Annotated in this window: 105 protein-coding genes, 7 tRNA genes, 3 rRNA genes, 1 other RNA gene and 6 pseudogenes (1 of these 122 running past the window's edge); 76 read left to right on the top strand and 46 right to left on the bottom strand. The window is 54.5% G+C overall.

Annotated features, from left to right (window positions below; genetic code table 11):
• The 12 genes from EZJ17_RS02975 to EZJ17_RS02920 form a co-directional block, all read right to left on the bottom strand.
• Nucleotides 1-876, bottom strand: the 5' portion of a protein-coding gene (locus EZJ17_RS02975) for a PFL family protein (RefSeq protein WP_067444533.1). It extends 480 nt beyond the left edge of the window; 876 of the gene's 1,356 nt are visible here — the first part of the coding sequence; it begins with the start codon at nt 874-876; the stop codon falls past the left edge of the window.
• 192 nt (nt 877-1,068) lie between these two features.
• Nucleotides 1,069-1,353 carry an ACT domain-containing protein gene (locus tag EZJ17_RS02970; RefSeq protein WP_067442614.1) on the bottom strand — a complete coding sequence of 95 codons (285 nt, stop codon included), beginning with the start codon at nt 1,351-1,353 and terminating at the stop codon, nt 1,069-1,071.
• Between the two features lie 108 nt (nt 1,354-1,461).
• Nucleotides 1,462-2,229 (bottom strand): PhnD/SsuA/transferrin family substrate-binding protein, encoded by a 768-nt coding sequence (locus tag EZJ17_RS02965; RefSeq protein ID WP_067442507.1) that lies wholly within the window; start codon nt 2,227-2,229, stop codon nt 1,462-1,464.
• A gap of 399 nt (nt 2,230-2,628) precedes the next feature.
• Nucleotides 2,629-2,704, bottom strand: a tRNA-Ala gene (locus EZJ17_RS02960).
• Between the two features lie 5 nt (nt 2,705-2,709).
• Nucleotides 2,710-2,786: transfer RNA gene (locus EZJ17_RS02955), tRNA-Met, on the bottom strand.
• Between the two features lie 160 nt (nt 2,787-2,946).
• Nucleotides 2,947-3,363 (bottom strand): RNA polymerase-binding protein DksA, encoded by a 417-nt coding sequence (dksA, locus tag EZJ17_RS02950; protein ID WP_067442509.1) that lies wholly within the window; start codon nt 3,361-3,363, stop codon nt 2,947-2,949.
• 91 nt (nt 3,364-3,454) lie between these two features.
• Nucleotides 3,455-4,015 carry a YggT family protein gene (locus EZJ17_RS02945; protein ID WP_067444530.1) on the bottom strand — a complete coding sequence of 187 codons (561 nt, stop codon included), beginning with the start codon at nt 4,013-4,015 and terminating at the stop codon, nt 3,455-3,457.
• 6 nt (nt 4,016-4,021) lie between these two features.
• On the bottom strand, nt 4,022-4,816 hold the full coding sequence (gene proC, locus EZJ17_RS02940) for a pyrroline-5-carboxylate reductase (RefSeq protein ID WP_067442513.1): 795 nt from the start codon (nt 4,814-4,816) through the stop codon (nt 4,022-4,024).
• A gap of 101 nt (nt 4,817-4,917) precedes the next feature.
• A complete protein-coding gene (locus EZJ17_RS02935; RefSeq protein WP_067442515.1) occupies nt 4,918-5,436 on the bottom strand; it encodes an SMI1/KNR4 family protein in 519 nt (172 codons plus the stop codon).
• Nucleotides 5,437-5,486: 50 nt separating this feature from the next.
• Nucleotides 5,487-6,185, bottom strand: a complete 699-nt coding sequence (locus EZJ17_RS02930; RefSeq protein ID WP_067442616.1) for a YggS family pyridoxal phosphate-dependent enzyme — start codon at nt 6,183-6,185, stop codon at nt 5,487-5,489.
• A 2-nt stretch (nt 6,186-6,187) separates the two neighbouring features.
• Nucleotides 6,188-6,988 carry an NAD(+) synthase gene (nadE, locus tag EZJ17_RS02925; RefSeq protein WP_151086547.1) on the bottom strand — a complete coding sequence of 267 codons (801 nt, stop codon included), beginning with the start codon at nt 6,986-6,988 and terminating at the stop codon, nt 6,188-6,190.
• 9 nt (nt 6,989-6,997) lie between these two features.
• Nucleotides 6,998-7,354 (bottom strand): hypothetical protein, encoded by a 357-nt coding sequence (locus EZJ17_RS02920; protein WP_067444527.1) that lies wholly within the window; start codon nt 7,352-7,354, stop codon nt 6,998-7,000.
• A gap of 186 nt (nt 7,355-7,540) precedes the next feature.
• On the opposite strand from EZJ17_RS02920, the pseudogene EZJ17_RS02915 reads away from it, so the two are divergent.
• From EZJ17_RS02915 to ubiE, 4 genes and pseudogenes are all read left to right on the top strand, one after another.
• A pseudogene (locus EZJ17_RS02915) lies at nt 7,541-8,062 on the top strand (GNAT family N-acetyltransferase).
• 27 nt (nt 8,063-8,089) lie between these two features.
• A complete protein-coding gene (locus tag EZJ17_RS02910) occupies nt 8,090-8,491 on the top strand; it encodes a gamma-butyrobetaine hydroxylase family protein (RefSeq protein WP_067444525.1) in 402 nt (133 codons plus the stop codon).
• Nucleotides 8,479-8,847, top strand: a complete 369-nt coding sequence (locus EZJ17_RS02905; RefSeq protein WP_067444522.1) for a hypothetical protein — start codon at nt 8,479-8,481, stop codon at nt 8,845-8,847. The genes EZJ17_RS02910 and EZJ17_RS02905 overlap by 13 nt, the downstream gene beginning before the upstream one ends.
• 30 nt (nt 8,848-8,877) lie before the next feature.
• Nucleotides 8,878-9,615, top strand: a complete 738-nt coding sequence (ubiE, locus tag EZJ17_RS02900) for a bifunctional demethylmenaquinone methyltransferase/2-methoxy-6-polyprenyl-1,4-benzoquinol methylase UbiE (RefSeq protein ID WP_067444519.1) — start codon at nt 8,878-8,880, stop codon at nt 9,613-9,615.
• A 146-nt stretch (nt 9,616-9,761) separates the two neighbouring features.
• Here the strand turns inward: ubiE and EZJ17_RS02895 are convergent.
• Nucleotides 9,762-9,848, bottom strand: a tRNA-Leu gene (locus EZJ17_RS02895).
• 92 nt (nt 9,849-9,940) lie between these two features.
• On the opposite strand from EZJ17_RS02895, the gene rnr reads away from it, so the two are divergent.
• Nucleotides 9,941-12,319 carry a ribonuclease R gene (gene rnr / locus EZJ17_RS02890; RefSeq protein WP_067444516.1) on the top strand — a complete coding sequence of 793 codons (2,379 nt, stop codon included), beginning with the start codon at nt 9,941-9,943 and terminating at the stop codon, nt 12,317-12,319.
• A 385-nt stretch (nt 12,320-12,704) separates the two neighbouring features.
• Here the strand turns inward: rnr and EZJ17_RS02885 are convergent.
• Both EZJ17_RS02885 and EZJ17_RS02880 read right to left on the bottom strand, forming a co-directional pair.
• Nucleotides 12,705-12,899, bottom strand: a pseudogene (locus EZJ17_RS02885) (deferrochelatase/peroxidase EfeB); the annotation flags it as partial.
• Nucleotides 12,890-13,318 carry a hypothetical protein gene (locus EZJ17_RS02880; RefSeq protein WP_151086082.1) on the bottom strand — a complete coding sequence of 143 codons (429 nt, stop codon included), beginning with the start codon at nt 13,316-13,318 and terminating at the stop codon, nt 12,890-12,892. The gene EZJ17_RS02880 and the pseudogene EZJ17_RS02885, both read right to left, overlap by 10 nt.
• A gap of 109 nt (nt 13,319-13,427) precedes the next feature.
• Between EZJ17_RS02880 and prmB the strand changes: the two genes are divergently transcribed.
• The gene (gene prmB, locus EZJ17_RS02875; protein ID WP_067444510.1) at nt 13,428-14,327 is read left to right on the top strand and encodes a 50S ribosomal protein L3 N(5)-glutamine methyltransferase; all 900 of its coding nucleotides are present in this window, start codon (nt 13,428-13,430) and stop codon (nt 14,325-14,327) included.
• A gap of 206 nt (nt 14,328-14,533) precedes the next feature.
• Here the strand turns inward: prmB and recD are convergent, their stop codons facing one another.
• Nucleotides 14,534-16,234 carry an exodeoxyribonuclease V subunit alpha gene (gene recD / locus EZJ17_RS02870; RefSeq protein ID WP_067445026.1) on the bottom strand — a complete coding sequence of 567 codons (1,701 nt, stop codon included), beginning with the start codon at nt 16,232-16,234 and terminating at the stop codon, nt 14,534-14,536.
• 408 nt (nt 16,235-16,642) lie between these two features.
• Between recD and EZJ17_RS02865 the strand changes: the two are divergent.
• The 11 genes and pseudogenes from EZJ17_RS02865 (at nt 16,643) to mutL (ending at nt 24,275) form a co-directional block, all read left to right on the top strand.
• Nucleotides 16,643-17,559, top strand: a pseudogene (locus EZJ17_RS02865) (aconitase family protein).
• A 166-nt stretch (nt 17,560-17,725) separates the two neighbouring features.
• A complete protein-coding gene (locus tag EZJ17_RS02860; protein ID WP_067444507.1) occupies nt 17,726-18,133 on the top strand; it encodes a hypothetical protein in 408 nt (135 codons plus the stop codon).
• Between the two features lie 212 nt (nt 18,134-18,345).
• On the top strand, nt 18,346-18,534 hold the full coding sequence (locus EZJ17_RS02855) for a hypothetical protein (protein ID WP_067442537.1): 189 nt from the start codon (nt 18,346-18,348) through the stop codon (nt 18,532-18,534).
• Nucleotides 18,535-18,706: 172 nt separating this feature from the next.
• Nucleotides 18,707-18,937, top strand: a complete 231-nt coding sequence (locus EZJ17_RS02850) for a hypothetical protein (protein ID WP_369799468.1) — start codon at nt 18,707-18,709, stop codon at nt 18,935-18,937.
• Between the two features lie 96 nt (nt 18,938-19,033).
• Nucleotides 19,034-19,363, top strand: a complete 330-nt coding sequence (locus EZJ17_RS02845) for a hypothetical protein (RefSeq protein ID WP_067444503.1) — start codon at nt 19,034-19,036, stop codon at nt 19,361-19,363.
• A gap of 164 nt (nt 19,364-19,527) precedes the next feature.
• Nucleotides 19,528-19,719: a hypothetical protein gene (locus tag EZJ17_RS10505; protein WP_231868068.1), complete on the top strand. Its 192-nt coding sequence runs from the start codon at nt 19,528-19,530 to the stop codon at nt 19,717-19,719.
• A gap of 162 nt (nt 19,720-19,881) precedes the next feature.
• Nucleotides 19,882-20,475, top strand: coding sequence for a DUF2625 family protein (locus EZJ17_RS02835; protein WP_255361160.1), 594 nt, complete (start codon nt 19,882-19,884; stop codon nt 20,473-20,475).
• A complete protein-coding gene (locus tag EZJ17_RS10765; protein ID WP_255361159.1) occupies nt 20,411-20,560 on the top strand; it encodes a DUF2625 family protein in 150 nt (49 codons plus the stop codon). Before EZJ17_RS02835 ends, EZJ17_RS10765 begins: the two co-directional genes overlap by 65 nt.
• A gap of 185 nt (nt 20,561-20,745) precedes the next feature.
• The gene (locus EZJ17_RS02830) at nt 20,746-21,087 is read left to right on the top strand and encodes a zinc ribbon domain-containing protein YjdM (RefSeq protein WP_064083853.1); all 342 of its coding nucleotides are present in this window, start codon (nt 20,746-20,748) and stop codon (nt 21,085-21,087) included.
• A gap of 96 nt (nt 21,088-21,183) precedes the next feature.
• Nucleotides 21,184-22,287 (top strand): chorismate synthase, encoded by a 1,104-nt coding sequence (aroC, locus tag EZJ17_RS02825; protein WP_067444500.1) that lies wholly within the window; start codon nt 21,184-21,186, stop codon nt 22,285-22,287.
• Nucleotides 22,288-22,343: 56 nt separating this feature from the next.
• Nucleotides 22,344-24,275 carry a DNA mismatch repair endonuclease MutL gene (gene mutL, locus EZJ17_RS02820; protein WP_067444497.1) on the top strand — a complete coding sequence of 644 codons (1,932 nt, stop codon included), beginning with the start codon at nt 22,344-22,346 and terminating at the stop codon, nt 24,273-24,275.
• 352 nt (nt 24,276-24,627) lie between these two features.
• Here the strand turns inward: mutL and sucD are convergent, their stop codons facing one another.
• On the bottom strand, nt 24,628-25,518 hold the full coding sequence (gene sucD, locus EZJ17_RS02815; protein ID WP_003823180.1) for a succinate--CoA ligase subunit alpha: 891 nt from the start codon (nt 25,516-25,518) through the stop codon (nt 24,628-24,630).
• Between the two features lie 10 nt (nt 25,519-25,528).
• On the bottom strand, nt 25,529-26,695 hold the full coding sequence (sucC, locus tag EZJ17_RS02810) for an ADP-forming succinate--CoA ligase subunit beta (protein ID WP_067442546.1): 1,167 nt from the start codon (nt 26,693-26,695) through the stop codon (nt 25,529-25,531).
• 366 nt (nt 26,696-27,061) lie between these two features.
• Between sucC and EZJ17_RS02805 the strand changes: the two genes are divergently transcribed.
• The 5 genes from EZJ17_RS02805 to EZJ17_RS02785 all read left to right on the top strand — a co-directional run bounded on the left by EZJ17_RS02805 (nt 27,062) and on the right by EZJ17_RS02785 (nt 32,140).
• On the top strand, nt 27,062-27,787 hold the full coding sequence (locus EZJ17_RS02805; RefSeq protein WP_067442548.1) for an SPOR domain-containing protein: 726 nt from the start codon (nt 27,062-27,064) through the stop codon (nt 27,785-27,787).
• 38 nt (nt 27,788-27,825) lie between these two features.
• Nucleotides 27,826-28,494, top strand: a complete 669-nt coding sequence (locus EZJ17_RS02800) for a thioredoxin domain-containing protein (RefSeq protein WP_067444494.1) — start codon at nt 27,826-27,828, stop codon at nt 28,492-28,494.
• An 85-nt stretch (nt 28,495-28,579) separates the two neighbouring features.
• Complete coding sequence (locus EZJ17_RS02795; protein WP_067442552.1) at nt 28,580-29,401, top strand: undecaprenyl-diphosphate phosphatase; 822 nt, start codon at nt 28,580-28,582, stop codon at nt 29,399-29,401.
• 173 nt (nt 29,402-29,574) lie between these two features.
• On the top strand, nt 29,575-30,405 hold the full coding sequence (locus EZJ17_RS02790) for an alpha/beta hydrolase (protein WP_067442554.1): 831 nt from the start codon (nt 29,575-29,577) through the stop codon (nt 30,403-30,405).
• A 541-nt stretch (nt 30,406-30,946) separates the two neighbouring features.
• Nucleotides 30,947-32,140: an amino acid aminotransferase gene (locus EZJ17_RS02785; RefSeq protein ID WP_067442556.1), complete on the top strand. Its 1,194-nt coding sequence runs from the start codon at nt 30,947-30,949 to the stop codon at nt 32,138-32,140.
• A 195-nt stretch (nt 32,141-32,335) separates the two neighbouring features.
• Here the strand turns inward: EZJ17_RS02785 and EZJ17_RS10760 are convergent, their stop codons facing one another.
• On the bottom strand, nt 32,336-32,464 hold the full coding sequence (locus tag EZJ17_RS10760) for a hypothetical protein (protein ID WP_255361777.1): 129 nt from the start codon (nt 32,462-32,464) through the stop codon (nt 32,336-32,338).
• A 360-nt stretch (nt 32,465-32,824) separates the two neighbouring features.
• Here EZJ17_RS10760 and EZJ17_RS02780 point away from each other — a divergent pair, with 360 nt between their 5' ends.
• From EZJ17_RS02780 to dapC, 6 genes are all read left to right on the top strand, one after another.
• Entirely contained in the window at nt 32,825-33,211 is a 387-nt protein-coding gene (locus EZJ17_RS02780) for a DUF488 domain-containing protein (RefSeq protein ID WP_067442624.1), read from the top strand.
• Nucleotides 33,212-33,410: 199 nt separating this feature from the next.
• A complete protein-coding gene (gene rfbC, locus EZJ17_RS02775) occupies nt 33,411-33,953 on the top strand; it encodes a dTDP-4-dehydrorhamnose 3,5-epimerase (protein ID WP_067442558.1) in 543 nt (180 codons plus the stop codon).
• 15 nt (nt 33,954-33,968) lie between these two features.
• Nucleotides 33,969-34,526 (top strand): D-glycero-beta-D-manno-heptose 1,7-bisphosphate 7-phosphatase, encoded by a 558-nt coding sequence (gene gmhB, locus EZJ17_RS02770; protein ID WP_067442560.1) that lies wholly within the window; start codon nt 33,969-33,971, stop codon nt 34,524-34,526.
• Nucleotides 34,526-35,293: a lysophospholipid acyltransferase family protein gene (locus EZJ17_RS02765; RefSeq protein ID WP_067442562.1), complete on the top strand. Its 768-nt coding sequence runs from the start codon at nt 34,526-34,528 to the stop codon at nt 35,291-35,293. Before gmhB ends, EZJ17_RS02765 begins: the two co-directional genes overlap by 1 nt.
• Entirely contained in the window at nt 35,290-35,484 is a 195-nt protein-coding gene (locus EZJ17_RS02760) for a hypothetical protein (RefSeq protein WP_067442564.1), read from the top strand. Before EZJ17_RS02765 ends, EZJ17_RS02760 begins: the two co-directional genes overlap by 4 nt.
• Nucleotides 35,485-35,840: 356 nt before the next feature.
• Nucleotides 35,841-37,052 carry a succinyldiaminopimelate transaminase gene (dapC, locus tag EZJ17_RS02755; RefSeq protein WP_067442566.1) on the top strand — a complete coding sequence of 404 codons (1,212 nt, stop codon included), beginning with the start codon at nt 35,841-35,843 and terminating at the stop codon, nt 37,050-37,052.
• Nucleotides 37,053-37,505: 453 nt separating this feature from the next.
• Here dapC and EZJ17_RS02750 read toward each other — a convergent pair whose 3' ends face one another.
• Nucleotides 37,506-37,763 carry a hypothetical protein gene (locus tag EZJ17_RS02750; protein ID WP_067444491.1) on the bottom strand — a complete coding sequence of 86 codons (258 nt, stop codon included), beginning with the start codon at nt 37,761-37,763 and terminating at the stop codon, nt 37,506-37,508.
• Nucleotides 37,764-38,413: 650 nt separating this feature from the next.
• On the opposite strand from EZJ17_RS02750, the gene tsaD reads away from it, so the two are divergent.
• The 3 genes from tsaD to EZJ17_RS02735 all read left to right on the top strand — a co-directional run bounded on the left by tsaD (nt 38,414) and on the right by EZJ17_RS02735 (nt 41,158).
• Nucleotides 38,414-39,460: a tRNA (adenosine(37)-N6)-threonylcarbamoyltransferase complex transferase subunit TsaD gene (gene tsaD / locus EZJ17_RS02745; protein ID WP_067442570.1), complete on the top strand. Its 1,047-nt coding sequence runs from the start codon at nt 38,414-38,416 to the stop codon at nt 39,458-39,460.
• Nucleotides 39,461-39,587: 127 nt separating this feature from the next.
• A complete protein-coding gene (gene rsmA, locus EZJ17_RS02740; RefSeq protein WP_067442572.1) occupies nt 39,588-40,367 on the top strand; it encodes a 16S rRNA (adenine(1518)-N(6)/adenine(1519)-N(6))-dimethyltransferase RsmA in 780 nt (259 codons plus the stop codon).
• Nucleotides 40,368-40,429: 62 nt separating this feature from the next.
• Nucleotides 40,430-41,158, top strand: coding sequence for an amino acid ABC transporter ATP-binding protein (locus tag EZJ17_RS02735; protein ID WP_067442574.1), 729 nt, complete (start codon nt 40,430-40,432; stop codon nt 41,156-41,158).
• A gap of 87 nt (nt 41,159-41,245) precedes the next feature.
• Here the strand turns inward: EZJ17_RS02735 and EZJ17_RS02730 are convergent, their stop codons facing one another.
• Together EZJ17_RS02730 and EZJ17_RS02725 are read right to left on the bottom strand one after the other, a co-directional pair.
• Nucleotides 41,246-41,521: a hypothetical protein gene (locus EZJ17_RS02730; protein ID WP_067442576.1), complete on the bottom strand. Its 276-nt coding sequence runs from the start codon at nt 41,519-41,521 to the stop codon at nt 41,246-41,248.
• 94 nt (nt 41,522-41,615) lie between these two features.
• Nucleotides 41,616-43,001, bottom strand: coding sequence for an FAD-binding oxidoreductase (locus EZJ17_RS02725; RefSeq protein ID WP_067442578.1), 1,386 nt, complete (start codon nt 42,999-43,001; stop codon nt 41,616-41,618).
• Nucleotides 43,002-43,210: 209 nt separating this feature from the next.
• Here EZJ17_RS02725 and EZJ17_RS02720 point away from each other — a divergent pair, with 209 nt between their 5' ends.
• The 5 genes from EZJ17_RS02720 (at nt 43,211) to EZJ17_RS02700 (ending at nt 49,436) form a co-directional block, all read left to right on the top strand.
• Complete coding sequence (locus tag EZJ17_RS02720; protein ID WP_067442580.1) at nt 43,211-43,597, top strand: VOC family protein; 387 nt, start codon at nt 43,211-43,213, stop codon at nt 43,595-43,597.
• Nucleotides 43,598-43,612: 15 nt separating this feature from the next.
• On the top strand, nt 43,613-44,971 hold the full coding sequence (ribBA, locus tag EZJ17_RS02715) for a bifunctional 3,4-dihydroxy-2-butanone-4-phosphate synthase/GTP cyclohydrolase II (protein WP_067442582.1): 1,359 nt from the start codon (nt 43,613-43,615) through the stop codon (nt 44,969-44,971).
• Nucleotides 44,972-45,144: 173 nt separating this feature from the next.
• On the top strand, nt 45,145-45,912 hold the full coding sequence (locus tag EZJ17_RS02710; protein ID WP_067442584.1) for a class I SAM-dependent methyltransferase: 768 nt from the start codon (nt 45,145-45,147) through the stop codon (nt 45,910-45,912).
• 440 nt (nt 45,913-46,352) lie between these two features.
• Complete coding sequence (locus tag EZJ17_RS02705; RefSeq protein ID WP_067442586.1) at nt 46,353-48,635, top strand: NADP-dependent malic enzyme; 2,283 nt, start codon at nt 46,353-46,355, stop codon at nt 48,633-48,635.
• A gap of 141 nt (nt 48,636-48,776) precedes the next feature.
• Nucleotides 48,777-49,436, top strand: coding sequence for a protein-L-isoaspartate O-methyltransferase family protein (locus tag EZJ17_RS02700; protein ID WP_067444488.1), 660 nt, complete (start codon nt 48,777-48,779; stop codon nt 49,434-49,436).
• 147 nt (nt 49,437-49,583) lie between these two features.
• Here EZJ17_RS02700 and EZJ17_RS02695 read toward each other — a convergent pair.
• Nucleotides 49,584-49,660: transfer RNA gene (locus EZJ17_RS02695), tRNA-Arg, on the bottom strand.
• 160 nt (nt 49,661-49,820) lie between these two features.
• Here EZJ17_RS02695 and EZJ17_RS02690 point away from each other — a divergent pair.
• On the top strand, nt 49,821-50,075 hold the full coding sequence (locus tag EZJ17_RS02690) for a hypothetical protein (RefSeq protein WP_067442590.1): 255 nt from the start codon (nt 49,821-49,823) through the stop codon (nt 50,073-50,075).
• 1 nt (nt 50,076) lies between these two features.
• Here EZJ17_RS02690 and EZJ17_RS02685 read toward each other — a convergent pair whose 3' ends face one another.
• Together EZJ17_RS02685 and prmA are read right to left on the bottom strand one after the other, a co-directional pair.
• Nucleotides 50,077-50,892: an MJ0042-type zinc finger domain-containing protein gene (locus tag EZJ17_RS02685; RefSeq protein ID WP_067442592.1), complete on the bottom strand. Its 816-nt coding sequence runs from the start codon at nt 50,890-50,892 to the stop codon at nt 50,077-50,079.
• A gap of 251 nt (nt 50,893-51,143) precedes the next feature.
• Nucleotides 51,144-52,037: a 50S ribosomal protein L11 methyltransferase gene (prmA, locus tag EZJ17_RS02680; RefSeq protein WP_067442594.1), complete on the bottom strand. Its 894-nt coding sequence runs from the start codon at nt 52,035-52,037 to the stop codon at nt 51,144-51,146.
• Between the two features lie 203 nt (nt 52,038-52,240).
• Here prmA and hscB point away from each other — a divergent pair, with 203 nt between their 5' ends.
• The 5 genes from hscB (at nt 52,241) to EZJ17_RS02655 (ending at nt 58,008) form a co-directional block, all read left to right on the top strand.
• On the top strand, nt 52,241-52,741 hold the full coding sequence (gene hscB / locus EZJ17_RS02675) for a Fe-S protein assembly co-chaperone HscB (protein WP_067442596.1): 501 nt from the start codon (nt 52,241-52,243) through the stop codon (nt 52,739-52,741).
• A 201-nt stretch (nt 52,742-52,942) separates the two neighbouring features.
• Nucleotides 52,943-53,641, top strand: a complete 699-nt coding sequence (locus EZJ17_RS02670) for a phosphoglycolate phosphatase (RefSeq protein ID WP_067442598.1) — start codon at nt 52,943-52,945, stop codon at nt 53,639-53,641.
• Nucleotides 53,628-54,089: a recombination regulator RecX gene (recX, locus tag EZJ17_RS02665; protein ID WP_067442600.1), complete on the top strand. Its 462-nt coding sequence runs from the start codon at nt 53,628-53,630 to the stop codon at nt 54,087-54,089. The genes EZJ17_RS02670 and recX overlap by 14 nt, the downstream gene beginning before the upstream one ends.
• A gap of 492 nt (nt 54,090-54,581) precedes the next feature.
• Nucleotides 54,582-57,434, top strand: coding sequence for an aminomethyl-transferring glycine dehydrogenase (gcvP, locus tag EZJ17_RS02660; protein ID WP_067442602.1), 2,853 nt, complete (start codon nt 54,582-54,584; stop codon nt 57,432-57,434).
• Nucleotides 57,435-57,720: 286 nt separating this feature from the next.
• On the top strand, nt 57,721-58,008 hold the full coding sequence (locus tag EZJ17_RS02655; protein WP_067442604.1) for a putative quinol monooxygenase: 288 nt from the start codon (nt 57,721-57,723) through the stop codon (nt 58,006-58,008).
• 224 nt (nt 58,009-58,232) lie between these two features.
• Here EZJ17_RS02655 and rrf read toward each other — a convergent pair.
• The 6 genes from rrf to ruvC form a co-directional block, all read right to left on the bottom strand.
• Nucleotides 58,233-58,345, bottom strand: a 5S ribosomal RNA gene (gene rrf, locus EZJ17_RS02650).
• Nucleotides 58,346-58,521: 176 nt separating this feature from the next.
• Nucleotides 58,522-61,492: ribosomal RNA gene (locus EZJ17_RS02645) — 23S ribosomal RNA — on the bottom strand.
• Nucleotides 61,493-61,822: 330 nt separating this feature from the next.
• Nucleotides 61,823-61,898 (bottom strand) — tRNA-Ala (locus EZJ17_RS02640).
• Between the two features lie 35 nt (nt 61,899-61,933).
• Nucleotides 61,934-62,010 (bottom strand) — tRNA-Ile (locus tag EZJ17_RS02635).
• A 68-nt stretch (nt 62,011-62,078) separates the two neighbouring features.
• Nucleotides 62,079-63,619, bottom strand: a 16S ribosomal RNA gene (locus EZJ17_RS02630).
• Together the 16S, 23S and 5S rRNA genes with 2 tRNA genes alongside form the textbook arrangement of a ribosomal RNA operon.
• A gap of 314 nt (nt 63,620-63,933) precedes the next feature.
• Nucleotides 63,934-64,470, bottom strand: a complete 537-nt coding sequence (ruvC, locus tag EZJ17_RS02625; protein ID WP_067441723.1) for a crossover junction endodeoxyribonuclease RuvC — start codon at nt 64,468-64,470, stop codon at nt 63,934-63,936.
• 208 nt (nt 64,471-64,678) lie between these two features.
• On the opposite strand from ruvC, the gene minC reads away from it, so the two are divergent.
• The 17 genes and pseudogenes from minC to rfbD all read left to right on the top strand — a co-directional run bounded on the left by minC (nt 64,679) and on the right by rfbD (nt 80,931).
• The gene (gene minC, locus EZJ17_RS02620; RefSeq protein ID WP_067441720.1) at nt 64,679-65,398 is read left to right on the top strand and encodes a septum site-determining protein MinC; all 720 of its coding nucleotides are present in this window, start codon (nt 64,679-64,681) and stop codon (nt 65,396-65,398) included.
• A gap of 129 nt (nt 65,399-65,527) precedes the next feature.
• Nucleotides 65,528-66,340 (top strand): septum site-determining protein MinD, encoded by an 813-nt coding sequence (gene minD / locus EZJ17_RS02615; protein WP_067441717.1) that lies wholly within the window; start codon nt 65,528-65,530, stop codon nt 66,338-66,340.
• A 3-nt stretch (nt 66,341-66,343) separates the two neighbouring features.
• The gene (gene minE / locus EZJ17_RS02610; protein WP_067441713.1) at nt 66,344-66,616 is read left to right on the top strand and encodes a cell division topological specificity factor MinE; all 273 of its coding nucleotides are present in this window, start codon (nt 66,344-66,346) and stop codon (nt 66,614-66,616) included.
• Between the two features lie 3 nt (nt 66,617-66,619).
• Nucleotides 66,620-67,540: a hydrogen peroxide-inducible genes activator gene (locus EZJ17_RS02605; protein WP_067441710.1), complete on the top strand. Its 921-nt coding sequence runs from the start codon at nt 66,620-66,622 to the stop codon at nt 67,538-67,540.
• 237 nt (nt 67,541-67,777) lie between these two features.
• Nucleotides 67,778-68,689 (top strand): glycine--tRNA ligase subunit alpha, encoded by a 912-nt coding sequence (gene glyQ, locus EZJ17_RS02600; RefSeq protein ID WP_067441707.1) that lies wholly within the window; start codon nt 67,778-67,780, stop codon nt 68,687-68,689.
• Nucleotides 68,690-68,801: 112 nt separating this feature from the next.
• The gene (gene glyS, locus EZJ17_RS02595; protein ID WP_067441705.1) at nt 68,802-70,865 is read left to right on the top strand and encodes a glycine--tRNA ligase subunit beta; all 2,064 of its coding nucleotides are present in this window, start codon (nt 68,802-68,804) and stop codon (nt 70,863-70,865) included.
• Nucleotides 70,866-70,994: 129 nt separating this feature from the next.
• The gene (locus tag EZJ17_RS02590; RefSeq protein WP_197474140.1) at nt 70,995-71,906 is read left to right on the top strand and encodes an FkbM family methyltransferase; all 912 of its coding nucleotides are present in this window, start codon (nt 70,995-70,997) and stop codon (nt 71,904-71,906) included.
• A gap of 32 nt (nt 71,907-71,938) precedes the next feature.
• Nucleotides 71,939-73,012, top strand: a complete 1,074-nt coding sequence (locus EZJ17_RS02585; protein ID WP_082886537.1) for a glycosyltransferase family 9 protein — start codon at nt 71,939-71,941, stop codon at nt 73,010-73,012.
• A gap of 29 nt (nt 73,013-73,041) precedes the next feature.
• A complete protein-coding gene (locus EZJ17_RS02580) occupies nt 73,042-74,253 on the top strand; it encodes a glycosyltransferase family 9 protein (RefSeq protein ID WP_167508165.1) in 1,212 nt (403 codons plus the stop codon).
• Nucleotides 74,254-74,274: 21 nt separating this feature from the next.
• A complete protein-coding gene (locus EZJ17_RS02575) occupies nt 74,275-75,381 on the top strand; it encodes a glycosyltransferase family 9 protein (RefSeq protein WP_067441695.1) in 1,107 nt (368 codons plus the stop codon).
• Nucleotides 75,374-76,435 carry a glycosyltransferase family 4 protein gene (locus tag EZJ17_RS02570; protein ID WP_067441692.1) on the top strand — a complete coding sequence of 354 codons (1,062 nt, stop codon included), beginning with the start codon at nt 75,374-75,376 and terminating at the stop codon, nt 76,433-76,435. The genes EZJ17_RS02575 and EZJ17_RS02570 overlap by 8 nt, the downstream gene beginning before the upstream one ends.
• Nucleotides 76,436-76,456: 21 nt before the next feature.
• Nucleotides 76,457-77,527, top strand: coding sequence for a dTDP-glucose 4,6-dehydratase (gene rfbB / locus EZJ17_RS02565; protein WP_067441689.1), 1,071 nt, complete (start codon nt 76,457-76,459; stop codon nt 77,525-77,527).
• Between the two features lie 13 nt (nt 77,528-77,540).
• Complete coding sequence (locus EZJ17_RS02560; protein ID WP_082888167.1) at nt 77,541-77,915, top strand: hypothetical protein; 375 nt, start codon at nt 77,541-77,543, stop codon at nt 77,913-77,915.
• A gap of 37 nt (nt 77,916-77,952) precedes the next feature.
• A complete protein-coding gene (rfbA, locus tag EZJ17_RS02555; RefSeq protein ID WP_067441682.1) occupies nt 77,953-78,819 on the top strand; it encodes a glucose-1-phosphate thymidylyltransferase RfbA in 867 nt (288 codons plus the stop codon).
• Nucleotides 78,820-78,839: 20 nt separating this feature from the next.
• Nucleotides 78,840-79,277 (top strand): hypothetical protein, encoded by a 438-nt coding sequence (locus EZJ17_RS02550; protein WP_067441680.1) that lies wholly within the window; start codon nt 78,840-78,842, stop codon nt 79,275-79,277.
• A 213-nt stretch (nt 79,278-79,490) separates the two neighbouring features.
• Nucleotides 79,491-80,035 (top strand): annotated as a pseudogene (rfbC, locus tag EZJ17_RS02545) (dTDP-4-dehydrorhamnose 3,5-epimerase).
• Nucleotides 80,036-80,058: 23 nt separating this feature from the next.
• Entirely contained in the window at nt 80,059-80,931 is an 873-nt protein-coding gene (gene rfbD, locus EZJ17_RS02540; RefSeq protein WP_067441677.1) for a dTDP-4-dehydrorhamnose reductase, read from the top strand.
• 78 nt (nt 80,932-81,009) lie between these two features.
• On the opposite strand, the pseudogene metE reads toward rfbD, so the two are convergent.
• From metE to EZJ17_RS02525, 3 genes and pseudogenes are all read right to left on the bottom strand, one after another.
• Nucleotides 81,010-83,304: pseudogene (gene metE, locus EZJ17_RS02535) on the bottom strand (5-methyltetrahydropteroyltriglutamate--homocysteine S-methyltransferase).
• Nucleotides 83,305-83,705: 401 nt separating this feature from the next.
• Complete coding sequence (locus EZJ17_RS02530) at nt 83,706-84,173, bottom strand: type IV secretion protein Rhs (RefSeq protein WP_151086079.1); 468 nt, start codon at nt 84,171-84,173, stop codon at nt 83,706-83,708.
• A 267-nt stretch (nt 84,174-84,440) separates the two neighbouring features.
• Nucleotides 84,441-84,890, bottom strand: a complete 450-nt coding sequence (locus EZJ17_RS02525) for a hypothetical protein (RefSeq protein WP_067443967.1) — start codon at nt 84,888-84,890, stop codon at nt 84,441-84,443.
• 132 nt (nt 84,891-85,022) lie between these two features.
• On the opposite strand from EZJ17_RS02525, the pseudogene ligA reads away from it, so the two are divergent.
• From ligA to EZJ17_RS02490, 8 genes and pseudogenes are all read left to right on the top strand, one after another.
• Nucleotides 85,023-87,350, top strand: a pseudogene (gene ligA, locus EZJ17_RS02520) (NAD-dependent DNA ligase LigA); the annotation flags it as partial.
• A complete protein-coding gene (locus tag EZJ17_RS10500) occupies nt 87,342-87,965 on the top strand; it encodes a ClbS/DfsB family four-helix bundle protein (protein ID WP_346265219.1) in 624 nt (207 codons plus the stop codon). The pseudogene ligA and the gene EZJ17_RS10500, both read left to right, overlap by 9 nt.
• Before the next feature lie 249 nt (nt 87,966-88,214).
• Nucleotides 88,215-88,868 carry a (d)CMP kinase gene (gene cmk / locus EZJ17_RS02515; protein ID WP_231868132.1) on the top strand — a complete coding sequence of 218 codons (654 nt, stop codon included), beginning with the start codon at nt 88,215-88,217 and terminating at the stop codon, nt 88,866-88,868.
• A 170-nt stretch (nt 88,869-89,038) separates the two neighbouring features.
• A complete protein-coding gene (gene rpsA / locus EZJ17_RS02510) occupies nt 89,039-90,715 on the top strand; it encodes a 30S ribosomal protein S1 (protein WP_067441657.1) in 1,677 nt (558 codons plus the stop codon).
• Nucleotides 90,716-90,727: 12 nt separating this feature from the next.
• Nucleotides 90,728-91,030 carry an integration host factor subunit beta gene (locus tag EZJ17_RS02505; RefSeq protein WP_067441654.1) on the top strand — a complete coding sequence of 101 codons (303 nt, stop codon included), beginning with the start codon at nt 90,728-90,730 and terminating at the stop codon, nt 91,028-91,030.
• Nucleotides 91,031-91,469: 439 nt separating this feature from the next.
• Nucleotides 91,470-92,153, top strand: coding sequence for a helix-turn-helix transcriptional regulator (locus EZJ17_RS02500; RefSeq protein WP_067441652.1), 684 nt, complete (start codon nt 91,470-91,472; stop codon nt 92,151-92,153).
• 71 nt (nt 92,154-92,224) lie between these two features.
• Nucleotides 92,225-93,496: an SLC5/6 family protein gene (locus tag EZJ17_RS02495; protein WP_067441650.1), complete on the top strand. Its 1,272-nt coding sequence runs from the start codon at nt 92,225-92,227 to the stop codon at nt 93,494-93,496.
• 9 nt (nt 93,497-93,505) lie between these two features.
• A complete protein-coding gene (locus tag EZJ17_RS02490; protein ID WP_067441647.1) occupies nt 93,506-94,807 on the top strand; it encodes an L-cysteine desulfidase family protein in 1,302 nt (433 codons plus the stop codon).
• Nucleotides 94,808-95,037: 230 nt separating this feature from the next.
• Here the strand turns inward: EZJ17_RS02490 and EZJ17_RS02485 are convergent, their stop codons facing one another.
• Nucleotides 95,038-95,589 carry a nitroreductase family protein gene (locus tag EZJ17_RS02485; RefSeq protein WP_067441645.1) on the bottom strand — a complete coding sequence of 184 codons (552 nt, stop codon included), beginning with the start codon at nt 95,587-95,589 and terminating at the stop codon, nt 95,038-95,040.
• A 162-nt stretch (nt 95,590-95,751) separates the two neighbouring features.
• Between EZJ17_RS02485 and EZJ17_RS02480 the strand changes: the two genes are divergently transcribed.
• The 7 genes from EZJ17_RS02480 (at nt 95,752) to guaA (ending at nt 100,671) form a co-directional block, all read left to right on the top strand.
• Nucleotides 95,752-96,198 carry a peroxiredoxin gene (locus EZJ17_RS02480; RefSeq protein ID WP_067441642.1) on the top strand — a complete coding sequence of 149 codons (447 nt, stop codon included), beginning with the start codon at nt 95,752-95,754 and terminating at the stop codon, nt 96,196-96,198.
• Nucleotides 96,199-96,210: 12 nt separating this feature from the next.
• On the top strand, nt 96,211-96,672 hold the full coding sequence (locus tag EZJ17_RS02475; RefSeq protein WP_067441639.1) for a methylated-DNA--[protein]-cysteine S-methyltransferase: 462 nt from the start codon (nt 96,211-96,213) through the stop codon (nt 96,670-96,672).
• Nucleotides 96,666-97,571 (top strand): site-specific tyrosine recombinase XerD, encoded by a 906-nt coding sequence (xerD, locus tag EZJ17_RS02470; RefSeq protein ID WP_067441732.1) that lies wholly within the window; start codon nt 96,666-96,668, stop codon nt 97,569-97,571. The genes EZJ17_RS02475 and xerD overlap by 7 nt, the downstream gene beginning before the upstream one ends.
• Nucleotides 97,572-97,702: 131 nt before the next feature.
• Entirely contained in the window at nt 97,703-98,239 is a 537-nt protein-coding gene (locus EZJ17_RS02465) for an RNA pyrophosphohydrolase (RefSeq protein WP_067441637.1), read from the top strand.
• Nucleotides 98,236-98,541 (top strand): beta/alpha barrel domain-containing protein, encoded by a 306-nt coding sequence (locus EZJ17_RS02460; RefSeq protein WP_067441634.1) that lies wholly within the window; start codon nt 98,236-98,238, stop codon nt 98,539-98,541. Before EZJ17_RS02465 ends, EZJ17_RS02460 begins: the two co-directional genes overlap by 4 nt.
• A gap of 90 nt (nt 98,542-98,631) precedes the next feature.
• Nucleotides 98,632-98,985, top strand: coding sequence for a hypothetical protein (locus tag EZJ17_RS02455; RefSeq protein WP_067441631.1), 354 nt, complete (start codon nt 98,632-98,634; stop codon nt 98,983-98,985).
• A gap of 117 nt (nt 98,986-99,102) precedes the next feature.
• Nucleotides 99,103-100,671 (top strand): glutamine-hydrolyzing GMP synthase, encoded by a 1,569-nt coding sequence (gene guaA / locus EZJ17_RS02450; protein WP_067441628.1) that lies wholly within the window; start codon nt 99,103-99,105, stop codon nt 100,669-100,671.
• 68 nt (nt 100,672-100,739) lie between these two features.
• Here guaA and EZJ17_RS02445 read toward each other — a convergent pair whose 3' ends face one another.
• The 3 genes from EZJ17_RS02445 to tgt form a co-directional block, all read right to left on the bottom strand.
• Nucleotides 100,740-101,300, bottom strand: coding sequence for an SMI1/KNR4 family protein (locus tag EZJ17_RS02445; RefSeq protein ID WP_067443973.1), 561 nt, complete (start codon nt 101,298-101,300; stop codon nt 100,740-100,742).
• Nucleotides 101,301-101,441: 141 nt separating this feature from the next.
• Nucleotides 101,442-103,070 (bottom strand): DUF4874 domain-containing protein, encoded by a 1,629-nt coding sequence (locus EZJ17_RS02440; protein WP_082886533.1) that lies wholly within the window; start codon nt 103,068-103,070, stop codon nt 101,442-101,444.
• 224 nt (nt 103,071-103,294) lie between these two features.
• Complete coding sequence (tgt, locus tag EZJ17_RS02435; protein ID WP_151086074.1) at nt 103,295-104,410, bottom strand: tRNA guanosine(34) transglycosylase Tgt; 1,116 nt, start codon at nt 104,408-104,410, stop codon at nt 103,295-103,297.
• A gap of 213 nt (nt 104,411-104,623) precedes the next feature.
• Between tgt and EZJ17_RS02430 the strand changes: the two genes are divergently transcribed.
• Nucleotides 104,624-104,700, top strand: a tRNA-Val gene (locus EZJ17_RS02430).
• A gap of 403 nt (nt 104,701-105,103) precedes the next feature.
• The gene (thrS, locus tag EZJ17_RS02425) at nt 105,104-107,011 is read left to right on the top strand and encodes a threonine--tRNA ligase (protein ID WP_067441616.1); all 1,908 of its coding nucleotides are present in this window, start codon (nt 105,104-105,106) and stop codon (nt 107,009-107,011) included.
• 154 nt (nt 107,012-107,165) lie between these two features.
• On the opposite strand, the gene metK is transcribed toward thrS, so the two are convergent.
• The 8 genes from metK to fabF form a co-directional block, all read right to left on the bottom strand.
• Entirely contained in the window at nt 107,166-108,335 is a 1,170-nt protein-coding gene (metK, locus tag EZJ17_RS02420) for a methionine adenosyltransferase (RefSeq protein ID WP_067443975.1), read from the bottom strand.
• Nucleotides 108,336-108,371: 36 nt separating this feature from the next.
• Complete coding sequence (locus EZJ17_RS10250) at nt 108,372-108,509, bottom strand: hypothetical protein (RefSeq protein WP_156496444.1); 138 nt, start codon at nt 108,507-108,509, stop codon at nt 108,372-108,374.
• A 106-nt stretch (nt 108,510-108,615) separates the two neighbouring features.
• A complete protein-coding gene (gene hscA, locus EZJ17_RS02415; RefSeq protein ID WP_067441612.1) occupies nt 108,616-110,475 on the bottom strand; it encodes a Fe-S protein assembly chaperone HscA in 1,860 nt (619 codons plus the stop codon).
• 168 nt (nt 110,476-110,643) lie between these two features.
• Nucleotides 110,644-110,822: non-coding RNA, 6S RNA (gene ssrS, locus EZJ17_RS02410), on the bottom strand.
• Nucleotides 110,823-110,839: 17 nt separating this feature from the next.
• Nucleotides 110,840-111,136: a cell division protein ZapA gene (locus EZJ17_RS02405; protein ID WP_067441609.1), complete on the bottom strand. Its 297-nt coding sequence runs from the start codon at nt 111,134-111,136 to the stop codon at nt 110,840-110,842.
• Nucleotides 111,133-111,468, bottom strand: a complete 336-nt coding sequence (locus EZJ17_RS02400) for a hypothetical protein (RefSeq protein WP_067441606.1) — start codon at nt 111,466-111,468, stop codon at nt 111,133-111,135. The genes EZJ17_RS02405 and EZJ17_RS02400 overlap by 4 nt, the downstream gene beginning before the upstream one ends.
• A 161-nt stretch (nt 111,469-111,629) precedes the next feature.
• Nucleotides 111,630-112,610, bottom strand: a complete 981-nt coding sequence (locus tag EZJ17_RS02395) for an NAD(P)H-dependent glycerol-3-phosphate dehydrogenase (protein WP_067441602.1) — start codon at nt 112,608-112,610, stop codon at nt 111,630-111,632.
• 233 nt (nt 112,611-112,843) lie between these two features.
• The gene (gene fabF, locus EZJ17_RS02390) at nt 112,844-114,091 is read right to left on the bottom strand and encodes a beta-ketoacyl-ACP synthase II (protein ID WP_067443977.1); all 1,248 of its coding nucleotides are present in this window, start codon (nt 114,089-114,091) and stop codon (nt 112,844-112,846) included.
• Nucleotides 114,092-114,170: the final 79 nt, after the last annotated feature.

Genomic DNA, 114,170 nt, shown 5'->3' with positions numbered 1-114,170 from the left:
CATCGCTTCGAGAATGCGGGCGACGCTGTCGCCGACGGCAGGGGTGGGCGCGAGCGAGAGGTCAAGAATGCCGAAGGGGATGCCGAGGAGCCGCGCCGCTTCCTGACCGATGAGTTCGCCGACGCGGGTGATTTTGAAGGCGGTTTTTTTGACGATTTCGGCGATTTCGGTGAGGTTCTTGCCGTCGCAGTGTTGCAGCGCCGCCTGTACCACGCCCGGCCCGGAGACGCCGACGTTGATGACGGCGTCCGCTTCGCCTGCGCCGTGGAAGGCGCCTGCCATGAAGGGGTTGTCTTCGACGGCGTTGCAGAAGACGACGATTTTGGCGCAGCCGAAGCCTTCCGGGGTGATGGCGGCGGTGTGCTTGATGGTGTCCGCCGCGAGCTTGACCGCGTCCATGTTGATGCCGGCGCGGGTACTGCCGATGTTGATGGAGGCGCAGACGATGCCGGTCATGCGCATCGCTTCCGGGATGCTGGCGATCAGGACGCGGTCGGCGGGCGAGAGGCCTTTGTGCACCAGGGCGGAGAAGCCGCCGATAAAGGAAACGCCGATGGCTTTGGCCGCCTTGTCCAGCGTCTCTGCCACGCTCACATAGCTGTCCGCCCCGGTCGCGGCGGCAATTTGCGCAATCGGCGTGACGGCAATACGCTGGTTGACGATAGGCACGCCGTATTTGGCGGAGAGTGTTGTGGCAGTCGTGACCAGGTCTTTGCCGATACGGGTGATTTTGTCGTAGATGTTGCGGTTGAGCTGTTCCAGGTCAGGACTGATGCAGTCGTGCAGGTCAATGCCGATGGTGATGGTGCGCACGTCAAAGTTTTGCTCGGACACCATGCGGATGGTTTCGAGGATTTCGGTAAAGCGAAGGGACATTTTCAGGTAGCCTTTTTATATTGTTGGATTAAATTTTGAATTTGACATACATATTTCTATGGGTTCCCTCAACACTTTTACGCATCTGGTATGCGAATATCTCTGGGTATTTCCTCACTTCAGGCTACCTGAAACATATTCCCTGCCTAAAATACTGTAATCGCGGCGAAGAGCTTTCAGGTAGCCTGCAAATTAAATCCGGTGCATAGCGTTGAACAACGCTTCGTTTTGCATGCGAATATCCAAGCCCAGCTTCTCACCGGCTTGGGCAAACACGCTCAGCATTTCTTCGCGGCTTTGCGGGCAGCGGCTGGTATCCATCAGGATAATCATGGTGAAATATTCGCCCATGAGCTGCTGACTGATATTGAGGATGTTGATTTGATGTTCGGCCAAGAGTTTGGATACGTCGTAAACGATGCCGATGCGGTCTTTGCCGATAATGGTGAGTATGGAATGGGGGTTAGGCTGGGGCATAGTCATTCAATTTCTGTTTGAAAATTTGAGGCCTTTGCGAAGTGCCACTCTGCGGTGTGTTCGCAAAGGCCTCCTAGGATATGGGCATGCATAGAACGGTAGCCGTGCTCAATCATCCTGTTGGCCGTTTTCGGCATTGGCCACCATCTGTTCGGCAGCTTCTTGGGTGAGGGCGGCGAAACCGGCAGGCAAATCCAATGCTTCCAACGTGGTTTTGCTGGTGGGTTTGTCGGCCATCTCGGCAAATGCCTGACGCAGGGCTTCTTGCTGTTCGGCAAAATCGGGATGCAACACCACCATATGCGTTACGGCGGCAAAACTGCTTTCCTGCAACACGCGCAGTTGCTCAAGCGTACGCTTGCTCATGTGGGCATAGGTACTGGCCAGGAAGAAGCCGGCCTGTGCTTGGCCTCTAATCAGGGCAGAGGCTGCCTGGGGAAAGGTAGCGGCTTCTTCAATTTTAAGCTGTTCCACATCCAACCCGGCCTGTTTCAACAAACGCAGGCCAAGGCAGCGGATATCGGGATTGGGGCCGGTTTTAATCAACGCATCAGCCGGCAAATCTTCTATTTTTTGATACTCTGATTCGGCGGATACGGCCACTACGGCTTCATCGAATTTATCTTTCAAACACACCAGTGGCAAATAGCCTTTGTCTTTAATCAGTGCCACGGCATCAAAAGCATTGGCATAGAGCATATCCATTTTGCCGCCCTCGGCTAACTCCTGTATTTCTGCAGCATTAGCAGGCAGATGCAAATGGATGGAGAGTTCGGTTTCGCGCTGCAAATGACTGCTGAGTAGATACCAATGGCTAAAGTGGTCGGGCAGGTAGTCCGGCGCCACCACAAAGTTGATTCCAGCTTGTTGCACCATAAAACTTTTTCCTTGTTTTTGCTGGGTAATTCCTGTATTCACAACAAATGAGAATGTGTATTTGTGTTTCAAGATTGGATTGAGGCTACCTGAAAACTTAGAAATTCAAACATCAACTGCATTCCAAGCGCCCTACCCTTATCGCTCCAAAACAGCGGGGGCGAAAAGAGTCATTATCGTTCTAATGTAATTATCTTACCACCTTTACCTACGATAAAAAACCACCTATATAGGTGATTTTTTGCTTGGCATGGATTTGAGAGAAGCAGCATCAGGCAAGGGTTTGCTGCCAATATTGATTCTCCACCACCACATCAAGTGTGTATACCCAACACCATACGGCAAAGGCTACCTGAAAATGCAAAAAGAGCCGGCTATTTTAGCCGACTCTTTGAAATTTGGTGGAGGTAAGCGGGATCGAACCGCTGACCTCTTGCATGCCATGCAAGCGCTCTACCAACTGAGCTATACCCCCCAATTTGGTGGCGAATCAGGGACTCGAACCCCGGACACAAGGATTATGATTCCTCTGCTCTAACCAGCTGAGCTAATTCGCCACTTCTTCCAGAAGGCGCGTATTATACGGCTTTCTCAAATTCTGTCAAACCCCAAAACACACTTTTTTGCTATAGTTTGATTTATATGGATAACTATTTTTCACACTGCTTTTCAAAACTCAAACAAGCCAGTATTTCACTCGCCAGCCCATTTGATGTATCAACCCGCAAACTGTTTCTTCATGCGCTCACGCCGCTCCTGCGCTTCCACCGACAAAGTGGCAGTAGGGCGGGCGAGCAAGCGCTTGAGGCCGATGGGCTCGCCGGTATCGACGCAATAGCCATATTCACCTTCATCAATCTGACGCAGCGAGGCCTGAATTTTGTTCAACAATTTACGCTCACGGTCGCGGGTGCGCAACTCCAGCGCATATTCTTCTTCCTGCGTGGCACGATCAGCCGGGTCGGGGGCAGCTTCATGGTTTTGCAGATGGCCAGTAGTGTCGGCCGCCTTTTGAATCAGCTCGTCTTGCAGCTTAACCAACAACTCACGGAAAAAAGCCAGCTGATCAGCATTCATATACTCCTCTTCCGGGCCTTTCCAGTTGATGATGTCTTGCTCGGTTAGTTTTGCCATGAGTTATCCTTTTTGTGAAATTCTACCAACCGCCCTTCCCGCAAGCGGCTGCTTCTTTTATAAAAGGATGAAATATAAAACAGCCGACCGCTTATGGCAAGAGCAAAAAATTCAAATGCATGATAATCGCCGGCAACCCCCAGCCAATCCAGCCCCACAGTAAAAGCGCCAACAGGCTACCTGAAAAATCCCAGCGACCGATACGCAAAAAGGCAAATGGGCGGCACAGCGGCTCATACACGCGGCTGAGCACCGCCACCAGCGGCGAATACGTCTGCGATAAAGACAGCACCATGCGCCACAACAAACCGCCCAGCAACACATAAGCTGCCGAACGCGTAAGGACAAGCGCAGCGAGCAACACATCTGCCGCTACTATCGGCCAGCCAAACATCCCCGCCGGCAGATTGAGTAGTGACAACAACAAATACAACGCTACATACAGCAGCCAAGCCGCCAAGATGCAGGCGCTGTCCAAACCGCCCAAGGGAGGAAGTAGACGGCGTAGCGGCTTCACCAGCCAGTCGCTGCTGCGGCAGCAAAACTGCGCCAGCGGGTGCATATAATTCAAACGACCATATTGCAGCAGACAGCGTGCCAACAGAAGCATGGCCAGCGCATCAGCAAGCAGGGAGACGAATTGATTAAACATACCGCCCTATTCTGCCAGCTGCTTGGCCAATTCCTGCGAACGCGCCACACAGGCAGCCACGCCCGTGCCAATCGCTTCGGCCACACCGTGCGCCTCAAAGGTTTGCAGCGCAGCATAAGTGGTGCCGCCTTTGGAAGTAACTTTTTGCCGCAAATCGGAAAACTCTTCCCCGCTCTGCTCGGCCAGCCGCACCGCACCTTGAAACGTGGCCAAACTGAGCTGCCGCGCTTCTTCCGCATTGAAACCCTGCTGCCTTGCGGCGTTTTGCAGCGCTTCAAGCAAGTAAAACACATAGGCCGGGCCGCTGCCGCTGATACCGGTAATGCGGTGCAGACCATCTTCACTATCCAGCCACAGAGTTTGCCCGCTGGCACGCATAATACGATCGGCTAATTCGCGGTCGGTCGCAGATGCGCCACTGTCGGCAAACAAACCGGCCACGCCCTGCCCCACCTGCGCTGGAGTGTTCGGCATGATGCGCACGATGCGGCGCTTGCCGCCCAGCCAGCGGCTCAAGGCCGCGCACGGCAGCCCGGCGGCAATCGACAACACCAGCGCGCCGCCCGTTTGCACGTTTTGCAGCGCCGCCTGCATATCTTGCGGCTTCACCGCCAACACCAATACGTCGCCCTCATTCAGCGGCGGCAGCTCTGCAGCAGTGGCAATGCCGTATTGCTGCGCAAGCGCGGCCAGCTTGTCGGCACTATAGTCGATGGCACAGATATCGAAACCGCCGGCACGGCTCATGCCTGCGATAATGGCAGAGGCCATATTGCCTGCGCCGAGAAAATAGATGGTCATGATGTTTCCTTATGTGGTGGTTGGAAAGTTTCAGGTAGCCTCACCTAGCTGCCGACAGGCTACCTGAAAACCTATCTGCATCTTTTCAGGTAGCCTGTTGCCTACCAATATGCAAACGGATATTGCTCATACAGCCCCGGCGCGATGGCATCCATCCGGGTTTTGAAAGCATCCCGTATCGGCCGGCCGGGTTCCGGTTGCGTGTCGAGCAGCCTTTCAAGCTCTTGCAGGAGGAAGGCTGTTTGCAGGAAGGGAACGAATCCGATGCCCATATCGGCAAACCGCGCCTCGGCTTCATCGTATTCGCCTTGGTCGTGATCGTAGAACAGGATGCTTCCGCTCTCTTTGCCGATGAACCAGGTATCGCCCTGCCCCGCATCGCCGATCAGCCAATACTGCGCGGCCACATCGGGATAGTCGCTGCTCAAGCGGCGGTTTTCGCCAAGCGCGGTCGGGTAATCCCAAAGCCGGATACCGGGCGTGATTTCCACGCTTTCGCATTGCTGCACAAAAGACAGATACGCCGCAGGCAAAGGCAGCAGTTTGTCCAAACGCTTCACCGCAACTGCACGCTTGGGCAGCCTGGCCATGATTTGTTCTGCAGAAAGTGGGGTAAACATGTTTCCAATTCCCAAGCCGGCTTTGGAAGCCTAGAGGCTACCTGAAAGCTTTATTCACTATAATCCCGCTGCCCGAAAATGGCGCTGCCGATACGTACATGGGTGGCACCGCAGGCGACGGCGGTTTCCAAGTCCTCCGACATGCCCATCGAGAGCACGTCCACATCCAGCCCCTGCGCCTGCAGGAAGTTCAGCAATTCATTCATGCGGCCAAACTGCTGGCGCAATTCTTCTTCGCTGCTGCCCAGCCGTGCCACGCACATCAGGCCGCGCAGCTTCAGCCGGGGCAAAGAGGCTACCTGAAAAGCCAGCTCGCGCAGCGTTTCCTCTTGCGGTGGCACGCCGTGTTTGACGTCTTCGCCGCCGATGTTTACTTCAATCAGCACTTGCAGCGGCGGCATAGTTTCCGGCCGCTGATCGCTCAGGCGGCGGGCGATTTTTTCGCGGTCGATGGTGTGCACCCAATGGGCGCGTTCGGCGGCGATGCGGCTTTTATTGGATTGGATATGGCCGATGATGTGCCAACAGATGTCGGGAATATCGGCCAGCTCGCTGCTTTTCTCTTCAAATTCCTGCAGATAATTTTCGCCGAAATCGCGCTGTGCACTTTTTTCGCACAACAGGCGCACATCGGCGGCGGGGAAGGTTTTGCTCACCGCAATCAGCTCGGGCTCGGGGCGGCCTGCCGCTTCGGCGGCAGCCCAAATGCGGGCGCGCACGGCGTGCAGGTTCATGGTCAGCACTCTCATCATCATTTTTCCTTTTCATCAAATAATTCGCCGGGAATTTTGCACACGGGGATAGGCTGGATTTTGTGCAGCGTGGCACGGTGCAGGCGTTGGTAAATCTCGAACACTTCGCGTTCGCGGCCGGCAAATTCTTCGGCGTGGCGGCCGGCTTCGCTTTGCGCCATCGCCCATTCCAGCTCGGGATAGCTCGCGCCCATCTGCCGCTCGTCGGTGCGCTCTTCGTCCCACAGCCCGTCGGTGGGCGCGGCTTGGCGGATGGCGGGCAGCACCGCCAAGGCTTCGGCCAGGGTGTATACCTGGGTTTTGAGCAAATCGCCGATGGGGCTTAAATCCACGCCGCCATCGCCGTATTTGGTGAAAAAGCCTACGCCGAAATCTTCCACCTTATTGCCCGTGCCCGCCACCAACAGGCCGTTGATTTGGCCGTAGTAATACAGCACGGCCATGCGCAGGCGGGAACGGGTGTTGGCCATGGCCAGATTTTTATTGGCGGCAACAGTGTCGGCCACGCTGTGCTCGAACTGCTCGAAAGTGGGCGTTAAATCCAGCGTTTGGCTGCGCACATTGATAAAACGGCGCTGCAAATCGGCGATGTGTTCGTTGGCCCGCTGCAACTGATCAGCCTGTTGGCGGATAGGCAGCACCACGCACAACACGTCCAGCCCGCTGTGCGCACACAGGGCAGACACCACGGCGGAATCAACTCCGCCGGAAATGCCCACCACAAAACCTTTTGCGCCCGCGCGCACGGCATAATCGGCCAGCCAGCGGCTGATGTGTCGGATAACAGCTTGGGTTTGCATCATGTTTTCCTATTTTGATGAGCCGCCAACGCATAATTCATTAGCAGCCTGTTGGATATACGTTTTCAACGAAGCCAGGCAGGCTTCATCGGCAATCTTTTCATTCTCTTCCAAATAATAATATCGCCTCAGCGAATCGCTCACATCCACCCTACCTTGCAAAGTTGCCCGGTTTAGCTCCATTTCGAGCACCACTTCATCGTTATCGTCATTTTTCAGGTAGCCTTTCCGCAACAGCAGGCTGAGTAGAATCCTTATCGCACGCGGGCGCACAAAAATATCCGCATCACTTTTCAGCACCCGAACATCGGCCGAAAGCTCATCGCGCCATTTGATGATGTGTGCCAACAATTCTATCTCGCCCATTTGCCATCCTTCGCTCGGTTGCACGGCAGCGGATAATATATCGCCAATCCGCCCAAAAGCCAAATAGCAAGCCCGGCCCGGCAATCTGCTAAAATTCCACAGAGGCTACCTGAAAACTAAAGCCTCACCATAATAACTAATGAGCACCACAAATTTCTGCATAGAAATTCAAACCGGAAGCAAACAATGGAAACCCTCCGCACCGCCCGCCTTATCCTCCGCCCATGGACACTCGCCAACGCTGCCGCGCTCTACGCGCAAGCCCAAAACCCTAAGATAGGCGCCATGTGCGGCTGGCTTCCGCACAAAAGCGTGGCAGAAAGCCGGGAAATTATCGAAAATATCCTGCTTAAGCCCCATTCCTTCGCCATCTGTCTAGCCGACCATCAACTCATCGGCAGCATCGGCCTCCTCTTCCCACACGACAGCAATTTGCCACTGGCCGCAGGCGAAGCCGAAATAGGCTATTGGCTGGGCGAAAGCTTCTAGGGCCAAGGCTATGCCACCGAAGCCCTGCAAGCCATGATTGCCTATTCTTTTGAAAAACTAAGGCTAACCCGCCTATTGGCCGGCGCTTATCAAGAAAACATCCCCTCAAAATGCGGCTTCCGCCACCAGCAAACCATAAAGCACTTCTTTTCCAAGCTCACCGGCGAAACCCACACCGCCCTGCTATACGCGTTAGCCGCCGCCCCTATTTTCAGGTAGCCTCTATACACACAGCAAAGGAACCCCATGCGCAATCAGCCTCCGCAACAAATCCGCCTGCAAGCCGGCCGCCAAGGCCTCGTATTAGTTTACCCTGATGCCGAATATACCCTGCCCGCCGAATACCTGCGCGTGTATTCCCCCAGCGCCGAAGTGCGCGGCCACGGACGCAGGCAGGCCAAACTGCAAACCGGTAAAGCCGGCATCAGCATCACCGACCTGCAGCCCGTCGGCAACTATGCCCTCAAAATCACCTTCTCCGACGGCCACGACAGTGGCCTCTACAGCTGGGGCTACCTGTATGAATTGGCAAGCGGATACGCTACAATGTGGCCCGATTACCTGCGCCGCCTTGAAGAAGCCGGCGCCTCCCGCGAACCTACCGAACCAACCCTTGCTATCCCGAAAGGAAAGAAATGTCCGCATTAAGCCGCACCCTCCCCGCCCTCATCGCCGCCTCCGTTTTGCTGCTGGCCGGCTGCGACTTTATTGCCAATAAAGCCGCCAGCAACGTAACCGAGCAAGAAGCCAAAGACGGCTTTATCGAAGGTTGTGTCAAAGGCGCACTCGATCCGCAAGCCTTCAAACGCCAATTGAGCCAAGCAGAAGCCTCCAAGCTCTGCCATTGCGCCTACGACACCGCTTCCGCCCAATACACCGACCGCGAAAAGTGGAAACACGACCTGATTCGTGCCGGCCTATCCCCCAACGACCAAAACCAGGAAATCTTCCAAAAACTGGTGGCCGGCCTGCAAAGCTGCGCCACCAGCCAAAACCTGATGTAACCAGCCTAAAGGCTACCTGAAAGCACCATAATGCCCGATAAGCAAACCCATTTCGGCTACCGCACCGTAAACGAAAGCGAAAAAGCCGCCAAAGTGGCCGGAGTATTCCATTCTGTCGCCAAAAAATACGACGTCATGAACGACGTGATGTCCGGCGGCCTGCACCGCGTGTGGAAACACTTCACCCTCACCACTGCCCGCGTGCCCAAAGGCGGTAAAGTGCTCGACATTGCCGGCGGCACGGGCGACCTCTCGCGCGGTTGGGCCAAACGCGTGGGCAAAGACGGCGAAGTCTGGCTCACCGACATCAACTCCTCCATGCTCGGCGTGGGCCGCGACCGCCTGCTCAACGAAGGCCTGCTCCTGCCCGTGGCCGTGTGCGATGCCGAAAAACTGCCCTTCCCGGATAACTATTTCAACCTCGTTTCCGTATCCTTCGGTCTGCGCAACATGACGCACAAAGACGCTGCCCTCAAAGAAATGCACCGCGTGCTCAAACCCGGCGGTACGTTGCTCGTACTGGAGTTTTCCAAAGTGGCCAAGATGCTCGCTCCGGCCTACAGCCTCTACTCCTTCAAGCTCCTGCCGCTCATAGGCAAACTCATCGCCAAAGATGCCGACAGCTATCAATATCTGGCCGAATCCATCCGCATGCATCCCGATCAGGAAACCCTCAAACAAATGATGCTCGATGCTGGTTTCGACAGCGTGGACTACCACAATATGAGCGCCGGTATCGTGGCTCTGCATAAGGGTGTGAAATTCTGATTGCCGCTCGCAGGTTGTAAAATAAAAGGCTACCTGAAAACGAAAAATATTTCAGGTAGCCTCTTGATACAAAATTCACTCAACAAACAATAAAAAATCCTGCATGGCTCATTCATACCATGCAGGATTAACTATTCATTATTCTTTGGTGCCCAGAAGAAGACTCGAACTTCCACACCCGTGAGGATACCAGCACCTGAAGCTGGCGCGTCTACCAATTCCGCCACCTGGGCTTTGCTTTAATCGAACTTTGCGGTAAAGAGCATTGCTCTTTATGCAAGAAGAGCGCATTATAGCGCCAATTTCCCACTTGTCAACATAATATATGAAGAAGAAAACCTCGCTCCGCCTGCAAGACCCTTATCTGCAACGGGAAACGCAACGCTACGAACACCCCCTGCCCAGCCGTGAATGGATTACCGAAATGCTGGAAGACAGGGGTGTGCCACTGAAAACCGAATCTTTAGCCATCCTGCTCGATATTGCCGAGTACGAAATGCCCTTTTTCGAACGCCGCCTGACTGCAATGGCGCGCGACGGGCAAATCCTGATTAACCGGCGTGGCATGGTATGTGCCGCCGAAAAACTCGCACTCGTGAAATGCCGCGTTGAAGCGCATAAAGACGGCTTCGGCTTTGCCGTGCCGCTCACGCCCGACGGCCAGGGCGACTTCGTGCTGCCCGCCCGCCAGATGCGCGGCCTGATGCACGGCGACACGGTAACCGTGCGCCCCGCTGGCACCGACCGGCGTGGCCGCCGCGAAGGCCAGGTGCTCGATGTGATCGAACGAGCACAGAAAACCGTTGTCGGCCGGCTCATGATAGAGCGCGGCATCGCCATGCTCTCGCCCGAAGACAGCCGCCTGCCCGACAGCATCCTGCTCGAACCCGATTCGGTGGGCAAGGCCAAGCCAGGCCAAGTGGTGGAGGCTCAAATCGATGCCTACCCCGACGCGCACCGCCCCGCCGTGGCCAGCGTGGTAGAAATTTTGGGCAACTATGCCGACAGCGGCATGGAAATCGAAATTGCCGTGCGCCAGCATCACCTGCCGCACCAATTCTCCGCCGCCTGCGAAAAAGCCGCCGCAAAAATCCCTTCCACCGTGCGCAAAACCGACCTGAAAGGCCGTGAAGACTTGCGCGATTTGCCACTGGTAACGATAGACGGCGAAAGCTCGCGCGATTTCGACGATGCCGTGTATGCCGAGAAACAAGGCCGCAATTTCCGCCTGGTGGTGGCCATTGCCGACGTGAGCCACTATGTGAAGCCTCAAGATGCAATTGATGCCGATGCGCTGGATCGCGCCACCAGCGTGTATTTCCCGCGCCGCGTGATTCCCATGTTGCCCGAAAGCCTCTCCAACGGCATCTGCTCGCTCAACCCCGATGTAGACCGCTTGTGCATGGTGTGCGACATGGTGTTCACCTACGCCGGCAATCTTAAATCCTACCGTTTCTACCCCGCCGTGATGCGCTCCCACGCCCGCCTCACCTACACCCAAGTGTGGGATTGGATTGAAAACGGCAGCGACAACCCGCTCAAGCCGCACATCGATACCCTCTACAAACTCTATCAAATTCTGCTCAAAAAACGCCACCAGCGCGGCGCGATGGAGTTTGAAACCACCGAAACCGAGATGATTTTCGACAAGCAGGGCAAAATCAAACGTATCGTGCCCGTGGTGCGCAACGAAGCCCACCGCCTGATCGAAGAATGCATGCTCGCTGCCAACGTGTGCGCTGCCGAATTCCTGCTGAAACACCAGCATCCCGCCCTATTCCGCAACCACTCTGGCCCCACCCCGGAAAAGCTCGCTACCCTGCGCGAGCAGCTCGGCCTGCTCGGCCTTACCCTCGGCGGCGGCGAACAGCCCACCCCGCTGGATTACGCCGCACTCTTCGCCCAAACTGCCGAGCGCCCCGACCGCGAGCTGATTCAAGTGATGCTCCTGCGCTCCATGCAGCAGGCCATGTACGAGCCGGATAACAGCGGCCACTTCGGCCTTGCCTACCCCGCCTACACCCACTTCACCTCCCCCATCCGCCGCTATCCCGACCTCCTAGTACACCGTGCCATCAAAGCCGTGCTTTCAGGTAGCAGCTACAACCCCGCCGAAAACTGGAGCGCACTGGGCATCCACAGCTCTCAATGCGAGCGCCGTGCCGACGAAGCCAGCCGCGACGTGGAAAACTGGCTCAAAACCTACTATATGCAAGACAAAGTGGGCGAAGTATTCAGCGGCACAGTCAGCGGCATGGCCGGCTTCGGCCTGTTCGTTACCCTCGACGACATCCACATTGAAGGCCTCGTCCACATCAGCGAACTGGGCGAAGACTACTTCAACTATCGCGCCGAAACCATGAGCATCGAAGGCGAACGCAGCGGCTTGCGCTTCAGCATGGGCGACAAAGTTGTGGTTCAGGTAGCCCGTGCCGACTTGGATACCCGCAAAATCGACCTTATGCTCATCAGCAGCGGCAGCCTGCCTGGCAAAGGCAAAAAACCTACCACCAAAGGGAAAACCGCCACAGCAAAAGGAAGAGCCCGCCGCCCAGCCTCAGCCGGCAAACCTGCCACCAAAAACAAGGCCAAAGCCCCCGCTGCTCCGGCTAAGAAAACCCGCAGCCGTAAAAACAGCCAGCCAGCTCAGGCTGCCCAGCCCCAAGCCAAACGCAAGCCCCGCACCCGCAAAAAAAGCGGCTGAACTTTGAAAGAGGCTACCTGAAAACAAAAAGGCTACCTGAAAATGTATTTCCACTTTCAGGTAGCCTTTTCGGCCTGATATAGCAAGCCAAATTAACCTTATAATACAAACAGTGAGCCGTAGATAGTACAGAAGTATAGCAAGGAGAACCAACGCTATAGCGAAAGTTAAGTTGGTTTGCTCTAGATGAAACATTACTTCAGCGCAGCTGAGGCTACCTGAACAAGACAAAACCCGTTTGCACAAGCAGACGGGTTTCATTTTTCAGGTAGCCTCAAATATTAGTGGCCATATCAAAGTATGGACGGCTAATCCGCTTTCTTGCATCGCTGCAAGCTAGGCTCAAGCCAACATCGTTTTGCGGACAAGCTATCCATACCTTCAATCACGCCAGCACATTGGCCAGCAAGCTCTGCCCGAGGTAGCCGCCCTGCTCCGCGCCGGGCAGGGTAAAGAAGTAGCCGCCGCCAAAGAGGCTGATGTATTCTTCCAAAGGCTCGAAGTCGAGCAGTTTCTGCACAAAGATGAAGCTGTTGACGAGGTTGGCCTGGTAGCAAATAAAAAACTGCCCTACCACCAATACGGATAATACGGCCGATACATCATCCACTCCAACTCACGCCGCCGCTCGCGCCGCTCCAACATTTCCAGCTGCTGCCGATACACCAAATTCTCCCAAGCCATCCGATAACAAGCCTGAAAAGACGGTTCCGCAATCCGCTGCCGGTATTCTCGCTGCAACTTAGGCTTCTCAGCATCCGCCACCCCCAAGTAATCCTCCTGCTGCAAAGCCAACAGCTCAGCCGTGCGCCGGTCGCACTGCGCCGCCAGCGCCACCGCCGTCTGCTTCATCTCCCGCTCCCTTGCCGCCTCATAGGCTGCACGCTGTTGCGGCGTCATCGCACAGCCCGCCAGCAGCAGGCCGGCAAAGGCTACCTGAAAAAGTTTTGCCAACATCATCTCCTCCTTAAACCAATGTTTAAGCAACAAATTAATCATACACCATTCCATAGCCGCCACAAACCGCCCCGCCAAATTTTCAGGTAGCCTCACCCGCCAATCCGTTATAATCCCACCCCTCACTATTTCATAAACACCCCCAAACACCATGTTTGCCCAAGCCCGCCAACACCTCCGCACCCCGCGCGACCTCCTGCGCTTCTGCACCAGCCGCTTCAACCAAGCCCGCCTCAGCTTCGGCCACGGCAGCGATAACGCCCACGATGAAGCCGTCTACCTCATCCTCCACACCCTGCACCTCCCGCTCGACACCCTCGAGCCCTATCTCGATGCCGCACTCCTGCCCGAAGAAATCGACGCCATACTCAGCCTGGCCGAACGCCGCGTCAACGAACGCCTTCCCATGGCCTACCTCACCCGCCAAGCCTGGCAAGGCGACTTCGAATTTTATGTAGACGAACGCGTGCTCATTCCCCGCTCCTTCATCTACGAACAACTCGGCGAGCCCATCGCCCCGTGGACAGGCGACAGCAACCAGATCCGCCGCGTGCTCGACCTCTGCACTGGCAGCGGCTGCCTCGCCATCCAAGCCGCCTGCCACTATCCCGAAGCCCAAGTCGATGCCGCTGACCTCAGCCACGAAGCCCTCGCCGTGGCCGCCATCAACGTGGCAAACTACGGTCTTGAAGATCGCGTCCGCCTGATTCAAAGCGACCTCTTCACCAACCTTTCCGGCAATTACGACCTCATTATCTCCAACCCCCCTTATGTAAACGCTGAAAGCGTCGCCGCCCTGCCCGCCGAATACCTGCACGAGCCGGAAATGGCACTCGGCAGTGGCGAAGACGGCCTCGACGCCACCCGCCAAATCCTCCAACACGCCCCCCGCTTCCTCAATCCACGCGGCGTATTGCTGGTGGAAATCGGCTACAACCGCGAAGCCCTCGAAGCCGCCTTCCCCCAGCTCCCCTTCTTCTGGCCCAAACAAAGCGACGGCGGCAGCAGCGTTTTCCTGCTCACCCGCGAGCAATTATTGGGCGAAGAGTAGGCAAAGCTGCCTGATCCCATCCGTTGCGAAAGGCTACCTGAAAGCTTCAATCCATTTTCAGGTAGCCTTTAATCATGCCCTATCATCCAACTTCTCCGCCACACCCCCGCATATAGCTAAAATACCCCACTTCATACATATAGCTGGCTATAAATATAAGGCTACCTGAAAATTTCAGGTAGCCTTTCCCCTCCCAACACGCATCGTTAAGCTGCCAAACGCAACGCCTCGCCCAAACCGGTACGGCGGTGGTTTTTGCGTTGCACAGCGGCGGCTAGGGCGCTCATCTGGCCGGCGTAGCCGAAGCGGCGGCGGGCGCGGGTGATGGCGGTGTAGAGCAGGGTGCGGTCGAATAGGGCAGAATCGGCTTCATCGCCCAAGAGCCACACTTCTTGGTATTCCGAGCCTTGGCTTTTGTGTACGGTCATGGCGAAGGCGGTATCGTGCGCGGGCAGACGGCTGAGCGATACGGCACGGAAACCGCCGGCATCGGGGAAAAACGCAGCCAGCCCATCGCCGTGCGGCAGCACGATGCCGATGTCGCCATTGAACACTTTCACCGCATAATCGTTTTCCGCCACCATCAGCACCTGCCCGGCAAACCAGCCCTGTTCCGCCGCTCTGCCCTGCGCAGCCAGGAGCTTGCGGTATTCGTGGTTGAACTCCGCCGCCTGGCTGCGCCGTGCGGCCAGCACCACCAACTGCTGCTGGGCGGTGAAGCAGGCCACCGGGTCGCCGCTGCTTACCGCCTGCCAATAGGCTTCGTGCTGTTTGGCAAATCGGCGTGCCAAGGCGGCAGGGGTTTCAGGTAGCCTGAATAAATCGTCGGTGAAGCGGGCAAACGCAGCTTCGGCAGCAGCAACCTCGCCGCTCACCACGGCCTGCGCCAGTGCGCCCACGCCACGCTGCGGGTCGAAACGGTGGCTGTATTCCAGCCGCGCCACATTGCCGGCCAGTGGCGGCGGGTTCTCCCGCACCTCAAACGGCACGCCTTCGGGCAGCCATTCTGCCAACTTAGCGGCTTCTTCGGCAGTGAGCACGGTGGGCTGTGCCAGTACGGACAATACAGCACCGATGCCCACCGGCGGCAGCTGGTTTTCATCGCCCAACAAAATCAGGCGGCCATGCTCGGGAATGGCACACAATAATTGGTGCAGCAGCGGCAGATCCAGCATGGAAGCCTCATCGGCCACCACAATATCAAATGGCAGCGGCTGCTCGCGGTCAAATTTGCGGCGGCCAGTGGTGTTCAGTTTCAACAAACGGTGGACAGTTTGTCCTTCCAATGCCGTTAAATGCTGCAACACCTGCTCGCTACCCACCTTAAAGCCACTCAACGCGCGGTGCAGCGAACGGGTCATGTGAGCGGCAGCCTTACCGGTGGGAGCGATGAGCGCAACGCGCGGCATCTCGGCCGCATTGGCACACAGCAGCGCCAACAGCTTGGCCACGGTGGTGGTTTTGCCCGTACCCGGCCCGCCGGTGACCAGCATCAGCGGTTGTAACACCGCCAGCGCGGCAGCCAGCCGCTGCTCGTTATGCCCGGCATCGGGAAACCAATCGCACAAACGCTGCCGCAGCCCGGCATTTTCAGGTAGCCTCACCCGACCGCGGGCAATCCGCCGCAATTCGGCAGCCACACTGCGCTCCAGCGCAAACAGTCTGCCGCTAAACAGCCGCCGCCCGCGCAATACCAAAGGCGTGAAGTCGCTGCCATCGCCCACCACCGGCGCGGCCTGACGCAGCGCATCCGCCTCTTGCGGCGTAAGCGTGATGTAGCTGTGGCCGCCCTCTTGCGCGGCAAACAGTTCGTCCAGCAGCGGCAGCACCGGCGCGGCAGCCTGCGGTGCCAAACGCTGCAACATTTCGGCAGCGGCTTGGGCGGCGAAGTAGCGATATTCGATCATAGCGGATTCTTTCAGGTAGCCTACAGGTGGCACAGGCGGCAAATAGGTGGTAAAACCAAGCATGAATTATAGGCGTTGAACACATGCGTTCCAACCTTGAAATTGCTTGTATCGGGGTACGGATGTCCCCATGCACCAAAGAACAGATAATACACTTCAGACTACCTGAAAATCGTTTTGCCCTGCAGGAATACGGACTGGTACACCCACGCCCCATTAGCTTGCTATTCTCATTCAAGATAATTTGGCTAAAGCCACGTTTCAGGTAACCTCCCATCCACTTATCAGACAAAATGTACACAAAATTAAAACTGTCGCATTCTTAAGGTAATCTTTATCTTTAATTTTCTTGCAATTTTTAGACATTCTGTGCATTATCATCTTAAAATCACACCAAGGAATTGACCAATTAACGCACAACCCCTCTACGACAAACTTTGGAACAGCCATATTGTCCACAAATCGGAAGCCTGTACCGTCCTCCTCTTATCGACAGCCACCTCGTTCACGAAGCAACCAGCCCGCAGGCTTTTAAAGGCCTGAAAATAGCCGGACGCAAGCTGTGGCGCATCGACAGTGTGGTCTCCACCGCCAACCACAACACGCCCACCGACTATTGGGACGAAGGCATTAAAGACCCAATTCCCAAACTGCAAGTGAACACTTTGGACAAAAACATCAAAGAAGGCTTGGTGGCCGTGGGCCAAATCACAATCGATTATTTGCAAGGCCGAAAATTCTCCCCCAAAGGCGCGGATTAGGACAAAGCTGTTGCCTACTGGCGCAAGCCGCAGGTAACGTGGGGCACGTCGCCCGAAATGACACTGGGCGTGGACGGCAAAGTGCCGAATCCTGCCAACAAAGCCGAGGCGGTGAAACGCGCAGGCATGGAGCACGCCTTAGAATACATGGGCTTGGCCGCCGGCACGCCACTGAACGAAATCCCCGTGGATGTGGTGTTTATCGGCTCGTGTACCAACAGCCGCACCGAAGATTTGCGCGAAGCCGCCGCCGTGGCCAAAGGCCGCAAAAAGGCAGATAACGTGAACCGCGTACTGGTCATGCCCGGCTACGGCTTGGTGAAAGAGCAGGCCGAAGTCGAAGGCTTGGACAAAATCCTCACCGACACGGGCTTCGAATGGCGCGAACCAGGCTGCTCGATGTGCCTTGTCATGAATACCGACCGCCTCGCCCCGCAAGAACGCTGCACCCCCACCTCCAACCGCAATTTTAAAGGACGGCAGGGCAACAGCGGCAGAACGCACCTTGTCAGCCCAGCAATGGCGGCGGCCGGGCATTTTGTAGATGTACGCCAACTGGCTTGATGATTTTAAACTCCTAATTGAAGCTGCATTTTCAGGTAGCCTCCGGCCTCGTTAAAAAGCTACCTGAAAACGATGTCTTGGCAGAGCCAAGGCTGAGTTTCTGCAAAGCTAAAACGAAGTTAAAATATCCCACTCCCAGCCACACCGAATAATTGATTGGAAACCCATGAAACCTCTCTTCAAAACCACTCTCCTCCTCGCCACCCTTTGCCCTACCCTAGCCACCGCCGAGCCTATCGCCTCGCCCACACCAGAGCAGTGCCGCACCGTGCTGAGCGAATTTGCCATGTTTGAAGCCTTCATCGCCGCCTGCCCGCGCATTGCCCGTGCCGAAATCGACACGCGCACTCGCCTAAACAACGTTTACGAAGGCTTTGCCCGCTACGGCGAATGCGGCAAACAGATTGAAAACGAACCCATTGCCTCCATGCTGAGCGAACACCCAGCCATCCGCCTGCTTGGCCAAGACGGAAAACGCCGTCCCAGCAGAGCCGAAACAGATGCCTTCTGCCGCCGCCACCGCTCCGATCTCACCCGCATCGTGCTCAAATACAACCCCGGCCGCAACCGTTAAGTCGGCTCCAAATCTACAAAGACTACCTGAAAACGCCATCTTTGCGGAACCAAAACCGGGCCTGCAAAACTAAAAAGCCGGTTTTAACGAAGCATAAAGTAAAATCCGATAAATTCCGGCTAAATCAGCCGTCATACCCGCCATTTTAGCCGATAATGAAGCCGTACAAACCAATCGTGCATCTTCAATTCTTCACATAAGGAGCTGAAAACATGAAACACTTTCTCATCATCGCCATCACCGCTATCGGCCTTTCCGCTTGTTCCAGCACTTGGCACGGCATAAAAGAAGACACCGCCAACAACATCGACCACACTCGCGAAGCCGTGCGCAAAGGCAGTAACGCTGTTGGCCGCGGCATTTCCCACGTGGGTGAGAAAATCGAAAACGCTACCGAATAAGCCCGCCACCCGGCAGATCCGAGCGCCTGCCGGCATTTAGAAATAAACAATACAAACAGAAGGCTAAATTCTCAGATAACCTCCAAACAAACCACTGAAAATACCGCCATGAAAGCCTTCACCCAGCTCACCGACCTCGTTGCCCCGCTCGACCGCAATAATGTGGACGCCGGTGCCATCATCCCCAAACAATTCTCAAATCCATCAAACACAGCAGCTTCAGCTAAACTGTTTTGATGAATGGCATTATTTAGACTATGGCAAGCTCAACATAAACAACAACCGCAAACACTACCTGCTCAACAGCCTCGACGAAATCAGGCTCACCCTGCAACACGCCGACCAAATCCGCACCTTTGAAGCGCAGCGCCACCAAAGCCAACTCTGGCTGATTAACGGCTAAACCAAAGGCTACCTGAAACGAGCCATGTGAGCTTCTACGAACCTAAAACCTTTTTTCAAGTAGCCCCCATCCTTCCCAACCTAAATAGAGAACGTTATGAAACCAACACTCCTTCTCACCACCCTGTTGCCCCTCCTTGTCCTAAGCGCTCAAGCCGAGCCCATCAGCAACAAAGACCAAGCCGTAGCCCGCGTGTCTGCCTCCGTTGCCCGCCACCGACTAACCAGTCTGAAGCCCGAATGTCTGTTGTTCATCACCACTGAAACTGCTAACAGCTACACTGTGGACGTGCACGAAAACCACAACGCCAGCTGCGGCGGCGACCCACACTCCGCCCCACGCCTGTTCGGCTATGAAGTAGACAAAGCCAGCGGCCGTATGCAAATTGACGACCCCGCGAGCGGCGAAACCCGCCCAATCGACTAAACCTTTGCAGGCTACCTGAAATCCGCTTTCCTTTTTCAGGTAGCCTTTATCCATGCACCCGTGGCACCAAGCTCTTATCCCCCGATTCCCCCGCACCCAGCTGCTCGGCCAACACTGCGAATGCGCCGCTCCGCGCGGCAGCGGCTGGGGCAGGCCGCATACCAGTGAACTACGTCTTCGCTCACAGCCCCTATCTGTTCTACGCCTATTACATCCTCATCAAGGACGAAATGCAGCGGCACGGTTACCGCACCGGCCTGGCGCGGTACAGCAAGAATTATCGCAGCAACACCCGCCCGTCATATTACAACTTAGCCGAAAACCGTGGGCAGCCCGATTCACCCCGAGCACGATGATGATTACCTTGCCAAATGCGTGGAGAACTTGTGCGGCAAGGGTATAGTCATCCAAACAGCTGCTTAACGCTTAATCCACCCATTTTTAGCTTCGCAAAAACTCTGCTCTTGCTCATTTTAGCTTCGCAGAAACTCGCTTCGCTCATTTTCAGGTAGCCTCACATGAAAACATTAGCCGACCTCATCAATACCGCCGATCCCGCCTGGCCGCTGATTCAAGAGTGGCTTGACGAAGCCGCCAATCCGGTGGAAATCCTGCCGCACGACCCGGCCGCCGCAGAAGCCGAACTCGTGAAAACCCAAGTAACCACCCGTTCCGTGATGGGCGCGGTGGTATATGAAACCGGCGGCATCCTCATCAACCACGGCTGGCTGCGCATCCTAGGCTCGGGCAGCCCCTGCCTGCCGCGCGGCCTCGGCAGTTGGAATCTTGGCCGCACCCAAGCCGAACTCGCCGCACCCGCGCCCTATTATCTGATTGCAGACGATACCGCCGGCGGCTACTTCGCCCTCAATGGCGGTGGATTGGACGGCACGCCCGGCAATGTGTTCTACCTCCCGCCCGACACCCTCGAATGGGAAGACTGCGAACTGGGCTACACCGACTTCCTCAACTGGGCATTTAGCGGCGATTTTGGCCCTGTTCTACGAAAACGTGCGCTGAGCAGGCTGGCAGGAAGAAGTCACCGCATTGGGCGGCGACAGCGTTTACCACTTCTTCCCGCCGCTGTGGACGGAAGAAGGTGCAGATATTGAACAAACCAGCCGCCGCGTTATCCCCATTGCCGAACACTACGCCGCCACGCTGGAAAACCAACGGCAGCTTACCAAGCATAGCTAAAGCACTTATTTCTCCAGTACCACGTTGGCTCACCTTGCCATACATGTATACTGTCTTCGGTTCACCGCTTTGTATGAAAAAATAATTGCTTTATCCATATAATCCACACCTTCTACAAAACTGTCTGGAAACAGTTTCAGGCTTTCAGGTAGCCTCCCAACTATTTCAAACCACAAGTAAAACGAATGACCACCCTCCCGCCCTGCCCGCAATGCCAATCCGAATACACCTATGAAGACGGCGCCAACCTCGTTTGCCCGGAATGCGCCCACGAATGGTCGGACCAAGCCGATGCCGCCGCCGAAGCAGACGACGCCCTCAGCGCAGTTGATGCCCACGGCACACCGCTATCCAACGGCGACAGCGTGGTGCTGCTCAAAGACCTGAAAGTGAAAGGCAGCTCGCTGGTGCTCAAACAAGGCACCAAAGTGAAAAACATCCGCCTGCAGGAAGGCGACCACGACATCGCCTGCAAAGTAAACGGCACCGCGCTCAACCTCAAATCCGAATTTGTGAAAAAGGCTTAGGCTGCCGAATAGCCAAAGGCTACCTGAAAAATTATTTTCAGGTAGCCTTTGTGCTAAACTCGCCCGCATCTTTCCAATCTTCTTGTTTCAACCATCATGCCCGGCAACTCCTTCGGACAACTCTTCCGCATCACCACCTTCGGCGAAAGCCACGGCGCAGGCATCGGCTGCATCATCGACGGCTGCCCGCCCGGCCTGCCGCTGGCCGAAGCCGACATCCAGCCCGACCTCGACCGCCGCCGCCCCGGCACCAGCCGCCACGTTACCCAGCGGCGCGAAGCCGACCAAGTGGAAATCCTCTCCGGTGTGTTTGAAGGGCGCACCACCGGCACACCCATTGCCCTCTTCATCCGCAACACCGACCAACGCAGCCGCGACTACGGCAACATCGCCCAACAATTCCGCCCCGGCCATGCCGACTACACCTATTGGCACAAATACGGCATCCGCGACTATCGCGGCGGCGGCAGAAGTTCCGCCCGCGAAACCGCCGCCCGCGTGGCCGCCGGTGCCGTGGCCAAAAAATGGCTGCGCGAGCAGTTCGGCACCGAAATCGTCTGCTGGGTGAGCCAGGTGGGTGAACTTGAAATCGCTTTTGAAGGCGAAGAATTTATCGACCAAAACCCCTTCTTTGCCGCCAACCAAAGCCAAATCGCTGACTTGGAAAACTACATGGATTCCGTGCGCAAATCGCTCGACTCCGTGGGCGCGAAGCTGCATATTGAAGCGCGAAACGTCCCCGTCGGCCTCGGCGAACCCGTGTTTGACCGGCTGGACGCCGACATCGCCCACGCCCTGATGGGCATCAACGCCGTAAAAGCCGTATCCGTCGGCGACGGCTTCGACGTGGTGCGCCAACGCGGCAGCCAACACGGCGACGAGCTCACGCCGCAAGGCTTCGCCAGCAACCATGCCGGCGGCATCCTCGGCGGCATTTCCACCGGCCAAACCATCCGCGCCGACTTCGCCGTGAAGCCCACCAGCTCCATTGCCACGCCGCGCCGCAGCATCGACATCCACGGCCAGCCTGTTATGCTCGAAACTCACGGCCGCCACGATCCCTGCGTCGGCCTGCGCGCCGCCCCCATCGCCGAAGCCATGCTCGCCCTCGTGCTCGCCGACCACGCCCTGCGCCACCGCGCCCAAAACGCCGACGTGCGCGTGATCACACCCGATATCGCCAAACTGCAAAACGGTTGAAGGCTACCTGAAAAATAAATCCAGCCTTTTCAGGTAGCCCAACCCCGAGACCCATCATGCCCCGTATCCATGCCCTGCCCGACCACCTCGTGAACCAAATCGCCGCCGGCGAAGTGGTGGAACGCCCCGCTGCCGCGCTCAAAGAAATCATCGAAAACAGCATTGATGCCGGCGCCACCCGCATCCAAGTCGAGCTTGCCGGCGGCGGCATCCGCCTCATCCGCGTGGCCGACAACGGCAGCGGCATCCACGCCGACGACCTCCCGCTCGCCCTCTCCCGCCACGCCACCAGCAAAATCGCCTCGCTGCAAGATTTGGAACACGTGCGCAGCATGGGTTTTCGCGGCGAAGGGCTGGCCAGCATCGCCTCCGTGTCACGCCTCACCCTCACCAGCCGCCAGGAAGGCAGCACTGCCGCCCGCCAAGTGCGCGCCCGCGACGGGCAAATCGAGCCCGCCGCCGCAGCCGCCCATCCCGTGGGCACCAGCGTGGAAGTGGCCGATCTCTTCTTCAACACCCCCGCCCGGCGCAAATTCCTCAAATCCGAAAACACCGAATACGCCCACTGCGCCACCGTGTTCGACCGCCTCGCCCTGGCCAACCCGCACATTGCCTTCGAGCTTGTGCACAACGGCAAAACCACCGCCAAATACCCCGCCCAAAGCCAAAACGAGCGCATCGCCGCCGTGCTGGGCCCGGATTTTCAGGCCGCCTCCCTGCCCATCGACAGCGGCAACGGCATCCTCCGTTTGCACGGCCTCATCGCCAAACCCACCTTCGCCCAAGGCCGCAGCAGCCAGCAATATTGTTTTGTAAACAACCGCTTCGTGCGCGATAAAGTGATGCTGCACGCCGCCAAACAGGCCTACCGCGATGTGCTGCACCAGCAAATCACCCCCGCCTTCGTGCTGTTTCTCGAGCTGCCGCCCGAAATGGTGGACGTAAACGTGCACCCCACCAAAACCGAAATCCGCTTCCGCGACAGCCAGGCCGTACACCAGCTCGTGTTCCACACCCTGAACAAAGCGCTGGCCGATACCCGCGCCGACCAAACCGACAGCGTGAGCAATGCCGGTAGCCTACTGCAACACATCCACAGCCAAAGGCTACCTGAAAACGAGCAAGGCGAGTTTCGCCAAAACGAACACAGCGAGTTTCTACCCAGCAATCCGCCCAACCTATTTTCAGGTAGCCCGATTGCCCGCACCCCTGTTGCTTATAGCCCCGCCCGCGCCCCGCAGCAGCAACGCCTCACCCTGCAAGAAAGCCGCGCCGCCTGGCAAACCTATGCCGAGCTCTACAAACACAGCGGCAGCGAAGACCCCGAGCTTGCCGCCCTCGAGCAAAGCCGCTTCGCCCCCAGTGCAGAAGCCGCCCGGCTACCTGAAACCCATGCCGAAGAACACCCACTCGGCTTCGCCATCGCCCAGCTGCTCGGCATTTATATCCTGGCTCAAGCCGAAAACAGCCTGCTCTTAATCGACATGCACGCCGCCGCTGAGCGTGTGAACTACGAAAAAATGAAAGCCCAGCGCCAAAGCCACGGCAGCCTGCACAGCCAGCAGCTGCTCATTCCCGTGAGCTTCGAAGCCACTCACGAAGAAATGGCCGCCCTGGCCGAACACGCCGATTTGCTGCGCCAATACGGCCTCGATTGCTCCGCCGTGGGCAGCCACACCATCGCCGTGCGCGCCGTGCCGCAGATGCTGGGCAAAGCCGATATTTCCGAACTTGCCCGCAGCATGCTGCAAGAAGCCGCCCACACCGGCAGCATCCGCACCGTGGAAGAGCGCGAAAACCGCATCCTCAGCACCATGGCCTGCCACGGCTCCGTGCGCGCCGGCCGGCGCCTCACCCTGCCCGAAATGAACGCCCTGCTGCGCGACATGGAAAACACCCCCCGCAGCAACCAATGCAACCACGGCCGCCCCACCTGGGTGAAACTCACCCTCGCCGACCTCGACGCCCTGTTCCTGCGCGGGCAATAAACAGGCTGCCCGTGCGGCAGACGAAAGGCTACCTGAAACAGGATCAACTGTTTTTCAGGTAGCCTTTCTTAGTATGAAGGGAATGGGAAACGCATATATAGTGAATTAACAAAAACCAGTACAGCGTTGGCTCGCCTTGCCGTAACGTGTGTACTGTCTGCGGCTCGCCGCCTTGTCCTGATTTTTGTTAATCCACTATAGTGCCCGGCCACTCCGCAGCAGTAGATCGGGCATTCACGTCCAAGCTGCTCCCCACACATTACGCTGACACAATATTTTCAGGTAGCCTCTCACAGCAAAAAAGGCTACCTGAAAATCTTCAGGTAGCCTCTTATCAGCTAATCAAACCGGATTATGCCAAGCCTTTGGCTTTCAGCACTTCCAGCATGGTGCTGCCCAATTCGGCCGGGCTGCGGGTGTAGGCCACGCCGGCTTTTTCAAAGGCGCGGAATTTCTCTTCCGCCGTACCTTTGCCGCCGGAGATGATGGCACCGGCATGGCCCATGCGTTTGCCTTTGGGCGCGGTTACGCCGGCAATGTAGCCCACCACCGGTTTGGACACGTTCGACTGGATGAACTCGGCCGCTTCTTCTTCGGCCGTGCCGCCGATTTCGCCAATCAGGATGATGGCTTCGGTTTGCGGGTCGGCTTCAAACAATTTCAGCGCGTCGATTTGGTTCATGCCCGGAATCGGGTCGCCGCCGATGCCGATACAGGTGGATTGGCCGAGGCCGAGCTTGGTGGTTTGCGCCACAGCTTCATAAGTGAGCGTGCCGGAGCGGGAGATGATGCCGATTTTGCCGGGCTGGTGGATGTGGCCGGGCATAATGCCGATTTTGCATTCGCCGGGGGTAATCACGCCGGGGCAGTTCGGGCCCACCAGGCGGGTGCCGTTGCCGTTGGTTTCGAGATAACGTTTGGCTTTGAGCATGTCCAGCGTGGGCACGCCTTCGGTAATCACCACCACCAGTTTCACGCCGGAATCCACGGCTTCCACGATAGAATCCAGCACGAAGGGCGCGGGCACATAAATCACGGAGGCATCGGCGCCGGTTTCGCGCACGGCTTCGTTCATGGTGTTGAACACAGGCAGGCCCAGATGAGTTTGGCCGCCTTTGCCGGGAGTAACGCCGCCCACCACTTTGGTGCCGTAGGCAATCGCTTGTTCGGAGTGGAAAGTACCGTTCTTACCGGTAAAACCCTGTACCAATACTTTGGTGTCTTTATTAATCAATACGCTCATTCTGTTCTCCTTAGGCGTTTACGGCGGCAACAATTTTCTCGGCGGCGTCGTTCAGGCCGTCGGCGGAAGTGAGTTTCAAACCGGATTCGTTCAGAATCTGCGCGCCCAATTCAGCGTTGTTGCCTTCGAGGCGCACCACCACGGGCACGGTTACGTTCACTTCTTTCACGGCGGCCACAATGGCTTCGGCAATCATATCGCAGCGCACGATACCGCCGAAAATATTGATCAGCACGCCTTTCACGGACTTGTCTTCCAAAATCAGTTTGAAAGCTTCCACCACGCGTTCTTTGGTGGCACCGCCGCCCACGTCGAGGAAGTTGGCCGGCTGGCCGCCTTTGAGCTTGATGATATCCATGGTGGCCATCGCCAGGCCGGCGCCGTTCACCATACAGCCGATATTGCCTTCCAGCGCCACATAGTTCAGCTCAAACTCGGAGGCTTTCAGCTCGCGCTCGTTTTCTTGCGACTTATCGCGCAGTTCGGCGATTTTCGGCAGGCGGTACAAAGCATTGCCGTCGATGCCCACTTTGCCGTCCACGCAGGCCAGGCTGCCGTCTTCGCGCACGGCCAAGGGGTTGATTTCAAACAGGGCGAAATCGTTTTCGATGAAGGCTTGGTAGGCGCCGGTCATCAGTTTCACAAACTGGCCGACTTGCTTGTCTTTCAAACCCAGCTTGAAGGCTACTTCGCGGGCTTGGCAGGGCTGCAGGCCCACCAGCGGGTCCACCACGGTTTTGAAGATTTTTTCCGGGGTTTCCTCGGCCACTTTTTCAATTTCCACACCGCCTTCGGTGGAAGCCATAAACACCACGCGGCGCGCGGCACGATCCACCACCGCGCCCAAATAGAGCTCGGTTTGCACCGGATACATATCTTCACACACCAACACGCTGTTTACCAGCTGGCCGTTGGCATCGGTTTGATAAGTAATCAAATTGGTGCCGATTAAGCTTTCGGCCACCTGTTTGGCCTCATCGCGGCTTTTCACCACTTTCACGCCGCCTGCCTTGCCGCGTCCGCCGGCGTGCACTTGGGCTTTAATCACAGCAAATTTGCCGCCCAATTTGTCGTAGGCGGCGGCAGCTTCTTCGCCGTTGGCGGCCAAAATCCCGCCCTGAACCGGCAAACCATAGCCCGCAAGCAGCTCTTTTGCTTGATATTCATGTAGATTCATCAAAGTTCCCTCAGTTAGGTTAAACACAGTTTGCCACCGAGAAAGCAGCAAGGCTCGAATTCAAGACCAGCTTTGATAATACAGGGCGCAGTATAGACGAAACCCGCAGGCAACATCAGCGCAATTTGGTTAGAACAAGTAAATGGGAGATGCATAAACGGCAGTATGGCTACGGCTATGGCCTAGCTACTGTGGGCGTGGAACGCAAAGATACTGCATAGACGAAGCAGTTTTTCAGGTAGCCTTTCCCAGTGCCCCCCAGGCTATCTGAAACCGCCCGTCTACCTGAAAGAACATGTAAAAAGCTTCCGCCACAGCAAACGGTTTTGATAAAATGCGGCACCTTTTTAGCAATCCATTTTCCCAATGCAAACCAAACCCCATGGTAAAGGCCTTTCCGGCTTTATATTCGGCCTACTGCTTGCCACCCTCATCATCGGCGTGGTTTTATATTTCCTCAACAACACGCCCTCCGGCATCAAACAGCCTGAAGCGCCGAAAACCGAAATCCAACCCGAAATCCTCACCCCGCGCCAAGAACACCAGCCAGAACATCGCCCGAGCGACACCACCGCCGGCTCCGACAGCGGCCACTATTCCCTGCCTCCTGGCGACATCACCGACAAACCACCCGTGGCTGCCTCCGTGCCGCAGCAGGCCAGCACCCCTGCACAACGCCCGGAAGACAAGCCCACACAGGAAGACAAAACCGTGCAAACCAAACCGCGCGATCCACAGCGCAAGCCTGAGCCGGAAGCCAAACCCACACCTGAACAGATTTTGGAAAGTGGCAATGTGGAGCGTGCCCGCGAGCAAGCCCGCCGCCAACGTCGTGAAGCCGAAGCGCACAACAGCGGCAACGGCCACTACATCGTACAGATGGGTTCCTACAACAACCCGCAAGCTGCCGATACCCAGCGTGCCAAACTCGCCATGCTCGGCGTAAACGCCCGCGTAGCCAGCAGCAAACGCAGCGACGGCCAAACCGTTTACCGTATCCAAAGCAGCCGCCTCAGCCGTGCCGAAGCCCAAGCCCTCAGCGACAAACTGCGCGGCAACGGCATCGACACCCTCACCCGCCAAGCCGACTGATCAGCACTTCATCAACCCCACATTAACGAAGGATTAAAATGAAACTGAAAGCCCTACTTCTCTCTGCACTCGCCATATTTACCGTTACCGCCGCCCAAGCCAAAGCCGTGGAAGACACGGACTACATAGTACGCAGCAACGTGATCAAGCCTGTGCAGCCCAATAAAATCGAAGTAACCGAATTCTTCGGCTATTTCTGTATCCATTGCCAACACCTTGAAGCAACTATCGAACAGCAAAGCAGACACTTCGCCTCCGACACCGTATTGCGTCAAGAGCACGTAGTGTGGCAGCCAGCCCACCAAACCCTCGCCCGCCTGGCGGCTGCCGTGAAATCCACCGGCCTTTCCCGCCAAGCCAACCAAGCCATTTTCAAAGCACTGATGGACGGCACCGTAACCGACGAAACCGGCCTGAAAGCCTGGATTCAGCAGCAGCCATACGGCAACCGCCTGCTCGCCGCCTATAACAGCCCGCAGGCCGCCGCCGCCGCCCAAACCATGCAGCAAAACACCATCACCTACAACATCACCAAAACCCCGGTTATCGTAGTGGGCGGAAAATACGAGCTGACCAACTCCCAAAACATGGCTGTGTTGCAAGAGCTGATTGAAAAAGTACGTGCCGAACGCAACATGCCTGCCCCCGCCCCGCGCACCTTGGTACGCAGCCGCGGCGCAACCATCGCCGGCCAGGCCAACCGCTAATGCGGCACAAAGATTTTCAGGTAGCCCGTACTCCAATACAGGCTACCTGAAAAGCATTCATCCCATGTTTTTAAGAGTTTAACCAATGAGCCTGCTCCTCGCCTTCAAAGCCCTCATTCTCGGCATCATCGAAGGCCTCACTGAATTCCTGCCCATTTCCAGCACCGGCCACCTGATTGTAGCCGGCAGCCTCATCGGCTTCGATGCCGAAAGCCACGCCGTATTCCACATCGCCATCCAGCTCGGCGCCATCCTTGCTGTGGTGTATGAGTACCGTACCCGCTTCACCCATGTGCTCACCCATATCGGCAAAGATCGGCTTGCCAACCGCTTCGTACTCAACCTGGCCATCGCCTTCATCCCTGCCGCTGCCATCGGCCTGCTGCTTAACGATTTCATTGAAAAAGTGCTGTTCAACCCCGTGAGCGTAGCTGCGGCGCTGGTGGTGGGCGGCTTTTTGATTTTGTGGATTGAAAAACGGCAAAGCCGCGTACCGCCGAAAGTGCGCAGCGTGGACGATATGCGCCCGCGCGATGCGCTTGCCGTGGGCCTATTCCAAATTTTAGCGCTGATTCCCGGCACTTCCCGCTCCGGCAGCACCATCATGGGCGGCATGGTGTGGGGGCTCGACCGCAAAACCGCCACCGAATTTTCCTTCTTCCTCGCCGTGCCGATTATGGTGGCCGCCTCCGGCTACAGCATCCTGAAACACCTCAGCACATTCAGCGCACAGGATTTCGGCCTTATCGCCCTCGGCTTTGCTGCTGCCTTCGCTTCCGGCCTCATCGCCGTAAAAGCCCTGCTATGCTTTGTTTCCAGCAAAAACTTCGTGCCCTTTGCCTACTACCGCATCATCTTCGGCGGCATCATCCTACTCACCTGGCTGTGCGGCTGGGTGAATTGGTAGAATATCCAATCAGGCAAGGCTAGCTGAAACAGTCTCATTTATCTTTTTCAGGTAGCCTCAACCCAGCAACAATAAAGGCTACCTGAAATAAATAACGCAAGTTAAAGCAAAGCTAAAACGGCAACGCTATTTTTCAGGTAGCCTCCGCACCAAGGCTGCCGCCCACACTAACCATGAAACACAAATCCATTCTCTTCGGCCTGGCCTCCCTCCTCGCCATCCTGTTTGGCCTGTCCTCCTGCGCCAAGCAAGCCTTTTACTATCCCGACCATGCCGACTACGGCTCTCCCGCCCAATCCGGCCTGCCCTACGAAAACGTCTCCTTCCAAAGCGCCGACGGCACACGCCTGCACGGCTGGTTTGTGCCCGCACGCGGCGTGGCCGATGCCAAGCAAGCCCGTGCCACCATCATCCACTTCCACGGCAACGCGCAAAACCTCACCGCCCACTGGCAGGCCGTGAAATGGCTGCCCGAACACGGTTACAACGTTTTCCTGTTCGACTATCGCGGCTACGGCCAATCTGAAGGCGAGCCCAGCCCCGAAGGCCTGTTTGCCGACAGCAACGCCGCGCTGGATTATGTGCGCAGCCGCCCCGATGTAAACCCCGAGCGCCTGCTCGTGTTCGGCCAGAGCCTAGGCGGCACCAACGTCATTGCCGTGGTGGGTGCAGGCAACAAAGCCGGCGTGCGCGCCGTGGCCATCGAATCCACCTTCTCTTCTTATTCCAGCATCGCCAACGACAAACTCCCCGGCGCCGGCATCCTGGTGGGCAACCGCTACAGTGCCCGCCGCTTCGTGGCGCAAATCAGCCCCATCCCCCTGCTGCTGATGCACGGCACCGCCGACCAAGTCATCCCCGCCAAACACTCGCAAATCCTATTCGAGCTCGCCCAAGAGCCCAAACAGCTGATCCTCATCCCCAACGGCACCCACCTCGGCCTCTTCGGCATGGGCGGCTACGAAACGCAGCTGCTGGATTTCTTCAACCGGCACAGCGAATAAAGATTACCTAAAATCCCGTAGTTTAATTAATCAAACATCCTTTCTTTGCATTGAGTTACAATCAATCTATATGTAGGCTCGGTGAAACCACTCACAGAATATTTGTTATCAACAGTTGCGGCTGTGCTCTCTGCTGGCGCAGCCGAACGAAACACGGTTTTTCGGGAAACAAGGGCTTGCATGCCCGAAGCGGCGCAGCCGCAAGTTGCAGCTAATCCAATTTCTCTTTGCGCCCGAAAAACCGTGTGCAGTGAGGGAAGTTTGGCGAAGCCAAACCTGCGCCCGCAGTCGCCTTTCTTTGCTTCCTTTCTTTGGCTTCGCCAAAGATAAGGAAGTGCCCTGCGTCGGCATGAGGCGCAAGGGTGAACAGGATGCAGATGGAGAAGGCTACCTGAAAACATCTATTTCCCACTCTTCCCCACTTTTCAGGTAGCCCTTGCTGCCGAAATCAGCGTAAAATTGCCCTGGCATTACCCTTTCCGTTTAATTGTTCCACCCGTTACCCGTTAATTGTTCCACCCGATAAAAAAGGAAGATACCCATGTTTCGGCACGTTGAGTTCTACCCCGGCGATCCCATCCTTGGCCTGATGGAAAAATACAACCAAGACCCGCGCAGCGAAAAGGTAAACCTCAGCGTGGGCGTTTATTACGACGGCAAAGGCCGCCTGCCCGTGCTCGAGTGCGTGAAAACCGTTGAACGCGCCCTCGCCGAGAGCCCGCGCCCGCGCGGCTATCTGCCCATGGAAGGCCTAGCCGCCTACCGCAGCGCCTGCCAAACCCTGCTGTTCGGCGCAGACAGCCCCGCCGTGCAAGAAGGCCGCATCGCCACCATCCAATCGCTCGGCGGCTCCGGCGCGCTGCGCGTGGGTGCCGATTTTATCCACGCCTGGTTTCCGCAGGCCAAGTGCTACGTGAGCAACCCCACCTGGGGCAACCACATCGGCATTTTTGAAGGCGCCGGCTTCGAGGTGGGCAAATACCCTTACTACGACCCCGCCACCATCGGCGTGAAATTCGAAGAAATGAAAGCCTTCTTCCGCACGCTCAAGCAACACGACGTGGTGGTGCTGCACCCCTGCTGCCACAACCCCACCGGCGTGGATTTGAGCCGCAGCCAATGGGACGAAATCCTGCAAATCGTGAAAGAAGCCGGCCTCATCCCCTTTATGGATATCGCCTACCAAGGCTTCGCCGAAGACCTGGAAAACGACGTTTACGCCATCCGCCGCGCCACCGAACTCGGCCTGCCCGCCTTCGTGAGCAGCTCTTTCTCCAAAAACCTCTCGCTCTACGGCGAACGCGTGGGCGGCCTCTCCGTGGTGTGCCCCAACGCCGAAGAAGCCAAGCTTGTGCTCGGTCAGCTCAAATTCACCGTGCGCCGCATCTACTCCAGCCCCCCTTCCCACGGCGGCTTCGTGGTGGACGGCGTGATGAACAACGAAACCCTGTTCAAACAATGGGAAGGCGAAGTGTACGAAATGCGCGACCGCATCCGCGCCATGCGCCAAAAGTTGCAGGAAATGCTCAGCGCCAAAGTGCCCGGCCGCGATTTCAGCTATTTCACCAAACAGCGCGGCATGTTCAGCTTCACCGGCCTTTCTCCCGAACAGGTAGAACGCCTGCAAAAAGAGTTTGCCATCTATATGGTGAGCAACGGCCGCATGTGCGTGGCCGGCCTGAACGAGCAGAATATCGACTACGTGGCCAACGCCTTTGCCGAAGTGTTGAAATAAACGCAGGCAGGCTTGGATAAAAAGGCTACCTGAAATTCGGTGTGCACCGTTTTCAGGTAGCCTTTTTCCCAACTGCCCAGTCTAACAGAGTGCGTAGATTGGGTTAGCCGCAAGCGTAACCCAACAAATAAAAGTGTGGAATGTTGGGTTTCCCAGGCCAACCTACGCGCTCTACACTTCAACGCAGTTCAACCATCACACAAATTCAAAGCGCACATTCTCATACAGCGCGAAATGCTGCGGGTTCAACCCCGCCATCGCCACCACTTCCGCCCCTTGCTGCAAACTGCCCCAATCTTCCGCCCACACCGTGGCCAGCTGCACGCGCCAGCCGCCGGATCACTTCCTGCAAATGCAGGGTTTCCCGCATGGGCGAACGTTCCAACATCTCCAGCAATGTAATTTCCGGCTCGCGAAAACCGTATTCGGCAAACGCACCGTCGCCATAACTCGTTGGCTGGCTGGAAGCAGATGCCGTTGCCGTTTTGGGAAAACAAATCGTCCGGGCAGTCGGTGCTGAGTAATATGGTAAAGCACATGACCAACCATTTCTGATGGGAAATGGGCGTATGATAGCTGAAATTGTGAACACCAAGTGCTTTTAGGTAGCCCCAAGCTGCCCAAAGGCTACCTGAAAAATAGCGCAATACTCTTCAAATGACAATCCGCCCTGAAGGTCCTGCCATGCCCGCCATCCGCCGTATCTATGGCTACACGCCCTCTGCCGCCCCCGCCATTTTCTGCGACCGCCTCTACCCGCGCGGCATCCACAAGGAAACCTTCGCCGCCATGCAGTGGCTCAAAGACATTGCACCTTCCATCGAGCTGCGCCGCTGGTACCATGCCGCGCCGCAAGAGCGTTTCCCCGAATTTGCCGCCCGCTATACCGAAGAGCTGCAAAGCGGCAGCGCCCATGCCGCGCTACTGGCGTTGAAAAAGCAGCTTGCCACCGCGCCGGATACCGTGTTGCTCACCGCCGTACGCTGCCCGCAGCAGAGCCATCTTTCGGTGTTGGCCGAGGTGCTGGGTTGGGAAAAGGTGGATTGGGGTGATGGTGCTTCTGGCGTTTGAGCTGTTTCATAGTGGATTAAAATAAGAATGAGACAAGGCGGCGAGCCGCAGATAGTACAAACAGTACGGCAAGGCGAGCCAACACCGTAGCATTCTTATTTTAATCCACTATAACTGCGTTGAAGCTGCGCTTTCAGGTAGCCTCAAACGCCGCATTCTCGGTAAAATAGAGCTTTCAGCCCACTCAACCACGCACAGCATGAATATTTTCGATACCGCCTTGCCCGATGTGAAAATCATCGAACCCGAAGCCCACGGCGACGAGCGCGGCTTCTTTATGGAAACCTTCCGCGACAACTGGTTTCGCGAGCACATCGGCCACCACACTTTCGTGCAGGAAAACCACTCCCGCTCTGAGCATGGCGTGCTGCGCGGCCTGCACTATCAAACCGTTTGCCCGCAAGGCAAGCTGGTGCGCGTGGTGTCGGGCAGCGTGTTCGACGTGGCCGTGGATTTGCGCCGCTCCTCGCCCACTTTCGGCCATTGGGTGGGCGCGGTGCTTTCGGCTGAAAACCGCTACCAAATGTGGATTCCGCCCGGCTTCGCCCACGGCTTCTACACCACCGACAGCCACGCCGACATCGTGTATAAATGCACCAACTACTACCAGCCCGCCCACGAACACACCCTGTTTTGGCACGACCCTACCGTGGGCATCGACTGGCCGCTGGCCGCCCCGCCGCTGCTTTCCGGCAAAGATGCCGCCGGCAGTCTGCTGGCACAGGCCGTATTATTCGATTAAAGGCTACCTGAAACCATGAAACTCATCATCCTCGACCGCGACGGCGTGCTCAACCAAGACCGCGACGACTTTGTAAAATCCGAAGACGAATGGATTCCCCTGCCCGGCAGCATGGATGCCGTGGCCCTGTTTAAGCAGGCCGACTACACCATCGTAATCGCCACCAACCAATCCGGCATCGGCCGCCGCTATTTTTCCATGCAAGACCTCAACGAAATGCACGAAAAAATGCACCGCCTGGCCAATGAAGCCGGCGGCAGCATCGACGGCATCTGGTTTTGCCCGCACACCGATGCCAACCACTGCTCCTGCCGCAAGCCCAAGCCCGGCATGGTGGAAGACATCCTCAACCGTTTCAACACCGACGCGCGCGATGTCTACCTCGTGGGCGACAGCCTGCGCGATTTGCAGGCCATCGACGCCGTGGGCGGCCTGCCCGTGCTCGTACTCACCGGCAAAGGCAAGAAAACCCTCGCCGCCGGCGGGCTGCCTGAAAACACCCAGGTGTTCGACGATCTGCTTTCCTTCGCCTACTACCTCACTATCCAAACCGGCGACGAACAGGAGGCCTAATGTTCTCACTCTGGATACGCAACCTTGCTTACTGGCTGCTGATGGCCATCATCACGCCGCCCCTGTTCCTCTTGATGCTGCTCACCGCCCCCATCCCGGGTGCCCTCCACACCCTCGCCACCCGCTGGGCGCTGATGCTGATGTGGCTCCTGGAAAACATCGTCGGCCTCAAATACCGCGTGGAAGGCACAGAAAATATCCCCGAAGGCCCCGCCATTATCTGCTGCAAACACCAATCCGGCTGGGAAACGCTGGCCACGCAGAAAATCTTCCCGCCACAAGTCTTCGTGGCCAAGCGCGAGCTTTTCTGTATCCCCTTCTTCGGCTGGGGGCTCAAGCTCGCCGGCACCATCGGCATCGACCGTCGCAACCCCGGCAAAGCCTCCGCCCAAATCATCGAGCAAGGCAGCAAACGCAAAGCGCAAGGCTATTGGATCACCATTTTCCCCGAAGGCACGCGCATGCCGCCCGGCAGCAGAGGCCGCTATAAGAGTGGCGCCGCCCGCACTGCCCAGCTGCTGGAAATGGACATCGTGCCCGTTGCCCTCAACAGCGGCGAATTTTGGCCGAAAAACTCTTTCCTCAAACATCCCGGTGAAATCAGCGTCATCATTTGCCCGCCGATTAAACACGATTCCGGCAGCATTACCGAGCTCACCGCCGCCATTGAAGAAGCCATCGAAAGCCAAATGCCCCACATCACCGGCCTCGGCCCCTGCTACGGCGATACCAAACCGAGCGGTGCACAAAAAGGCAGCACAACATGAAGCCGAAGATGGACGGCGATACCATCGGGGCCATCGTCTTCGCCCTGGCCTCCCTTCTCTTCGTGTGGCGTTATCTTGCCGCCGATTTGCGACACAGCGAAATCCGACCCGTCTGGCGGCAGCTCATCATCGGCGGCGGCATTGCCGTCATCATTGCCAGCCTGCTGTATTATTTGGGTATTTTCGGCTAAAACCGCCCTTGGATAAGTTTTCAGGTAGCCTTGAAGGGCTACCTGAAAATATTTCCGTATACTCTACGGCAGGCTACACTTTGCGCTCACAAGCAGCAAAAGGCCATAGCAAGCCGAATTGACTTTCGATACCAGGCGGTGAGCCGCAGACAATACAGAAGTACGGCAAGGCGAACCAACGCAATAGCGAAAGTTAAGTTGGTTTGCTATAGCTGAAGCCCGCCTACTGCGTTTTTAACTGCACTTTAGCTTCGCAGAAACTCGCTACTCCGTTGAAGCTCACGCTTTCAGGTAGCCTATCCCATGCCTGCCGATTACAATAGCCTTTTCCCCTGACAACAAAACACCAGCCCGCCATGAACCCACACCTATCCCAACTCCAGCCCTATCCCTTCGCCCGCCTGCGCGAAGCAATGCAAGGCGTGAGCGCGCCCGAGGGCGTTGTACCCGTGCCGCTGCAAATCGGCGAGCCCAAACACCCCGCTCCCGCCGTGATCACCAATGCGCTCACCGCCGCCCTGCCGCGCCTCGATGCCTATCCGCAAACCGCCGGCCTGCCCGAACTGCGCCGGGCCTGCGCCGGCTTCCTGCAACGCCGCTACGGCCTCACGCTCGATCCGGACAGCGAAATCCTGCCCGTATTAGGCAGCCGAGAAGCCCTGTTTTCCTTCGTACAGGCGGCGCTGGGCGGCAACGAGCAGGAAAAGCCCGTGGTGGTGTGCCCTAATCCGTTTTATCAGATTTACGAAGGCGCCGCGCTCCTGGCCGGGGCGGAAACCGTGTTTACCAGCTGCCGCGCCCCATACTTTAAGCCCGATTGGGGCAGCATTCCCGAAGTCGTGTGGCAGCGCGTGAAACTGGTGTTCGTTTGCTCGCCGCACAACCCCTGCGGCAGCGTGATGCAGAAAGCCGACTGGGCAGAACTCTTTGAATTGCAAAACCGTTACGGCTTCATCATCGCTGCCGACGAATGCTATTCCGAAATCTATTTCGAAGGCGAACCGCCCATCGGCTGCCTGCAAGCCGCTGCCGAATTGGGGCGCGGTTTCGACAACCTGGTAATGTTCACCAGCCTCTCCAAACGCTCCAACGTGCCTGGCCTGCGCTCCGGCTTTGTGGCCGGCGATGTCGCGCTGCTAAAAGATTTCCTGCTCTACCGCACCTACCACGGCAGCGCCATGGGCATTCCCGTGCAGATGGCCAGTATCGCCGCCTGGAACGATGAAACCCATGTGCTGGAAAACCGACGCCTGTATCAGGAAAAATTCGCCCGTGTGCTGCCGATTCTGGCACAAGGTTTTGAGGTAACGCGGCCGGACGCCTCGTTCTATATTTGGCTGCAAGCGCCCGACAGCGACGATTTGGCCTTCGCCCGCATCCTGTGGCGAGAAGCTGCCATCCAAGTGTTGCCCGGCCGTTTTCTGGCGCGCGACACCGCGCAAGGCAACCCCGGCGCCGGCTATGTTCGTATTGCCCTAGTCGCCCCCGTGGCCGACTGCGTGGCCGCGGCGGAGAAGATTGTGGAAATCCGACAGTGTTGTTATCCACAGCATAAAGAGGCTACCTGAAAACCGTCCCTGCCATTAGCAACAAACTTTATCAACATAAATATAAAATGTAGACAAATAAGGATGCGGCTCGCTACGCTTGCCTTACCCTGCCGCATCATCCATTCTTTGAGTTTTATAAAAAATCGCCCTTGGCCATCTCTATGACACAAGGGAATCTTTGCTTACATCAACATAGGCTAACCGTCAAGAACTCACCTAATATACTGTTCAGATTAGGTTTTACTGATTACCCCGCTGCTGTGGAATAATATAGAGGCTACCTGAAATTTTAGCTTCACAAAAACCAGCGTTGCTCGTTCTCAGGTAGCCTTATCAATTAATAGTGGGATTCCTGAAACCTATTTGGAAAAACAAACCAAAGCCCAGCAGCCTCAAGAATCCCACCATAATAAAATAAAGCCCAGCAAATAAATGCAAGGCTTTATTTTATTTTTGTATCAAACTACCAAATTATTTGGTAGCACTGGTAGCTGCTTCAGAAGCCATCATAGCGGTTTCAGAAGCCATCATAGCAGCTTCAGAAGCCATTGCAGGTTCAGAAGCCATCATAGCAGTTTCAGAAGCCATTGCGGTTTCAGAAGCCATCATAGCAGCTTCAGAAGCCATTGCAGGTTCAGAAGCAGCAGAAGCAGCAGGAGCCGGGGCTTCACCACCACAAGCAGCTAGGAACAAAGACATCAGGGCAGCGGCCAATAAAGATTTTTTCATGTTGAATTACCTCTAACAAAGTTCAAGTTATAACTTAAAAATTCCCTATCTGCAGACCTCTAGCCGTCTCACAGATAAATTCCAATCAAGAATTACCGCGTATTATCCGCTGTTTGATGCCAGCTGGCAATTAAACTGCCTACTCTATTTGCCGCACGCAAGCATCTGCTGCCAAAATTCTTCTCGTCCAACGCGCCGCACAAGCTGTATACTAATTAACGTATGCTATTCTGATAATAAGAATGCTCTAATCTTAACTAAGTAAAAATAATATATTTTTCATGCCAATACTAGTCAAAGCAACCCTCTAATATCTTTATTGCCATACCCATACCCCTGTCTGCAAACCATACCCAATTAACCAAAATTAACTTGTGCAAAAAAACAACAAGGTCTATCCCTGCCTACATTAGCTACCATTTTTCCACATCATTTCATCAGAAGTGTATGTCAATCTGCCAATTCACATAAAATCCATTATCTGCCTGAGCGTATACCGCCATAGCAAACCGATTTAGCTTTGGATATCAGGCAACAAGTTGCAGACAGAGACAGTACAAACAGTATGGTAAAGCGAAATAACGCTGTAGCAAAAGCCAAGTTGATTTGCTATAAAATACAGCCTTTGATTTTTCAGGTAGCCTTTCATCATGCTTGTTCTCGGCATCGAATCCTCCTGTGACGAAACCGGCGTGGCGCTCTACAGCACCGAACACGGCCTCATCGGCAACCAGCTGCACACCCAAATGACCATGCATGCCGAATACGGCGGCGTGGTGCCCGAGCTGGCCAGCCGCGACCACATCCGCCGTCTCGTGCCGCTCACCCAAGCCTGCCTGCACGAAGCTGGCAAAAACTACGCCGACATCGATGCCGTCGCCTATACTCAAGGCCCCGGCCTTGGCGGCGCACTTCTGGCCGGCTGCGCCTATGCCAACGCGCTCGCCTTTTCGTTGGGCAAACCCGTGATCCCCGTACATCACCTCGAAGGCCACCTGCTCTCCCCGCTGTTAGCCGAAGAGAAGCCCGACTTTCCCTTCGTTGCCCTGCTCGTATCCGGCGGCCACACCCAATTCATGGCCGTGCGCGGCATCGGGAACTACGAACTGCTCGGCGAAAGCGTGGACGACGCCGCCGGCGAAGCCTTCGATAAAACCGCCAAACTGCTCGGCCTACCCTACCCCGGCGGCGCAAAACTTTCCGAATTGGCCAAGCTCGGCCGCCCCGATGCTTTCACCTTTCCCCGCCCCATGCTGCATTCGCGCGATTTGCAGATGAGTTTCTCCGGCCTCAAAACCGCCGTGCTCACCGCCGTGCAAAACGTGCGCGCCGAACACGGCGGCAGCCTGCCAGACTCCATCCGCAACGATATCTGCCGTGCCTTCCAAGATGCCGTGGTAGATGTGCTGCTGGCCAAATCACGCCAAGCCCTGCTGCACACCGGCTACCGCACCCTCGTGGTGGCCGGCGGCGTGGGTGCCAACTGGAAACTGCGCACCGAACTCGCCGCGCTGCAAGTACGCCCCAACCCCAAAGCCAAGCCCGAAGCCGTACGCACCTATTTCCCACCGCTGCCTTTATGCACCGACAACGGCGCCATGATCGCCTTCGTCGGCGCCATGCACCTGCAACAAGCGCAGCCCGCCGCTGGCTTCAATATGCGACCACGCTGGCCGCTGGCGGAAATCGTGCGATAAAACACCGCATACCTATTTTCAGGTAGCCTTCATTTCTAGCGACAGCACACCGGCAAGCCACCCAAGCACACCGCCGAATCTGATACAATCCGCACCTTTCCCGCCAACTGCCGCCCAGCCCACCGCTATGACCCAACACACCGCCCGCAAACGATTCGGGCAGAACTTTCTGCAAGATTCCCGCATCATTGCCGACATCGTCCAGGCCGTGCGGCCGCAGCCCGCCGATACCGTAGTGGAAATCGGCCCCGGCCTCGGCGCGATTACCGAACCCTTGGCCGCCAAGCTCGATTGCTTGCACGTGTGCGAAATCGACCGCGACATCATCGGCTACCTGAAAACCAGGCCCTATGCCGGCAAGCTCGTTATCCACGAAGGCGACGTATTGCAGTTCGATTTCGCCAGCGTGCCCGGGCGCAAAAAAATCGTCGGCAACCTGCCCTACAACATCTCCACCCCGCTGCTGTTCCACCTCAGCCGCTATGCCGACGAAGTGGAAGACATGCACTTTATGCTGCAAAAAGAAGTGGTGGAACGCATGGTGGCCGGGCCCGGCAGCAACGATTTCGGCCGTTTGAGCGTGATGCTGCAATACTTCTTTGAAATGGAAAAACTGCTCGACGTGCCGCCCGAAGCCTTTTCCCCCGCGCCCAAAGTCGATTCCGCCGTGGTGCGGCTGATTCCGGCCAAACACCGTATCGGGCAGGCGCAGGATTTCGAACAATTTGCCGCCCTGGTGAAACAAGCCTTCCACCAGCGCCGCAAAACCATCCGCAACAACCTCAAAGGTATTGCCGATGATGGCGATTTGCAGGCTGCCGGCATCAGCCCGCAAGAGCGCGCCGAACATATCGCACCCGAAAAATATGTAGCCTTGGCCAACCTGTTAGCCCAAAAGGCCAGCTAAAACACAATCCCGCCCCGCGCCGATTGTTCCAACCGACAACCCAGCCGTTCCGGAAATAGAAAATGATTAAATTCAAAAATGTAAACAAATGGTTTAAAGAACTGCACGTTCTGAGCGACATCAACCTCGAAGTGAAAAAAGGCGAAGTGGTGGTGGTGTGCGGCCCATCCGGCAGCGGCAAATCCACCCTTATCCGCACCGTAAACCAGCTTGAGCAAATCCAAAGCGGTGAAATCTGGGTGGACGGCGTAGACGTGGCCAGCCCCGCCACCGACCTGAACAAAATCCGTGCCGAAGTGGGCTTTGTATTCCAGCATTTCAACCTTTATCCACATTTGAGCGTGCTAGAAAACATCGTGCTCTCGCCGATAAAAGTGAAAAAACAAAGCCGCACCCAAGCCGAAGAAAAAGCGCTGCAACTCTTGGAGCGCGTGGGCCTGGCGCATAAAAAAGACGCCATGCCCGGCGAGCTTTCCGGCGGCCAGCAGCAGCGCGTGGCCATCGCCCGCGGCCTGGCCATGGAACCGCAAGTGATGCTGTTTGACGAGCCCACCTCTGCGCTCGACCCGGAAATGGTAGGCGAAGTGCTCAAAGTGATGAAAGACTTGGCCGAAAGCGGCATGACCATGATGTGCGTTACCCACGAAATGGGCTTCGCCCGCGAAGTGGCCGACCGGATTATCTTTGTGGATCAGGGCAAAATCGTGGAAGTGGACACGCCGGAAGTGTTCTTCACCAATCCAAGCAGCGAGCGGGCGAAGCAGTTTTTGAAACAGGTGATGAAGGCCTAACAGGCTGAACTGTAAAAACAAGAAAGGCTACCTGAAAGTTTCAGGTAGCCTTTTCTATATCCAATCAGCAAGCAAAAGAACGGGAAATCAAGCCCACGGCTCTTGGTTCACCTGCTTTTCGTAATCTGCCGGCTCTTCGGCTTCAGGCACAGTGACGAAGCCTTCGGCGGTTTGGCGGTACACGGTGGCGCGGTAGGGGAAGCGCTCGATGATGGCAGCAATGGCGGCATCGAGCTCGGCTTTGGTTTCCCACACCTGGCCGCAGTCGTCACACATAAACAGCGAGCCGTCTTCGGGGGCGAGCTGGGTTACCCAGCCGGTGCAGTGCGGCAGCGGGCAGCGGATTTTGAAGGCTTGGTTCATGATTGGGTTTCCTTGTGTTGTTAGTTAGCGGCTTTCAGGTAGCCTTTTGGCTGGCTACCAGATTGTTTATAAACGATATGGCGTGCTGCAGTTTTCAGGTAGCCTGCGGCGGGAACAGTTTGCCGGGGTTGAACAGGTTATGCGGGTCGAGCTGTTTCTTAATGGCGCGCATCAGCTCGATTTCCACGGGGCTGCGCACGCTGGGCAGCCAGTGGTTTTTCACTTGGCCGATGCCGTGTTCGGCAGCAATCGTGCCCTGGCAGGCAAGGGTGTGTTGGTAGACGATGCGGTTGATGCCGTCTTCGTACTCGTAGGCTTGGTTGCTGCGGATATGCGGCAGGAAGGTATTGAAATGCAGGCTGCCGTCGCCGAGGTGGCCGAATACGATGATTTCGATGCCATCATAGGCCTGCTTGAGCGCGGCGGAGGCGTTGGCCACCAGTTCGGCCACGCGGGCAATGGGCACGGCGATGTCGTGTTTGATGCTGGCACCGAGCGCTTTTTGCGCAGCGGAGATGTCTTCGCGCAGCCGCCACAATTCGGCTCGCTCGCTCTCTGACTGCGCCAGCACGGCGTTTTCCCAGCCGTGTTCAAACAAGAATCCGGCCAAATCGTCGGCCAATTCGGGACGTGGCAGGCTATCGTTCAATTCGAGCAAGATGTGCCACTTGGCATCAATCGGCGGGCTGAGGCGGCTATAGGCGGCGGAGAGGGCAAGCGCGGGGCGGCTCACCAGCTCGAAGCTGCACAGCCGCTCGGCGAAACGGCCTTGGATGCGGGTGAGCAAGCGGACGGCGTCTTCAATGCTGTTTAGGCCAACCCAGGCGGTGGCGGTAGTTTGCGGCGGGGAGAAGAGCTTGAGCGTGGCGGCGGTGATGATGCCGAGCGTGCCTTCGCTGCCGATAAAGAGCTGGCGGATATCATAGCCGGTGGTGTTTTTGTGCAGCGGGGCGAGGTGGGAGAGCAGGCTGCCGTCGGGCAGCACCACTTCCAGCCCAAGCACCAAATCGCGCGTGGTGCCGTAGCGCACCACGTTCAGCCCGCCGGCGTTGCAGGCGATGTTGCCGCCGATTTGGCAGGAGCCTTCGCTGGCGAGGCTGAGCGGAAACAGCCGCCCGGCTTGGGCAGCGGCTTCCTGCACGTTTTGCAGAATCGCGCCGGCTTCCACGGTGATGGCGTTGTCGGCCAGGCTGAGGCTGCGGATGCGGTTGAGCCGCGAAAGGTTGAGCAAAATGCCGCCGTTTGGCACAGCCGCGCCACATAGGCCGGTGTTGCCGCCCTGCGGGGTAATCGGCACGCGGTGTTCGGTACACCAGCGCACCAGCTTCTGCACATTTTCCACGCTGTCGGGCATCACAGCGGCTGCCGCCCGGCCAATGTAGCGGCCGCGCCGGTCGGCGAGCAGCGGGGCGGGATCGGCAATGATTTCACGTTCGCTGAGAAAGGCGCGCAGGGCTTGCGGAATATGGGCGGGGTTCATTTGAGGCTACCTGAAAAATTGGGATGAGCAGTATTGTAGCGGCAAGACGGGGGTTTCAGGTAGCCTTTGGCCGCCGGCAGGCTACCTGAAAACCGAATATCGAATATTGCTTAAAAGTAATTTTTCATCGCCACCAATCTAACTTTACTTTTCCAACCAAGCGCCGTATAGTCGCCCAAGTTTACCACCCACACCACCAGGAATCTCTAATGAACAACACCCCGCAAAATCCCGTAAGCTGGTTTGCCCTCAATGTGCAAGACTTAGCACGTGCCGCCCGCTTCTACGAAACCGTGTTCGGCCTGCCCCTGCAAGAAGTACCCGGCAAAGACCCGCAACACAAAATGTATCTGTTCGCCCCCGCTTGGGAGCAATACGGCATCGGCGGCATGCTCTGGCACGACCCCGCTGCACAACCTGCCGGCCACGGCGGCATCACCGTGTTTTTCAACTGCGCCGACTGCACCGAAACCGCCCGTGCCGCCGAAGCGGCCGGTGGCAAAATACTCACCGCCAAATTCCCCATTTCCAACGGTTTTGCCGCCTTTATCGAAGACAGCGAAGGCAACCGCATCGGCCTGCATTCGCCCGCTTAAAATTTCAGGTAGCCCATGCCCAGCCCCATTAATATTGCCGAACTGCGCCGCCGCAACCTACGCGAATGGATCAACCGCCTGCACCAAGGCCGGCAGATTGATTTCGTATCCGCCACCGGCATCAACCAAGGTGAACTCTCCGCCCTGTTGAAAAACAAGCCCTTCGGCGAGCGCAAAGCCCGCAAAATCGAACACAGCGCCGGCATGCCCGCGCTGTGGCTCGATACCGACCACAACCAGCCCGCATCTGCCCCACAACCCACCCACAGGAATACTCATCCCATGTCCGTCCCCATTTCCACTATCCCCGAAATTCTGGCCGACCTCAAAGCCGGCAAAATGGTCATCATCACCGATGCCGAAGACCGCGAAAACGAAGGCGACCTGCTCATGGCCGCCCAATTCGTTACCCCCGAAGCCATCAACTTCATGATCAAACACGCCCGCGGCCTCGTGTGCCTGCCCATGGCCGAAGAGCTGGTGGACAAACTCAACCTCCCCCTCATGACCCAACACAACGGCGCGCAATACGGCACCAACTTCACCGTATCCATCGAAGCCGCCCACGGCATTTCCACCGGCATTTCCGCCGCCGACCGCGCGCTGACCATCCAAACCGCCGTTTCCCCTGCTGCCCAGCCAGAGGACATCGTCCAGCCCGGCCACATCTTCCCCCTGCGCGCCCAAAAAGGCGGCGTGCTCGTGCGCGCCGGCCACACCGAAGCCGGTGTCGATTTAGCCCAAATGTGCGGCCTCATCCCCGCCGCCGTTATCTGCGAAATCATCAACGATGACGGCACCATGGCGCACATGCCCGAGCTCACCGAATTCGCCCAGCAGCACGGCCTCAAAATCGGCACCATCACCGACCTCATCGAATACCGCAGCCGCACCGAAACCCTGCTCGAAGAAATGGGCAGTAGCCCCGTCCACACCCCCTGGGGCGATTTCCGCCAGCACGTTTATGTAGACAAACTCTCCGGCGAAACCCACCTCGCCCTAGTGAAAGGCAGCCCGCAGCCCGACACCGAAACCCTCGTGCGCGTACACGAACCCTTCAGCGCCATGGATTTCCTGCAAACCAACCCCCGCCACTCCTGGCCGCTGCCGCAAGCCCTTGAACGCATCCAAGCCGTCGAACACGGCGTCGCCATCCTGTTGCACCGCACCGAAGACGGCGCCGCCCTGCTCAACCGCACCCTGCCCAAAGGCAAAAACCAAACCCGCCAGTGGGACAGCAAAACCTACGGCATCGGCGCGCAAATCCTCGCCAACCTCCACGTGAAAAAAATGCGCGTGCTCGGCCAGCCCTCTTCCCTCACTGGCCTCACCGGCTTCGGGCTGGAAGTGACAGGGTTTGAGAGCTTAGAGTAGAATAATAAAGCAATTGACACAGGTAAAGGCTACCTGAAAATTTCAGATAGAAAATCTACCACTGGGATGCCGCAGCACAGGAACACCGGTAGACAAACGTAGCAGGTAGGGCGGGCAACCAGTTATCTATGCAAAACTATACCCTTATAACACACTACTTCTAACACACTATAATGGCCCAATTCAACGATCCCGCCGCTTACGAACGCTACATGGGCGGCTGGAGCCGCGCGGCAGGCGAACAATTTTTAGACTGGCTGGGACAACCGCACGGCCTGCGCTGGCTGGATAACGGCTGCGGCAGCGGCATATTCAGCGAACTGTTGTGGCAACAGGCACAACCGGCAAGACTGGACGGCATCGACATCTCGCCGGAACTGCTTGTCCACGCACGACAGCGTCTGCCGCAGACAATCGCCCTGCACCACGGCGATGCCAACGCCTTGCCCTTTGCCACTGGCAGTTTCGATGCTGCCGCAATGGCGCTGGTTATCGTCTTTCTCGCTGATGCGCTGCAAGCCGTGCGTGAAATGCAGCGCGTGGTGCGCAGTGGCGGGATGATTGCCACCTACATTTGGGATTTGCCGCATGGCTTCCCCTACGCCGACGCTTTTGCCGCCCTGCTCGACTGCGGCGTGCAGCCCGACCGAGCCGCCTCCGATGAAACAACCGCACTCGCGCAGTTGCAGGCCTTGTGGGAGCAGGCCGGCCTGCAAGAAGTGGAAACCTGCGCTTTCACCGTCGCCCAACGCTATCCCGATTTCGCCGCCTACTGGCAGGCACTGGCCGATAGCGCCAGCATCGGTGCCCGCTTTGCCGCCTTACCGGCAGACATGCAGGCGGCAGTACGCGCGGCATTACAAGAACGCCTGCCTGCCGAACCTGACGGCAGCATCCACGTGACTGCCCGCGCCCACGCTGTAAAGGGAATCCGCGCTTGAGCTCCGGCGCGACAAACGCGGCATCATCAGCCAGCATTCCCCGCCGTAAGCAAAAAACTTCCGGCGAATACTTGGCAAACCGCATTTTATAGTTGAAAAGAAGCGTAGCAAGGCGCGCTGCCGCAGACAGTACAGGTAGCACGGCAGGTTCCCATAAAAACCGCATGGTGATTTTTATGGGGTCCGGTCAGGCAGCACAACACCGTTACGGTTTTTCAGCAATTCGACTATATGTACAAGCGGGACAAACACCGGACCAGCGTCCAGGAGTTCCAAACTCCTCCACCCGCTTGCGGGAGGTGGAGGGGCTCACAAACACTCCAAATCTAAATTAGCTCAAAAAAGGTTACCTGAAAGCATAGGCCTCATTGGAATTCACGCTTTCAGGCAGCCTCAAGGCCGCTCCCCATCCACTCCCTCAAAAAAAGGATCTATATTCCATGGACGATATGCTGAAACAAGCCGCCCTCGATTTTCACCAATATCCGCAGCCCGGCAAAATTCAGGTAGCCCCCACCAAAGCGCTGGCCACCCAGCACGACCTGTCGCTGGCCTATTCTCCGGGTGTGGCCGCTCCCTGCCTGGAAATCCAAGCCAACCCGCAGGATTCCTATAAATACACCGCACGCGGCAACCTGGTGGCCGTGGTTTCCAACGGCACGGCCGTGCTCGGTTTGGGCAATATCGGTGCCGAGGCCAGCAAACCAGTGATGGAAGGCAAAGGCGTATTGTTTAAAAAATTCGCCGGCATCGACGTGTTCGATATCGAAATCAATGAAGCCGACCCCGAAAAATTGGTGGACATCATCGCCTCGCTCGAGCCTACTTTCGGCGGCATCAACCTGGAAGACATCAAAGCGCCCGAATGCTTCTACATTGAGAAAAAACTGCGCGAACGCTGCAAAATCCCGGTATTCCACGACGACCAGCACGGCACGGCCATCATCACCGCCGCCGCCGTTCTCAACGGGCTGCGCCTGGTGGGCAAAGATATCGGCCAAGTGCGCTTGGTATGCTCTGGTGCTGGTGCGGCTGCCATTGCCTGCCTCGACTTGCTCGTGGCTTTGGGCATGAAACGCGAAAACATCACCGTGTGCGACTCTAAAGGCGTGATCTACCAAACCCGCGAAGACCGCGAACGCATGGATGCCAGCAAAGTGCGCTATGCCATTGAAGACAAAGGCTGGCGCAATCTTGGCGATGCCGTGCCCGGCGCCGACATCTTCCTCGGCCTCTCCGGCCCCAATGTATTGAGCACCGATATGCTCAAGCAAATGACCGCTTCGCCCATCGTGCTGGCCATGGCCAACCCGCAGCCCGAAATTTGGCCGCCGGAAGCCAAAGCCGCCCGCCCCGATGTGATTATCGGCACCGGCCGTTCCGACTTCCCCAACCAGGTGAACAACGTTCTCTGCTTCCCCTTCATCTTCCGCGGCGCACTCGATGTGGGTACCACCACCATCAACGAAGAAATGAAGCTGGCTGCCGTGCGCGCCATTGCCGATTTGGCCATGGCCGAGCAAAACGACAAAGTTGCCACCGCCTACACCGGCGCCGAGCTGAAATTCGGCCCCGAATACCTGATTCCCAAACCCTTCGACCCGCGCCTGATTTCCCGTGTAGCGCCTGCCGTAGCCAAAGCCGCCATGGATTCCGGCGTGGCCACCCGCCCGATTGCCGATTTTGCCGCTTACGAAGAAAAACTGAACGAGTTTGTTTATAAATCCGGCCTGTTTATGAAACCCATCTTCGCCCAAGCGCGCCAAGCCCTCAAACGCGTGGTGTTGGCCGAAGGCGAAGACGAGCGCGTGCTGCACGCCACCCAACAGATTGCGTCTGCCAAGCTGGCCTCGCCGATTCTCATCGGCCGTCCCGCCGTAATCGCAGAGCGCATCCAAAAAATGGGGCTCACCATCCGCCCTGGCAGCGATTTCGAAATCGTGAACAACGAAAACGATCCGCGCTACCAAGAATACTGGCAGGAATACTACCGCCTGCAGCAGCGCAACGGCATCACCCCCGATTTGGCCAAGCGCCGCGTGCTTGCTAACACCACCCTCATCGGCGCGCTCATGCTGCAGCTCGGCCATGCCGATGCCATGGTGTGCGGCACAGTCGGCCATTTCCAGCACCACCTCGGCATCGTTTCCAACGTTGTCGGCTACAACAACCCCGACCACACCGCCTGCGCCATGAACGCGCTGATTTTCGGCGGCCACAACTTGTTCATCGCCGACACCTATGTAAACGCCAATCCGACTGCCGAGCAAATTGCCCAAAGCACGCTGATGTGCGCCGAAGAAATCCAACGCTTCGGCATCACGCCCAAGGTTGCGCTGCTCTCGCACTCCAACTTTGGTTCCGTGCCCTCCGAAAGTGCCGAAAAAATGCGCCATGCGCTTGAGCTCATCCGTCAAGCCGCCCCGCAGTTGGAAATCGACGGCGAAATGCAGGGCGATGCCGCCTTAGTGGAAAGCCTGCGCCAGCAAAGCATGCCCGATTCCGCCCTGAAAGGCGCCGCCAACCTCTTGGTGATGCCCAACGTGGAAGCCGCCAACATCAGCTGCAACCTGCTGCGCGTCGCTAGCCCCGACGGCGTAACCGTGGGTCCGATTCTGCTGGGCATGAAAAAACCTGTGCACATCATCAACCAGCTCGCCTCCGTGCGCCGTTTGGTAAACATGGTGGCACTGGCCGCCGTGGATGCACAGCGCCAAGGCTAAACCAGCTGCAACAGTAAAAATCAAGGCTACCTGAAATTTCAGGTAGCCTTTTCTGCCGCCACACTTTTGCCGCCCATAAACACCGAATTAGCTTATAATCCAGCCTTCAAACACATACCACCCCCGTTGCGGAGCAGAATAATGAACTTTTTCGAACAAGCCCGATTCAACATGGTCGAACAGCAAATCCGCCCTTGGAGCGTATTGGATTTCGATGTTCTCGACGCCTTGGCCGAAGTGCCGCGCGAACAATTCGTTGCCCCCGAACAGCAAGCCTACGCCTACGCCGATCTCTCCCTGCCCCTGCCCAACGGCAGCGCCATGCTCGAGCCCAAAGTGGTTGCCCGCCTGATTCAAGGCCTGAAGCTCACCAAAAAAGACACCGTGCTCGAAATCGGCACCGGCTCCGGCTATGCCACCGCCGTGCTGGCTAAACTCGCTGGCCGCGTCATCACCATCGACACTGATGAAACCCAGCAGCAACAAGCCAAAGCCGTGCTCGACAGCCTTGGCCTCACCAATATCGACTACCGCATCAGTGATGGTCTGGTGAATCCACCCATCGCCACCGTGAGTGCCATCTACGTGGGCGGCTCTTGCCCCGTGATGCCCGAAACCCTGCGCAACAAACTGCCTGCCGGCGGCTGCATGGCGGTGATCGTTGGCCAAGAGCCCGTAATGCGCGCCCTGCTCGTGCAATGCAACGGCGAAGACAGCTACGAACAAAGCGTGATGTTTGATACCGTAGCCCCTGCCCTCAGCGGCCCCGCCGTGAAAAAAGCCTCATCGTTCCGCTTCTAAAAATTTTCAGGTAGCCTCACTGGAAAGGCTACCTGAAATTTATAGTCGTCAGCTGGTATAAAAATAAGGTGAATCAACACCGTATCATGCCATTTTAAAACGACCAAGCAACAAAAAAGCAGCCAACCGGCTGCCTTCCCAAATAACTGGCGCACCCAACAGGGATCGAACCTGTGACCTTCAGCTTCGGAAACTGACACTCTATCCAACTGAGCTATGGGTGCGAGAAGCGCGTAAGATTAACCCAAAACCGGCACAAAGGCAAAAAATTTGTCGCCTTCCGGCGGCAAACTGTAAGCCTGTCCTTCCATACAAAGGCTACCTGAAAAATTTCAGGTAGCCTTTATTTCGCACATCAATCAAGCGGCCAGGCTATCCTGCCGCTTGCAAAAACGCCGCCATCCGGCGCTCAAATGCCCGCACTGCCTGCCGATTGGCATGCGGCGCCGTACACAACTGCACTTGGTGGTGGCCATTCAACAGTCGGCAGCGCACGCCATCCAGCTTATTCCAACCAAGGTAGACCTGCAAACTATGCTGGTTAAACAGGACATAGCCCTTGCTTCCAGCATCATAAAAGGCTACCTGAAAACCAGTTCTTCTAGTTTTCAGGTAGCCTTTTCACATTCGGTGCTGTGATTTAGTGCTTCATAATCAGCAAATAGTAAAACAGCTGCATAATCAAAACAGTGAGCGCGGCTAAAGAAGCCAGCGTCCAGTTGAATTCGCTGTGCACCGCGGCGGCAGATGCAGGAACATTCGGGGGGCCGGAAGGTGCAGAGAGCAGGTTGTCGGCGGGCTGGTCGATAACGGCTGGCAGTTTGGCTGCGGCAGGCAGCTGGATGCCGCCGGGATCACGACCGGAGACTAAATTGAACACCAAACTCTCGGCTTGAATATGGATATTTTGGGTTCGCCCATGGCTGGCAGCGGCAGATTGCGCACTTTTGAGCAGGGTATCGATGCTGGGCAGCACGGCGGGGGGCGGCGGAGTGGAAGCGGAGCGTTGCAGTAAGGCTTCGATGGCATCGGCGCTGTGGGCATTGTGCTCGGCTTCGGCCAATTTGAAGGGCATGGCTTGGCCGGTGTTGTTATCCAGCGCCATGCGCTGGCGGCGCAAGCGGCTGTCGATTTCGTCCAGCTCGGCGGCCAGCGGTTTTTTCTGGGTGTGCAGGGGCTCATCGGCATCCTGCCCGGCCTGCTGTGCGGCCAAGGCGGCAGATTGCTGTTTGAGGCGGGCGAGCTTTTCGCGCAGGGGCATTTTGGCGTGAATCACGTCTTCCTGCAGAATTTCGGCTTTGGCGGCAGGCGCGCTCTGGGCTTTTGGCTTGCGCGTTACCGTGAAGGCGTGCCGGCACTGGCTGCACTGCACCCGCCCGTTGGCTGCCTGCAAATCGGCTACGGCATAATGATTCTCCGCTTGGCAGCGGGGGCAACTGAGTTTGACGGTTTTCATGTGTCGGCAATCCAAATACTGATGTTTCGGCCGCTATTTTAAGAAAATTAATGCGCTTTTACCATTTTCAGGTAGCCTTTTAGCGGCTAACTGTCGGTTTTTTGTATATTTTGCAGGAAATTTGTGCCACCTGGCTACTCCCGCCAAACCATTTGCCATGAATTTAGCCGTTTCAAAAAAGAAGGATATGCGGCATTGGCTTGCCTGGTTTCGCTCCCGTTTGAAACGGCTCTATTGCGCTGCTAGCTGGCTTATCCGGCTTTACGCACGCCCACCAAACGCACCCAGCCACCTTCGGCAACCGGCGGCTGCATATCGAACCATTTGCTATAGATACCGTTTAGCTCTTCGGCCTGCTCTTCCAAAATGCCGGAAAGCACAATCCGCCCGCCTGCCTTGGTGCGCGAGGCCATCATGCCGCCCAACAGGCGCAACGGGTTGGCCAGAATATTGGCCACCACCACATCGTATTCCGCTTCCGGCAAGTCGTCGGGCAGGAAAAAACGGGCGGCAGCTTCGTTTTGCTCGGCATTGCTGCGGCTGGCAACAATAGCCTGCTCGTCGATATCCACGCCATCAGCGGCGGCAGCGCCGAGTTTGAGCGCGGCAATGGCCAAAATACCGGAGCCGCAGCCGTAGTCGAGCACGCGGTCGGCAGCTTGGATATTTTCATCGAGCCACTGCAGGCACAAGCGAGTGGTGGGATGGCTGCCCGTACCGAAAGCCAAGCCGGGGTCAAGCCGCAGGTTTACAGCCGATTGGTCGGCAATATCGTGCCAGGTGGGCACAATCCACAGCCGTTCGGAAATGCGGATGGGATCAAACTGTGATTGCGTGAGGCGCACCCAATCCTGCTCCGGCAGCTGCTCGATGCGGTAGGGCGGCACTTCCAGCTGGCATTCCTTGGCCGCGGCGGCCACGGCGGCGGCAACGTTGCATTGGTCGTCAAACAGGGCAATCACCAAGCTGCGCTGCCAAATTTGGCCGTTTTCTTCGCCCGGCTCGCCGAAAATAGCCTGTTCTTCGTCTGTGCCGGCATAGGCATCTTCAATCGCGGCCGACAATGCGCCGGCGGCCATTAAAGCATCGGAAAACTGCTCGGCACGGTCGGCACCAATCGGAATACTGGCTTGTTGGTAGGGCATAATCGCATTTCTTTCAAACGGTAAGGGCGCGTATTGTATAGCAAGCCGCCGCCCTTCCGCCAGCCGGCAGCGTTTGCAGGCTACCTGAAAGCAGATGCAGCGTACCTCAGCAAAACCGACTGCCGCCGTTTTCAGGTAGCCTCATCTTGGCGTTTGCCTATACAATATTCCATCTTTAGAACAGGCTACCTGAAAGCACACACATGCCGCGCGAATTCCAACTTTTCAACTTGCCCGCGCAATTCGACCTCGACCCCGCCGCGCTGGAGCAAACCTACCGCCAACTGGCCGCCCGCTTCCATCCCGACAAAACCGCCACCGCTTCCGCCTTCGAGCAGAAGCAGGCCGTGATGATGGCCGCCGCCGTCAACGAAGCCTACCGCCGCCTCAGCCGGCCGCTGGAGCGCGCCGTTTTGCTGCTGCAAGCGCAAGGCATTCAGGCCGATTCTGAAGAGCGCACCGCCTTCGACCCCGAGTTTCTGATGCAGCAAATGGAATGGCGCGAAGAGCTGGCCGCAGCCCGCACCGAACACTCTGCCGAACGACTCGCCGCGCTGGATAAGCAAGTGGCCGCCGAAGAAGCCCGGCTGCTGGCCAAACTCAGCACCACCTTTCAGCAGGCAGACTACGCCCAAGCCGCCGAACTCGTGCCGCAAGGCCGTTTCCTCGATAAAATCCGGCAGGAAATCCAGGCCGCGTTGTAAGCCTTAAAAGGCTACCTGAAACTTTCAGGTAGCCTTATTGCCCACCGCACCATGCTATAGTGAATTAAAATAAGAATGAAACAAGACAGCGAGCCGCAGACAGTACAAATAGCACAACAAGGCGAGCCAATGCAGTAGCATTCTTATTTTAATTCACTATAAAATCCGCCATCATTTTTTTATCCTAACCCCGAGGCCACCATGAACACCCGCCCCGAAATCCTTGCCGCCGCCTTTGATTTGGACGGTACCTTAGTCGATTCCCTTGCCGACCTCGCCGCTGCCGCCAATGAAGCCCGCCGCAGCGAAAACCTGCCCCTGCTCGACAAAAAACTGATGATATCCTACGTGGGCGACGGCGTGGGCAAGCTCGTGCACCGTGCCCTCACTGCCGACCCGGAAGGGCAAGCCCCCGACGAGATGTGGCAGCGTGCTTTCGCCGTGTTCGCCCAACATTATTCCGAACACCTCGACCGCCACACCTATATCTACCCCGAAGTGCAAACCGGCCTCCAGCTCCTGAAAGCCCTTGGCATCCCGCTGGCCGTGATCACCAACAAACGCGAAGCCTGGGCCGCCGAGCTGCTGCGCCGCCTGGGCCTGGCCGACCTGTTCAGCCTCGTGGTGGGCGGCGACACCCTGTCGCAGCGCAAACCGGATGCCGCGCCGCTGCTGCACGCTGCCGAAGTATTGGGCGTGAAGCCGGAAAACATGGTGATGGTGGGCGATTCGCGCAACGACATCCTTGCCGCCAAAGCCGCCGGCTGCTTTGCCATCGGCGTGCGCTACGGCTATGCCGATATGGACAAACTGGCCGAAAACCCCGCCACCCGGCCGGATTGGATCGTCAGCACCCTGCCCGAAATCTACGACCGCCTGCGCCCCGATGACCGCCGTTAAATCCCTGCGCAGCCGCGCTTTAGATTTGTTGTCGCGTCGGGAAATGTCGCAGGCCGAACTGCGGCGCAAACTCGCGCCCTATGCCGAAGATCCCGCCGAAATCAATGCTTTGCTGCAAGAGTTTGCCGAGCGCAACTGGCAATCCGATCAGCGCTACGCCGAAAGCTACGTATACAGCAAAAGCAGCCGCTACGGCCGCCTGCGCCTCGCCCAAGGCCTGCAACAGCAAAAACTAGACAACGAGCTCATCGAAGCCGCACTGCCCGACCGCGACAGCGAACGCGCCACCGCCTGCGCCGTGCTGCGCAAAAAGTTCAAACAGCCCCCCGCCGACTTCGCCGCACAGCAACGCGCCGCCCGTTTCCTCGCCTACCGCGGCTTCGACAGCGACACCATCCGCCACGCGCTGGATACGGCCTGGCAGGATGAAGAAGAGTGGAAGGAGTAGGCAGAAAGGCTACCTGTAAAGAACCCGTTCGGCATTTTCAGGTAGCCTTTTGGCAGTGCATAGCCCATCTGGGAAAGGCTACCTGAAAAATATCAACCTCAACAAACTTATCGTACTCACTGTCGGCCAACCTGAAACCATTTTCCTTGCTTTGAGCACAATTTAAAGCAGTAACGTTGTAAATCATTTGCCGCTACGGCAGCAACAGGCCTACTTCGCCATTATCAATAAAATAGGCGGGAATACCTGCTGGCCGAGCACCCCAATCCGCCCTTCCGTCTGCACGGCGTACACCTCTTCCGCCTCTGACTCATAGAAATCATTGCCATCTAAATTATCTATCCACTTTCCCCGCTGAGGCTACCTGAAAACCATCTGCAGAAAATGACAGAATATTTGCCGCATCCGCCGCAAGCACCCTGATTTAGGCTACAATATAACTATCTGTTCCAATCCCCCTTACCACCGAGCAAGCAGAAAGGATGCAGGATCATGAAGTTTAACGAACTCTTCCACCACAACGATTTTATTGGCCGCCATCTCAGCCTATCTGACCGCGCCGCCCTTTTGGCCGCACTGGGCGAAAAAGATATAGGCAGTTTTGTGGAGCACACCGTGCCGCAAAGCGTGCGTATGCCCGGCTCGCTGCAGCTGCCCAAAGCATTAAGCGAAGCCGATGCCTTGGCCAAGCTTAAGGGCATCGCCGCCAAAAACCGTATCAATAAAAGCTATATCGGCCTAGGCTACTACCCCACCCGCCTGCCAAACGTGATTCTGCGCAATGTGCTGGAAAATCCGGGTTGGTACACCGCCTACACGCCCTATCAGGCCGAAGTGTCGCAAGGCCGTTTGGAAGCGTTGTTGAACTTCCAACAGGTGTGTATCGACCTCACCGGTTTCGAGCTGGCCGGCGCCTCCCTGCTCGACGAAGCCACCGCCGCTGCCGAAGCCATGACCATGGCGCGCCGCGTGGGCAAATCCAAATCCAACCAATTCTTTGTGGACGAGCGCGTTTACCCGCAAACGCTGGACGTGATCAAAACCCGAGCCAAATATTTCGATTTCGAGCTGGTAGTGGGTAATTTCGACACCGCTCGCAACGGCGAGTATTTTGGCGCGCTGTTCCAATATGTGGGCAAAGACGGCGACGTGGCCGATTTGGGCGATGTGATTGCCGCTGTGAAAGCCAAAGGCGCAGTGGTAGCCGTAGCCGCCGACATCATGAGCCTGGTGCTGCTGAAAGCGCCCGCCGAGTTGGGCGCCGACATTGCCTTGGGCAGCACCCAGCGCTTCGGTATCCCGATGGGCTTCGGCGGCCCGCACGCTGCTTACTTTGCGTTTAAAGACAAAGACAAACGCTCCGCTCCCGGCCGCATCATCGGCGTATCAGTGGATGCTTCCGGCAAGCAGGCGCTGCGCATGGCGCTGCAAACCCGCGAGCAGCATATCCGCCGTGAAAAAGCCAATTCCAATATTTGTACTTCGCAAGTGCTGCTGGCCAACTTGGCCGGTATGTATGCGGTGTATCACGGTCCCGAAGGCGTAAACCGCATCGCCCGCCGTATCCATGCGCTGGCTGTTGCTTTTGCCGATGCGGTACAGGCTGCCGGCGGCAAAGTGGTGCACTCGGTATTCTTCGACACCGTAGCCGTAGATTTCGGCAGCAAGGTGCAAGCCGACGGTGTGTATCAAAAAGCGCTGGATGCCGGCTTCAACCTGCTGCGCATTGGTGAGAACGTATTGGCCGCTGCCTTCAGCGAAACCTCCAGCGCCGAAGAGTTTGCCCAACTGGTTGAATTGTTCACCGGCAAGGCAGCTGCCCTGCCCGAAAGCGCACCTGCCAGCAGGCTACCTGAAAGCCTGCAACGCAAATGCGCGATCTTGCAACACCCCGTGTTCAACAGCTACCACACCGAACACGAAATGCTGCGCTACCTGAAAAAACTGGAAGAGCGCGACCTAGCCATGAACCGCAGCATGATTTCGCTCGGTTCCTGCACCATGAAGCTGAATGCCACTGCCGAGATGATTCCGATTACCTGGCCGGAATTCACCAATGTGCACCCATTTGCCCCGCGCGAACAAGTGCAAGGCTGCCTGGAAATGATCCACGGCCTGCAAGAGCAGCTCAAGGCCGTTACCGGCTTTGACGCCATCTGTATCCAGCCCAACTCCGGCGCGCAAGGCGAATACACCGGCATGGTGACCATCCGCCGCTACCACGAAGCACAAGGCCACCCCGAGCGCAATGTGTGCCTGATTCCACGCTCTGCCCACGGTACCAACCCCGCCACCGCCCACATGGCCGGTATGCAGATTGTGATCGTGGATACCGACGAGCACGGCAACGTGGATATTGCCGACCTGAAAGCCAAGGCCGAACAGTATAAAGATACACTGGGCGCGCTGATGATTACCTACCCGTCCACCCACGGCGTGTATGAAGAAGGCATCCGCGACATCTGCCGCATCATCCACGAGAACGGTGGCCAGGTGTATATGGACGGCGCCAATATGAACGCCCAAGTCGGCATCATGCAGCCGGCCGAAGTGGGCGCCGACGTGTTGCATATGAATCTGCATAAAACCTTCTGTATCCCGCACGGTGGCGGCGGCCCTGGCATGGGCCCCATCGGCTTGAAAGCCCACCTTGCTCCATTTGCCCCGAGCCATGTTGTAGCACCGGTGGAAGGCGCTACTGTAGGCATGGGTGCCGTATCTGCCGCACCCTACGGCTCCGCCAGCATCCTGCCGATTACTTGGATGTACATCAGCATGATGGGGGCTGACGGTTTGCGCCAGGCCACCGAAACCGCCCTGCTCAACGCCAACTATGTTGCTAAGCAGCTCTCCGCCGATTATCCGGTGCTCTACACCGGTAAAAACGGCCGCGTGGCGCACGAATGCATCATCGACCTGCGCCCGCTCAAGGCCGAAAGCGGCATCACCGAAGTGGACATCGCCAAACGCCTGATGGACTACGGCTTCCACGCCCCGACCATGTCCTTCCCCGTGGCCGGTACGCTGATGATCGAGCCCACCGAAAGCGAAAGCAAGGCTGAGCTCGACCGCTTCATCGCTGCGATGAAACAGATTAAGCAGGAAGCGCTGAAAGTACAGCGCAGCGAATGGCCGAAAGACGACAACCCACTGGTCAACGCACCGCACACCGCCGCCGATGTAACCGGCGAATGGAAACGTGCCTACAGCCGCGAAGAAGCCGTCTATCCCCTGCCCTATGTGCGCGAGAACAAATTCTGGCCTAGCGTAAACCGTATCGATGATGTATACGGCGACCGCCACTTGGTCTGCTCTTGCCCAAGTATCGAACACTATGAAGACTAAACATAGACATTAACCCTGCCATAAAAGAAAGGCTACCTGAAATCAAATTTTCAGGTAGCCTTTATTATCCTTATGTAAAGCGAAATAAAACCAAAGAAACTAGCCATGACTACGCCCATTTTACGTACAAAGCAGCAAAGCAGTAAGCAATATGGGCGCACAGCAAGCTGAATGCATGCGGTATGAAGAAATCGGCGGCTTTAACTAGAAAATCTGTTACACTGCTTTCAGGTAGCCTAAATCAAATGTTACCAATCATCTATCCAAACAACACTAAGGAGTCATTATGATTACTGTAGTTGCCCAATTCGAAGTCAAACCCGCCGAACTGGATAAATTCCTGCAACACTGCGACGAATTGATTGCCGAAACCCGCAAGGAAAACGGCTGCCTGTCTTACCACCTATACCAAAATACCCAACAACCCAACCAAGTCAGCTTTATCGAGCTATGGCAAAACCAAGCTGTATTGGATACCCATTCCGCTTCTGCACACTTTACCCATATTGTGCCAACCTTGGTAGAAGCCTGCGAAAAAGCCCCGGTTATCCAACTCTATACACAGATTAAATAATTTTCCTGCCAAAGCAAGAGAGGCTAGTCGAACATTCAGCTAGCCTCTCTCCTTTCCTCGTTCCATTCCTCACCCATTTCTTCATCTCCTCTTCTCTCTCGTTTCTTTATCCCCACTTCCTTTTCCAACTCACACTGTACCGCTATCCCGGATTTCCATCCATTCCTTTCATCATACTCCCACAAAGCACAACACCCGCCATCAGGCGGGTGTCGTAAATAGGTGTTTGGCAGTGTCCTACTTTCGCACGGGTATCCGCACTATCATCGGCGCTGGTTCGTTTCACGGCCCTGTTCGGGATGGGAAGGCGTGGGACCAAACCGCTATGGCCGCCAAACTTAAACTGTACAAATCGTCAAGCCGCCGGTAGCGTCCACTCCGGCCAATCAAATCAAACTGTCCTGTCCGGCTATACTAACCAAACAATCGGGTAATGTGTATCGATTCCAGTAAGCTTTATTCTCTATGAGTGCCCTTCCCGGTGTCTCCACACCGCAAAGCACTTCAAATGATAGAGCCAAGCCTCACGAGCAATTAGTATGGGTTAGCTGCACGCGTTGCCGCGCTTCCACACCCCACCTATCAACGTCCTGGTCTAGAACGACTCTTCAGCGCGGTTATACCGCAAGGGAAGTCTCATCTCCAGGCAGGTTTCGCGCTTAGATGCTTTCAGCGCTTATCCTTCCCGAACTTAGCTACCCGGCGATGCCACTGGCGTGACAACCGGTACACCAGAGGTTCGTCCACTCCGGTCCTCTCGTACTAGGAGCAGCCCCTGTCAAACTTCCAACGCCCACTGCAGATAGGGACCAAACTGTCTCACGACGTTTTAAACCCAGCTCACGTACCACTTTAAATGGCGAACAGCCATACCCTTGGGACCGACTACAGCCCCAGGATGTGATGAGCCGACATCGAGGTGCCAAACTCCGCCGTCGATATGAACTCTTGGGCGGAATCAGCCTGTTATCCCCGGAGTACCTTTTATCCGTTGAGCGATGGCCCTTCCATTCAGAACCACCGGATCACTATGTCCTGCTTTCGCACCTGCTCGACTTGTCGGTCTCGCAGTTAAGCTACCTTTTGCCATTGCACTATCAGTCCGATTTCCGACCGGACCTAGATAACCTTCGAACTCCTCCGTTACTCTTTGGGAGGAGACCGCCCCAGTCAAACTGCCTACCATGCACGGTCCCCGATCCGGTTTACGGACCTGGGTTAGAACCTCAAAGTCACCAGGGTGGTATTTCAAGGACGGCTCCACAGAAACTAGCGCCTCTGCTTCTAAGCCTCCCACCTATCCTACACAAGTGACTTCAAAGTCCAATGCAAAGCTACAGTAAAGGTTCACGGGGTCTTTCCGTCTAGCAGCGGGTAGATTGCATCTTCACAACCACTTCAACTTCGCTGAGTCTCGGGAGGAGACAGTGTGGCCATCGTTACGCCATTCGTGCGGGTCGGAACTTACCCGACAAGGAATTTCGCTACCTTAGGACCGTTATAGTTACGGCCGCCGTTTACTGGGGCTTCGATCCGATGCTCTCACATCTTCAATTAACCTTCCAGCACCGGGCAGGCGTCACACCCTATACGTCCACTTTCGTGTTTGCAGAGTGCTGTGTTTTTAATAAACAGTCGCAGCCACCGATTCTCTGCGACCCTCCAAAGCTTACGGAGTAAATCCTTCACCTCAGAGGGCATACCTTCTCCCGAAGTTACGGTATCAATTTGCCGAGTTCCTTCTCCCGAGTTCTCTCAAGCGCCTTAGAATTCTCATCCTGCCCACCTGTGTCGGTTTGCGGTACGGTTCGATTTAAGCTGGAGCTTAGTGGCTTTTCCTGGAAGCGTGGTATCAGTCACTTCGTATCCGTAGATACTCGTTATCGCTTCTCGGTGTTATGAAGAACCGGATTTGCCTAATTCTTCCACCTACTAGCTTGAACAAACTATTCCAACAGTTTGCTGACCTAACCTTCTCCGTCCCCACATCGCACTTAAATCAAGTACGGGAATATTAACCCGTTTCCCATCGACTACGCATCTCTGCCTCGCCTTAGGGGCCGACTCACCCTGCGCCGATGAACGTTGCGCAGGAAACCTTGGGCTTTCGGCGAGCGGGCTTTTCACCCGCTTTATCGCTACTCATGTCAACATTCGCACTTCTGATACCTCCAGCATTCCTTACGAAACGCCTTCTCAGGCCTACAGAACGCTCCCCTACCATGCACGCTTCATTAAAACAGCTAACCCCATCTACCATACTCGACTTTGATGGGCGCTTTCCGTCACTTTGCTCCGGCAAGCTGTTTTAATGAAGCATGCATCCGCAGCTTCGGTTATAGATTTGAGCCCCGTTACATCTTCCGCGCAGGATGACTCGACCAGTGAGCTGTTACGCTTTCTTTAAATGATGGCTGCTTCTAAGCCAACATCCTGGCTGTCTAAGCCTTCCCACTTCGTTTACCACTTAATCTATCATTTGGGACCTTAGCTGGCGGTCTGGGTTGTTTCCCTTTCGACAACGGACGTTAGCACCCGCTGTCTGTCTCCCATGATTGCACTTTCCGGTATTCTGAGTTTGCCATGGGTTGGTAAGTCGCAATGACCCCCTAGCCATAACAGTGCTTTACCCCCGGAAGTGATACATGAGGCACTACCTAAATAGTTTTCGGGGAGAACCAGCTATCTCCGAGTTTGTTTAGCCTTTCACCCCTATCCACAGCTCATCCCCGCATTTTGCAACATGCGTGGGTTCGGTCCTCCAGTACCTGTTACGGCACCTTCAACCTGGCCATGGATAGATCACTCGGTTTCGGGTCTACACCCAGCAACTATGACGCCCTATTAAGACTCGGTTTCCCTACGCCTCCCCTATCCGGTTAAGCTCGCTACTGAATGTAAGTCGTTGACCCATTATACAAAAGGTACGCAGTCACACAATAAAGTGCTCCCACTGTTTGTATGCATCAGGTTTCAGGTTCTATTTCACTCCCCTCCCGGGGTTCTTTTCGCCTTTCCCTCACGGTACTGGTTCACTATCGGTCGATGATGAGTATTTAGCCTTGGAGGATGGTCCCCCCATCTTCAGACAGGATTTCTCGTGTCCCGCCCTACTTGTCATATGCTTAGTACCACTGCCGGAATTTCGGATACAGGGCTATCACCCACTATGGCGGAAGTTTCCAATTCCTTCTCCTATCCCGACGGCTATCACATACAGGCTGCTCCGCGTTCGCTCGCCACTACTTGCGGAATCTCGGTTGATTTCTTTTCCTCCGGGTACTTAGATGGTTCAGTTCTCCGGGTTCGCTTCTCTAAGCTTATATATTCAGCTTAGGATACACATTGCTGTGTGGGTTCCCCCATTCGGACATCACCGGATCAAAGCTCTATTGCCAGCTCCCCGATGCTTTTCGCAGGCTTACACGTCCTTCGTCGCCTATCATCGCCAAGGCATCCACCTGATGCACTTATTCACTTGACTCTATCATTTGAAGCGCCTCTTTGACTTCGCCCGCGCTGCGTTGACTACAGCTGGGGCTTAAGGCCTCCACTCTGATAAAGCTTACTGCTTGTTGTGTCCGAACCCTGCCTTTTGCGTTTCAGGATTCGGTCGATACAATCATCACCCAAATTTCTGTATGACTTATCTTTAGGATAAGCCTTACTTCGTTTGTTTGTTGATTTCGGCTTGCCAATTTGTTAAAGATCGATGCGTTTTGACTTCGCAAATAAAAATAAACTACCGCTCAAAACTGCAACATGTAACAGCTTGCTCGCATATTTAGCATACTTTTATTTGGAAAGTATTGTGTGGTGGAGGCAAACGGGATCGAACCGATGACCCCCTGCTTGCAAAGCAGGTGCTCTACCAACTGAGCTATGCCCCCAGTACCTGGGCGGATCTGCTCCACTCTACGCCTACTGGTGGGTCTGGGAGGACTTGAACCTCCGACCCCACGCTTATCAAGCGTGTGCTCTAACCAGCTGAGCTACAAACCCAACATTCTCTTCGCATCTGTATCCGATTACCGATAGGTGTGGATGCTCTACCCCTACTTTTTCTCTAGAAAGGAGGTGATCCAGCCGCAGGTTCCCCTACGGCTACCTTGTTACGACTTCACCCCAGTCATGAAGCATACCGTGGCAAGCGAGCTCCTTGCGGTTACCCTACCTGCTTCTGGTATCCCCCACTCCCATGGTGTGACGGGCGGTGTGTACAAGACCCGGGAACGTATTCACCGCAGTATGCTGACCTGCGATTACTAGCGATTCCGACTTCATGCACTCGAGTTGCAGAGTGCAATCCGGACTACGATCGGTTTTCTGGGATTGGCTCCGCCTCGCGGCTTGGCTACCCTCTGTACCGACCATTGTATGACGTGTGAAGCCCTGGTCATAAGGGCCATGAGGACTTGACGTCATCCCCACCTTCCTCCGGTTTGTCACCGGCAGTCTCATTAGAGTGCCCAACTAAATGATGGCAACTAATGACAAGGGTTGCGCTCGTTGCGGGACTTAACCCAACATCTCACGACACGAGCTGACGACAGCCATGCAGCACCTGTGTTACGGCTCCCGAAGGCACCCCTCTATCTCTAAAGGGTTCCGTACATGTCAAAACCAGGTAAGGTTCTTCGCGTTGCATCGAATTAATCCACATCATCCACCGCTTGTGCGGGTCCCCGTCAATTCCTTTGAGTTTTAATCTTGCGACCGTACTCCCCAGGCGGTCGATTTCACGCGTTAGCTACGCTACTAAGCAATCAAGTTGCCCAACAGCTAATCGACATCGTTTAGGGCGTGGACTACCAGGGTATCTAATCCTGTTTGCTACCCACGCTTTCGAGCATGAACGTCAGTGTTATCCCAGGGGGCTGCCTTCGCCATCGGTATTCCTCCACATCTCTACGCATTTCACTGCTACACGTGGAATTCTACCCCCCTCTGACACACTCTAGCTATCCAGTTCAGAACGCAGTTCCCAGGTTGAGCCCGGGGATTTCACATCCTGCTTAAATAACCATCTGCGCTCGCTTTACGCCCAGTAATTCCGATTAACGCTCGCACCCTACGTATTACCGCGGCTGCTGGCACGTAGTTAGCCGGTGCTTATTCTTTCGGTACCGTCAGCAAAGGGTGGTATTAGCACCCTCCTTTTCTTCCCGAACAAAAGTACTTTACAACCCGAAGGCCTTCTTCATACACGCGGCATGGCTGGATCAGGGTTGCCCCCATTGTCCAAAATTCCCCACTGCTGCCTCCCGTAGGAGTCTGGGCCGTGTCTCAGTCCCAGTGTGGCGGATCGTCCTCTCAGACCCGCTACTGATCGTCGCCTTGGTAGGCCTTTACCCCACCAACTAGCTAATCAGTTATCGGCCGCTCGAATAACGCGAGGTCTTGCGATCCCCCGCTTTCTCCCTCAGGACGTATGCGGTATTAGCCAATCTTTCGATTGGTTATCCCCCATTACTCGGTACGTTCCGATATATTACTCACCCGTTCGCCACTCGCCGGCAGTAGTGCAAGCACTACCCCGCTGCCGTTCGACTTGCATGTGTAAAGCATGCCGCCAGCGTTCAATCTGAGCCAGGATCAAACTCTTATGTTCAATCTCTAACTTAATACTTCTGGTCTGCTTCAAAGAAATCGACAGAACAATGTTAAACATCGTCTTGTCTTCTTCTCAACAGTGCAGGTGTAAAACACCCACACTTATCGGTAATCTGATTGTTAAAGAGCTGCTGAACCGTAAAACCGACAACAAAACCGTGCCGTAAGGAACAGCGAAGATGCGGACTATACGCCTACCAAAATATTTTGTCAAATACCGGAAAACAAAATATCCACAAACAAAAACTAAATCACTAAGGTGAAATGAAATTTACCCGGCATAAATACAACTGACTACTGGCTACCTGAAAATCAAATCTGAAACCGGCCACCTTTAATCTGCGAAGCATTGCGCAATTTCGCTGCCAAACTATGATTACGTAACGCATGGGTAAGCGCCACGGCTAAACCGTCGGCCGCATCGGCTTGCGGCTTCCCTGATAACCTCAGCATCTGCACCACCATATGCTGCACTTGTTCCTTGGCTGCCTTACCCTGCCCCACCACCGCCTGTTTCACCTGCAAAGCCGTGTATTCATATACAGGCAACCCGCGCAGCACCAACGCTGCCACTGCTGCCCCGCGCGCCTGCCCCAGCATCAACGTGGCAGCGGGATTGACGTTCACAAACACCTGCTCCACCGCCGCTTGGTTCGGTCGATAAGTATCGATAATCTCGCCGATGTGCTGCACGATAATGCCGATTCGTCCGGCCAGCTCGTCGCCGGGAATGGTTTTGATGCGGCCGGATGCCACATAGCTCTGATTCTGCCCCAGCACATCAATAACGCCAAATCCCGTTACCCGGCTGCCCGGGTCGATGCCCAAAATCCGTATCGGCTTCCGCATAGTTTTTCCCTTTAAATTACTCAAACTGGTTTTCAGGTAGCCTCCGGCTTGCCAAGCAGGCTACCTGAAAACCGATTCGCCGCATTATTATAAGCCAAGTTTTCAGGTAGCCTGATATAAGCCAAGAGTCACACAGATTTGAAGTAGCCTACATAAAACGGTAAACTGCGAGCCGTTTCAATTCTTAAATTACGACTCCATCGCACCGATGAAGCCAGCATTCGACATCAAATCCGCCCGTCTCGACGCGCTCGCCATCCAGCTCAATACCGCCGAGCTGGCGACCATCCGACAAACCCTCACCGAGCGCGCCGCACAATACCGCGAGCTCAGCGATATGCCGCTGCTGCTTGACGTGCAGGCATTCGACTCGCCGGACAACCTAGATTTAGACAGCCTGCTCGGTCTGTTTGCCGAGCACAGCCTACCCATCGGCACCCTGCGCCATCACGACGAGCAATGGCAGGCTGCCGCCCGCGCCCATCACTTAGCCTTTTGCAGCGATAACGCCAATGGTGAAGAACACAAAAGGCTACCTGAAAACACGCAACACGAAACGCCCAACATACCGCCCGCTCCTGCCGTGCGCCAAACCCTTGTGGTGGAGAAACCTATCCGCACCGGTCAGCAGGTGTATGCCGAAAATGCCGACCTTATCGTGTTGGGCTTAGTGAACGAAGGAGCCGAAGTGATTGCCGATGGCCATATTCATATTTACGCTCCCCTGCGCGGTCGTGCCTTAGCAGGTGCCGGCGGCGATCAAAATGCCCGTATTTTTGCCCAATCGATGCAGGCCGAGCTGGTATCCATCGCCGGCATCTACCGCACTTTCGACCAACAGCTGCCGCCGCACCTCCACCGTCAGGCCGTGCAGATATATTTGCAAAAAGAGCGGCTGTCCATCGCCGCCCTCAACAAGATTATTTGAAACAACTTTATTTAGCTACACAATACAAACGGCGGCAAACCATTTTCAGGTAGCCTTCTTCAGGTAGCCCGCCAAACGTAACAACCCATTTCAACAAAACAGATTCACATAAGGGAAAGGATCATAACCGTGGCAAAAATTATTGTAGTAACCTCCGGTAAAGGCGGTGTGGGCAAAACCACCACCAGCGCCAGCATCGCCAGCGGCCTGGCTCTAAAAGGACACAAAACCGCCGTTATCGATTTCGACGTCGGCCTGCGCAACCTTGACCTCATCATGGGCTGCGAACGCCGTGTGGTGTACGACTTAATCAACGTTATCCAAAACGAAGCCTCGCTGCGCCAAGCGTTGATTAAAGACAAGCACTGCGACAACCTGTTCATTCTACCCGCCTCACAAACCCGCGACAAAGACGCGCTCACTCGCGAAGGCGTGGAACACGTGCTCACCGAGCTCACCGAAAAAATGGACTTCGAATTTGTGATTTGCGATTCGCCCGCCGGCATCGAAACCGGCGCACTGATGGCACTGTATTTTGCCGATGAAGCCATCGTTACCACCAACCCCGAAGTATCCAGCGTGCGCGATTCCGACCGCATTTTGGGCATTTTGCAGAGCAAGAGCCGCCATGCCGAAAAAGGCGAGCAAGTGAAAGAACACCTGTTGATTACCCGCTACAATCCCGATCGTGTAGAAAGCGGCGAAATGCTTTCGGTAAAAGACATCGAAGACGTACTGCGCATCCCGCTCTTGGGTGTGATTCCCGAATCGCAAAACGTGCTGCAAGCCTCCAACGTTGGCCTGCCTGTGATCCATCAAGAAGGCGTACCTGCCGCCGAAGCCTATAAAGACGTGGTGGCCCGCCTACTGGGCGAAAACCGGCCAATGCGTTTTTTGGAAGCAGAGAGAAAAGGCTTCCTGCAACGCCTGTTCGGAGGGTAAGCCATGTCATTGATTGATATATTGTTCGGCAAAAAGCCCAAATCCGCCAGCATCGCCCGCGACCGCCTACAAATCATCATTGCACAGGAGCGCGTGAAATCCCAAGCACCGGACTACCTGCCCACCCTACAGAAAGAGCTGTTGGGGGTATTATCGAAATACGTGCACGTTTCCCTCGACGATATCCGTATCTCACAGGAAACACAAAACGGTGTGGACGTGCTGGAGCTCAACATCATCCTGCCTGACTTCCAACGCAAAAGCGAAGAAGGCTAAGCCATGACCCTGACCGAATTGCGCTATATTGTGGCCGTTGCACAAGAACGCCACTTCGGCCGCGCCGCCCAACGCTGCTTCGTCAGCCAGCCCACCCTCTCCATCGCCATTAAAAAGTTGGAGGAAGAACTCTCGGTTTCGCTATTCGACCGCAGTAGCAACGAAGTCAGACCCACCGAAACCGGCGAGCGCATCATCACCCAGGCGCACCGTGTTTTGGAAGAAGCCGACCGTATCAAACATCTGGCCGCCTCCGAGCAAAATGAGCTGGCTGGCGTGTTCAAGTTGGGGCTGATTTTTACCGTGGCTCCCTATCTTTTGCCGCGTCTGATTTTATCGCTGCGCAAAGTGGCACCCGATATGCCCCTGATGCTGGAAGAGCACCACACCGCCAACCTCACCGATTCCCTGAAAAAAGGTGAATTGGACGCCATCGTGGTGGCCGAGCCCTTCCAAGAGCCCGGTATCATCACCGAGCCGCTTTATAGCGAACCGTTTTTCGTTATCGTGCCGAAGGAGCACGAATTTGAAGAGCTCGATGCCATATCTGTGCAGCAGCTGACAGAACAGCAAGTGCTGCTGCTCAGCGAAGGTAACTGCATGCGCGACCAAGTTTTAGAAAGCTGTAGCAAATTGGCCTCCCGCCAGCGCATTCTCGGCCTGGCCAACACCCTACAAGGCAGCTCCATCAACACCATCCGCCACATGGTGGCCAGCGGCCTGGGCATCAGCGTGCTGCCCTCCAGCGCCCTCACCGATAACGACCACTTGCTGTTTTCCATCATCCCCTTCGAACCGCCAGTGCCCAGTCGCCGCATCGTATTGGCCTCGCGCCGCAACTTCATACGCCCCCAAGCCCTGCAGGCGCTGCGCCAGGCCATCCTGAAATCCCAGCTCACCGGTGTGCGTTTTGCCGAAGCCTAGCCGGTTTAGCAGAGGCTACCTGAAATCGTCCGATTAGTTTTCAGGTAGCCTTAAAACGGCTGGCAAGCAGTGAACCATAATGCCTGATGAAGCAAAGTGCTTCAGCCATGCCTTTAAAGATGAAAAGGCTACCTGAAATCCCCACAACCATTTTTCAGGTAGCCTTTAGCTTTGTTTTGTTTAATCGGCAAACCAAGTACAATACCGCCATTATTTTTCCAACTTTCCCACACAACCATGCTCACCTTCCAACAAATCATCTTCAAACTGCAAAACTACTGGGCCGCCCAAGGCTGCACCCTGCTCCAGCCGCTCGATATGGAAGTTGGCGCCGGCACATCCCACCCCGCCACCTGCCTGCGCGCGCTCGGCCCCGAACCGTGGTTTGCCGCCTATGTTCAACCCAGCCGCCGCCCCAAAGACGGCCGCTACGGTAACAACCCCAACCGCCTGCAGCACTATTACCAATTCCAAGTCGCCCTCAAACCCGCCCCGGCCAATATCCAAGACCTCTATCTCGATTCCCTGTGCGAATTGGGCATCGACCCCAAAGTGCACGACATCCGCTTTGTGGAAGACGACTGGGAAAACCCCACCCTCGGCGCATGGGGTTTAGGCTGGGAAGTCTGGCTCAACGGCATGGAAGTCACCCAGTTCACCTACTTCCAACAAGTCGGCGGCATCGACTGCACCCCCGTGCTAGGCGAAATCACCTACGGCATCGAACGCCTGGCGATGTACCTGCAAGGCGTAGAAAACGTTTATGACCTCGTTTGGGCAAAAACGCTGGACGGCAACACCATAACTTACGGCGACGTGTACCACCAAAACGAAGTCGAACAATCCACCTACAACTTCGAATACAGCGATGCCGACTGGCTGCTGCGCCAATTCAACGACTACGAAGCGCAAGCCAAACGCCTGTTGGCCGTGGAAGACACCAGCCTTGCCCTCCCTGCCTACGAACTCGTCCTCAAAGCCGGCCACACCTTCAACCTCTTAGACGCACGCGGCGCTATTTCCGTCACCGAACGTGCCACCTACATTGGCCGCATCCGTGCGCTGAGCCGCACCGTGGCGCAGAAATATGTGGAAAGTCGTGAGAAACTGGGCTTCCCGCTGATTAAAAACAAGGCGCAAGCAGCCTGAAAATGCTAGAATTCTCACCAATCTAACAAACAAGTGCCGCCTGCCTCCTGATCAAAAGCCCAGCACTATCTACAGCAACGGCAGGCTACCTGAAACCAAACGACACGCTGCAATGAACACCCAAACCCTTTTAATCGAACTCCTCACCGAAGAACTCCCCCCCAAGGCTCTGAACCATCTTGGCAACCACTTCGCCGCTTCTATTGCCGAAGGCTTGGAAAAAGCGCAACTGATTGACGACGCGGCCGAATACACTGCCTACGCATCGCCACGCCGTTTGGCTGTTCAAATCAAAAACGTAAAAGCCGTTCAAGCCGACCAGAAAATCGTGAAAAAAGGCCCTGCCGTGGCAAATGCCATGAAAGACGGTACACCAACTAAGGCTTTGGAAGGTTTTGCGCGCGGTGCAGGGGCAAAAATCGAAGACTTGACCATCGTCCACGACGGCAAGCAGGATGTGTACGCCTACGAATACGTCCAAACCGGCAAACCGTTGAGTGAACTCTTGGAAGACATTATCAATCAAGCCGTTAAGAAACTGCCGATTCCAAAAGTGATGCGTTGGGGCAGCAGCACGTTTACCTTCGTGCGCCCTGTTCACGGGTTGATTGTGCTGCACGGCGGCAACATCGTGAACGTCAGCGTTTTGGGTCTGCAAAGTGGCCATCAAACCTTGGGGCACCGCTTCCTTTCCAACGGCGAAATCATAATTGAAAATGCCGACAACTACGCCGCACAAATGCTTGAGCAAGGCAAAGTCGTTGCTTCGTTTGCCGAGCGCAAGGCCGCGATTCAGACGGCCTTGAACGAACAAGCAGGCTACCTGAAAGCCACCGTAGCCGCCGATGAAGCCCTGCTGGACGAAATTACCGCGCTGGTCGAATACCCCGTTGTTTTGGAAGCCAGTTTTGAAGAACATTTCCTTGCCGTGCCGCAAGAATGCCTGATTCTGACCATGCAGCAAAACCAAAAATACTTCCCGCTGCTCGACCAAAACGGCAAGCTGATGAACCGCTTTCTGTTGGTCTCCAACCTGCAAACCGAAGACCCGTCTCACATCATCCAAGGCAACGAACGCGTTTTGCGCGCGCGCCTGTCTGATGCCGAGTTCTTCTACAAACAAGACCAAAAAGCGACTTTGGAAAGCCGCCTGCCCAAGCTGGCAAACGTGGTGTATCACAACAAAATCGGCTCGCAAGCCGAACGCATCGAACGCCTGCAAAACATCGCCGCCCACATCGCCAAGGCTTTGGGCGCGGATGCCGCCGCAGCCGAACGCGCCGCGCGTTTGGCAAAAGCCGACTTGGTTACCGAAATGGTTGGCGAGTTCCCCGAACTGCAAGGCACGATGGGTAAATACTATGCCCGCTTGGACGGCGAAACCGAAGAAATCGTCGATGCCATCGAGCAGCACTATCAACCGCGTTTTGCCGGCGATAGGCTACCTGAAAGCAAAACCGCCACCGCCGTAGCGCTGGCCGACAAGCTGGAAACCTTGGTCGGCATTTGGGGTATCGGTTTGATCCCGACCGGCGACAAAGACCCCTACGCCCTGCGCCGCGCCGCTTTGGGCATTCTGCGGATGCTGATGCAGTATGGTTTGGACGTGAACGAGCTGATTCAGACGACCTTCGACAGCTTCCCCAAAGGTTTGCTCAACGAGAAAACGCCGTCTGAAACCGCCGACTTCATGCAAGCGCGCCTTGCCATATTGCTGCAAAACGACTATCCGCAAGACATCGTTGCTGCCGTACTTGCCAAACAGCCGCGCCGTTTGGACGATTTGACTGCCAAACTACAAGCCGTCGCCGCGTTCAAACAACTGCCCGAAGCCACTGCGCTCGCCGCCGCCAACAAACGGGTACAAAACTTGCTGAAAAAAGCTGATGCCTCGCTGGGAGAAGTCGATAAAAGCCTGCTGAAACAGGCCGAAGAAAAAGCCCTGTACGTCGCCACTCACGGCTTGCAACCGAAAATTACCGCCGCCATTGCCGAAGGCAATTTCCAGACGGCCTTATCCGAACTAGCCTCTGTCAAGCCGCAAGTCGATGCTTTCTTCGACGGCGTGATGGTAATGACGAAAGACCCCGCCGTAAAACAAAACCGCCTGAAACTGCTGAACCGCTTGGCAGAGCAGATGAACGCGGTGGCGGATATTGCTGTGTTGAGCGAGTAGCTAAATTTACCTGAAATATCAAGCATTTTATTACTAATCTCAACTTTAATACTTGGAAATAATTTTATGAAGCATATTCACCGCCCGTTACCATTCGTGCTGACATCTACAAATACCGGAACAATGATCGTGAATCACCAAGATTATGCCTATGATCAACAAGGTAATTGTTATGGAGTAGGATATCAATATCTCAGCCAAGGTAGTTTCGACCCTTCCGAAATCGAACTAGTTCTGAACCTACTGAATTTACGTAAGAATTATCATGGCGAAGGAGTGGTTGCACTAGATTGTGGTGCGAATATAGGTGCACATACCATTGCCTGGGGCATAGAAATGACAGGATGGGGTAACGTTATTTCTTTTGAAGCTCAAGAACGTATTTATTATGCCTTAGCAGGAAACATAGCTTTAAATAACTGTTTCAATGTAAAAGCCATTCACGCTGCTTTAGGTAATACCAAAATACTACCAGATCCATCTACCCACTTCTTGGATATACCAGTTCCTGACTATACCAAACATGCATCGTTTGGTAGCTTAGAACTACGCCCTTCTGACCATAATGAGTTTATTGGCCAACAAATAGACTATCAGAAGCATACACAAAAAGTACCATTGCTATCTATTGACACTTTAGATTTGTCACGAATTGACTTAATCAAAATGGATGTGGAAGGAATGGAAATAGAAGTGTTAAATGGCGCAACAGATAGCATTAAAAAAAATAGACCCGTTATGTTGGTCGAAATCTTAAAATCTGGCGGAGATAAAATAGTTGATTTTTTCCAAAGCCTTGGATACACATTCTTCACCAAAGATATCAACCTATTAGCCATTCATAAAAGTGACCCAATCTTAGATCACCTTAAGGTAGGGCATAGTGAATACCGCTTACTTTCCAAACGGCTATGGCAAAAAAAAGAACATTCTGAAGCCTTACACTATTATGCAATATATCTGAAACAGCGAATAAATAAGGATAATGAGCTTACAGATGTCCATTTATTTCATCCTGACGTAGACAAGCCAAACTTTTAAACAATTTATCTTAATTAACGGCTTATAATTATATGAAATTATCCAAAGTGATTATTGCTTATTTATTTGGGAGAAAAAAGAAGTGCAACAACTTTGATTTGAATAATATATCATCAATTCTAATTCGCCCATTTGGTTTTGCCTTAGGTGACAGCCTGATACATCTCGCTTTTGCAGAACAATTAAGGAGTATATATCCAAATCTAAAGTTAGGTATTATGGCTGGACGAAACCGAGATTTATTTATAGCAAGTAATCTCTTTGATACAATTATTCCTTGTAATTTTCTTGAATATACGAAAAATCATAAAAAATGGCAGTTACTATTAGACTTCAGAGAAACATACAATACCCCTGATTTAATCGCTGATAAAATCTTATCTCCTGAGACGACAATAATTTTCTCTAAACAAGATAAAGAATACTATAATCGCGAGACAATTTCTAATTATGATTTCTGCTGCCCGTTTGATCCAAATAGTCATGTCGTAAATCATCTTCAGACTTCTATATTTGGTCAATATTTCGACTTACCGAGAATTATTCCGAAATTAACAATTCCACACGTGGAAATAGATAAAGTGTCGCCTATTTGGGATAGGCTATTTACCCTACCTGCCAATCTTGGCAAAACTTTAAATATACTGCTAGCCCCTCAAGGGAATGCTCAATTGAAAAAACAAGTTCCCCCCTCAGAGTTAGCACAACTACTTAACGAAAGTCTTCCCGCATCCTCCAGAATCAGGGTATTAATGGGATACACAATTGGTAGCAAAGAATATTTCCAAACTCTCAAGGAATTATGCCGTTATGACATACTATTAGGTCTATCACCACCCACTACTTTAAAAGAATATTTAGCTTTATCAGCATCAGCAGATATTATCATTGGCGTAGATAGTGGAACTGTCCATCTAGCGTGTGCATTACAAAAACCATTATTAAGCTTCTATGCACGACATAATATAGATACTTGGTATCCATTATCAAATCCAAACACTCCTCACTTGATGATTACCGCCTCTCAAAACAATAACAACCCAGTAGCTACTGAAAATTTCCCTATTGAGTTGGCAGTAAAATGGTTATCCCAACAAATTTCGTAATGTCGGTTGGTTGTATAATAAAGATCAAAATGTCACTTAAATATAAGTTAAAATTATGGAATTATAAGCGTAAATTTACCTACAAGAAGGCAAAAATTTTCTTCTATTACTTACCTTTATTAGCTATCGACACAATATTTGCAAGAAAACCTGTATCCAACTTACCCAAAAAAGGCAATATATTATTAATATTCAATAATGTAATTGGTGACACTGTAGTCTGTACTGGCCTGCTTAGAAACTTAGTAGAATTAGGTTATGAAGTTTCTGTTTCATCACGAAAACAATCTTTGGATTTATTAAAATATAACCCTTATATAAAAGAAACCTTTCTTTACAATGATAACAAACTAACAAATTTCTTTTACTCCTTATTATTACTTAGAAAAAAGAATTTTGATTTAGCCATCGAAGTACGCATTGCGAGAAAACCATCCTATAAAGACTTACTTTATCATGCATTGATAAAATCACCAATATTAATTGGTTGTAATAAGGATATGTTTAAAACTTTTAATGTAACTATCCCTTGCAAATTGCAACAAGTACATGTAATCGAACCTTTAAGAAGAATATTAGATATATTTGGTAAAAATATAACTTATAGAGACATGTCTTATGACTTATTTTTTTCTCAAGCTGAAGAGGACTATGTTGCAAGCCAAGTATCTGAGAAAAATTTCATAATATTTAATCCACTTGGTAGTAAAAACACGCACTGTTTATCCCCAAAACAAGCTCAATGCATATACGATCAACTGAATATCTTAGGGTATAAAATCTTTATTACTGGAGAAAAAGAAAAACTAAGCATACTAGGATTTAGCGAAAGCATTATTTTTCAATCTAGAAATATTATTGATATAATTCCTTTGGTGAAGAAAGCAAAGTTAATTGTTAGTGTTGACACATCAATTATTCACATTGCAACCACTTTCAATAAGAATACCATCGCCATTTACCCACACTCATCCAAAGTTCATATACCAAGCCCTCCACAGAGCGAATTAGATCTAATAAAATACAACTACTGGCTATATTACACCCAAATGGAATATGGTTTATATGGCATACCAGTTAACAAAATATCTAACTTCTTCTCTATTAGCACGGTTTTCTGGCATCCAAATAACCCAAACAGCATACAAATTGTTGTGGACTATGACTATATATCCAAAGCTAGCTCAATAGATTTAACTTATCGCATCAATGAAGCCATCGACTCTTTAGAAGTGTTCTAGTAATTCATTACCATTAACATTATGAACATTCCATTTTCAAAAAAAATTATTATCCGACTGTTTGGTCAAAAGCGACACTCTATTGGATTTGATTTTAATAATATAAAATCCATCCTAATCCGCCCATTAGGGGATGCTGTCGGCGATGCAATTATCAATCTAGCTTATGCCAAGCAATTAAAAAACATTTACTCAAATATCCAATTGGGCGTACTGGTTACTAATAGAAATAAAAATATTTTTTCCAACTCTCCATTAATAGATAAAACGATAGATAGAACTCCTATCAACTATCTTAGGCAGCGAAAAAAATGGGATTTACTCCTAGACTTTGGTGAATGCCTGGATAGTAGAAGCATTACTGCTTCATCTATTCTTTCTCCTCGTGCTATTATGATTTTTAAAAAACGGGCACGTAAATATTACTCTATGCAAAATGTTCATAACTATGACTTTTACTGTCCCTACAATCCAAAGGATCACGTAGTTCGACATTTACATACATCATCTTTCTCCCAATACTTCTCTATCCCAGAGGCTATCCCAGAATTAAAAATCCATCTAACTGAACAAATTTCTGGGAAATTCTGGCAATGTGATACCGAAAAGAAGATTCGTATATTTTTAGCACCGCAGGGTAGCGTTCCTTTTAAATGCTTGCCAGAAAAAGAGTTATCAGAGTTACTGAACTTGTTCAATAAAAATTATTTTAGCCAAGCTAAATTTATTGTATGCAACACTAAAAACTCAGAAGAATATTTTAAAAAATTAAAACTATTATGTACTTCTGACATTGATTTATCACTTGCTCCAAAGACCTCACTAGAAGAATATATTGCGCTAACAGCATCATCTGATATTGTTATTGGGGTAGATAGTGGCACCGTGCATTTAGCGTGTGCCCTGAAAAAACCTCTTCTAAGTTTTTATGTTGACCATAATATAAATACATGGGGCCCACTGCATCACAAAGATGTTCCCCATTTTATGGCAGTTTCCCACTCTGAGGAATGTTTTTCAGAAAGTGAGGAAATTAGCTGGCAACATCGTGGAGATTTCCCTATTGCAAAAGCTGCAAACTGGTTAAACCAACAAATCACCACCATTTTGGAGCAACAAAATGCATAAACCCATCGCATTAAGTACCCACAAATTCGCCACTGGTGGTGGAATAGAAAGTTATACGATTGATTTGGCAAAGCAGCTTTCAAATGATGGAAAAAAAGTTACGGTTTATGCCTCGAAATTTGATCATAGCTTACCGGAATACTCCAAAATTCAACCGGTATTAATTAATCAAAAACATACTCTGAAAAAACTGCGGCCATTTTTCTTTACCAGACAGCTAAATAAAATTCATCACACTGATGAATATCTGATTGCCTGCAACCCTTCTGATTATGCCGATATTTATATTTGTGGTGGGACTCATTTAGGCTACCTGAAAGCCATGGAGCAATCGCCAAACTTGATTGACAAATTGGCTGTATATCGGAATCGTACCAATTATACCACTGCAAAATCCATTATGGCGCACTCAGAAATGATGCGTCAGGAGCTGATTAATCTATATAATATTCCGGCACAAAAAATCCAAACAATCCACCCGCCTGCCGATACAAGCCGCTTCATCCGCCATTCAGAAGGAATTGCCTCTATCCGGCAACAATATGGGTGGAAAGATGAGGACGTTATTTTCCTATTCCCGTCCACAGGCCATAAACGCAAAGGATTAGATTTATTGGCAGATTATTTTAAAACCACTACCTTGCCCATCCGGCTTGCCGTTGCCGGGTCACCGCTTCCTTATCCGATTGCAAACGTGCAGGAGTTAGGCTTTTGCAAAAATATGCCAGATCTTTACCGCGCCGCTGATTACACCATCATGGCCTCGCTATATGAGCCTTTCGGCTTAGTGGGCGTGGAATCAGTGTTATGTGGCACTCGAGTTGTTTTATCGGAAAATATAGCATGCTGCGAAGTTATGAATAACGAGGCAGGCTTCTTCTTCTCGCGGGAAGATAAGCACAGTTTGGATCAAGCTATTCGCCAAGCTGTTGCTCTTAAACAGCAAGGCCGACATAAAATCGACAACCCACTAGCAGCTTTAACTTACAATCCTACTCTCGAGTATCATATAACCAAGCTCTATGCCATGCTGGAAGCGCTGGAACATAGTTAGAACACTCCAGGTATCTGCTTTATGCACCTCCTCATCACCGGCGGTGCCGGCTTTATCGGCTCGGCAGTTATCCGCCATATCATCCGTCACACTCGAGATTCTGTTATCAACCTCGACAAGCTCACCTACGCAGGCAACCTCGAATCCTTGGCAGAAGTTTCAGGTAGCCCCCGTTATACCTTTGAGCAAATTGATATTTGCAACCGTACCGAGCTCGACCACGTATTTGCCCAATATCAGCCCGACGCGGTGATGCACCTGGCAGCAGAAAGCCATGTGGATAGGAGCATAGACAGTGCTGGTGAATTTATCCAAACCAATATTGTCGGCACCTTTAACCTGCTTGAAGCTGCCCGTGCCTATTGGCAAAGGCTACCTGAAAACCGTCGCTCAGTATTCCGTTTCCATCATATCTCCACCGATGAGGTGTATGGCGACCTGCATGGCACGGATAATCTATTCACCGAAACCACGCCCTACGCCCCGTCTAGCCCCTATTCCGCCAGCAAAGCCTCCAGCGACCATCTTGTACGCGCCTGGCAGCGCACCTACGGCCTGCCCACCATCATCACCAACTGTTCCAACAACTACGGCCCCTACCACTTCCCTGAAAAACTCATTCCGCTGATGATTCTGAATGCCCTAGCCGGTAAACCATTGCCTGTTTACGGCAACGGACAGCAAATCCGCGATTGGCTCTTTGTGGAAGACCATGCCCGCGCGCTGTATCAAGTCATTACCCAAGGCAAAATCGGCGAGAGCTACAATATCGGCGGCCACAACGAGAAAACCAATCTCGAAGTAGTACAAACTATCTGTACCTTACTGGAAGAACTGGCGCCCGAAAAACCCGTTGGCGTGTCGCGTTATACCGACCTAATTACCTTTGTGCCCGACCGCCCAGGCCATGACCTGCGCTATGCCATCGATGCCGCCAAAATCGGCCGCGAGCTGAGCTGGCAGCCACAGGAAACCTTTGAATCCGGTATGCGCAAAACCGTACAATGGTACCTGGATAACAAAATTTGGTGGCAACGCATCCTCGATGGTCGTTACCGTTTAGAGCGGCTTGGCCACTTATCAACCCCATAATTCGGAGATCCTATTGAGCATCCGTAATAGCATACTGCTCAGCTTCCTTGCCCTCGGCCTCGCTCTATCCGGCAATGTGGAAGCCAAAACCCACCCCCACCGCGCACCCGCTGCCACCCAGCAGCAGCAACGCGCCGACGGCAGCAGCCAAGAGCGCGCTGTGGTTATCCACGAAAACGACACCCCGCGCGGCATTGCCGCCGAAAATCGCTGGATTGCCCAAAACATGCCAGGCTACCGTAAAATTGGCCAAGCCCTGATTCAAAGCCAAAACGGCATTTACGACCGCATCAGCGTAGTCGGCCCTCATGGTGAGCGCAAAGAAGTATTCTTTGAAATCAGCGAATTCTTCGGCCGCTACAACGGCAAACTGCTGGGTGCAGAGTAAACATATTAACTAAATAGACAACAGGCTAGGTTAAAGCATGAAAGGCATCATCCTCGCCGGAGGTTCCGGCACACGGTTGTATCCCATCACGCGCGACATATCCAAACAACTCATGCCCGTATACGACAAACCGATGATTTACTACCCCCTATCGGTGTTAATGCTCGCCGGCATCCGCGACATCCTCATCATCACCACCCCCGAAGACAACGCCACCTTCCGCCGCCTGCTTGGCAACGGCAGCGACTTCGGCATCCGCCTGCAATACGCCGTACAACCCAGCCCAGACGGCCTTGCCCAAGCCTTCATCATTGGCGAAGAATTTATCGGCAGCGACAACGTCTGTCTCGTATTGGGCGACAATATCTTCTACGGCCAATCCTTCACCCAAACCCTGCAGCAAGCCGCCGCCCAAACCCACGGCGCCACGGTATTCGCCTACCAAGTGAAAGACCCCGAGCGCTTTGGCGTGGTCGAATTCGACCAGCACCTCAAAGCCCTATCTATCGAAGAAAAACCCGCACAACCCAAATCCAACTGGGCAGTAACCGGCCTCTATTTCTACGACAAACGCGTGGTCGAATTCGCCAAACAAATCAAGCCATCCGCACGCGGTGAACTCGAAATTTCCGACCTCAACCAACTCTATCTCGAAGATGGCAGCCTTTCCGTGCAACTGCTCGGCCGCGGCTTTGCCTGGCTCGATACCGGCACACACGAAAGCCTGCACGAAGCCGCCTCATTTGTGCGCACCATCCAAAACGTGCAAGCCCTTCAGGTAGCCTGCCTCGAAGAAATTGCCTGGCGCAACGGCTGGCTTTCCAACGAACAATTAGCCGGTTTGGCCAAACCCATGGCCAAAAACCAATACGGCCAATACCTGCTGCGGCTGCTAGAAAAATAACCTCACTCTGCTTACCAATCATGAAACCAATCCTCCTTATCTTCCTGCTCGCCGCCCCTCTGGCCCGCGCCGACATCTCTTTTATCCGCCCCATGAGCCCGGCCGAATGCAAACAAGCCGTTATCGACAGCATGGAAATGTTTGTAGACAGCCGCTACTGCGAAAAAGGCGACACCGAACAAATCCGCCGCCAAGCCATGATCGGCTGGTATGCTATTGGCAAGCTCAACAGCAAATCCGACAATGAAGAATTCAACCGCTGCGCCCTTACTCCAGAGCAACGCCAAGAACTCTCCGACTTAACCAAGCACTACGAAGCCATCATGCGCAGCCCTGAGCGCCTGCAACAATTCTGTACGCCTGACAACCGCGCCCGCATCGCACCGCTCTACCCCCGCTATATGCACCTGCTGCAAGAAATGGAAGACATCCGCAACCGGCGTAGCGAACATCCGTAACCCCTTTTCAGGTAGCCCCATGTGCCAAGCCCTACTCCTTGCCACCATGCCCGCTACCGCCCAAACTTAAAACAACGGCTGGACACATTTCCGCCTCACCAACACCGAAGGCAAACCCATCAGCTTCTACAGCAACACCCAAGTGCTGAGCCAGCTCAACCACAGGAAATAACCCAGGCTACCTGAAACCACCAACTACCAAAGTACCCCATCATGAACATCCTCCCCACCGCCATCCCCGAAGTCAAACTCCTCCAGCCCCAAGTCCACGGCGACGAGCGCGGCTTCTTTATGGAAACCTTCCGCGACAACTGGTTTCGCGAACACATCGCCCCGCGCATCTTCGTGCAGGAAAACCACTCCAAATCCGGCCAAGGCGTTTTGCGCGGCCTGCACTACCAAACCGAAAACACCCAAGGCAAACTCGTGCGCGTGATTGCCGGCGAAGTGTTCGACGTGGCCGTCGATCTGCGCAGCAATTCCCCCCCCCTTTTGGCCGATGGGCCGGTGCCGTCCTCTCCGCCGAAAACAAACACCAGCCCTGGGTGCCCGAAGGCTTCGCCCACGGCTTCTATGTATTGAGTGAAGAGGCCGAATTCGTTTACAAATGCACCGACTACTACAACCCCAAAGCCGAACACTCCCTGCTGTGGAACGACCCCGCAGTCGGCATCGAATGGCCGCTGCAAGGCGAGCCCAAGCTCTCGCCCAAAGACCTCGCCGGCAAACCGCTGAACCAAGCCGTATTGTTTGATTAAACATCCCAATTTCAGGTAGCCCCATGAAACTCCTCATCACCGGCCACCATGGCCAAGTTGGCCAAGCCCTCATCCAGCAGGCCGCCGCCCACAATTTTCAGGTAGCTGCTTACGACCGCAGCGAGCTCGACATCGCCAACCGTGCCGCCGTATTGCAGGCCGTTGAGCGCGAGCAGCCCGACGTGATCATCAACGCCGCCGCCTACACCGCCGTGGACAAAGCCGAAAGCGAGCCGGCCACTGCCTATGCCGCCAACGCCGAAGGGGCCGAAAACCTCGCCCGCGCCGCCCACGCCGCAGGCGCCGCCATCCTGCATATTTCCACCGACTACGTTTTCAACGGCCGCACCGATCGCCCCTACCTCGAAACTGACGCCCCCGATCCCCAAACCATATACGGCCGAAGCAAACTGACCGGCGAACAAGCTGTGCAGGCTGCCTGCCCGCGCCACATCATCCTGCGCACCGCCTGGGTGTTTGGCGAACACGGCCACAACTTCGTGAAAACCATGCTCCGCCTCGGCCGCGAACGCGACAGCCTAGGCGTCGTGGCCGACCAAAGCGGCGCCCCCACCTATGCCGGCCACATCGCCGCCGCCCTGCTGCACATCGCCGGGCGCACCCAAACCGAAAACTGCCCCTACGGCCTCTACCACTTTTCAGGTAGCCCCTACACCACCTGGCACAGCTTTGCCGCCGAAATCTTCCGCCGCGCTGCCGAGCAAGGCATCCTGCCCCGCGTGCCCGAACTGCGCGCCATCACCACCGCCAACTATCCCACCCCTGCCCGCCGCCCCGCCGACTCCCGCCTCGACTGCCGCAAAATCCACACCGCCTTCGGCATAGCCCCCAGCGATTGGCAAAGCGTACTGGGCAATCTGGCCGATTATCTTTAAAGCATCCAAAAATTTTGGCTTCGCAGAAATTCGCGTCGCTCATTTTCAGGTAGCCTATTATTCCAACTGCCTCAGTGTTTAGCGGGTAATGTTTTTATCCGCCAATTCTTTACGCAGTTTTTTGGTAACCGCCATCATCACTTCAAGCTGTTCCAAGGTTTCTTTCCAGCCGCGGGTTTTCAGGCCGCAGTCGGGGTTGACCCACAGGCGCTCTACGGGCACCACTTCCATGGCTTTGCGCAGCAGGCGTTCCACTTCGGCTTCAGTGGGTACGCGCGGGCTGTGGATGTCGTACACGCCGGGGCCGATGTCGTTCGGGTATTTGAAGTCGCTGAACGCGGTGAGCAATTCTATGTCGGAACGTGAAGTTTCAATGGTAATCACGTCTGCATCCATGCTGGCGATGGCGGGCAGGATGTCGTTGAACCCGGAATAGCACATATGGGTGTGGATTTGGGTGCCGTCTTCCGCGCCGGTGCTGCTCAAGCGAAAGACTTCGCAAGCCCAGGCCAGGTATTCGTCCCACTGTGCTTTTTTCAGCGGCATGGCTTCGCGGATGGCGGGCTCGTCGATCTGGATCACCTTGATGCCGGCTTTTTCCAAATCCAGCACTTCATCGTTCAGCGCCAATGCGATTTGCTTGGCCACTACGCTCAGCGGCACGTCGTCGCGCACAAACGACCATTTAAACATGGTTACCGGGCCGGTGAGCATGCCTTTCATCGGGCGTTTGGTGAGGCTTTGCGCGTAGGTGGACCAATAAACGGTCATCGGATTGGGGCGGGACACGTCGCCGAAGATGATGGGCGGTTTCACGCAGCGGCTGCCGTAGCTCTGCACCCAGCCGAACTGGCTGAAGCAGTAGCCGGCCAGCTGTTCGCCGAAGTATTCCACCATGTCGTTGCGCTCGGCTTCGCCGTGTACGGGCACATCCAGCTCCAATTTTTCTTGGATTTCCACGCAGTAGGCGATTTCTTTCTTCATCGCGGCATCGTAGTCAGCAGCGGGGAGCTCGCCTTTCTTAAACGCGGCGCGCTTGGCGGATTTCGGTGGTTTGTGGGAAGGAGCCGATGGTGGTGGTGGGCAGCACGGGCAGTTTCATCCATTTCTGCTGTGCCTTAATGCGCTGGGCAAACGGTGATTTACGTTGGTCGGCACCTTTAGGCAGGTCGGCCACGCGTTTTTGCACGGCTGCGTTGTGGATTTTCTTGTTGGTAGCGCGGTCGGCGGCAGCGGCATCGGATTCAGCCAAGGCAGCCTGAACAGCAGCTTTGCCATGTGCCAAAGCCTGTTTCACCACGCCCAATTCCACCAGTTTCTGTGCGGCAAAGGCCATCCAAGATTTGATTTTGCCGTCCAGTTTTTCTTCCACGGCCAAGTCTTGCGGGCTGTGCAGCAGCGAGTAGGGGGGGGGGCAATCCACAAGTTGTTGCCGAATTTGGCTTTCACGGGCTCGAGCGTGTCGATTACCTTGTTCAGGTTAGCGCGCCATACGTTGCGGCCGTCAATCAGGCCGACAGACAGTACGCGGTTGTCCGGCCAGCCGTCGGCAAACACGGAGAGCTGCTCTGGTGCGCGCACGCAGTCGATGTGCACGCCGTGTACGGGCAGGGATTTCAGCAGGTTTAAGTGTTCGGCCACGGAAGCGAAATAAGTACCGATAACGATGCGCACACCGGTGTTGGCCAGCTCCTGATACACGGGGGCGAATGCGTCCAGCCACACTTGTGAAGCTTCGGCAGCCAAAATCGGCTCGTCAATCTGAATCCAATCCACGCCTTCGGCAGCCAGCTCGCGCAAGAGTTGTGCGTAAGCAGGCAGCAGTTTGGGCAGCAGCAGTTTGGGCAGCAGCAGTTTGGGCAGCAGCAGTTTGGGCAGCAGCAGTTTGGCTACGCGGCAGCCGAAGTCTTCTTTTTTCTTGCCCAGCCAAGCCAGCGTAACCGGGCCCACCAGCGTGGGCTTGATGTCGTGGCCTTGCGCTTTGGCTTCTTTGATTTGGGCAATCAGGTTTTTGGCGTTTACCTTAAATTCAGTGTCGGCAGACCATTCGGGCACGATGAAGTGGTAGTTGGTGTCGAACCATTTGGTCATTTCCATGGCAAACTGGGTGGCGTTGCCGCGTGCCAGCTGGAAGTATTCCGGCAGGGTTAGTTTGGCTGCGTCGAAGCCGAAACGAGAGGGAATACCGCCCAGAATGCACAGTAAATCCGCATCAATAGCTTTGGGGGTGGCCCAGTTGATGCGATAAATGTCGACCGCTACAGCTTAAATCTCAGCCTCGCATTTCACACCCTTCCAAAAGGCTTCAACGGCAAATTTCAGCTCACGCTTCGCGCCGATGCGCGGATAACCGGAGAGGTGGAATGTGTTCATAAAAACTCCTTCAATGGTTTGCAAAACAGAAAATGTTTAGGAAATAAGTAAAATTTCTCAGGAGGCGAGTTTGCGGCAGGATAAGGCAAGTTGCAAGCGATAAATTTGCTGCTTTGCATGAATGAAATTAATACAAACAGCAAAGCCAGCCCGAATAAATTTTATTTAATTTTAAGAAAAATATTATTTTTCAAGATATTGAATAAAACTCTAAGACTCTACATCCTTCTCTTCTTTCCACCTCGCCCTGTCTTTATAAATAAATTTTTAATGGATAGAAGAAAAAAGTCTAAGCTGAATAAGTTCAGGTAGCCTTACATCACACCCAAAAGGCTACCTGAAACGAGGTTTCCATAGGAAGCAGAGTTTCTGCGCAGCTAAAACACAGCCACGCCCTACCCTCAAAGCCACTTCGGCCACAGTTCGCGGCTTCTCGGGTTGGCAAAAAACGGCTGCAACAGGCGTTGCAACTGCGGCAGGTAGGGAGTGGCGGCGGGGTCGTGGCAAACGGCGGCGCGGTAATATAGGGCGAAGATTTCGGCCTGCTGTTCCATATTGAGCCGGTTTAAGTGCGGCACGGTATCGAGCATGGGCAGGCGGTAGGCGCGATTTTTCAGGTAGCCCAAACGCAGGGCCAGCAAACTGCCGCCAAGCCACACGGGGAAGCCGTTTTGATGCTGCCAAACGTGCGTCAGCTCGTGCACCAGCCAGGCGCGTTCGATAAAGGGGCGCTTGGCGAAATCGGGGCAGAAGCGGTTGGCGGGGAAGTAAACATGGCCGAAGGGGGCGATGGCAATATTGCGGGTAGGCAGCCACCACGCGCCGCCGTGCAGGCGGATGCGTTCATAACGCAGCCCTCTGCCAAACACGCTGCGGGCGAGTTTGGTTTCGGCGGGGTGAGCGGGCGGGAACGTGGGGGCATGGGTGGTTTATCAATCAATAGGGGAAGAGGCTACCTGAAAATTGCTGGCCATATGGAAACAATAGCTTACAGTTTAACTATGCAGCAACTCGGCTTGCTTCACTTCGTTGCAGCCTCGGCCTGCTCCGCAGAAACTCAGCTTCCTACGGAAGCCTCGTTTTGACTTCATTGAAGCTGTGCTTTCAGGTAGCCTTAAATAGTGAAACAACGCGGCTCAGTGTTTACGACTGTAGTTTTCGATGTCCTCGCACACGGTGGCAAGGAAGTCGAGGTATTTTGGGTCTTCGCCTGCCCACAGCTCCTCTTCGCCCAGCGCGTAGGCGCGGATGAGCTCGTCGGCGGCGCGCTCGAAGTTGCCTAATTCAAATTGCGCCTGGCCGAGCCGCAGATGCAAAAAGGGGTTGCCGATGGCGTTTGGGCAGTGCATGGCGTGGCTGAGGGCATCGCGGGCGGCTTCGTGGCTGCCGCGCAAAAATTCGGTGTCGCCCACGGCGGCCAGTATCCAAGTGGCGGCTTCCCATTCGGTTTGCGGCTCGGGCAGCAAATCCCATGCCTGCCAAAAACGTTCGATGGCTTCGGCATAGCGTTCCGCATCGGCCAGCTCGTCGCCTTGTTCGCACAGTGCGGTGATTTGCTCGTAGGTATGGTCATTCAGTTCGGCCATGGCAGGCTCCTTCTTTAGAGATGCTGCGCATTATACAGGCTACCTGAAAGCCTTTATTCCTTCCTTTCAGGTAGCCTCTCCCCCTTGGACGCGTGATAATATGCGCCGTCTTTTTTTATTTACACCGCCGTCATGACCGCCCAACAACGCATCCGCACCCTCGTGCAAACGCTCAACCGCTACGCCCACGAATACTACACTTTGGACGCGCCCAGCGTGCCCGATGCCGAATACGACCGGCTCTACCGCGAGCTGGAAGCCCTGGAAGCCGAATATCCGCAGTTCAGGCTGCCCGAAAGCCCCACGCAGCGGGTGGGCGGCGCGGTGCTGGACGGCTTTGAAACCGTGGTGCACGCCGTACCGATGTTGTCGCTGAACAACGCGTTTTCGCCGCGCGACGACGAAACGGGCGCGTTCGACCACGCCGAATTTTTGGCGTTTGACGAGCGCGTGTGCAAGGAATTGGGCGTGTCGCAGGTGGAATATGCCGCCGAGCCGAAGTTTGACGGGCTGGCCGTCAGCCTGTTGTATCAAAACGGGATTTTGGTGCAGGCGGCCACGCGCGGCGACGGCACCACGGGCGAAAACGTAACCGAAAATATCAAAACCGTGCGCAACATCCCGTTGAAACTGCACGGCGAAAAGCAGCCTGCACTGTTGGAAGTGCGCGGCGAAGTGCTGATGCTCAAAGCCGATTTTGCCGCGCTGAACCAACGCCAGCTCGAAGCCGGCCAAAAGCCTTTCGCCAACCCGCGCAACGCCGCCGCAGGCAGCCTGCGCCAGCTCGATTCCAAAATCACCGCTCAGCGCAAACTGCATTTTTTCGCCTACGGCATCGCCCAGCTTTCCGGCGCGGAAAGGCTACCTGAAAGCCATATGGAAGAGCTCGCGCTGTTGCACGAACTCGGCTTTTCGCTGCCCGAAGGCTATTTCGGCGCGTACACCGGCGCGGCGGCCGTGTTGCGCGAATACGAACGGCTGGCCGAACACCGCCCCCGCCTGCCGTATGAAATCGACGGCATGGTGGTCAAAGTGAACTCGTTGGCCGAACAGCAACAACTCGGCTTCGTGTCGCGCGCGCCGCGTTGGGCGATTGCGCACAAATTCCCCGCCGAAGAAGCGCTCACCGCCGTGGAAGCGATTGACGTGCAAGTCGGCCGCACCGGCGCAATTACCCCCGTGGCGCGGCTTGCGCCCGTGTTCGTGGGCGGCGTTACCGTCACCAACGCCACGCTGCACAACCAAGACGAAGTGGCGCGCAAAGATGTGCGCGTGGGCGACACCGTGATTGTGCGCCGCGCGGGCGACGTGATTCCCGAAGTGGTGCGCGTGCTGTTGGAACGCCGCCCGATGCAGCCTGTTGATTTATTGGGCGAACAAATGGAAGCGAAGTACGAGCCGTTCAAACTGCCCGAAACCTGCCCCGTGTGCGGCAGCGCGGTGGAACGCGAAACAGGCGAAGCCGTCGCCCGCTGCACCGGCGGCATGCTCTGCCAAGCCCAGCGCGCACAAGGGCTTATCCACTTCGCCAGCCGCAAAGCCATGGACATCGCCGGGCTGGGCGACAAGCAAATCGAAGCCCTCGTCGCCGCCGACGTATTGCACAGCTTTGCCGATATTTATCAACTGGATATCGCCCAACTGCAAACCATCAAAGACAGCAAATCCGCCGCCACCAAATGGGCGCAGAACATCTTGGACAGCATCGCCCAAAGCCGTACCCCGCCGCTCGCCCGCTTCCTGTTTGCCCTCGGCATTCGCCACGTCGGTGAAAGCACCGCCAAGCAGCTGGCCGCCGCGTTCGGCAACCTCGATATCGTGCGCCGCGCCCCCGAACCCATCCTCGCCTGCCTGCCCGACATCGGCAGCGTCGTCGCCCACGCCATCGCCCATTATTTCAGGCAGCCTGCACAGCAAAAAATGCTGGACGACCTATTGCAACACGTCGCCCCGCAAGCCGCCGCCCCGTCGCCCCAAACCCGCGCCCACGCCGCACCCGAACAATGGCTGCAACGCCTGCCCAACATCAAACTCAGCGAAAAACGCGCCGCCGAACTCTGGCAGCTCGCCGGCAGCCTGCACGCCCTGCAAACCGACCAAGCCCTGCCGCAAGAATGGCAAGACTGGCGCAGGCAGCCTGCACACGCCGCCTTGCTGCAAGACATCATCGCCTTCACCGAAGGGCTGCCTGAAAGCAGCTCGGACGACGTTTCAGGCAGCCTGCACCCCGAAAACAGCCCCATCGCCGGCAAAACCTTTGTCCTAACCGGCACCCTGCCCACCCTGAAACGCGACCAGGCCGCCGCCCTCATCGAAGCCGCCGGCGGCAAAGTGAGCGGCAGCGTATCCAAAAAAACCGATTTCGTGGTGGCGGGCGAAGCCGCAGGCAGCAAACTGGAAAAGGCTCAGGCACTGGGCGTGGCCGTATTGAGCGAGGAGGAGTTGCTGGGGATGCTGGGGGGGAGCGGATTAAAAGGCTGCCTGGAAACCTGTTCCCTTATCTGTAACCCACTTGGGCGCATGATGGTTTGGCTAGGCGATAACCCAAATTGCATGCCCGCAAGTCAACACAAAGATAGCTCCATGAAAACCTACGCCAACGCCGCCGAACTGATTACGGCCATCCACACCGCACTAGACAAATACCTCGCTGAATTTTCCGACATTGCCGAAGCCGACAAACACCGCCGTGCCGTGCCCGACGGCAAAACTCCGGCTGAACATCTGGCCTACCAGCTCGGTTGGACCAGCCTGCTGTTGCAATGGGAGCGAGACGAGCAGGCAGGCCAAACCGTTCACACGCCTGCCGAAGGCTACAAATGGAACGATTTGGGCGGGCTGTACCAGCAGTTTTACCAGCAATACAGCAGCCTCACGCTGCAAGAGGCGCAAGCCCAACTGCGCGGGCAGGTTGCCCAAATTTGCGAATGGCTGGAAACGCTTTCTGAACAGGAATTGTTTGGGTCCAACCAGCGCAGATGGGCAGATAACCAGGCAAAATGGCCGATCTGGAAATGGGTGCATATCAACACTGTTGCACCATTTACCAACTTCCGCACACACATCCGAAAATGAAAAAAGCAGAATCCACATGGCTAGGCATGCATACCGTAGATGTGCACACCGTTTGAAATATTGCCCATGTGTATAAGTTCCATACCCTGTTAAAACAACCTTAATAAGGCTACCTGAAAACCTGCTCCCTACAATTTGGCCACCCCATTTTTCAGGTAGCCTTTTCTGCCCACACCTCCCCTATCTGCGCCATCCCTGCCCCGTTCATCGGCAATCTCGGGTAAGATGGCGTTTTTTTCGGAGACAGCTATGCCGCAGAAAGTAATCGCAATCGACGGGCCGAGCGCCTCAGGCAAAGGCACGGTGGCGCAGCGAGTGGCAGATGCCTTGGGCTGGCGTTATCTGGATTCGGGCGCGCTCTACCGCATCACCGCGCTCTATGCACGAAACCGCCAAATCGCCTGGGATAACGAAGCTGCTGTAGTCGCGCTGGCACAGGCTTTACCGGCGGAATTTGTCGAGGGCGCAGTGCTGTTGGACGGGGAAGATGTTTCCGCTGCCATCCGCAGCGAGGAAATCGGTATGGGGGCATCACGGGTGGCGGCGCTGCCGGCGGTGCGCACGGCTTTATTGCAACGGCAACGTGCGTTTTTAACCGAGCAGGGGCTGGTGGCCGATGGACGCGATATGGGCTCGGTGGTATTTCCCGATGCCGTGCTCAAGATTTTCCTCACCGCTTCGCCACAGGTGCGTGCCGAACGCCGCGCCAAACAAATCGGCGTACCGCTTGCGGGCGCGGGTTTCGAGCGCATTTTGGCTGACATCGAAGCACGCGACGAAGCCGACCGCAACCGTGCCGTTGCACCGCTGCAAAAGCTGCCTAAAGCCCATCTGCTCGATACTTCGACACTGACGATTGAAGAATCGGTAAAAAAAGTGCTTGATTGGTATCGGGAAAAATAAAGTTACTGTATAATGCCATATTTTTAGCACACACGCTCTACAAGCAGATGTGCCGTATATTAAGAATTAATACTTATGCTTATGCTTGCCACGCCAAGGGTGGCAAGCTCCGATCAACTCCAACCCTCCGCACTCCTTGGCCGTGCGTGGATTAAAGACAAAACTTTATTATGGAAAATTTTGCCCAGTTACTGGAAGAATACTCAGCCGTACAAGAAATGAATCAGGGCGAGGTAATTACCGCCGAAGTGGTGGCCATTACCGACAAACACGTTATCGTGAACGCCGGCCTGAAATCCGAATCCCTAATTGATTTGAACGAATTCAAAAACGTTCAAGGCGGACTGGAAGTTAAAGTAGGCGATTTCGTTACCGTAACCATAGAATCTGTAGAAAATGGCTTTGGCGAAACCAAGCTCTCTCGTGAAAAAGCCAAACGTGCTGCTGATTGGTTGGCTTTGGAAGAAGCCATGGAAAGCGGCGAGATTCTCTCCGGCGTGATCAACGGCAAGGTCAAAGGCGGCCTCACTGTGATGATCAACAGCATCCGTGCCTTCCTGCCCGGCTCTTTGGTGGATGTGCGCCCGGTGAAAGACACTTCTCACTTTGAAGGCAAAGAAGTTGAATTCAAAGTGATTAAGCTGGATAGAAAACGCAACAACATAGTGGTATCCCGCCGCGCTGTATTGGAAGAAACCCTGGGCGAAGAGCGCCAGGCCCTGCTGGAAAGCCTGCAGGAAGGCACCGTGGTGAAAGGTATCGTGAAGAACATTACCGACTACGGTGCATTCGTAGACTTGGGCGGTATCGACGGCCTGTTGCACATCACCGATTTAGCATGGCGCCGCGTAAAACACCCCAGCGAAGTGCTGGAAGTGGGCCAGGAAGTAGAAGCTAAAGTATTGAAATTTGACCAAGACCGCAGCCGCGTATCTTTGGGTATGAAACAGCTGGGTGAAGATCCCTGGAGCGGCCTCGCCCGCCGTTACCCTGCCCGCACCCGCCTGTTCGGCAAGGTGTCCAACCTTACCGATTACGGCGCGTTCGTTGAAATCGAACAGGGTATCGAAGGCTTGGTACACGTTTCCGAAATGGACTGGACCAACAAAAACGTTCACCCGAGCAAAGTGGTTCAGCTGGGCGACGAAGTAGAAGTGATGATTCTGGATATCGACGAAGACCGCCGCCGCATCAGCCTGGGCATGAAACAATGCCAGGCTAATCCGTGGGAAGAATTTGCCGCCAACTTCAACAAAGGCGATAAACTCACCGGCGCAGTTAAATCCATCACCGATTTCGGTATTTTTGTGGGCCTGCCCGGCAACATCGACGGCCTGGTACACCTCTCCGACCTTTCTTGGAGCGAAAGCGGCGAAGAAGCCGTACGTAAATACAAAAAAGGCGAGGATGTGGAAGCCGTTGTATTGTCTATCGATGTAGAGAAAGAACGCATCAGCTTGGGCATCAAACAGCTCGAAGGCGACCCCTTCGGCAGCTACATCAGCATCAACGACAAAGGCGCCTTGGTGAAAGGCACCGTGAAATCCGTTGAAGCCAAAGGTGCCGAAGTGCAGCTGGCCGATGAAGTGGTAGCCTACCTGCCCGCTTCCGAATTCGACAGTGAGCGCGTGGAAGACTTAACCACCAAGCTTAAAGAAGGCGACGAAGTGGAAGCTGTCATCGTTACTGTAGACCGCAAAAACCGCAATATCAAGCTGTCGGTAAAAGCCCGCACTGCCAAAGAAAACCGCGAAGCGCTCAACACCGTGAACGCAGCGGCCAGCCATGCCGGCACCACCAGCCTGGGCGATTTGCTCAAGGCCAAGCTCGGCGGCGAAAATGAATAAGGATAGCACAAAATGACCAAATCAGAGTTGATGGGCCATCTGGCCGAGAAGTACCTGGCTCAAGGGCATTCCCGCCTGGCTGTTAAGGATGTGGAGCAAAGCGTGAAGGTTTTGGTGGATGCCATGACCCGTGCGCTGGCTCGTGGTCAGCGTATCGAGATTCGCGGGTTCGGCAGTTTCGACCTGAACCATCGTCCGGCCCGCATCGGCCGCAACCCAAAAACCGGCGAAAAAGTGAACGTGCCCGAGAAATACGTGCCGCACTTCAAAGCCGGCAAGGAATTGCGCGAACGCGTAGATCAAGCTGCCAAGTAAGCTTGGCGCTAAACTGAATAAAGGCTACCTGAAAAGTTTCAGGTAGCTTTTTTGTTGGCAAGGGATAGTGATGATGTTTAATGGGGAGGGATTGGATGGTATCAGGTGTGGTGCCAACAAAGGCTGATTAAGAGAGGCGTGCCCTTCCCTTTCGAGGGGGGGGCGAAGTTTCAGCCAGACCGTTCAGATTTGGGCAGATGCAGGTTTTCAGGTAGTTTTTGGCTGTTCGGAGTAACGTTTTGCTTTAGGTTGTTTTATGTGTTTGAAATATATGTGAAATAATATTCATTTAAAATCTATTGTCAAGGCGCAATGGATTTTTACATCTCCAATTTAATTACAGAAAATTTAACCAAAATCATATTTTCAGTTAAATTAAGTTGACCAATTAATATGTTGTCGTTAGTATGTAGTCATCTTTAGGATAGAGAGCAAAATAATGATAGATTCTGCACAGCCTCCTTTTTTGCCAATTAATGATACCGATCAGGCCATTTTGCAATCTTACTTCCACCTAGCTGATTCTGTTGCACATTTATTAGGCGAGTATTGTGAAGTAGTTGTACATCAGTTGGAAGGATTTAATTCATCTGTAGTAAAAATTATCAATGGTTTTCATACAGGTCGTTCGGTTGGCTCACCGATAACGGATAAGGCACTAAAGATGCTTAGGAATTATCAAAAAAATCCTGAACAGGTTGGGAAAAGTTATTTTTCCACCACATATAACGGGCACTTAGTCAAATCCATTACGCATATTATTTTAAACGACTCAGGGAAGCCTATCGGTTTATTTTGTATTAATCTGAATTTATCTTATCCCTTTGAAAAAGTTATCGCCTCCCTTTTGCCGCAACAGGCATTTCTTACTCCTCCTAAAGATGAAAATTTTGTTATAAACCAAAATGATATGATGGATGGTATGTTGTCAGTCGCCATTTCTGACGTTGAATTACATATCAACAGTAGTCAAAAAAATTATAAAAAAGCCATTATTGCTCATTTGTACGAAGATGGTTTTTTCGAATTAAAAGATGCTGTATTTTTTGTTTCCGAAAAATTAGAACTTACCAAATATGCGATTTATAAGCATTTACGTAAATTAAAGAATGAATGTCTTTGAAATTAATTTGATGTTGTGTTTTTTCGTCGTTAAGAAGTAAACCGCAAAATGTTCTTATTTAGGAGAAAAATATGAAAGCTGAACTCTCAAAAGCAGAATACAAAGCCGCAATGAAATTTGATGCTACTGACTTTGGCTGGATCATTATGAGTATAGGCATGGCAATTGGCGCAGGGATTGTATTTTTGCCTGTCCAGGTCGGCTTGATGGGTATGTGGGTATTCTTACTTTCCTCTGTGATTGGTTACCCCGCAATGTATTTATTCCAACGTTTATTTATCAATACGTTGGCCGAATCTCCGGAATGCCAAGACTACCCCAGTGTGATTTCAGGCTACCTTGGAAAAAACTGGGGGATATTACTTGGTGTTTTGTACTTCGTGATGTTGATTATTTGGATGTTTGTTTATTCCACGGCTATTACTAATGATAGTGCCTCTTATCTCTATACTTTTGGGATGACAGATACCTTACTTTCTGAAAATCCATTCTATGGTTTGGGGCTGATTTGTATTTTAGTAGCAATTTCATCACGCGGTGAAAAATTGCTTTTTAAGTTATCCAGCTTTATGGTTATTACAAAGTTATTTGTTGTTGTTGCGCTGGGTTTTTCGATGATTGGGATGTGGCATTTACATAATATCGGAGCACTTCCTCCGACAGGCTTGTTAATTAAAAACTCAATTATCACTCTCCCTTTTACTTTAACTTCAATTCTATTTATCCAAACATTAAGCCCAATGGTTATCTCTTACAGAAAAAAAGAGGCGAATCGTGAAATTGCCAGACGTAAAGCCTTACGTGCTATGAATATCGCGTTTCTTATTTTATTCACTTCCGTATTCTTCTATGCAGTTTCTTTCACTCTTGCCATGGGAAAAGAAGAAGCCTTGAAAGCTTATGAACAAAATATTTCTGCGCTTGCAATTGTGGCACAATTTTTTCCAGGGTCTTGGGCAACTTATGTAGGTATGATTTTAAATATTTTCGCTGTAATGACTGCTTTTTTTGGTGTGTATCTTGGTTTTCGAGAAGCTACTCAAGGTATTATAATAAATGCATTATCACGTATTATGCCTCAAGATAAAATAAATCATAGTTATGTCCAGAAAGGCACTATGATTGCTGGTATTTTATTAGCATGGGGGGCCATTATTCTCAATGCACCAGTATTAAGCTTTACCTCTATTTGCAGTCCGATTTTTGGGTTGGTTGGCTGTTTGATTCCGGCTTATTTAGTCTGCAAAGTTCCGATGTTGCACAAATTTAAAGGTATAGATCTTTATATCATCATTATTACCGGAATCTTACTGTTTGTTTCTCCCTTTATTGCATTCTTATAGGAGGTTATCATGAATAAAAAAATACAACAGATTAGCGATAAATTGATCAATATTGTCAAAAAAGACGTGGTACCTGCATTAGGTTGTACTGAGCCGATTTCTTTAGCTCTTGCTTCAGCAACTGCTGCAAAATATCTAGGAAAATTTCCCTCTAGAATCGAAGCCAAAGTTTCAGCTAATTTAATGAAAAACGGTTTAGGTGTAATAGTGCCCGGGACGGGAATGGTGGGTTTATCTATTGCTGCAGCAATTGGTGCGTTGGGTGGTGATCCTGATGGTGGCTTGGAAGTGTTAAAACAAATTACGCCAGAGCAAGTTTCTGCAGCCAAATCAATGCTGGATCAAAAGTCAGTACAGGTAACCATTCATCCGACAGATCATATTTTATATTCCGAAGCTATACTCTTTGCCGATAATGACTGGGTGAAAGTTGCCATTCAGGATCAACATACCAATATAGTACTAATTGAAAAAAACGGAGAACTTATTTTTGAAAAACAACAGGATGAAAATGAGGATTACAATCCTTACGATATTTTCAAAAATATCAGTGCACGAGAAGTTTTTGAATTTTCCAATGAAGTGGAGTTGGATCAAATCCACTTTATCGAGCAGGCTGCGGAACTCAATCGTGCCCTTTCCGATGAAGGCTTGCGCGAAGATTACGGTTTACATATTGGCAGAACTTTGCGTAAACAGGTAGGTAGTGGTTTGATTTCAGATGATTTGCTCAGCAAAATCATGATTGAAACTACCGCAGCTTCCGATGCACGTATGGGCGGTGCTACGTTACCTGCAATGAGCAATTCAGGTTCAGGTAACCAGGGTATCGCAGCAACGATGCCGGTTGTGGTGGTGGCAGACTATTTGAAAGTGGATAAGGAAAAACGTTTACGCGCGCTGTTCCTGTCCCATTTAATGGCCATTTATATTCATAGCAAATTACCAAAATTATCAGCCCTTTGTGCTGTTACCACAGCTTCGATGGGGAGCTGTGCAGGTATCGCTTATTTGCTCACGGGCAAATTTGAAACTGCCAGTATGGGCATTTGTAGCATGATAGGCGACATCAGCGGTATTATCTGTGATGGTGCGGCAAATAGCTGTGCCATGAAAGTATCCACCAGCGTTGCTTCAGGCTATAAATCAATCCTGATGGCAATGGATGATACTCGTGTAACAGGTAACGAAGGTATTGTTGAGCATGATCTTGACCATACTATTGATAATTTGTGTGCTATTGCCTCAAAAAGTATGCAACATATTGATCAACAGGTGATTGAAATTATGGTAAGCAAACCCTATTCTTAAATTTTTGCTCAAAAACATAAATTCGATTAAAAACTTTTGCATCATATATGCGGTAAAATATTTAATCGATTGAAGATATAAAAACCTATTGGAATTATTTTTCACAATAGGTTTTTATTTATCTATTGAGCCAAAAAATCAATTTATGCAAATCAAAAAAGGCTACCTGAAAACACAACAACGTTTTCAGGTAGCCTTATCATCATAGGGCGTGGTTTATAGGGCAGGGTTTACCAATAGCTGACCAAGCCCGCCAAATCGGTATTTTTGCCGCCGTTGGTTTCCTTCTGCGCGGTGCCGATCATCAGCAGGCCGATAACTTTATCGTGTTCGCCGCAGCCGAAAGCTTCGCGCAGCGCGGCAGTGTTGACCCACAGGCCGGTAATCCACACATTGTCGAAACCTTGCGCCTTGGCCGCCAGTTGGGTGGCATAAGCTGCGCAACCGGCGCTGAGCAGCTGCTCCCACTCCGGCTTCGGCTTGAGGCAGTCCAGCTTGGGCTTGGACACCACACCAATCACCATCGGCGCCATCTGCCCCACCACTTCAGCCTTGCGCGCCGCTTCGCCGCCGATTTCTTCGGCACACTGCTGCAAAATCTGGCGGAACGCCTGTCGGCCTACTTCGCTTTGCACCACCACAAAATGCCACGGTGTGAGGTTGCCGTGGTCGGGCACTTGCGTGGCGGCCTGCAAAATGATTTCCAGCTGAGCATCGTTGGGTGCGGGTTCGGCAAGGTGGCGCACCGAGCGACGGGTGGTAAGCAAATCAATTGCGTTCATGGGGTTAATCCTTAAAGTGTGCGTTGAAAACAAAACGCCGTGCTTATACCACACATTCAGGCTACCTGAAACACCCGCCCCAACCCAATCCAAACCGTCCCCCGATACCTGCCCCGGTTTAACGCTATAATGCCAGCCGATTTCATCCCGTTAGGAGCCGCCATGAGCACCAATTACCTTTTCACCCTGCCCGACCAAAACGGCAACGATTTCGCCGCCGCCGACCACCTGCCGCTGGTGCTGTATTTCTACCCCAAAGACAACACGCCCGGCTGCACCACCGAAGCACAGGAATTCAGCGCACTCTTGCCCGAATTTCAGGCGCTCGGTTTTCAGGTAGCCGGCGTATCGCGCGACAGCGTGGCCAGCCACCAGAAATTCGTGTGCAAATACGCGCTGGAAGTGCCACTCTTGTCGGATAAAGATGAAACCGTGTGCCGCCTGTTTGATGTCATCAAAGAGAAAAATATGTATGGCAAAAAAGTGTTCGGTATCGAACGCAGCACCTTCGTTTTGGATGCACAAGGCCACATCACGCGCGAATGGCGCAAAGTGAAAGCCGCCAGCCACGCCCAAGCCGTGCTCGACGCGCTGCGCGAAACAGCCTAGCGGAACACCGCCATGCAATACTGCTACCAAGCCCCCTTCGGCACGCTGCTGTGCCGCCTGCACAACGGCTTGCCCGCCGAAATCCTGCTGCAGCACAGCGCCGCGCCCTTCCTGCCCGCACTGCCAAACGACACCCCGCTGGCACAATGGCTGGACAGCTACTTTTCAGGTAGCCCTGCCCCGCTGCCGCCGTTTGTGCCACCCGCAGGCACGGCGTTTCAGCAGGCCGTGTGGGCGCAGATTGCCCAGATTCCGTTCGGCGAAACCCGCAGCTACCAATGGATTGCCGGGCGCATCGGCAGCCACCCGCGCCCCGTGGGCGGCGCCTGCGGCAAAAACCCGCTGCCGCTGCTGATCCCCTGCCACCGCGTGCTCTCAACCAACGGGCTGGGCGGCTTCAGCATGGGCGGCGATGCCGAGCGCAGCCTAGCAGTGAAACGCTGGCTGCTCGCGCACGAAGGAGTGGCATTGTGAATCCGGCCGAACCGCTGCCCGCCGCCTGGCAAGAGCCCATCGAGCAAACGCTGGACGAGCTCTTCCTCACCCGCCGCCTCGCCGCCAATACCCTGGCCGGCTACCGGCGCGACCTGGAAAAAGTCGCCCGCCGCCTGCACGCGCAAGGATTGGATTGGCAGCAGGCCGATGCCGACGCCTTGGCCGATGCCGTGTATGCCCCGGATGAAAAACCCGCTTCCCAAGCCCGCGCCCTCTCCGCCGTCAAACAGCTCTACGGCTTTTTGCAGCTGCAAAACCGCCGCAGCGACAACCCCGCACAACACCTGCGCCCGCCGCGCCAAGGCCGCGCCCTGCCGCCGCTGATCGGCGAAGCGCAAATCGACGCGCTATTGGCCGCGCCCGACACGGAAACCGTCTTCGGCCTGCGCGACAAAGCCGTGCTGGAAACCCTGTATGCCACCGGCCTGCGCGTGTCCGAAGCCGCCCAAATGCAGCTGCAGGATTTAGACTTGCAGCGCGGCGTGGTTACCGTGATCGGCAAGGGCAACAAGCAGCGCATCGTGCCGTTGGGCGCAGAAGCCGTGCATTGGCTGGAACGCTACCTGAAAACCGCGCGTGGCGAATTGCTCAAGCACACCCCGTGCGATTTCATATTCGTGGGACAAAAACGCAGCGGCATCAGCCGCCAGCTGGTGTGGCAGATGGTGAAACGCTACGCCGCGGAAGCCGGCATCAGCGAGCTCAGCCCGCACGGCCTGCGCCACGCCTTCGCCACCCATCTGGTGAACCACGGCGCCGACCTGCGCAGCGTGCAAATGATGCTCGGCCACGCCAGCCTGAACACCACGCAAATCTACACCCACGTGGCCAACGAGCGGCTCAAACAGCTGGTAGCACAGCATCATCCGCGTGGGTAAACAAGATATAGCGGATTCAAATGAAAATGGAACAAGGCGGCAGGCTACCTGAAAGCTTTCAGGTAGCCTGCCGTGCCGTTTTGTGGGAAAATCCGTACGTTTAAAATTATTCAAATTGGGCGAAAAATATTATGTTGGACAGAGAAGGTTATCGCCCCAATGTCGGCATCATCATCACCAACCAGCGCAACGAAGTGTTCTGGGGCAAACGCGTGCAGGAGCATTCCTGGCAGTTTCCGCAGGGCGGCATCAAGCCCGGCGAAAGCCCCGAGGCCGCCATGTATCGCGAGCTGGCCGAAGAAGTGGGCCTTTTGCCGCACCACGTGAAAATCCTCGGCCGCACCCGCGACTGGCTGCGCTACGACGTGCCCGGCAACTGGGTGCGCCGCCAATGGCGCGGCGCGTATCGCGGGCAGAAACAGATTTGGTATTTGCTGCGGCTCACCGGCCGCGAAAGCGATGTGCACCTGCGTGCCAGCAGCCAGCCGGAATTCGACGCCTGGCGCTGGCACGACTATTGGGCGCCCATCGAAGAAGTGATTGAATTTAAAAAAGACGTATACACCAACGCCCTGCGGGAGCTTTCGCGCTTTCTGCACAATCTGGAAACCCTGGAGCAGTTCAACCGACGCTACGCTGCCCTGCCCGAAGAACAAACCCACCGATGAGCAGCATCCTCACCTGCATCCTCGCCACCCAACAGCAAGAAGTAGCCGCCGATGCTGCCTCCTCACCGCTACGCGGCGTGAACAACCGCAACTTGCGCACATTTGAAGTGAGCCTGCAGCAAACGCTGGATTTACTGCCCGAAATCACCGGCGAAGAGCGCATCGTGATTACTGAAAGCGGCATCCGCAGCCGCGAAGACGTACAATTCATGCGCAACCACGGCGTGCACAGCTTCCTGATCGGTGAAACCTTCATGCGCGCCGACGATGTGGGCGCGGAAGTGAAAAAACTGTTTGCTTGAGTTTTCAGGTAGCCTGCCATGATGGTGAGGCTACCTGAAAACACTATCCCAATGCTTCGTTTGGCTTTTTTTCTCACGTAAGGAGTAGGCATGAAACGTTTAGCAATGATATTGGCCCTGCTACCCTTGGCCGCTGCCGCCCAGCCCACCGCCCGGCAATGCCGGCAGATTAACCGCGACAGTATCGAGGTCATGACTTATCTGTTCGCCTGTGCCGACAACGATAATTTCGCGCTTTCCAAAGCCGCCGAGCAGCAAGCCGACAAACTGATGCAGCTGAGCAAACCATGTTTCAACCGCGACCAAGAAGCATGGTGGCGGCAAAACGGTGCACAAGTGGAAGCTGAGCGCGCCCGTTATGACACCGGCGCCGATGCAGACACGGCGGCAGTGTGCCGGCAGCGCCGCACACACATTCAGCGTATCTTGCGACGCTACCGTTAAACCGACCAACCTGCCGCACTTAACCCCCCTATTTCAGGTAGCCTGAACTTGCGCCCAAAGCGTGCAGAGGCTACCTGAAACCAGAAATCCTATCCCAATCCACACAGAGATACCGATATGACCAGCCCCGACAAAATCCTCATCCTCGACTTCGGTTCGCAAGTAACCCAGCTCATCGCCCGCCGCGTGCGCGAAGCCCATGTGTATTGCGAGCTGCACCCCTACGACATGCCGCTGGCCGACATCAAAGCCTTCAACCCGAAAGGCATCATCCTTTCCGGCGGCCCCAATTCCGTGTACGACAGCGAATACCAGGCCGACACGGGGCTGTTCGACTTGGGCGTGCCCGTGCTCGGCATCTGCTACGGCATGCAGTTTATGGCGCACCATTTGGGCGGCGAAGTGCAGGCCGGCAACCAGCGCGAATTTGGTTACGCCCAAGTGCAAACGCAAGACAGCGCGCTCACCAGCGGCATTCACGACGGCGCACCGAACACCTTGGACGTGTGGATGAGCCACGGCGACAAAGTGAGCAGGCTGCCTGAAAACTTCCGCACCATCGGCAGCACGCCCTCCTGCCCCATCGCCATGATGGAAAACGCCGAACGCCGCTTCTACGGCATTCAGTTCCACCCCGAAGTGACCCACACTAAACAAGGCCGCGCCCTCATCAACCGCTTTGTGCTCGACATCTGCGGCGCACAGCCCAGCTGGACCATGCCGAACTACATCGACGAAGCCGTGGCCAAAATCCGCGAACAAGTCGGCAGCGACGAAGTGATTTTGGGCTTGTCCGGCGGCGTGGATTCCTCCGTGGCCGCCGCACTCATCCACCGCGCCATCGGCGACCAGCTCACCTGCGTATTCGTCGACCACGGCCTGCTGCGCCTGAACGAAGCCGAAAACGTGATGAAAATGTTTGCCGACAACCTGGGCGTGCGCGTGATTCACGTGGATGCCAGTGAACAGTTTATGGCGAAACTCACCGGCGTGACCGACCCAGAACAGAAGCGCAAAATCATCGGCGCAGAATTTATCGAAGTGTTTGACGCCGAAGAGAAAAAACTCACCAACGCCAAATGGCTGGCACAAGGCACGATTTACCCCGACGTGATCGAATCCGCCGGCGCGAAAACCAAAAAAGCCCATGCCATCAAATCGCACCACAACGTCGGCGGGCTACCTGAAAACATGAAGCTGAAGCTGCTCGAACCGCTGCGCGACTTGTTCAAAGATGAAGTGCGCGAACTGGGCGTGGCGCTCGGCCTGCCGCGCGAAATGGTGTACCGCCACCCCTTCCCCGGCCCCGGCTTGGGCGTGCGGATTCTGGGCGAAGTGAAGCGCGAATACGCCGACCTGCTGCGCCAGGCAGACGACATTTTCATTCAGGAACTGCGCAACCACAAAGACGAAAACGGCACCTCTTGGTACGACCTCACCAGCCAAGCGTTTGCCGTGTTCCTGCCCGTGAAATCCGTCGGCGTGATGGGCGACGGGCGCACTTATGATTACGTCGTCGCCCTGCGCGCCGTGATTACCAGCGACTTCATGACCGCACACTGGGCGGAACTGCCCTATTCGCTCTTGGGCAAAGTGTCCAACCGCATCATCAACGAAGTACGCGGCATCAACCGCGTGGTGTACGACGTGAGCGGCAAACCGCCCGCCACGATTGAGTGGGAATAAACCTGGTTTGCAAACATCAGAAAGCCCTGCCAGATAATGGCAGGGCTTTGTTTGGGCTATGCTTGAGGCTACCTGAAAATCGGATTCTGTTGTTCTTGCTGGTCTAACTGGTACAGCAAGCTAGTGAAGTCTCCAGCAAAATCTTGTACTTCGTCAACATTTTCATGATCCCAAAGCACAACTGGGTAGTCGTGGTTAGCGATGTTTCGATTTGTATCGAAACAGAGATAGCCCCAGTCGCTCCAATGGGCAAAGGGAAGGTAACCCTTACCTAGCAAAAATGGTTGTGCATACTCAGAAAAAACCACTTCGGCAAGGCTTGCCTGCCAAGTATGAATAGGGTGTTCGAAAAACGATGCCTCCGAAATCGGTAATTCATAAAAATGTTTGTGTTTTAAAAATGTACGGTAGCTTTGGGGAAGAGGGTGTTTAGTCCTATCTTCCCATTGGGCAATTTCCTCATCACTCACTTTACTGGCAATGGGCAGCCAAAAAAACCAGTCTTCATCTTCACACACCTGATCCGATCGCATTTCGGGAGCGATGTTTCTAGGCAATGCGTTCAGTTGCCGACTAACGATTTTGTCTAAATGCTTATCAATTATGGTTGGTATGATTTGTTCGATCATGTGGATAACACTCAAATTGCTTGGACGGTATTTTTGTGTAATAGCACAATCAATACTATCAATCTAAGCAATACTACTCTATATACACAAACAGCAGGAAACCCTGTTTCCAAGGTTTCCCGCCGTGTTAGCTAAACCAACTTAGATTGACAACAACCATTTCAGTGCGAGGCCGGTGCGGAATGGGCCTTCCGGTGCTTTTTGTGCATTGGCATCATCGGCATTGGCAAATTGCAGCGGATGCGGGCCGGAATAATTGGCGTCTTCTGTATCGATCAGCAAAATCGGCGCTTTTCCATTCAGCTGGCTCTTCAAGAAGCTGCCACGGAAGCTTTGTGCAATACCGGGCTGCACTGAGAATCTGTTGTTCAACAAGACTTTTTGGCCATTTACCACGAGATAGAGTTTATAGCCCCAATCAGGTGCATTAGCCCAGCCTTGGTTGGCGATTTTTGCCGACCAGTGAACGATATTACTGTTTTGCTGGTCAACATAGGCACTGAGTTCTTCCACTACATAACGGTAGCCCATTCTCTTACGGACTTCTGTCATGCAGGAGCCGGATTCCCAATTACCGATAAAGGTTTTGTGGTAGTCGTAGTTCAGATACGACACATGGTATTCGGCGCCTTCTCTCAAAATATCGGCACAGCTCGTACGTGCTCCTGCCAGCGGTTCACAGGTTTCACCGCCGAATACCTGATGTATGCTGTTGTCGCGAGCAAAGCTGCGCAGCTCTTCGGATGAGCGCCCGCTGCCGCGTGGGTAATAGGTGCCCACATCATCTTTGCTGGCCATAAAACAGTCGTTATGCATACCTAGGGAAGCGGCACCACGAGGCAGACTGCTGTTATTGCGGAAGTTCATCAAATCGCCTGGGTAACGCAACTGGAGCTTGGCATAAATGCCGTTATTGTTTGCATTCAGCAAGGCCTTGATTACCTCGGCTTTATTTTGGTCTGTATTCAAATTATTGGCAGAGGAATGCCATTCACCCCATGCGCCAATGAACCCCGCCTGCCACACGAAAATGTTATCACGGTTTTTAGCCAAAATAGGGCGCAATTGCTCGATGTGGCGACGAACCTGCGCCAAATTGGTATCTTGCCCGGCTGCTGTGTAGTCGTATGAAAAACGCAAAATGGCATTAACATTTTTCATTTTGGATAAGCCCTGATCCAGTGCATTTAAATACGACTGGGGCAAATCCTGATTCCGCCATTGAGATAAGTCTGCCGGCATATACATCAGGCGATAGCCCTCACGATAGGCATTTTCCAAATCAGCATCGGTAATTTGAGAAGGGTCTTTACCATAACGGTAAAAACCACGCCCGTAGCCAGGCACATCACCAGCTGCTTCCTTCAGGAAGACGGTTTTAACGTTGTTATTTCCATTATTATCGTTCCTGTTATTGTTATTGGCATTATTAGCAACATTATTTCCAGAATTGTTGCCATTAGTAATTCTGGGGTTGCCATTGCTATTTCCATTACTATTACCCGTACCTACACTAATATTTTGATTCCGGGGAGAGTTTCCTATTCCCGGTATGTCCAAATTAGTCGTACCCTCATTTTGCTTTGCCACAAGTTGAGTTATCTGCTGGTTTGAGTCAGTATTACCGGATGCATCGAGTTCGTCTTTTTTGCAGGCTGATAAGGCCAAAGCACAAACCAAAATTGAAAGTAACTTTTTATTCATGTTATTCATGATGACGATTTCCCGAAATCTTTGCAATAAAGCGTCTACTGCTAAAATTAATGCCATAAAACTTAGTAGTCCTACTATACCAAACAATTTATTGTCAAAAATTCAAAAGTCTGTATTCCATATTTAATAATTCTGACTATATATGATCAGAATCGTTCTATCAAAAAGTTTGCCAAACCATTACTTGCCATTTAAAACTTAAAAAATCCGATAAATTTTTGATGCTTGGTTCATCATTCCAAATTAACTCAGGTTGTTTTTCAGGCAACCTTTTCTACAACTCAATCTACCCCTCTCCCCCGATTCTCGTGGAATTGCTCCTGCCAGTCGGCAAATTTGCCCTGTTCGATAGCTTCGCGCATTTCGGCCATTATGGTTTGGTAGAAATGCAGGTTATGGATAGTGTTCAACTGCGCACCCAAAATCTCGCCGGCACGGTGCAAGTGGTGCAGGTAGGCGCGGCTGAAATGCGTACAAGCGTAGCAGGTGCATGATTCGTTGAGCGGGTGGGTGTCGTGTTTGTACTTGGCGTTTTTGATTTTGATGTCGCCGAAACGGGTAAACAGCCAGCCGTTGCGGGCGTTGCGGGTGGGCATCACACAGTCGAACATGTCCACACCATTCGCCACGCCGTAAACGAGATCTTCTGGTGTACCGACGCCCATCAGGTAATGCGGTTTGTGTTCTGGTAGCATGAGGCCGACAGCACGCAGCATTCGGTACATTTCGGGTTTGGGTTCGCCCACCGATAAGCCGCCGATAGCCAGCCCGGGGAAGTTTAGCTGTTCCAGCCCGCGCAGGGATTGCTCGCGCAAGTCTTCATACATCGCGCCTTGCACGATGCCGAACAGGGCGTTGGAGTTGTTCAAATCTTCAAAGGCTTTTTTGCTGCGTTCCGCCCAGCGCAGGCTCATTTGCAGCGATTTTTCGGCCTGTTCGCGCGTGGCTTCGCCAGGCGTGCATTCGTCGAGCTGCATGGCGATGTCGGAGTTGAGCACGGTTTGGATTTTCATCGAGATTTCAGGCGAGAGGAAAAGCTTATCGCCGTTAATCGGGCTTTTGAAGGTGCAGCCTTCTTCGGTGAGTTTGCGCATATCGGATAACGAAAACACTTGGAAACCGCCGGAGTCGGTCAAAATCGGTTTGTTCCAGCCGATAAAGTCGTGCAAGCCGCCGAATTGTTCGATCACTTCAAGGCCGGGGCGCAGCCATAAATGGTAGGTGTTGCCGAGGATGATTTGGGAGCCGATGTCGTGCAGGTTTTGCGGGGTCATGGCTTTGACCGAGCCGTAGGTGCCAACGGGCATAAATACGGGAGTTTCGATGCTGCCATGGTTGAGTTCGATGGTGGCGCGGCGGGCGTGGCCATCTTTTTTGTGTAAGGTGAATTTGAGCATGGGGAATAACACGTTATCAATAATCCGGCGATTATAGCTAAAGCACTTATTTCTTCCTACTGCATTAGCTCGCTTTGTCGTATTACCCATACTGTCTGCGACTCGCTGCCTGGTAGGGGGAAATGATTACTTCAGCGATATCGCAAACCGCTGCCGACTCTGCGCTTTCTTTGCGCGGGGTGTGGGAAAACAGTATAATGCTGCCTTTTAAACAGGCACGTAGCTCAGTTGGTTAGAGCATCACCTTGACATGGTGGGGGTCGTTGGTTCGAATCCAATCGTGCCTACCAGAATTCGTGGGAACAGCAGGGGTTTCTGGGGAACTTCAGTTGTTCTTTTTTGTTTGGCCGCCCACTATGATTTTTAACTTTGTAGCCATTCCGTCTTCTTTGGAAGCGCTGTTTTAGCTTTGCAGAAACCCAGCTTCCTTCAGAAACATTGTTTCAGGTAGCCTTTTAGATTGCTGTTAAGGCTACCTGAAACTCTGGCCAAACCGCTGTAAGGAACCCGCCATATGCGCCGTTTACCTCCCACACTTGCGCTATTGCTCACACTGGCCGCGTTGGCCGCCATAGCATTTGCCGGCCTGTTCCTGCTGTTTTACTTTTTTGGTTTCGCCTAATGCAACGATAAAGGCTACCTGAAACCCAAACCATTCATCTGTTTATCCATTTCACAGAAAGACAAACCATCATGTCCCGAATCAACATCACCCTGCCCGACGGCTCAGTGCGCCAATACGAAGCCCCCGTAACCGTTGCCCAAATCGCCGCTTCTATCGGCTCCGGGCTGGCCAAAGCCACCGTGGCCGGCAAAGTGAACGGCGTGTTGCGCGATGCGTGCGACCCGATTAGCGAAGATGCCGCCGTGCAAATCATCACGCCGAAAGACCCGGAAGGTGTGGAAATCATCCGCCATTCCTGCGCGCACTTGGTCGGCCATGCCGTGAAACAGCTCTATCCCAATGCCAAAATGGTAATCGGCCCGGTGATTGAAGAAGGCTTCTACTACGACATCGCCACGGAAAAACCCTTCACCCCCGAAGACATGGCCGCCATCGAAGCACGGATGAAAGAGCTGATCAATCAAGATTACGATGTGGTCAAAATCATGACCCCGCGCGCCGAAACCATCAAAATCTTCCAAGAGCGCGGCGAAGAATACAAACTGCGCCTGATTGAAGACATGCCCGAAGTAGAAGCCATGGGCATGTACCACCACCAAGAATACGTGGATATGTGCCGCGGCCCGCACGTGCCCAACACCCGGTTTTTAAAACACTTCAAGCTCACCAAGCTGGCCGGCGCCTACTGGCGCGGCGACAGCAACAACGAAATGCTGCAGCGCATCTACGGTACCGCCTGGGCTAGCAAAGACGAACTCAAAGCCTACATCACCCGTATTGAAGAAGCCGAAAAACGCGACCACCGCCGCCTCGGCAAACAGCTCGACCTGTTCCATCTGCAAGACGAAGCCCCCGGCATGGTATTTTGGCATCCGCGCGGCTGGACGCTGTGGCAAACCATCGAGCAGCACATGCGCCGCGAGCTCGATGCCGCCGGCTACCGCGAAGTTAAAACCCCGCAGATTCTCGACAAAACCTTCTGGGAAAAATCCGGCCACTGGGCGAACTACAAAGACAATATGTTCACCACCTCCTCCGAGAAGCGCGACTACGCCGTGAAACCGATGAACTGCCCCGGCCACGTTCAAATCTTCAACCACGGCCTGCGTTCCTACCGCGACCTGCCCATGCGCTTGGCCGAATTCGGCTCCTGCCACCGCAACGAGCCTTCCGGCGCGCTGCACGGCCTGATGCGCGTGCGCGGCTTCGTGCAAGACGATGCCCACATCTTCTGTACCGAAGACCAAATCGCCGAAGAAACCCGCGCCTTCAACCAGTTGGTGATGAAAATTTACAAACAATTCGGCTTCGAGCACGTCAGCATCAAACTCTCGCTGCGCCCCGAACAGCGTGCCGGCAGCGACGAAACTTGGGACAAAGCCGAACAAGGCCTGCGCGACGCGCTCACCGCCTGCGGCGTGCAATGGGAAGAGCTGCCCGGCGAAGGCGCGTTCTACGGCCCGAAAGTGGAATACCACATCAAAGACGCGCTCGGCCGTTCTTGGCAGTGCGGCACCATCCAGCTCGACTTCGTGCTGCCCGAGCGCCTGAACGCCGAATACGTTACCGAAGACAACGGCCGCGCCCGCCCCGTGATGCTGCACCGCGCCATTTTGGGCTCGCTGGAGCGCTTTATCGGCATCCTGATTGAAGAACACGCCGGCTCCTTCCCGCTCTGGCTCGCGCCCGTGCAGATGGTGGTGATGAACATCACCGAAAAACAGGCCGACTACTGCCTGGAAGTGGTCAACAAACTCAAAGCCGCCGGCCTGCGCGCCGAAGCCGACCTGCGCAACGAAAAAATCGGCTACAAAATCCGCGACAACAGCCAAATGCGCTATCCCTACCAAGTGGTGGTGGGCGATAAGGAAATGGAAAACGGCCAAGTGGCCGTGCGCCGCAAAGGCGAGGATTTGGGCAGCATGCAGATAGAAGAGTTTATTGCCCGCTTGCAGCAAGAATTGGCAGTAGCTTAAAGATTGTAGTTTCACAGAAACCACGCCGCACTTCGTTTTAAGCCCACACTTTCAGGTAGCCTTTTGAGGCTACCTGAAATATAAAACTGCTTGATTGCATAAAAAGAGGCTACCTGAAATTTCAGGTAGCCTCTAATCTGTTTGGTAAATAGGATTACAAACCTGCTGCCGCCTTCAAAGCTGCAGCCTTATCGATGCGCTCCCAAGTAAACTCGGGCTCTTCACGGCCGAAGTGGCCGTAGGCGGCGGATTTGCTGTAAATCGGGCGCAGGAGGTCGAGCATCTGCACAATGCCTTTCGGGCGCAGGTCGAAGTGTTCGCGCACGATGGCGATGAGTTTGTCTTCACTGATTTTGCCCGTGCCGAAAGTGTCGATGGCGATGGAAGTGGGCTCGGCAATGCCGATAGCGTAAGACACCTGGATTTGGCATTGGGTAGCCAGGCCGGCGGCCACGATGTTTTTCGCCACATAGCGGCAGGCATAGGCAGCGGAGCGGTCTACTTTGCTCGGGTCTTTGCCGGAGAATGCGCCGCCGCCATGCGGGGCTGCACCACCGTAGGTATCAACAATGATTTTGCGGCCAGTGAGCCCGCAGTCGCCCTGCGGACCGCCGATCACGAAGCGGCCAGTGGGATTGATGAGGTATTTGGTTTCAGTGGTAAGCATTTCAGGAGGCAACACGGGCTTGATAATGTGCTCGATAACGGCTTGGTTCAGTTCTTCATGGCTGATAGAAGGATCGTGCTGGGTGGAGAGCACCACGGTGTCTATGCGTTTTACTTTGCCGGTTTCGCTGTCGTACACGGCAGTGATTTGCGCTTTGGCATCGGGACGCAGCCAAGGCAGCTGGCCGCTTTTGCGCACTTCACTTTGGCGCTGCATCAGGCGGTGGCTGTAGTAGATGGCAAAGGGCATCAGGGTGGGGGTTTCGTCGCAGGCATAGCCAAACATCAAGCCTTGGTCGCCCGCGCCTTGGTTCAGGTCGATACCTTCGCCTTCGTTCACGCCTTGGGCGATGTCGGGCGATTGTTGGTCGTAATACACGCCCACCGCACAACCGTTGGCATCAAAGCCGAGCTCGGAAGAGTTGTAGCCGATTTTGGCAATGGTTTCGCGTACCACTTTGATGTAGTCAACGTGTGCGGTGGTGGTGATTTCCCCGGCCAGCACGCACAGGCCGGTGTTCACCAGCGTTTCGGCAGCCACTCGGGCTTTGGGGTCTTGGGCGAGGACGGCATCGAGAATGGCATCGGATACTTGGTCAGCCACTTTGTCGGGATGGCCTTCGGAAACAGATTCGGAGGTGAAGAGGTATTCGCTCATAATATGTCTTTCGGATATATAGATAAACCTTGCGGCCTAGCAAGGAGGGCTCAACGGGCAATAAAAAAATCCCGCACCGGGCAGGAAGAGATATTGCCCGGCCTGATTCAGACGAGCCACATCGGCCTCTCGGCCGTCCACCTTACGCGCCGTTTGCGGCAGGCAGGTTGGCATGGATTCCCAACTCTTAATGCGCCGCAGATGATAACAAATCCCGTCTGCTGCGGCAAGCGGCGGGATGGGATAGGTTTCAGGCAGCCTCTATCAAACTCTGCCTTATTCACGCCATATCTTCCACCCGATGACCAGTGAGGGCGCGTTGGATGTTGCGGTCCATGCGTTTGGCGGCGAAGTCGTCAGTGCCGGCGGCAAGAGCGGCGGTGGCGTTGCGGATGGGATTGGCTTCGGCCTCGGAAAGCAGGCTTTGCAGGGTGGCGATTTGGGTGCGAATGACAGCCAGGCTGCTTTCATCGAGCAGGTCGCCGTCTAGCTCCAACGCGGCTTCCACTGCGCCAATCAGGCTTTCGGCTTCCACCACGGCTTCGGCGCGGGCACGGGCGGCAGCATCGCCGCCAGCGTGGCTGATGCTGTCGGCTAGCATACGGGTGATAGTTTCGTCGTCGAGGCCGTAAGAAGGCTTCACTTCGATTTGCGCCTGCACGCCGGTGGTTTGTTCGCGGGCAGACACGGAAAGCAGGCCGTCGGCATCAATCTGGAAGGTGACGCGGATACGGGCGGCACCGGCCACCATCGGCGGGATGCCGCGCAGGGTGAATTTGGCGAGGCTGCGGCAGTCGGCCACCAGTTCGCGCTCGCCTTGCACCACATGGATGGTCATGGCGGTTTGGCCGTCTTTGAAGGTGGTGAATTCTTGGGCGCGGGCGGTGGGTAGGGTGCTGTTGCGCGGGATGATTTTTTCAGTCAGCCCACCGTAGGTTTCGAGGCCGAGCGAGAGTGGGGTAACGTCGAGCAACAGCCAGTCGTTGTCGCGCTTGTTGCCGGCCAGCACGTCGGCCTGCATAGCGGCACCGAGTGCGACTACTTGGTCGGGATCGAGGTTGGTAAGCGGAGTTTGGCCGAAGAAGTTGCCCACGGCCTGTTGCACATGCAGCATACGGGTGGCACCACCCACCATAATCACGCCGCCGATATCACCTTTGCTGATGCCGGCGTCTTTCAACGCCTGCTTCACCGGCACAAGGGTTTGCGCCACGAGATGCTGGGTGAGGGCATGGAATTGGGTGCGGGTAAAGACGGTGTCGATCGACGTACCATCACTTAGCACGGCTTGAATACGGCTTTCAGGTAGCCTGCTGAGCTCTTCTTTGGCACGGCGCACCAGGCTGAGCAGCAAGCGGCTGTCTTGGGCATTGGTGATGGAAAGACGATTTACTTCAATCAGGTGGCACAGCATGCGGTGGTCGAAATCGTCGCCGCCGAGTGCGGAATTGCCACCGGTGGCCTTCACTTCAAACAGGCCTTTGGAGAGCCGCAAAATGGATACGTCGAAGGTACCGCCGCCGAGGTCGTACACCACAAATGTGCCTTCGGCAGCATTATCCAGCCCGTAGGCGATGGCGGCTGCAGTGGGCTCGTTGAGCAGGCGCAGCACGTTCAGCCCAGCCAGGCGGGCGGCATCTTTGGTGGCTTGGCGTTGGGCATCGTCAAAATAGGCCGGCACGGTGATAACCGCACCCACTAATTCTCCCCCAAGGCTCTGTTCGGCGCGGGCTTTGAGCGAACGCAGGATGTCGGCAGATACATCGATCGGCGTTTTCGAGCCTTGGCGGGTGTGCAGGTCGATAAGTTGGTTGGATTGGCCGAAACGATAGGGCAAATGGCTGGTATCAATATCTTCCAATTTGCGGCCGATCAGGCGTTTGGCGGAGCTGACGGTGTTGGCCGGGTCGGCAGTTTGGCTTTGCAGGGCAGCCCGGCCGGTGATGATTTGCCCATCAGCACCATAGCGCACCACCGAAGGCAGTAGGAAACGGCCTTCTTCATCGGGCAAGCAGGCAGCGTGGCCACTTTTCACGGTAGCAACCAAGCTGTTGGTAGTGCCCAAGTCAATACCGACAGCTAGGCGGTGTTGGTGCGGGGCGGCAGAGAGGCCGGGCTCGGCGATTTGTAGGAGTGCCATGGTGGTTGGTGTGTGTTTAAGTATGGGAATAAGCGGTTATTTTAACATATTGGCTGAGTGCTTCGGTCGGAATTAAACTTTTCAGGTAGCCTCAACCGGAATGGAGGCTACCTGAAAATCTTGCAGCCAACGCAAAAGCCGGCATCCACGATACCGGCTTTTAGTATGGGTAACCCCGCGAATGCCGCTTTGGCTCGATTCGCTTGAACCTTGAATCAAGGTTGGCCACTTCCGGCAGTTTCGGGTACGTCCACGAGGAACGCGCACGCCCACCACTCAATCTGCAGCCTGAAGCGAAATTATTGGTTCAAAGGAATAGTGTGCCTTCACAAACACCGCAGGGTTATAAAGAAGAATAATCGTTTTACTTTTCCAAATCAAGTGCTTTATCGCAACTTTCGATTATGGCACTTATTCTACGCTCAATTTCGCCAATTGCCAAACCATCTTTCGCACTCATTTTGAGCAGGTCGTGGGTGAGGTTCAGCGCGGCCATAATCACGATTTTGTCGGTTTCCACAATCCGGCCGGAAGATTGGATCACGCCAATCTTCTGGTTCAGCATATGCACCGCCTGCAGCAGGGTTGCTTTCTCGCTGTTGGGCGTGCCGATGTTGAACTGGCGCCCCAGGATATCTACATTGACTTGTTCGATACTCATACAACCTGCTCCTTAGCAGCGGGCACAGGCAAGCGTTGTAGCAAGGCGCGGATATCCGCGGCACTTTGCTCCAATAGCTTGCAGTAAACGGCGTTTTCTTGCTGCAAAGCCTCAATCTGGCTGGAAAGCTCGTGCTCCAGGCGCGACATTCTTTCGCTGTAGGCTAGTTGTAATCCGTCCACGGTAGCGCGATGGTCATGGCGCTGTTTCTGCCATGCAGCATCCATCTCGCTGATTTTTTTGCTCAGCGCCTGCTTTTCACGCACAGCAGCCTGATAACGGCTTACCAGCGTTTCAATGGAATTTTGCAAATGTTCGAGTTGATTATTCATGAATCTGTCTCTTGCTAAATCTCTGGCCGCCAGAAGCAGCAACCTGCCCGCATTATACTGAAACTTGCGCCATACGGAACAAGCACCGGGTAAATTTATAATTAAATGCCTTCCTTCTTTAACCCACGCGCATGGTAAGGGCAAGATAGGTTCGGCGATAATTATTCGCTGCGGATTTCACGCAGCATCAACCGCTCGGCCACATCATTCACATCAACACGGCCGTCTAAAAGCTCGTTCAGGATGCGTGTGATGGGCATTTCAATGCCGAGTTTGGCAGCCTGTGCATCGGCCTCTCGAATGGTGTACACGCCCTCGGCCACATGCCCAAGTTCGGACAAAATCACAGGCAGCGGTTTGCCTTCGGCCAGCTTGAGGCCGACTTGTCGATTACGCGAGAGCGAGCCGGTGCAGGTGAGAATCAGGTCTCCCATACCGGCTAAACCCATCAGAGTGGTTTGCTTGGCACCCAAGGCCAGCGCCAGTCGGTTGATTTCGGCCAGGCCGCGCGTCATCAGGGCAGCACGGGCATTGAGGCCGTATTGCAGACCGTCAGCAATGCCCACCGCGATGGCCATCACATTTTTCACGGCTCCGCCCACGCCCACGCCCACCATATCGTCGTTGGCATACAGACGCAGCACGGCGGAGCTGAGTGCGGCGGCGAGTGATTCAATCCAAGCAGTGTTGTCAGAGGCGAGGGTAACGGCGCAGGGCAACTGTTGCGCTAATTCTTGGGCAAAGCTGGGGCCGGACAAAATACCGATGCGCGGGTTGTCCGGCAGCTCTTGGCGGGCGACTTGGTGCGGCAGCAGGCCGCTGCCTTGTTCGAAACCTTTGCAGGCGGTGAGCACGGGAATATCGCCCCAGCCCCATTGCCGCATGGTTTGCAAGCTGCCACGCAGGCCGGCGGTGGGCGTGGCGATGATAACAAGCTCGGGCTTGGGCGGCGGCGTGTCGGCAATGCTGAGTGCTTCAGGGAAGGGGAAATCTTTCAGGTAGCCTGAGTTGATGCGCTCGGCACGCATGGCGGCGGCATGTTCGGTTTCGCGTGTCCACAGGCAAACTTGCTGGCCATTTTGGGCAAAGTGGATGGCCAATGCCGTGCCCCAAGCGCCGGCCCCGATGATGCAGATTTGCATGGTGTGCTCCTGTGTTGATTGCTGGTGATATAGCAAATTCACTTAACTTTCGCCACTACATTGCCTGTTTTGCCGTGCAATCTACACTGCCTATGGCTCGCTGCCTAGTATCGAAAGCATGTTAATTTGCTATAAAGGCTACCTGAAAAACGGCAAACGGGTTTTAGCTTTGCAGAAACTCCGCTTCGTTGCGTTTTCAGGTAGCCTTTTATACTATAAATACTGGCGTTTAATCAGCCGTTAAAGCGTTTGAACGCAAGCGTGCCGTTGGTACCGCCGAAGCCGAATGAATTGGAAATGGCAGCGCGGATGGGCAGGTCGCGGGCAACGTTTGCGCAGTAATCCAAATCGCAACCGCCTTCAACGTCTTGCTCGAAGATATTGATGGTGGGTGGTGATTTCTGGTGGTACAGCGCCAACACGGAATATACGGCTTCCACGCCACCGGCACCGCCGAGCAAGTGGCCGGTCATGGATTTGGTGGAATTGACCACCAGTTTTTTGGCGTGTTCGCCGAAGGCAAGTTTCAGCGCGGTGGTTTCGTTGGCATCGCCCAGCGGGGTGGACGTGCCATGCGCGTTCACATAATCGATGTCGCTCGGGTTGAGCCCGGCATCTTTCAAGGCGCGTGCCACAGCCAAGGCGGGGCCTTCGGCATTAGGCGCCGTAATGTGGTGCGCATCGGAGCTCATACCGAAGCCGGCCAATTCGGCGTAGATTTTCGCACCGCGTTTTTTGGCGTGTTCGTATTCTTCCAACACCAGCACGCCGGCACCTTCGCCCATCACGAAGCCGTCGCGGTCTTTGTCCCACGGGCGGGAAGCAGTAGCGGGGTCGTCATTACGGGTAGACAACGCCTTCATGGCAGCAAAGCCGCCCACGCCGAGCATACACACCGCGCCTTCGGCACCGCCGGCCACCATCACGTCGGCATCACCGTATTGAATCATGCGGGCAGCATCACCAATGCAATGTGCGCCGGTGGTGCATGCAGACACAATGCCGTAGCTGGGGCCTTGGTAGCCTTTAAGGATGGTAACGTGGCCGGCAATCAGATTGATCAACGAGCCGGGAATAAAGAAGGGGTTGATGCGACGCGGACCGTTTTCGTGCACCACGATGCCGGTTTCTTCAATGGAAGGCAGGCCGCCAATGCCGGAACCGATGTTCACGCCCACGCGGGTTTTATCCAAGGCGGCGTAGTCATCCAGCCCAGCGTCGGCCACAGCCTGCAAGGCAGCGGCAATGCCGTAGTGGATGAAGGCATCCATGCGGCGCGCTTCTTTGGCGCCGATGTAATCGCCGATTTGGAAATCTTTCACTTCGCCGGCAATTTGGGCGCTCAATTCGCCCGCATCAAAACGAGTAATCCGGCCAATGCCGCTCACGCCGGCCAACAAGTTTTGCCAGGCATCGGCCACATTGTTGCCCACTGGGGAAATCTGCCCCAGCCCGGTTACCACCACTCTTCTCTGACTCATGATTGTTTATCTATCCTTCGGCCTGCCCGAAAGCAGCCGCAATAACAAAAACCTCTGCCCTTGGCGGGAAATGCGCCGG

It is taken from the genome of Eikenella exigua, from assembly GCF_008805035.1.
In the GTDB taxonomy this organism is placed as follows: Bacteria; Pseudomonadota; Gammaproteobacteria; order Burkholderiales; family Neisseriaceae; genus Eikenella; species Eikenella exigua.
The sequence above is the reverse complement of the archived record's forward strand: the minus strand, read 5'-3'. Positions and strand labels throughout refer to the sequence as shown.

What these genes read in the sequence shown, in the direction of transcription:
- EZJ17_RS02970 (WP_067442614.1), bottom strand. Translation starts at nt 1,353, where the DNA reads ATGCCCCAGCCTAACCCCCATTCCATACTCACCATTATCGGCAAAGAC.
- EZJ17_RS02965 (WP_067442507.1), bottom strand. Translation starts at nt 2,229, where the DNA reads ATGGTGCAACAAGCTGGAATCAACTTTGTGGTGGCGCCGGACTACCTG.
- dksA (WP_067442509.1), bottom strand. Translation starts at nt 3,363, where the DNA reads ATGGCAAAACTAACCGAGCAAGACATCATCAACTGGAAAGGCCCGGAA.
- EZJ17_RS02945 (WP_067444530.1), bottom strand. Translation starts at nt 4,015, where the DNA reads ATGTTTAATCAATTCGTCTCCCTGCTTGCTGATGCGCTGGCCATGCTT.
- proC (WP_067442513.1), bottom strand. Translation starts at nt 4,816, where the DNA reads ATGACCATCTATTTTCTCGGCGCAGGCAATATGGCCTCTGCCATTATC.
- EZJ17_RS02935 (WP_067442515.1), bottom strand. Translation starts at nt 5,436, where the DNA reads ATGTTTACCCCACTTTCTGCAGAACAAATCATGGCCAGGCTGCCCAAG.
- EZJ17_RS02930 (WP_067442616.1), bottom strand. Translation starts at nt 6,185, where the DNA reads ATGAGAGTGCTGACCATGAACCTGCACGCCGTGCGCGCCCGCATTTGG.
- nadE (WP_151086547.1), bottom strand. Translation starts at nt 6,988, where the DNA reads ATGCAAACCCAAGCTGTTATCCGACACATCAGCCGCTGGCTGGCCGAT.
- EZJ17_RS02920 (WP_067444527.1), bottom strand. Translation starts at nt 7,354, where the DNA reads ATGGGCGAGATAGAATTGTTGGCACACATCATCAAATGGCGCGATGAG.
- EZJ17_RS02910 (WP_067444525.1), top strand. Translation starts at nt 8,090, where the DNA reads ATGCGCAATCAGCCTCCGCAACAAATCCGCCTGCAAGCCGGCCGCCAA.
- EZJ17_RS02905 (WP_067444522.1), top strand. Translation starts at nt 8,479, where the DNA reads ATGTCCGCATTAAGCCGCACCCTCCCCGCCCTCATCGCCGCCTCCGTT.
- ubiE (WP_067444519.1), top strand. Translation starts at nt 8,878, where the DNA reads ATGCCCGATAAGCAAACCCATTTCGGCTACCGCACCGTAAACGAAAGC.
- rnr (WP_067444516.1), top strand. Translation starts at nt 9,941, where the DNA reads ATGAAGAAGAAAACCTCGCTCCGCCTGCAAGACCCTTATCTGCAACGG.
- EZJ17_RS02880 (WP_151086082.1), bottom strand. Translation starts at nt 13,318, where the DNA reads ATGATTAATTTGTTGCTTAAACATTGGTTTAAGGAGGAGATGATGTTG.
- prmB (WP_067444510.1), top strand. Translation starts at nt 13,428, where the DNA reads ATGTTTGCCCAAGCCCGCCAACACCTCCGCACCCCGCGCGACCTCCTG.
- recD (WP_067445026.1), bottom strand. Translation starts at nt 16,234, where the DNA reads ATGATCGAATATCGCTACTTCGCCGCCCAAGCCGCTGCCGAAATGTTG.
- EZJ17_RS02860 (WP_067444507.1), top strand. Translation starts at nt 17,726, where the DNA reads ATGAAACCTCTCTTCAAAACCACTCTCCTCCTCGCCACCCTTTGCCCT.
- EZJ17_RS02855 (WP_067442537.1), top strand. Translation starts at nt 18,346, where the DNA reads ATGAAACACTTTCTCATCATCGCCATCACCGCTATCGGCCTTTCCGCT.
- EZJ17_RS02845 (WP_067444503.1), top strand. Translation starts at nt 19,034, where the DNA reads ATGAAACCAACACTCCTTCTCACCACCCTGTTGCCCCTCCTTGTCCTA.
- EZJ17_RS02835 (WP_255361160.1), top strand. Translation starts at nt 19,882, where the DNA reads ATGAAAACATTAGCCGACCTCATCAATACCGCCGATCCCGCCTGGCCG.
- EZJ17_RS02830 (WP_064083853.1), top strand. Translation starts at nt 20,746, where the DNA reads ATGACCACCCTCCCGCCCTGCCCGCAATGCCAATCCGAATACACCTAT.
- aroC (WP_067444500.1), top strand. Translation starts at nt 21,184, where the DNA reads ATGCCCGGCAACTCCTTCGGACAACTCTTCCGCATCACCACCTTCGGC.
- mutL (WP_067444497.1), top strand. Translation starts at nt 22,344, where the DNA reads ATGCCCCGTATCCATGCCCTGCCCGACCACCTCGTGAACCAAATCGCC.
- sucD (WP_003823180.1), bottom strand. Translation starts at nt 25,518, where the DNA reads ATGAGCGTATTGATTAATAAAGACACCAAAGTATTGGTACAGGGTTTT.
- sucC (WP_067442546.1), bottom strand. Translation starts at nt 26,695, where the DNA reads ATGAATCTACATGAATATCAAGCAAAAGAGCTGCTTGCGGGCTATGGT.
- EZJ17_RS02805 (WP_067442548.1), top strand. Translation starts at nt 27,062, where the DNA reads ATGCAAACCAAACCCCATGGTAAAGGCCTTTCCGGCTTTATATTCGGC.
- EZJ17_RS02800 (WP_067444494.1), top strand. Translation starts at nt 27,826, where the DNA reads ATGAAACTGAAAGCCCTACTTCTCTCTGCACTCGCCATATTTACCGTT.
- EZJ17_RS02795 (WP_067442552.1), top strand. Translation starts at nt 28,580, where the DNA reads ATGAGCCTGCTCCTCGCCTTCAAAGCCCTCATTCTCGGCATCATCGAA.
- EZJ17_RS02790 (WP_067442554.1), top strand. Translation starts at nt 29,575, where the DNA reads ATGAAACACAAATCCATTCTCTTCGGCCTGGCCTCCCTCCTCGCCATC.
- EZJ17_RS02785 (WP_067442556.1), top strand. Translation starts at nt 30,947, where the DNA reads ATGTTTCGGCACGTTGAGTTCTACCCCGGCGATCCCATCCTTGGCCTG.
- EZJ17_RS02780 (WP_067442624.1), top strand. Translation starts at nt 32,825, where the DNA reads ATGCCCGCCATCCGCCGTATCTATGGCTACACGCCCTCTGCCGCCCCC.
- rfbC (WP_067442558.1), top strand. Translation starts at nt 33,411, where the DNA reads ATGAATATTTTCGATACCGCCTTGCCCGATGTGAAAATCATCGAACCC.
- gmhB (WP_067442560.1), top strand. Translation starts at nt 33,969, where the DNA reads ATGAAACTCATCATCCTCGACCGCGACGGCGTGCTCAACCAAGACCGC.
- EZJ17_RS02765 (WP_067442562.1), top strand. Translation starts at nt 34,526, where the DNA reads ATGTTCTCACTCTGGATACGCAACCTTGCTTACTGGCTGCTGATGGCC.
- EZJ17_RS02760 (WP_067442564.1), top strand. Translation starts at nt 35,290, where the DNA reads ATGAAGCCGAAGATGGACGGCGATACCATCGGGGCCATCGTCTTCGCC.
- dapC (WP_067442566.1), top strand. Translation starts at nt 35,841, where the DNA reads ATGAACCCACACCTATCCCAACTCCAGCCCTATCCCTTCGCCCGCCTG.
- EZJ17_RS02750 (WP_067444491.1), bottom strand. Translation starts at nt 37,763, where the DNA reads ATGAAAAAATCTTTATTGGCCGCTGCCCTGATGTCTTTGTTCCTAGCT.
- tsaD (WP_067442570.1), top strand. Translation starts at nt 38,414, where the DNA reads ATGCTTGTTCTCGGCATCGAATCCTCCTGTGACGAAACCGGCGTGGCG.
- rsmA (WP_067442572.1), top strand. Translation starts at nt 39,588, where the DNA reads ATGACCCAACACACCGCCCGCAAACGATTCGGGCAGAACTTTCTGCAA.
- EZJ17_RS02735 (WP_067442574.1), top strand. Translation starts at nt 40,430, where the DNA reads ATGATTAAATTCAAAAATGTAAACAAATGGTTTAAAGAACTGCACGTT.
- EZJ17_RS02730 (WP_067442576.1), bottom strand. Translation starts at nt 41,521, where the DNA reads ATGAACCAAGCCTTCAAAATCCGCTGCCCGCTGCCGCACTGCACCGGC.
- EZJ17_RS02725 (WP_067442578.1), bottom strand. Translation starts at nt 43,001, where the DNA reads ATGAACCCCGCCCATATTCCGCAAGCCCTGCGCGCCTTTCTCAGCGAA.
- EZJ17_RS02720 (WP_067442580.1), top strand. Translation starts at nt 43,211, where the DNA reads ATGAACAACACCCCGCAAAATCCCGTAAGCTGGTTTGCCCTCAATGTG.
- ribBA (WP_067442582.1), top strand. Translation starts at nt 43,613, where the DNA reads ATGCCCAGCCCCATTAATATTGCCGAACTGCGCCGCCGCAACCTACGC.
- EZJ17_RS02710 (WP_067442584.1), top strand. Translation starts at nt 45,145, where the DNA reads ATGGCCCAATTCAACGATCCCGCCGCTTACGAACGCTACATGGGCGGC.
- EZJ17_RS02705 (WP_067442586.1), top strand. Translation starts at nt 46,353, where the DNA reads ATGGACGATATGCTGAAACAAGCCGCCCTCGATTTTCACCAATATCCG.
- EZJ17_RS02700 (WP_067444488.1), top strand. Translation starts at nt 48,777, where the DNA reads ATGAACTTTTTCGAACAAGCCCGATTCAACATGGTCGAACAGCAAATC.
- EZJ17_RS02685 (WP_067442592.1), bottom strand. Translation starts at nt 50,892, where the DNA reads ATGAAAACCGTCAAACTCAGTTGCCCCCGCTGCCAAGCGGAGAATCAT.
- prmA (WP_067442594.1), bottom strand. Translation starts at nt 52,037, where the DNA reads ATGCCCTACCAACAAGCCAGTATTCCGATTGGTGCCGACCGTGCCGAG.
- hscB (WP_067442596.1), top strand. Translation starts at nt 52,241, where the DNA reads ATGCCGCGCGAATTCCAACTTTTCAACTTGCCCGCGCAATTCGACCTC.
- EZJ17_RS02670 (WP_067442598.1), top strand. Translation starts at nt 52,943, where the DNA reads ATGAACACCCGCCCCGAAATCCTTGCCGCCGCCTTTGATTTGGACGGT.
- recX (WP_067442600.1), top strand. Translation starts at nt 53,628, where the DNA reads ATGACCGCCGTTAAATCCCTGCGCAGCCGCGCTTTAGATTTGTTGTCG.
- gcvP (WP_067442602.1), top strand. Translation starts at nt 54,582, where the DNA reads ATGAAGTTTAACGAACTCTTCCACCACAACGATTTTATTGGCCGCCAT.
- EZJ17_RS02655 (WP_067442604.1), top strand. Translation starts at nt 57,721, where the DNA reads ATGATTACTGTAGTTGCCCAATTCGAAGTCAAACCCGCCGAACTGGAT.
- ruvC (WP_067441723.1), bottom strand. Translation starts at nt 64,470, where the DNA reads ATGCGGAAGCCGATACGGATTTTGGGCATCGACCCGGGCAGCCGGGTA.
- minC (WP_067441720.1), top strand. Translation starts at nt 64,679, where the DNA reads ATGAAGCCAGCATTCGACATCAAATCCGCCCGTCTCGACGCGCTCGCC.
- minE (WP_067441713.1), top strand. Translation starts at nt 66,344, where the DNA reads ATGTCATTGATTGATATATTGTTCGGCAAAAAGCCCAAATCCGCCAGC.
- EZJ17_RS02605 (WP_067441710.1), top strand. Translation starts at nt 66,620, where the DNA reads ATGACCCTGACCGAATTGCGCTATATTGTGGCCGTTGCACAAGAACGC.
- glyQ (WP_067441707.1), top strand. Translation starts at nt 67,778, where the DNA reads ATGCTCACCTTCCAACAAATCATCTTCAAACTGCAAAACTACTGGGCC.
- glyS (WP_067441705.1), top strand. Translation starts at nt 68,802, where the DNA reads ATGAACACCCAAACCCTTTTAATCGAACTCCTCACCGAAGAACTCCCC.
- EZJ17_RS02585 (WP_082886537.1), top strand. Translation starts at nt 71,939, where the DNA reads ATGAAATTATCCAAAGTGATTATTGCTTATTTATTTGGGAGAAAAAAG.
- EZJ17_RS02580 (WP_167508165.1), top strand. Translation starts at nt 73,042, where the DNA reads ATGTCACTTAAATATAAGTTAAAATTATGGAATTATAAGCGTAAATTT.
- EZJ17_RS02575 (WP_067441695.1), top strand. Translation starts at nt 74,275, where the DNA reads ATGAACATTCCATTTTCAAAAAAAATTATTATCCGACTGTTTGGTCAA.
- EZJ17_RS02570 (WP_067441692.1), top strand. Translation starts at nt 75,374, where the DNA reads ATGCATAAACCCATCGCATTAAGTACCCACAAATTCGCCACTGGTGGT.
- rfbB (WP_067441689.1), top strand. Translation starts at nt 76,457, where the DNA reads ATGCACCTCCTCATCACCGGCGGTGCCGGCTTTATCGGCTCGGCAGTT.
- rfbA (WP_067441682.1), top strand. Translation starts at nt 77,953, where the DNA reads ATGAAAGGCATCATCCTCGCCGGAGGTTCCGGCACACGGTTGTATCCC.
- EZJ17_RS02550 (WP_067441680.1), top strand. Translation starts at nt 78,840, where the DNA reads ATGAAACCAATCCTCCTTATCTTCCTGCTCGCCGCCCCTCTGGCCCGC.
- rfbD (WP_067441677.1), top strand. Translation starts at nt 80,059, where the DNA reads ATGAAACTCCTCATCACCGGCCACCATGGCCAAGTTGGCCAAGCCCTC.
- EZJ17_RS02525 (WP_067443967.1), bottom strand. Translation starts at nt 84,890, where the DNA reads ATGGCCGAACTGAATGACCATACCTACGAGCAAATCACCGCACTGTGC.
- EZJ17_RS10500 (WP_346265219.1), top strand. Translation starts at nt 87,342, where the DNA reads ATGCTGGGGGGGAGCGGATTAAAAGGCTGCCTGGAAACCTGTTCCCTT.
- cmk (WP_231868132.1), top strand. Translation starts at nt 88,215, where the DNA reads ATGCCGCAGAAAGTAATCGCAATCGACGGGCCGAGCGCCTCAGGCAAA.
- rpsA (WP_067441657.1), top strand. Translation starts at nt 89,039, where the DNA reads ATGGAAAATTTTGCCCAGTTACTGGAAGAATACTCAGCCGTACAAGAA.
- EZJ17_RS02505 (WP_067441654.1), top strand. Translation starts at nt 90,728, where the DNA reads ATGACCAAATCAGAGTTGATGGGCCATCTGGCCGAGAAGTACCTGGCT.
- EZJ17_RS02500 (WP_067441652.1), top strand. Translation starts at nt 91,470, where the DNA reads ATGATAGATTCTGCACAGCCTCCTTTTTTGCCAATTAATGATACCGAT.
- EZJ17_RS02495 (WP_067441650.1), top strand. Translation starts at nt 92,225, where the DNA reads ATGAAAGCTGAACTCTCAAAAGCAGAATACAAAGCCGCAATGAAATTT.
- EZJ17_RS02490 (WP_067441647.1), top strand. Translation starts at nt 93,506, where the DNA reads ATGAATAAAAAAATACAACAGATTAGCGATAAATTGATCAATATTGTC.
- EZJ17_RS02485 (WP_067441645.1), bottom strand. Translation starts at nt 95,589, where the DNA reads ATGAACGCAATTGATTTGCTTACCACCCGTCGCTCGGTGCGCCACCTT.
- EZJ17_RS02480 (WP_067441642.1), top strand. Translation starts at nt 95,752, where the DNA reads ATGAGCACCAATTACCTTTTCACCCTGCCCGACCAAAACGGCAACGAT.
- EZJ17_RS02475 (WP_067441639.1), top strand. Translation starts at nt 96,211, where the DNA reads ATGCAATACTGCTACCAAGCCCCCTTCGGCACGCTGCTGTGCCGCCTG.
- EZJ17_RS02465 (WP_067441637.1), top strand. Translation starts at nt 97,703, where the DNA reads ATGTTGGACAGAGAAGGTTATCGCCCCAATGTCGGCATCATCATCACC.
- EZJ17_RS02460 (WP_067441634.1), top strand. Translation starts at nt 98,236, where the DNA reads ATGAGCAGCATCCTCACCTGCATCCTCGCCACCCAACAGCAAGAAGTA.
- EZJ17_RS02455 (WP_067441631.1), top strand. Translation starts at nt 98,632, where the DNA reads ATGAAACGTTTAGCAATGATATTGGCCCTGCTACCCTTGGCCGCTGCC.
- guaA (WP_067441628.1), top strand. Translation starts at nt 99,103, where the DNA reads ATGACCAGCCCCGACAAAATCCTCATCCTCGACTTCGGTTCGCAAGTA.
- EZJ17_RS02445 (WP_067443973.1), bottom strand. Translation starts at nt 101,300, where the DNA reads ATGATCGAACAAATCATACCAACCATAATTGATAAGCATTTAGACAAA.
- EZJ17_RS02440 (WP_082886533.1), bottom strand. Translation starts at nt 103,070, where the DNA reads ATGGCATTAATTTTAGCAGTAGACGCTTTATTGCAAAGATTTCGGGAA.
- tgt (WP_151086074.1), bottom strand. Translation starts at nt 104,410, where the DNA reads ATGCTCAAATTCACCTTACACAAAAAAGATGGCCACGCCCGCCGCGCC.
- thrS (WP_067441616.1), top strand. Translation starts at nt 105,104, where the DNA reads ATGTCCCGAATCAACATCACCCTGCCCGACGGCTCAGTGCGCCAATAC.
- metK (WP_067443975.1), bottom strand. Translation starts at nt 108,335, where the DNA reads ATGAGCGAATACCTCTTCACCTCCGAATCTGTTTCCGAAGGCCATCCC.
- EZJ17_RS10250 (WP_156496444.1), bottom strand. Translation starts at nt 108,509, where the DNA reads ATGCCAACCTGCCTGCCGCAAACGGCGCGTAAGGTGGACGGCCGAGAG.
- hscA (WP_067441612.1), bottom strand. Translation starts at nt 110,475, where the DNA reads ATGGCACTCCTACAAATCGCCGAGCCCGGCCTCTCTGCCGCCCCGCAC.
- EZJ17_RS02405 (WP_067441609.1), bottom strand. Translation starts at nt 111,136, where the DNA reads ATGAGTATCGAACAAGTCAATGTAGATATCCTGGGGCGCCAGTTCAAC.
- EZJ17_RS02400 (WP_067441606.1), bottom strand. Translation starts at nt 111,468, where the DNA reads ATGAATAATCAACTCGAACATTTGCAAAATTCCATTGAAACGCTGGTA.
- EZJ17_RS02395 (WP_067441602.1), bottom strand. Translation starts at nt 112,610, where the DNA reads ATGCAAATCTGCATCATCGGGGCCGGCGCTTGGGGCACGGCATTGGCC.
- fabF (WP_067443977.1), bottom strand. Translation starts at nt 114,091, where the DNA reads ATGAGTCAGAGAAGAGTGGTGGTAACCGGGCTGGGGCAGATTTCCCCA.